Source organism: Pseudomonas sp. ICBG1301, from assembly GCF_016918385.1.
GTDB classification, from domain to species: domain Bacteria; phylum Pseudomonadota; class Gammaproteobacteria; order Pseudomonadales; family Pseudomonadaceae; genus Aquipseudomonas; species Aquipseudomonas palleroniana.
In genome coordinates, this window is sequence record NZ_JAEKGB010000004.1 from 171,616 (window position 1) to 286,958 (window position 115,343).

Sequence of the window (115,343 nt, forward strand, 5' to 3'; positions counted from 1 at the left end):
AAGTTGATAACCAGGACTTGCCGGACCTTTCGCTGATCCTCGGTCAGCTCAAGCAACAGATGACTCCCGAACAACGTGCAATGCTGGAAAAGCAGGGCATCACCATGGCCGGCAAAGGCGTGCAGGTGTGCCTCACGCCTGCTCAGGTCGCCTCCGATTCGATCCCGCTGACCGACCCGCAATCGGGTTGCAGGCAGGAAGTGACCGACAAGACCGGCAACCAGTGGAAATTCCGTTTCAGTTGCCCGAAAGCCCAAGGCAGTGGCGTCGCCACCTTCCAGAGCCAGAAGGAGTTCAGCACCACCGTCAACGGCACCTTCAATGCCACCGGCATCCAGCAGAAGGGCAGCCTCGACACCCACGCCCAGTGGCTGGGCAACGACTGCGGTACGGTCAAACCCCGCGCTTAACGCAAAAAATGCAGGGGCAAGCCCTGGCAACTGTCGACGACCTGGCCGTTGTGCCACGCCAGGTGGCCGGACACCAATGTGGTGCTGACGCTGTGGCGAAAGCTGCGTTCGGCAAACGGTGTCCAGCCGCAGCGTGCCAGGATCGGTTGACTGCTGACGGGTTTGCCTTCGGGCTCGGGTCGGATCAGCACCAGGTCGGCCCAATAGCCTTCGCGTAAGTAGCCGCGTTCGGGAATGGCAAACAGGTCAGCCACTCGGTGGCTGGTCTTCGCCACCAGCGTGGTGAGCGGCAGGTGCCCGTCAGCCACCAACTCCAGCAATGCCGGCAACGCATGCTGCACCAGCGGCAGCCCGGACGGCGCTTCTCGATAGCCTAGCTGTTTCTGCGCCCAGGTATGCGGGGCATGGTCGGTGCCGATGACATCCAGGCGATCACTCAACAAGGCACGGCGCAGAGCGTCGCGGTCGGCGCGGGTCTTGATGGCCGGGTTGCACTTGATCTGGTGGCCAAGACGGTGATAGTCGCGGTCATCGAACAACAGGTGGTGCACGCAGACCTCGGCGGTGATGCGTTTTTCAGACAAGGGTTTGTCTTCGAACAGAGCCAGTTCGAGCGCGCTGGTCAGGTGCAACACATGCAACCGGGTGCCGTGACGTTGGGCCAACTCCACGGCAAACGAAGACGAGCGGTAACAGGCTTCGGCATCGCGGATCAGTGGGTGGGCAACGGCGGGAATCCGTTCGCCGAAGCGCTCGCGCAGACGCTGCTCATTGGCCAGGATGCTGGGCGTGTGTTCACAGTGGGCCAGCAGGAGGGTCGGCACTTCGGCAAACAGTCGCTCCAGAATACGCGGGTCGTCCACCAGCATATTACCGGTGGAGGCCCCCATGAACACTTTGACCCCGGCGACTTCCCGTGGGTCGAGGGCGGCCACGGTATCGAGATTGTCGTTGCTCACACCAAAGTGAAAGCCGTAATTGGCCACTGAATTCAAGGCGGCGCGGCGCTTTTTATCGGCCAGCGCCTCCAGGGTCAGGGTGGCGGGGTGGGTGTTGGGCATGTCCATGAAACTGGTGATGCCGCCGGCCACCGCTGCGCGGGACTCGCTGTAGAAGCTGCCTTTGTCCGGTGCGCCAGGTTCGCGAAAGTGCACCTGGTCGTCGATCATGCCTGGCAGCAGCCATTGGCCTTGGGCGTCGATCTCCACCGGCTCGTTGCCGCCTTCGATGCTGCCGGCGATTTTCTCGATACGACCATTGGCAACTAGCACGTCGGCGTCGAACTCCAGGCCTTCATTGACCAGGCGGGCATTGCGGATCAGCAGGCGGCTCATGGTTCAGAACTCGTTTTGCAGGGCTTTGTAACCCCGCACCAGGTCGACGTTGGTGCGGGCCACATCTTCGGAAAACTCCGAGGCGCTGACACTGACCGGCGGGAACTGCGACAGGTCTGTGTGAGGCCCGATGCGCGTGGTGGACGGCACGTAGAAGGCGGCGGGCAAGTCGCGGCCGTCGACCACCGAGTTGTGGCGCACCACACAACCGTCGCCCACGGCGCAGTTGAACAGCACGCTGTTGAAGCCAATGAACACCCGGTCGCCGACGGTGCAGGGGCCGTGGACGATGGAGCGGTGCGCAATGGAACTGAACTCACCAATCGTCACCGCCGCGCCGGATTTGGAGTGGATGACCACGCCGTCCTGGATGTTGGAGTTGGCGCCGATGGTGATGGGGTCCATGTCGCCGGACGCGTCGACTTCGTCGGCGCGGATCACGGCATAGGGACCGACGAACACATTCTCGCCGATGATGACTTTGCCGCAGATGATTGCGGTCTTGTCGACGTAGGCCGATTCGGCGATCACTGGGAGATCGCCGGAAGGGTTCTTGCGGATCATGCGTCAGGCTCCGTAATGATAGGGACGTAATTGCCAGGGGCCGTCTTTTCCCGGTCGAGCATGCACAAGGTCATGGTTTGCTCAGGGCGGCGCACAGGGTGTTGAGGTTGTATTCGAACAGCCCGGTGAAAGTGCTGGCCGGGCCTTCTGCGGCGAGGGCGTCGGAGTACAGCGTGCCGCCGATCTGCGCGCCGCTTTCGTCTGCAATCTGCTTGAGCAGGCGCGAGTCCTTGATGTTTTCCATGAACACGGCCTTGACCTTGTCTTTGCGGATCTGGGTGATCAGCGCGGCCACTTCGGCGGCCGAAGGCTCACGTTCCGTCGACAGGCCCTGAGGTGCCAGGAACTGGATGCCGTAGGCCTGGCCCAGGTAGCCGAACGCGTCATGGGAGGTGACGATGCGACGGTTGCCCGCCGGCAGTGCGCCGAATTTGGTTTTGGCTTCGGCCAGCAGGCGGTAGATCTCTTTCAGGTACGCCTGGCTGTTGCGCAGGTAGTCGGCCTTGTTGGCCGGGTCGGCTGCCACCAGCGCCTTGGTGATGTTGTTCACGTAGATTTCGGCGTTGGCCAGGTTGTGCCAGGCATGTGGGTCGGGGATGGTTTCACCGTCTTCTTCCATGGTGTGGGAAATCACGCCTTTGCTGGCGGTGACCACGGTCGCCTGGGTTTCGGTGCTGGTCACCAGGCGGTCAAGCCACGGCTCGAAACCCAGGCCGTTCTTGATGATCAGCTTGGCCTTGAGCAGCGCCTTGGCGTCATCCGGGGTGGGCTCGTAGGTATGGGCGTCGGCGTCGGGGCCGACCATGTTGCTGATCTGGATATGATCGCCACCGATCTGGTGGGTGATGTCATCGAGAATACTGAAGCTGGTAACCACCTGGAGTTTGTCGGCGGCCTGGACCATCGACAGCGGTAGCAGCAGGCTGAACAGCACGAGTAGAGCGCGCATCGGGAAACACCTCATTGGGATGTAAGCAAAGGCGGGCGGCGCAGCAAGCCGTGCACCGGACCGAAGACCACGGACAGCAGGTACCCGCCGCCAGCCACCAGCACGATGGCCGGGCCGCTGGGTAGCGAGTAGTAGAACGACAACAACAGGCCCAACCACACCGACAGGCATCCCAGCACCGCCGAGACGGCGATCAACACCGGCAGGCGCCGGCTCCAGAAGCGTGAAGCGATGGCCGGCAACATCATCAAGCCCACCACCATCAATGCGCCGATGGCCTGGAAGCCGATCACCAGGTTCAGCACCACCAGGGTCAGGAACAACCCGTGTGCGAGAGGGCCGAGGCGACTGACGGTTTGCAGGAACAGCGGGTCGAGGGTGTCCAGCAGCAGCGGCTTATAGATCAGTGCCATGGCGACCAGGCTGAAACCGGACACCCAGAGCATGCCTGTCAAAGTGGTTTCATCCACGGCCAGGGCGGAGCCGAACAGCAGGTGCAAGAGGTCCAGGCGCTTGCCGGCGAGGCCGAGGATCAGCACGCCGGCGGCGAGTGAGATGGGGTAGATGGCGGCGAGGCTGGCGTCTTCACGCAGGCCGGTGCGGCGGGTGATCCATGCGGATAAACCCGCCATGCTCAGACCTGCGCCGAGGCCGCCGATGGTCAAGGCAGGCAGGCTGAGGCCGGCGAACCAGAAGCCCAGCGCGGCGCCGGGCAGGATGCCGTGGGCGACGGCGTCGCCGATCAGGCTCATGCGCCGCAGGATCAGGAATACCCCGAGCGGCGCTGTGCTGCAGGCGAGCACCAGGCCGCCGATCAGCGCGCGGCGCATGAAGACGAAGTCATGGAAGGGCAGCCACAGGTGGGCGGTGAAATGCATCAAGCCACCTGCATGTGCGGTTGTGGACGAATCAGTTCCTGGCTCGACCCGAACACGCAGCCAGTGCTTTTGATGTGTACCACTTGCTGGGTGTGATGGCGCACGGCGGCGAGGTCGTGACAAACGATAACCACGGTGCGGCCTTCCTCATGCCAGGCATGTACATGTTTCCAGCACAGGGCTTGGCCTTCTTCATCGAGCGCCGCGTGAGGCTCATCCAGCAGCAAGACTGGCGCCTCAGCCAGGCTCATGCGAGCGAGCAGTGCACGCTGCAATTCGCCACCCGACAACGCCATCAATGGGCGGTGCTCAAGGCCGCTGAGGCACCAGTCTTTCAGTACTGTTTGCAGACGCTGGCTGCGTTGCTCCGGGCTGAGCTGGGTGCCCCAGAAGCCGGCGGCGACCAACTCTTGCAGGCTGATGGGGAACTGGCGATCGAGGTGTTGTTGCTGGGGCAGGAACGACAAGCCCCCGCGGCGTGGCACCTCCACGCTGACTTTGCCGGCCAGCGGCTTTTGCAGGCCGGCGATGACTTTGAGCAGGCTGCTTTTGCCGGTGCCGTTGGCACCAATGATCCCGGTGAGGCTGCCTTTTGCCAGCGTGAGATCCAGGGCGGGCGTCAGTGGCTGGCCGGGAGCGCCCCAGCGTAAGGCGGTGCAGGTGATCATGCAGAGGGTCTCGTCCAGCGGCTTTCAGCCACGGCATCATGCGCGTGCAGGCTTTCGGCGTGGATCACTTTCAGGTGGAAGGCTTTGACGGCATCCGAGCGTTTCAAGGCGAGGTTCAGGCGGCGGGCGGCGTCTTCGCAGAACATCAGGTTCTGCCCGTTGGCCAGGGCGAAGGCTTGTTCGTCCGCTCGTTTCACTGCGGTCTGTACGGCGGTGCCCAGGGCGGCTTCTGCGGCATTGATCAGGTCAGTGAAGGGCAGGTGCTCGCCTTGCAGTTGAACGTGCAATTGGGCGCTGCTGCGTTGGCTATGGGGAGTGGCAACGACGCCGCTGGCGCTGCCGAGCCAGGTCAACACGTCCGCATGCTGCAACTGTGTATTGGCAAAATCCTGGAGAAATTGCTGCTGAATCAACTGCCTGGCGAGGGCCGCCGAGCATGGGCAGGTTGAGGAGTAGGTAACGTCAATTTTTAGTTCCACGTGGAACATCTGGTTTTCCAGACGCGCTTCGATGCTCACCGGATAGCTTTTCCAGCCGGCCAATGGACTGACGAGAGCCGGGCGTTTCAACAGCAGATCCGTGTGAATACGCAAGTAAGCGTTCTTAGATAATCCTTCATGACTGTCGAGAAAACGTTGAAGTACATTACGCAGAAGTGCAGGCGTCAGAAGCTGCTGATCCAGCATTTCCAGGGCCAGGTACAAGCGTGACATGTGAATGCCACGGGCCGCGCCATCGTCCAGGCTGACGCCGGCGTCGGCAGTGGCGGTCAGGCGTTGGCCATCGATAAGGATGGGCAGGGCGATGCCGCACATGCCCACCCAATCGAGTGGCAAGGCTTGGCGTGAAGCCTGCGCGGCAATATCCGGCAGAGTCAGCGCATTCATGGGCAGGTCCATCGTTGGAAATAAAAAGACATGTTATATTATAACTATTGAATCGACGATGATTTTTCTGCTTCAGCCTTTCTTCAGTCAAGTCGAGCAGGGACGCTCCTTTATTCGCGGTATTTGCCATGCACAGACGTCAGCTCCTTAACTTGCTGTTGGTCAGTCCCCTGTTCACCTTGCCTTTGGGGGCTTACGCCACGCAGATTCGCAATGCGCGCCTGTGGCGCTCGGATGACAAACTGCGGTTGGTGCTGGATCTCAGCGGCCCGGTGCAATACAAGACCTTTTCCCTGACCGCGCCGGAACGGGTGATCATCGACCTGAATGGTGCCGGGCTCGCGGGGGATTTTTCTCAGCTGGCATTGAAAAACAGTGGGATCACTTCGATCCGCTCCGGGCATTTCGGCAAAAACGACACCCGTATCGTGCTGGACCTGGCCGCGCCGATGCAGCTCAACAGTTTTCTCTTACCGCCGCAGGATGGCCAAGGTCACCGCCTGGTGTTGGACCTGACTAATGCCACCCACGCGCCTCGCCTGATTGCCTCAGAAACGGCGCCCCCAGCGGTTGCATCAGCGGCGACGTTAGATAAAGCGCACCCCAAGCGTGACATCATCGTGGTGGTGGACCCCGGCCACGGCGGCAAGGACCCAGGTGCCGTTGGCTCCAAAGGCCAGCGCGAAAAAGACGTGGTGCTGTCCATCGCCCAATTGCTGGCTAAACGCTTGAAGCGCGAGAAGGGCTTTGCCGTGAAACTGGTGCGCAATGACGACTTCTTCGTGCCGCTGCGCAAGCGTGTGGACATCGCCCGTCAGCACAAAGCCGATATGTTCATCTCGGTGCATGCCGATGCCGCGCCACGGCTGACGGCCTCCGGGGCGTCGGTGTATGCACTCTCCGAAGGGGGGGCTACCTCTGCCACGGCGCGCTTCATGGCTCAGCGCGAAAACGGCGCGGACCTCCTCGGCGCCACCACGTTGCTCAATCTCAAGGACAAGGACCCGATGCTGGCGGGGGTGATTCTTGATATGTCGATGAACGCCACCATCGCGTCCAGTCTGCAATTGGGCAGCTCGGTACTGGGCAGCCTGCAAAACATCACCACGCTGCACCAGAAACGCGTCGAGCAGGCAGGCTTTGCGGTGCTCAAGTCACCGGATGTGCCGTCGATCCTCGTGGAAACCGGGTTTATCTCCAACACTCAGGACGCTCAGCGGCTGGTGACGGCGCGTCATCAACAAGCGGTAGCAGATGGCCTGTTCGAAGGCTTGAAAAAATACTTCCAGAAGAACCCGCCGATGAACAGCTACATGGCCTGGGTTCAAGAGCAAAAGAACGGCCAGGTCTAACAACCGGTGATACGGCTGCACGTGAACTTGGCGCTGGCACCACCTGAACTGGAGAATCGGTTGAGGGTGGTCCAGCCCACGCGCCGGGTGTAGCCGACCCACGCCTCACCATCGGACGCCAAACCGGTAAAGAACGTCAGCTGGCCGTAACGGCTGTTGGTCTGCGCCCAGTAGCGTTTGCCGATCACTTCGAACCCGCGCAAATACGTGGTGCTGCCGACAGTCGCCACGCTATAGGCGTTCCCCAATGGGTCCACACAGGCCAGCAAGTTGGCGCTGCGCGTGCAATTGGCCAGCAGGCTCGGCGCTTGAGCGTGGGCTTGGCCTGCCGCAGCCAACAAGAGCGCGCACAACAGGTATTTCATCGGGGTTCTCGCAACAAGAGAGTGTTCCAGCATTGCGCCCTTCGTCGTAACGAGCAAGGGGGATTGGCTTATTTGTGTTGTTATACTATAACATTAAAAACCGCCTGACCCATGAACCGTTTCCCATGACTGAGCAAGACCTCCTGGCCCAACCGCCCGCCGATTACATGAATGAGGCCCAGCAAGGCTTCTTCCGCGAGCTGTTGCTGGCCCAGCGCAATGAGCTGCAAGCGCGTATCGACGCCGAGTTCCTGGCGTTACGCGAGCAGGAAACCAACAGCGACCCGGCGGATGTCGGCAGCGCCGAAGAACAGCGCCAATGGCAACTGCGCCTGCTGGAGCGCGAAAAGAAGCTATTGGACAAGATCGACGACGCCTTGGAGCGGCTGGCCCGCGGTGAATACGGCTGGTGCCGTGAGACCGGCGAGCCCATCGGCCTGCAACGTTTGCTGCTGCGTCCCACGGCCACCCTGTGTATCGAAGCCAAAGAACGTGAAGAGCTGCGCGAACGCCATAAACGGGCGATTTGACCGGCCCCCTGATGAGGATTACCTGATGACCCACCGTCTCCCCGTTACTGTGTTGTCCGGCTTTCTCGGCGCCGGTAAAAGCACGCTGCTCAACTACGTCCTGCGCAACCGCGAAAACCTGCGGGTAGCCGTGATCGTCAACGACATGAGCGAAATCAACATTGATGGCAGCGAAGTTCAGCGTGACGTCACGCTCAATCGTGCCGAAGAAAAACTGGTGGAAATGAGCAACGGCTGCATCTGCTGCACCTTGCGTGAAGACTTGCTGGAAGAAGTCGGAAAACTCGCCAAGGAGGGTCGTTTCGATTACCTGCTGATCGAATCCACCGGCATTTCCGAACCGTTGCCCGTGGCTGAAACCTTCACCTTTCGCGATGAAAACGAGCAGAGCCTGGTCGACATTGCCCGCCTGGACACCATGGTCACGGTGGTCGACGGCATGAACTTCCTGCTCGACTACCAGGCCGCCGACAGCCTGGCCTCGCGGGGTGAAACCCTGGGTGAAGAGGATGAGCGCTCCATCACCGACCTGCTGATCGAGCAGATCGAGTTCGCTGACGTGATCCTGATCAGCAAGATCGACTTGATCAGCAGCCGCGAGCGCGAAGAGCTGATGGCCATTCTTGAACGCCTGAACGCCCACGCGGAAATCATCCCGATGGTCATGGGCGAAGTGCCGTTAGCCAAGATCCTCAACACCGGCCGCTTCGACTTCGAGCGCGCCTCTCAGGCGCCGGGCTGGTTGCAGGAAATGCGCGGTGAGCATGTGCCGGAGACGCAGGAGTACGGCATCGCGTCCACGGCATACCGCGCGCGTCGTCCGTTTCATCCGCAGCGTTTTTTCGACTTTATCGACCGTCCGTGGGTCAACGGCAAGCTGCTGCGTTCCAAGGGTTTTTTCTGGCTGGCCAGCAAACATCAGGATGCAGGCAGTTGGTCTCAGGCGGGAGGGTTGATGCGCCATGGCTTCGCCGGTCGCTGGTGGCGTTTTGTGCCGAAAAGCCAGTGGCCTCAAGATGAGGAAAGCATCGCGGCGATCATGGGCAACTGGCAATTGAGCACCGGCGACTGTCGCCAGGAACTGGTCTTCATCGGCCAGAACATCGACTTCGCCCGGATGTGCGCCGAACTGGACGCGTGCCTGCTCACCGATGAAGAAATGGCCCTGGGCGTCGAAGGATGGCGTCAGTTGGTCGATCCCTTCGGCCCTTGGTATGAAGAGGTTGCAGCCTGATGCTCGCCCCGGTTATCACACCGTTGCCGGTGATCCGCCAGACATGCGGCGAAACCCCACTGACGCTGGCCGACATTCTTGAAGACGGCGTCAACCTGGCACTCTGGCAGCGCCCATTACCGCTGCATATCGCTGAGTTTGGTGCCTTGCTGGTGGCGCTCAACGAGCCGTTGGCCGAGTCCCTGGTGATCGAGCTTAACCATGAGAATGCCGTACCGGACTTGCAGGGCTTGGCGTCCGGTTGCCGAGATCTGGAAGGCTACGAAGGTTTTATCGCCGATGTGTCGTGGCTGGTCAGCGCCTTTGCGTGTCTGTTGGGCGCCAAGCGGGTGGGGGTGCGCCTGCGGCTGTTGGACAAGGCCATGTGCCCACGTTTTCACGTCGACCATGTGCCGGTGCGATTGATCACCACCTATGCCGGGGTCGGTAGCCAATGGTTGCGCGAAGGGGAGATGGACCGCCGTAAACTGGGTCAGCCGCAGGCCGAACCCGTCGAGCGCATCGAACAGATTCGCTGTGGCGAAGTCGCTCTGCTCAAGGGCACTAAATGGCATGGCAATGAAGGGCATGGTTTGATTCACCGCTCACCAGCGCTCAACGCAGATGAGCGACGGTTGATCCTGACGCTGGATTGGCTTGCATAACCGCGTAGGATCAAGCTTTCTACACGCCCTGAATGATGCCCCTCATGCTGCAGAACATTCCCACCCATGTGATTGCCGGGCCATTAGGGGCCGGCAAGACCAGCTTGATCAAGTATCTGCTTGCCCAGCGCCCGGCCAACGAACGTTGGGCCGTGTTGATCAACGAGTTCGGACAGATCGGCCTGGACGCCGCTTTGCTCACCCAGGAGGACGATGGCATTGCCCTGGGTGAAGTGGCCGGAGGCTGCCTGTGTTGTGTGAACGGTGCACCTTTCCAAGTGGGCCTGGGCCGTTTGCTGCGTAAGGCCAAGCCGGATCGCTTGTTTATAGAGCCCTCGGGCCTGGGCCATCCGGCGCAATTACTCAAGCAACTGCGGGACGCGCCCTGGCAGCAGGTGTTGGCGGTGCAACCCTGTGTGCTGGTGCTGGACGCCCAGGCGTTGGCGGCGGGCAAAGTCTTGCCCGAAGCGCAACGAGAAACACTGGCCCATGCCGGCCTGCTGGTCCTGAACAAGGATGAGTCGCTGGATGCCGCTCAGCGCACGGCTATTGAACGACAACTGCCCGGCTACCCGCTTTACTGGACCCGGAAGGCGCAACTGCCGTTGGCGCAATTGCCAGGCTTGAGTTCAAATGCGACGACGGCTGTGGATAACATCCCAATGCCCACCCGTCTTGCGCAGATCCCGACCGTCTGGAACGACCCCGCGCAGCCTATTTGCCTGAGCCAATCTCAAGAGGGCGGCTGGAGCATCGGATGGCGCTGGCACCCTAGCCAGCAATTCGATACGCGGCGCCTGGATCAATGGCTGGCAAGCCTCGAATGGCGTCGTGCCAAGCTGGTTATCCACAGCGGCGAAGGCTGGGTTTCGGCTAACGCTGTGGATAACAGCCCGCTCAGCTGGCAACCCAGCGAATGGCGGCGCGATTCACGCCTGGAACTGATTTTCAGCGAACCACAGGACGTGGCCGCGTTGCAGCATGCGCTGGCCGCCTGCCGTCAGTGACGGTGTTTGGTGGCGTGGTCCTGACGCCACTGGCTCAGCTCAATCACCTCGGCGCTGGGCAGGGGAGTCTTGATCTCGAACGGGTAGGGCGCCAGTTCGATCTGGGCGCTGTGGGCGCCAAACTGGGTAATGGTCCCAGGATGACGGGTTTCTCCGGTCACGGTGAACTCGAAGTTATAGATGCGTGCCAGACGCCGCCGTCCGTTGGCATCCTTCACAAAACCGATGCGTTTCAACGCCACCGCGCCATCGAGCAGTTCGATGTCGAGCTTGGCGCAATGCTGTTTGACCCGTTCCAGCGCCCGCTCGCGCAGGCCGTGGTTGTGCCATACCCAGGCGGCACCGGTCGCCAGCAGCATCAACACAAAGATGTTTCCCAGGGTCAGCATGCGATGAACTCCAACAAAGTGAGAGCAGCTTAACTGTGTCGCTGGTCTGTCGTACAGGCTGCGTTTAGTCGCATACTGCCCGGCCAGAATTTCAATGGCTTTACGGAAATCTCCCGCATGAAACGCACACCTCATCTGCTTGCGATCCAGTCTCATGTGGTCTTTGGCCACGCCGGAAACAGCGCCGCCGTGTTCCCCATGCAGCGGGTCGGGGTGAATGTCTGGCCGCTCAACACGGTGCAGTTCTCCAACCACACTCAGTATGGCCAGTGGGCAGGAGAAGTGTTGGCGCCACAGCAAATTCCGGCGCTGGTGGAAGGTATTGCCGCGATTGGTGAGCTGGGTAACTGCGACGCGGTGCTGTCCGGTTACCTGGGCAGCGCCGCTCAGGGGCGTGCGATTCTCACGGGGGTGGCGCGCATCAAGGCCATCAACCCCAGGGCCCTGTACCTGTGCGACCCGGTGATGGGGCATCCGGAAAAAGGCTGCATCGTGCCTCAGGAAGTCAGCGATTTCCTGCTCGATGAAGCCGCTGCCATGGCAGATTTCCTGTGCCCCAACCAACTGGAGCTGGACAGCTTTGCCGGGCGCAAGCCGCAATCGCTGTTCGACTGCCTTGGCATGGCCAAGGCGTTGCTGGCGCGGGGGCCGAAAGCGGTGCTGGTCAAGCACCTGGATTATCCGGGCAAACTCCCGGATGGCTTCGAGATGCTGCTGGTGACGGCGGAAGGTAGCTGGCATTTGCGCCGGCCGTTATTGGCTTTCCCGCGCCAGCCGGTGGGGGTGGGCGATCTGACGTCCGGGCTGTTCCTGGCGCGGGTGTTGTTGGGCGACAGCCTGTTGGCAGCCTTCGAGTTCACGGCGGCAGCGGTGCATGAAGTCCTGCTGGAAACCCAGGCCTGCGCCAGTTACGAGTTGGAACTGGTGCGAGCCCAGGATCGTATCGCTCATCCACGGGTGCGCTTCGAGGCTACACCGATCGGGCTGTGATCAAGCGTCAGCCTTGATTTCCTGGTAGCGCTTTTCCAGCTCCTGGCGGATCTGCCGGCGCTGCTGGGCCTGCACGAACCGGCGTTTGTCTTCGCTGTTCTGTGGCTGCAGCGGCGGTACGGCGGCAGGTTTGCGCTGGTCGTCCACGGCCACCATAGTGAAGAAGCAGCTGTTGGTGTGACGCACCGAGCGCTCACGGATGTTCTCGGTCACCACTTTGATGCCCACCTCCATTGAGGTGTTGCCGGTGTAGTTGACCGAGGCGAGGAAGGTCACCAGCTCGCCGACATGGATCGGTTCGCGAAAAATCACTTGGTCGACCGACAGCGTGACGACATAGCGCCCGGCATAGCGGCTCGCGCAGGCGTAAGCCACTTCGTCGAGGTATTTGAGCAGGGTGCCGCCGTGGACATTGCCTGAGAAGTTGGCCATGTCAGGGGTCATCAATACCGTCATCGACAGCTGGGCGTTTCCGGGTTCCATAGCACACTCACGGGTTGTAGGCATCGGTTGGGGGGCACCTCTGCGGGTGCTGAAATCTTTGCAGCGTTCTCCCTAACGGGACGCCGGTGGGCGGCTTGCCGTCACGCCGGGACCGATCTGTTTCCATATATTGCACCGGCTTTCTGTCGGAAGTCGCGGTGTTAACCTTCAAAAGCCCATCTCAGGGCATTTCTTACGATCAAGGCAGACTTTTCCCTCCGCACTTTGCGACAGTTCAAAGGCGCGGGTGGAAGTGGGAAAAGCGCCGGTACCCTCAAGGAGCCCCTCGCCATGCACGCCATCAGCTTTATCCAGGATCTGGCCGTGATCATGCTGGTGGCAGGGGTTGTTACCATCCTGTTTCATCGCCTCAAGCAGCCGGTGGTGCTGGGTTACATCGTCGCCGGCTTCATCATCGGCCCGCATACCCCGCCGTTCGGCCTGATTCACGACGAAGACACCATCAAGACCCTTGCCGAGCTGGGGGTGATCTTCCTGATGTTCTGCCTGGGCCTGGAGTTCAGCCTGCGCAAGCTGTTCAAGGTGGGCGCCACGGCGTTTATCGCAGCCTTCCTGGAGATCATCCTGATGGTCTGGATTGGCTACGAAATCGGCCGCTGGTTTGACTGGAACACCATGGACTCGCTGTTCCTCGGCGCGATCCTGGCGATCTCCTCGACCACCATCATCGTCAAGGCGCTCAATGACCTGAAGATGAAAAACCAGCGTTTCGCCCAGTTGATCTTCGGTGTGCTGATCGTCGAAGACATTCTTGGCATCGGCATTATCGCCTTGCTGTCGAGCATTGCCGTCAGTGGCACAGTCAGTTCCGGTGAGGTGTTCTCCACCGTGGGCAAGCTTTCACTGTTCATGATTGTGGCGCTGGTCATCGGCATTTTGCTGGTGCCACGCCTGCTGGCCTACGTGGCCCAGTTCGACAGCAACGAAATGCTGCTGATCACAGTGCTGGGCCTGTGTTTCGGCTTTTGCCTGCTGGTGGTCAAGCTCGAATACAGCATGGTGCTGGGGGCGTTCCTGATCGGTGCGATCATGGCCGAATCCAGGCAGTTGCTTAAGATCGAACGCCTGATCGAGCCTGTTCGCGACATGTTCAGCGCGATTTTCTTTGTAGCCATCGGCCTGATGATCGACCCCCAGATCCTGCTGCAGTACGCCTGGCCGATTGCGGTGATCACCGTAGCCGTGGTGCTGGGCAAGATGCTTTCCTGCGGCATGGGCGCCTTTATCGCCGGCAATGATGGGCGCACTTCCTTGCGGGTGGGCATGGGGTTGTCACAAATTGGCGAGTTTTCCTTCATCATCGCGGCGCTGGGGATGACGCTTCAGGTGACCAGCGATTTTCTGTATCCGGTGGCAGTGGCGGTGTCGGCGATCACCACGCTGCTTACGCCGTACTTGATTCGCGGGGCCGACCCACTGTCGTTGAAGCTTGCTGCGGTGATGCCCAAGCGCCTGGGCCGGGTGTTCGGGATGTATGGCGAATGGTTGCGCAGCATTCAGCCTCAAGGGGAAGGCGCGATGCTGGCGTCGATGATCCGCAAGATCATCCTGCAGGTGGGAGTGAACCTGGCGCTGGTGGTGGCGATCTTCTTCGCCGGCAGCTTTTTTGCGGTACGTATCGGTGGGTATCTGCAGGGTTGGATCAGTGATCCGAGCTGGCAAAAGGCATTGATCTGGGGGGGAGCACTGCTGCTGTCGTTGCCGTTTTTGATTGCGGCGTATCGCAAGCTCAAGGCGCTGTCGATGTTACTGGCAGAGATGAGCGTGAAACCGGAGATGGCCGGGCGGCATACCCAGCGTGTACGACGGGTGATCGCCGAATTGATCCCGATCCTGTCGTTGCTGGTGATCTTCCTGCTGTTGGCAGCCTTGTCGGCCAGTATCCTGCCGACCAACAAGCTACTGGTATTGATCGCCGTGGTCACCGCGGCGGTGGCGGCGGTGCTCTGGCGGTGGTTCATCCGCGTGCATACGCGGATGCAGGTCGCCTTGCTGGAGACGCTGGATAACCACAAGGATACGCCGGAGCACTAGAGGTCAGGCAACGGGGCTCAGCTTTCCAGCCACACGTCCCGTGCCCAGTGCCACACCGACTCCCAGGTTTCTTCGGTGACGAGTTCTTCTTCGCCGGACCACAGCACCACGGTGCCGTCTTCTTCGACGCAGTAGTAGTCGTCGCCGTCCTGGCAGATCGGAATCAGGCTGCGGTCAACCCCGGCATCCCAGGCGTTTGCGGCCACGTCGGGCAGGTAGGTATGGGATTGCGGGTCAGTCACGGTCACGGGTTCCAGGCTGCCGTACACCACGTCGCTGACGGTCAGCAGGAATTCGCGGAAGACAAACGGGATATCGATGAACAGCTGTTCCTCGATTTCCACCAACAGGTCTTCGTCAGGCAGTTCCAGAGGAACCGGGACCGGTTCATTGGCTTCACGCAATTGTTCGATGATTTCTTCCACGGCCGGGATCCTCTTGCTAGTTGGCGCGGTTTATAGAGGCGTTTTATACAGTAGCTCGCTATAAGTGCAACCGTGAAATAGAAAACCCCGGAACAGGTCCGGGGTTTTATTACCAAGTGCTCAAGCGCGCAGTTATCAGCCGTTCTGGCGAATACCTGCGACCAGCCAAGGCTGGTTGTCGCCTTGGGCGCGTTCCATGTTCCAGCTTTCGCTGAACACTTCGCCCTGGTCGAAACGCGAGGTCTTCGACACGCCGCTGAAGGTCAGGGTGGCGATGGTCTTGTCGGCGCGATCATCCACACCGTCCAACTGGACGCGCAGGTCGTCGATGTAGGTCGACTGGAAGCCGTCGCCCAGATCGGCGCGTTCGCGCTTGAGGAACTCCAGCAACTGTGGGGTCACGAACTCGGCGATCTTGTCCATTTCGTTGGCGTCCCAGTGTTGCTGCAGGGACTGGAAGTGGTTGCGGGCAGCTTCGACGAAGCGTTCTTCGTTGAACCAGGCGGGTGCATTGATGACCGGGCGTGCGGACGCAGGAGCAGCCGAACCACCGAAGATCGAACCCATGGCAGGTTTTTGTTCGAACACTTCACGCTGCATCGGCGCGCCGGCTGGAGCCAGGTGCTCCTGTTGCTTGCGTCGACGAGCGGCGATAAAGCGGAAGATCACAAAGGCGATGACCGCCAGGATCAGGATGTCGAAAATCTGCATGCCCTGGAAGCCGCCACCCATGAACATGGAGGCGAGCAGGCCGCCGGCGGCGATACCGGCCAGAGGGCCCAACCAGCGCGAAGCACCGCCGGCCTTGGCAGCAGCGCCCGCGGCACCGGCTGCACCAGCGGTTGCGGCAGCGCCGCCCATGCCGCCGGCGGACGGAGCCATCTGGCTGGTCTGGTGAGTCGGTGCCGAGCCCATGCTTTTGCCGCCACCGAAGCGTTTGGCGTTGGCGTCGAGGCTCATCGTCAGGCCGATGCACAACGCCATGGCGATGCTAAGAAAACGTTTCATAAAGGGAATTCCCATTTGTGGATTGCACGCGCGCCATGTTGCACAGGTGTCGTGACAGTGGCTAGCGACATAATGTTTCGGGCTTTTGCGTAAGACCGATTCCGAAGGGTCTGTAGGACTAATTACAGATATTGGCCCGCAACGCCGAAAAACAAGAGGGGCCAGGACTCTTCACACCGATCGTTCCCACGCTCCGCGTGGGAATGCCTCATGTGACGCTCCGCGTCACGACCTGAACGGCGGACGCAGAGCGTCAGGGCTGCATTCCCACGCAGAGCGTGGGAACGATCAGACGGCTTCGAGCTTCGCGTAACCCATCATCAGCCACTTGCTGCCTTCGGCGAAATTCACCTGTACCCGTGCCTGGGCGCCGGCGCCTTCGAAGTTGAGGATCACGCCTTCGCCAAAGATCGCGTGCCTGACCTGCTGGCCAAGGCTGAATGGTGTTTCCGGAATGTCCGAACCGGCAAACATGCTGCTGGAGTTCTGCTGCTGGCCGCCGCCGAACGGGCGGCTGACGCTGTTGGACAGGCGCACTTCCTGAACCAGGCCTTTGGGCACTTCACGTACGAAGCGCGACACCTTGTTGTAGGTCTCGCTACCGTAGAGGCGTCGAGTCTCGGCGTAGGTCATCACCAGGTTCTGCATCGCGCGAGTGATGCCCACGTAGGCCAGCCGGCGTTCTTCCTCAAGGCGACCGGGCTCTTCCAGGCTCATTTTGTGCGGGAACAGGCCTTCTTCCATGCCCACCAGGAACACATAGGGAAACTCCAGGCCCTTGGCGCTGTGCAAGGTCATCAACTGGATACTGTCTTCATGCTCATCGGCCTGGGTATCGCCGGCCTCCAGCGAAGCATGCCCAAGGAAAGCGGCGAGCGGCGTCAGCTCTTCGTCTTCCTCGGTGTTTTCGAAGGCGCGGGCGGCGCTGACCAGTTCCTCAAGGTTTTCTACCCGAGCCTGGCCTTTCTCGCCTTTCTCCGCTTCGTGATAGGCGATCAGCCCGGATTGTTCGATCACGGTCTGGGTCATCAAGTGCAGCGGCATGTCGGCACACTTGGCGGCCAGGTTCTCGATCAGCTCGACAAACACGCCCAACGCGCTGGCGGCGCGGCCGGTGAGGCCTTTATTGGCGATCAGCAGGCGCATGGATTCCCACATCGACACATCGGCATGGCGCGCATGGTCGCGAATCGCTTCGACGGTTTTCTCGCCGATGCCACGGGCCGGGATATTGATCACCCGCTCCAGCGCCGCATCGTTGCCACGACCTTCCAGCAGGCGCAGGTAGGCCATGGCATTCTTGATTTCCGCGCGCTCGAAGAAGCGCTGGCCACCATAGATGCGATACGGGATACGTTCGCGTAGCAAGGCTTCTTCGAGTACCCGCGATTGGGCGTTGGAGCGATACAGAATCGCGATATCGCTGCGTGCCAGGCCGGTTTTCAGCGCGCTTTCGATGGTTTCCACCACGTAGCGGGCCTCATCGTGCTCGTTGAACGCGGCGTACAGGTTGATCGCCTCGCCTTCGCCGCCATCGGTCCACAGCTCTTTGCCCAGGCGCCCGGTGTTGTTGGCGATCAAGGCGTTGGCGGCCTTGAGGATACCGGCGGTGGAGCGGTAGTTCTGCTCCAGGCGGATGGTGACCGCGTCCGGGAAGTCTTCGGAATACTGGTAGATATTCTCGATTTTCGCGCCACGCCAGCCGTAGATCGACTGGTCGTCGTCACCGACCACCATCAGGCTGTCGCCACCTTTGGCCAGCAGGCGCAACCAGGCGTACTGCACGGCGTTGGTGTCCTGGAACTCGTCCACCAGGATGTGGCGGAAGCGTTTCTGGTAATGGGCCAGCAAGCCTGGGTTGTCACGCCACAGGTCAAGGGCGCGCAGCAGCAGTTCGGAGAAGTCGATGACACCGGCGCGCGCGCAGGCCGCCTCGTAGGCTTCATAGATACTGCGCATGGTGGCCAGGAACAAATCGCCACTGGCCTGGATATGTTGCGGGCGCAAGCCCTCGTCTTTCTGCCCGTTGATGAACCATTGCGCCTGTCGCGCCGGCCAACGCTGTTCATCGAGGCCCAGTTCACGGATCACCCGCTTGACCAGGCGTTGCTGGTCGTCACTGTCGAGGATCTGGAAGGTCTGGCTCAGGCCTGCTTCCTGCCAATGTGCCCGCAACAGGCGGTGCGCCAGGCCGTGGAACGTGCCCACCCACATGCCGGCCGGGCTGATGCCCATCAACTGCTCGATGCGATGGCGCATTTCGGCAGCGGCCTTGTTGGTGAACGTCACCGACAGGATGGAATGCGGGGACGCGTTCTCGACCTGGATCAACCAGGCGATACGGTGCACCAGCACTCGGGTTTTACCGGAGCCAGCACCGGCCAGGACCAACTGACGGCCAACGGGGGCCGCTACGGCCTGGCGTTGGGCATCGTTGAGGGAGTTCAGCAAAAGAGAGAGATCATCGCGCATCGGCGCATTCTAGGGTGCCGGGGGGAGACGGGCAAATCCCAATGCCGGGTGGTCGATGCAATGTGTCAGGCGCGGCGACGACCGGCTGTCATTGCGCCGCCGGTGATGACCGGTTGGTCATGGGCCGCAACCCGCGCAGCGTCTCGCTCAAGCTGTGCGGCCGCGATCTTTGCACACAAACATCGAGCGGCTTTTATGACATGGAGCAGTTTGGCCCACGCGTTTGCTTGTGTATGCTCCGTCGACGTTTCGGGCTCACCATTACAAGAACACTGCCTATGACCCTCAGCACCGACCTGCCTGGCACCTCGGCGGCGCCCGCACAGGTCATCCGTAAAGACTATGCAACCGAGATGGCGGTAGAGCGCACGCGTCTGCTGTATCAGGGCTCGCTGCTGCCCACCTTATTAATGCTGGTCAACGGCCTGGTCTGCGCCTGGCTGTTGTGGAGCCCCAAGCTGTACGTGCTGGACAGCATCTGGCTGGTCTGGTTGCTGGCCCTGGTGGCGATGCGCGTCATTCAGGTGGCGGCCTTCGAGTCAGCCATGCCCAGCCGCCAGGCCCAGCCGATCTGGCAGCGCATGTTCATGCTCGGCTCGACAGTCAGCGGCTTGACCCTGGCCATCGCCGCCATTGCGCTGGTGCCGGCAGACAGCTTTATACAACAGGCCTGGGTGTTCGGGCTGCTGGGGGCCGCAGCGTTGTCGGCCAGCGTGGCCTATGCCGTGAGCCTGCCGGCGTTTCTGTCGTTTGCCATGCCGTGCCTGGTGCCGACCATCCTTTATCTGTTCTGGAGCGGTGGCCCGCAGCAGCAAGGCTGGGGTGTGCTGGGCCTGATCCTGCTGGCGTCCTTGAGCCTGGTCGCCTGGCAGGTCAACCGCCTGATCCAGCGCGGGTTGCTGCGACGCTTCCAGAACCAGGCCCTGATCGAGCATCTGCAGCAGGCACAGCAACGCAGTGAACAGTTGAATCAGGAACTGGTACGCGAAGTCGAACAGCGCCGTCAGGCTGAACAGGAACTGCGCGACGCCCAGACCGGCCTGCAAGATCGTGTGGCCCAACGCAGCCAGGAGCTGGACGCCGCCAGCCTTGCCCTGGACAAGAGCGAAGCGCGCCTGGCCATGGCCTTGCAGGCCAGCGAGCTGGGCCTCTGGGACTGGAACCTGCAAACCGACGAAGTCCATCACACCCAGCTCAAAGAGCTGTTCGGGCTGGAGCCGGAGTACGTCACGGCGATGCTCAGCCACCTGAAGCCGCGACTGCACCCCGAGGATCTGCCGCTGCTCAAGCGTGCCTTGGTCGAACACCTGAAAGGCCGCAGCGAGGACTATCAGGTGGAATATCGCGTGCGTCACGGCGACGGCCATTGGGTGTGGATCGAAGACCGGGGGCGCGCGGTGGAGTGGGCGCCCAGCGGACGGGTAACGCGCATGCTCGGTACCCGCCGTGATATCAGTGCCGGCAAGGCGCTTGAAGAGCAGCAGCGCCTGGCTTCAACGGTATTCGAGGCCGCCAGCGAAGGCATTGTGATTCTCGACCCGGATTATGTCTTGATCGCCGTGAACCAGGCGTTCAGCCGTGTCACCGGCTTCGAAATCGACGACATGATCGGCCGTAACGTTGTGGAATTACCCAGCAGCCGCGATGCCCGCCGTCATTTCCCGGTGATCCGCCAAGCCCTGCTCAGCCACGGCACCTGGCAAGGTGAACTGGTGGAAACGCGCAAGAACGGCGAGCTGTATCCGCAATGGCTACAGTTGAATGTCGTACGTGATGTGCGTGGAAAAGTCAGTCATATCGTGGGCTTTTTCGCCGATTTGTCGGCGCGCCGCGAATCCGAGGAGCGCATGCGCTACCTCACCCATTACGATGAATTGACCGGCCTGGCCAATCGCTCGCTGTTCCGCGAACGCCTGCGCGAGGCCCATGCGCGGGTGCGCCAGGGCGGGCGCAGCCTGGCGCTGCTGCATATCAATCTGGATCGCTTCAAGCTGCTTAACGACAGCCTGGGCCATGAAGTCGCCGACCAATTGCTGCAAAAAATGGCACGCCGCTTGATCAACGCGTTGCCCGAGGCCGATACCATTGCGCGGCTGTCCGGCGACGAGTTTGCAGTGCTGTTCGATGCCTACGGCAACCTGTCGAGCCTGGCGCGGGTGGCCACGCGTCTGCTGGCCAAGCTGCGGGTGCCGGTGACGGTGGAGGGGCACGAGTTGGTGGTGAGTGCCTCGATGGGCGTCAGCCTGTTGCCGGATAACGCGCGGGAAATTTCTGCATTGGTCAGCCAATCGAACATGGCCATGCAGCATGCCAAACACTTGGGCGGCAATAACTTCCAGTTCTATACCGACAGCCTGCAAGCCAGCACCCTGGAGCGATTGCAGCTGGAAAACCAGCTGCGCAAAGCCATCGACGAGCGTCAGCTCACGGTGTTCTACCAACCGAAACTGTGCCTGGCCACTGGCACCCTGAACGCCGCCGAAGCACTGGTGCGCTGGGAACACCCGCAGTGGGGCATGGTGCCGCCAGGGGACTTTATCGGTTTGGCTGAAGAGACGGGTTTGATCGCGCCACTGGGCGAATTCGTGCTGCGCCAGGCGTGCTGGCAAGCGTGTGAGTGGCAGCGCCAGGGCCTGGCGCCGATCCGGGTGTCGGTGAACCTGTCGGTGCACCAGTTGCGCCATGGCAAGCTGGTCAGCCTGGTGCGCCAAGTGCTGGAAGAAACCGGCCTGGACCCGCAATACCTCGAACTGGAACTGACCGAAAGCCAGCTGCTCGACAGCGTCGAGCACATCATCGCGACCTTCCAGCAACTGCGTGACTTGGGGGTGAAACTGGCGATCGATGACTTCGGCACCGGTTACTCGTCCCTCAGCTACCTCAAGCGTATCCCGGTGGACTACGTGAAGATCGACCAGGCATTCATCCGTGGCCTTGGCCAAGGTCGTGAAGACGCCGCGATTACCCGTGCAATCATCGCCATGGCTCATGGGCTGTCGCTCAAAGTGGTGGCCGAGGGTGTGGAGGACCAGCAGCAGCTTGATTTCCTGCGCAGGGAGCGTTGCGATGAAGTGCAGGGATACCTGATCAGTCGGCCGATGCAGGCGCAGGGGCTGGCGCAATTGTTACGGAAAAATGCAGATTTTCCTTAGCGACCGCGAGAGCGCCTTTGTGGCTACCAAAGTACCTGCCCTTTGATTCAAAGGGCAGCAGGGCGATTTAGTGATGCATCGGACGGGCAAAACGACAATTCTTGTAGTATAACTACAAGCTTGCTACATCCCTGGCGTCTGCCAATAACAAGAGTCCTGTCCTTTGAACCTGTTGCAACATATCGCCCAGTCGCGCCACCTGTTACGCAAATCGGAACTCAAGGTTGCCGATCATGTGCTGCTTGATCCTGCGGCCGTGATGCACAGTTCCATGGCCGACCTGGCCCACAGCGTGGGCATCAGTGAGCCGACCATCGTGCGCTTCTGCCGCGCTATCGGTTGCTCGGGGTTCCAGGACTTGAAACTCAAGCTGGCCCAGAGCCTGGCGGCCGGTGCGAGCTTCGGGCAGTTTGCGATCCATGAAGATGACTCCGTCGCCGACTACAGCCTGAAAATTTTCGACACCACCTTGCACACGTTGATGGAAGTGCGCGAAAAGCTCGACCCGGTAGAGCTGCAAAAGGCGGTGACCGCCATGTCCCAGGCCCAGCGTGTCGAATTCTATGGTTTTGGTGCATCCGGCGCCGTAGCGGCTGACGCCCAGCACAAATTCTTTCGTCTGCTGCTGACTGCCGCGGCCTACAGCGACCCGCACATGCAGGCAATGTCGGCCGTGACCTTGAAGCCTACCGACGTGGCGATCTGCATCTCCCAGTCGGGCCGTTCCAAAGACCTGCTGATTACCGCCAACCTGGTGCGCGAAAGCGGCGCCTCGCTGATCACCCTGTGCCCGAGCCAGACACCATTGGCGGAGTTGTCCACGGTCAACCTGGCGATCGATGTGCACGAAGACACCGAGATCTACACCCCGTTGACCTCACGTATTGCTCACCTGGTGGTGATTGACGTGCTGGCGATGGGCGTGGCGATGGCGCGTGGTCCGAGCCTGGTCAACCATCTCAAGAGCGTGAAGCGCAGTTTGCGCAGCCTGCGTCTGTCGCCCAAATCCGTCAAAGCCCTGGACGACTAGTCGCGGTATGCAGATCCCAATGTAGGAGGGGGGCGAGCCCTGATGCCAGTCAGTTAAGGCTTAACGCGGTCATTGTGGGAGGGGGCTTGCTCCCGATAGGCCGCGCAGCGGCCTCAAAAATGGGCCTGCTACGCAATCCATAGGGAGCAAGTCGAATCGTCGCACCGCCCATACACATTGGGTTCTCCTGTGTGTCGAGAATCTTCATCAGGTTGTCATCGCCTCGTCATCCCCCAAGGCCATCCTGAACTCCCCGTACTCGCATTGGGAGACTCCAAATGACCCGGCACTACGAAGACAGCAACAGCACCGTCAAGACCCGTCGCCAACAGGAAGACCAACGCCGCATGGCGTTCCGTCGCGCAATCGAAGACCGCTGCGAAGAGCGTCAACTGCTCCAGAGCTTCAGTGACTACCCGGAGCTCCACTGGCAGGCACCCGTGGCTGCCCAGCGAAGCGCTCAGCCAGCACGCTGATCTGCACCCGCTCGCTGCGGATAAAACCCAGGAACGCATGCGCCACCGGTGACAGGCGTTTGGCCTTGGCCTGCACCAGGCACCAACTGCGGTACAGCGGCAGCTCCTCCACCGGCAACTCCTTGAGCCCGCCGGTGGCCAGCTCCATATTGACGGCGTGGCGCGTGAGCAAGGCCACGCCCAACCCTGCGTTCACGCATTCGCGCTGGGCTTCGGCCGACGCGACCTCCACCGTTTGGGTGAAATGCACGCGTTTCTCCTTGAAGTATTCCTCGCAGGCCAGTCGCGTGCCGGAACCGGGCTCGCGCAGTAACAGCGTGTAGGGTTCCAGGTCTTGCAGGCGCAGCGGGCCTTGCAGGCTCAAGGGGTGGTCGAGCGGTGCCACGGCGACGATCGGGTTGTTGAGAAACGGCAGGAACTCCAGGCCCATGTCCTGGGGCACCATGGACATGATGACCAGGTCATCGCGGTTGTCCGACAGCCTGCGAATCACCTGGGCGCGGTTGACCACCGTCAGCTGCAATTGCACTTCGGGGTGTTGGCGCTTGAAGGCCGCGAACAGGTGCGGCACGAAATACTTGGCGCTGGACTCCACCGCCAGCTTCAACTGGCCCTGCAGCGAGCCCTGCATGTCCGACAGTTGCATGTCGAGGTTTTCCAGGCGCCCGAAAATATCGCGACTGGCCCGTTGCAGGGCTTCGGCGGCTTCGGTCATGTAGAGTTTTTTGCCGACGTAATCGAACAGCGGCTGGCCGATCAGCTCTTCCAGCTGGCGAATTTGCAGGCTGACCGCCGGTTGCGTGAGAGACATTTCCTCGGCAGCGCGGCTGTAAGAGCGCAAATCACACACTTCATTGAAAATCTGCAGTTGACGCAATGTCATACGCATCAATGACTTACGCATTTTTAATTCCTGTTGGCGCGGCCTGTCCGGCCAACTATAAGTCTTTACTTATGCCTAACCCAATAATTATTGATTTTTGTTAATTCCTTGAGCAGCTTAGTGTGTGTCACGCGACTGGCTTGAAACATTTGGTCACGCGTCGACCCGGGTCTAGCGGGTCGAAGAACGCAGCAATCGGCTCAAGGGAATTTCCAAGTGATAAAAAAGATCCTGATCGCCAACCGTGGTGAAATCGCCGTACGCATCGTGCGAGCCTGCGCCGAGATGGGGATTCGCTCGGTTGCGGTGTTTTCCGATGCCGACCGTCATGCGCTGCACGTCAAGCGTGCCGACGAAGCCCACAGCATTGGGGCCGAGCCTCTGGCCGGTTACCTGAACCCGCGCAAGCTGGTGAACCTGGCGGTGGAAACCGGCTGCGATGCATTGCACCCGGGCTATGGTTTCCTTTCGGAAAACGCCGAACTGGCAGACATTTGCGCCGAACGTGGGATCAAGTTCATTGGCCCATCGGCCGAAGTCATCCGCCGCATGGGCGACAAGACCGAAGCGCGCCGCAGCATGATCAAGGCCGGTGTGCCGGTGACTCCCGGCACCGAAGGCAACGTCGCCGATATCCATGAAGCCCTTAGCGAAGGCGATCGCATTGGCTACCCGGTGATGCTCAAGGCCACTTCCGGTGGTGGCGGTCGCGGTATCCGTCGCTGCAACAGCCGCGAAGAACTCGAACAAGCCTTCCCGCGCGTCATCTCCGAAGCCACCAAGGCATTCGGTTCGGCGGAAGTGTTCCTGGAAAAATGCATCGTCAACCCCAAGCACATCGAGGCGCAGATCCTCGGTGACAGCTTCGGCAACGTGGTGCATCTGTTCGAGCGCGATTGCTCGATCCAGCGCCGTAACCAGAAGCTCATCGAAATCGCCCCCAGCCCGCAGCTGACACCCGAACAGCGCGCCTACATCGGCGACCTGTCGGTGCGTGCGGCCAAGGCGGTGGGCTACGAGAACGCCGGTACCGTGGAGTTCCTGCTCGCCGAGGGCGAGGTGTACTTCATGGAGATGAATACCCGGGTGCAGGTGGAACACACCATCACCGAAGAAATCACCGGGATCGATATTGTCCGTGAGCAGATCCGCATCGCCTCGGGCCTGCCGCTGTCGGTGAAACAGGAAGACATCCATCACCGTGGTTTCGCGTTGCAGTTCCGTATCAACGCCGAAGACCCGAAGAACAACTTCCTGCCCAGCTTCGGCAAGATCACCCGTTACTACGCGCCCGGCGGTCCCGGCGTGCGCACCGACACGGCGATCTACACCGGCTACACCATTCCGCCGTTCTACGACTCCATGTGCCTGAAACTGGTGGTGTGGGCATTGACCTGGGAAGAAGCCATGGACCGTGGCCTGCGTGCCCTGGATGACATGCGCCTGCAAGGTGTGAAGACCACCGCCGCCTACTACCAGGAAATCCTGCGCAACCCGGAATTCCGCAGCGGCCAGTTCAATACAAGCTTTGTGGAAAGCCACCCTGAGCTGACCAACTACTCGATCAAGCGCAAACCCGAAGAGCTGGCCCTGGCCATCGCCGCCGCCATCGCCGCCCACGCAGGCCTGTGAGGAATACAACAATGACCAAGAAGATTTTCGTAACCGACACCATCCTGCGCGACGCTCACCAATCGCTGCTCGCGACCCGCATGCGTACCGATGACATGCTGCCGATCTGCGACAAGCTCGACAAAGTCGGCTACTGGTCCCTGGAAGTCTGGGGTGGCGCGACCTTTGACGCTTGCGTGCGTTTCCTGAAAGAAGACCCGTGGGAGCGCCTGCGTAAACTGCGCGCCGCGTTGCCTAATACCCGCCTGCAAATGCTGCTGCGTGGCCAGAACCTGCTGGGCTACCGCCACTACAGCGACGACGTGGTCAAAGCGTTTGTCGCCAAGGCCGCCGTGAATGGCATCGACGTGTTCCGCATCTTCGACGCGATGAACGATGTGCGTAACCTGCGCGTGGCCATCGAAGCGGTGAAAGCCGCCGGCAAACATGCCCAGGGCACGATCGCCTACACCACCAGCCCCGTGCACACCATCGACGCGTTTGTGGCCCAGGCCAAGCAGATGGAGTCCATGGGTTGCGACTCGGTCGCAATCAAAGACATGGCTGGCCTGCTGACCCCGTATGCCACCGGCGAACTGGTCAAGGCCTTGAAAGCCGAGCAGAGCCTGCCGGTGTTCATTCACTCTCACGACACCGCCGGCCTGGCCGCGATGTGCCAACTCAAGGCTATTGAAAACGGCGCAGATCATATCGATACCGCGATTTCCAGTTTCGCCTGGGGCACCAGCCATCCGGGCACCGAATCGATGGTCGCGGCCCTTAAAGGCAGCGAGTTCGACACTGGCCTCGACCTGGAGCTGCTGCAGGAAATCGGTCTGTACTTCTACGCAGTGCGCAAGAAGTACCACCAGTTCGAAAGCGAATTCACCGCGGTCGACACCCGCGTGCAAGTCAACCAGGTACCCGGCGGGATGATTTCCAACCTGGCCAACCAGTTGAAGGAGCAGGGCGCCCTCAACCGCATGGGCGAAGTACTGGCTGAAATCCCGCGTGTGCGCGAAGACCTCGGTTTCCCGCCGCTGGTCACGCCGACCTCGCAGATCGTCGGTACCCAGGCGTTCTTCAACGTGTTGGCCGGTGAGCGCTACAAGACCATCACCAACGAAGTGAAGCTGTACCTGCAGGGCGGCTACGGCAAGGCGCCAGGCACGGTGAACGAGAAACTGCGTCGCCAGGCCATCGGCAGTGAAGACGTGATAGACGTGCGCCCGGCCGACCTGCTCAAGCCGGAAATGACCAAGCTGCGTGGCGAGATCGGCGCGTTGGCCAAGTCCGAAGAAGACGTGCTGACCTACGCTATGTTCCCGGACATCGGCCGCAAGTTCCTCGAAGAGCGTGAGGCCGGCACCCTGGCGCCGGAAGTCCTGTTGCCGATCCCGGAAGCCGGCGGCGTGGCCCGCGCCGGGGGCGAAGGTGTACCGACCGAGTTCGTCATCGACGTGCACGGCGAAAGCTACCGCGTGGATATCACCGGTGTCGGTGTGAAGGCTGAAGGCAAACGGCATTTCTACCTGTCCATTGATGGCATGCCGGAAGAGGTGGTGTTCGAACCGCTCAACGAGTTTGTCAGCAGCGGCGGCAGCAAGCGCAAGCACGCCAGCGCGCCGGGTCATGTGAGCACGGCAATGCCGGGCAATATCGTCGATGTGCTGGTCAAGGAAGGCGACGTGGTCAAGGCCGGCCAGGCCGTGCTGATCACCGAAGCTATGAAGATGGAAACCGAAGTACAGGCCGCCATTGCCGGTAAGGTCACTGCGGTGCATGTGGCCAAGGGCGACCGGGTCAACCCGGGTGAAATCCTGATCGAAATCGAAGGCTGATCCACAGCCTTCGACACTACCGCTTAAACCTCGGGGGGCATGTGCCCCCTTTTTTTTGCCTGGCGCTCGGGCGGTCCGGCCTTAGAACGTCATCGCCCACTGCCCCATCAACGCGTGGTTGCGACTGTGGCTGCCGACCTCGGCGGTATAGGCCAGGCCTACGCTATGTTCGGCCGACAGGGCCATGTCCACGCCGGTGCGCAATGCCAGGCTGTCACGGTCCAGGGAGGTGCCGACGATGGTGAATTCACTGTTGAAATCCTCGCGTTTTTCCTGGGCGAAGGACTGGCGCACGCGGCTGTCGACGTTGCCATACAGATGTTTCCAGTGGGTGCTCAGGTGCGGTTTGAGCGCGATGCGGTTACCCAGTGCAAAGTCATGGCTCAAGCGCAGGCCGACGGTGCTACTGAGGTTTTGCTGGGTCTGTGTACCAACGTTCAACGCGCTATAGCCGCCTTTTTCCTGGAAGCGCTCACGTTGGTAGCGCTGCAAGCCGATGCCGGCGAAGGGCTCGGCACGTAGGCCGCCAGTCTCCAGTTGATAGCCAAGCTCTGCGAAGGCGTTTTGGCTCTGAGCGGTGTACTTGCCCGTGAGGGACTCGCGGTAACCGACGAAGTCAAAATCCACCGCGCGTTTGTTTTGCCCGGTATGCCGGCTATAGAGCGCGCCCAGGCGCAATGCGAACGGGCCGTCTCGGCGCACGGCGTACCCACCCAGGTGCCAGCTATCCAGCTCACCCTGAAAACCCTTGGTGCTCAGGTCGCTGCCCGACTTGCCACCCACTACACCGATCCGCCATGCGTGGTCGAGTGACCAGTCGGCACCCAGCAGTACGCCTTGGGTGCTTTGACTCAACCCGACGCTGCCGTGTTGGGCGTCGAGCCGGCCGCCGCTTCCCAGGCCCTGGAGCCAAAAGCGCCCCGTCTCGCGGGTGTCATTATCCAACTGACGTATTGCCGACAGCAGGTTGGCGGTCACGGGCTGCAGGCTGTTTTGAGTGGCGGTGCCCAGATTGGCGTTCTGGCTACCGGCCAATTGTTCAAGCGTGGCGGCTAACCGGCCCGGTGCCAGGCTGCCCAGGTAATAGCCATACTCCTCGAGTTGGTGCTTTTCCCATTCGCTCAATGCGTCCGAGGCCAGCAGTGCATCGACTGCGGAGTCCAGCACGCGGGCGACGCTCAGGCCATTACGGCTGCCGGCATGGTCGGCAAAATAAAACTCTTCAGGCGCAGGCTCCACCGGGCCGACATGCGCTTTTTCGCTGCTCTGCGCGGCTGGCGCAAACCACTCGCTGTCTGGCTCCATATCGCCACGTGCCTGAGCGCAGTGAGCGCTGGCGGCTCCCAGCAGCAGGGTGATAGCGAGTGCGAATTGCTTGTGTATAAACGTCATCTAAACCCACCTCTTCATGTATGAGGCGGTGGAATTTAGCGGGGGGCAGAAGGGATAACTGTCAGGCCGGCTACCCCTCGTTTGCGGGAGATGTCTCTAGTCTGCTGCGATTAAAATTGCGCCCAGGCGGCGGGGAGCGGTATCACTTCTGGCCTTCATCGCTTGGCATAACCCTTACCGTAATGCCGCTCCATACGGGCCTGGATCAGTTCCAGCGCCAGGGACATCACCCAGTAGATGATCGCCGCCGTGGTGAGCATCTCGATATAGCGATAGCTTGAACGACCGTAGGACTGCGCCAGGAACATCACTTCCCACACGCCCATCACCGAGATCAGGGACGAGTCCTTGAGCATGGAGATGAACTGGTTGGTGGCGGGCGGAACAATGGTGCGCATGGCCTGGGGCAGGGTGACGTGCCAGAAGATCGCACTGTCGCGCATACCCAGGGCCAGGGCGGCTTCGCGTTGGCCATGAGGCACGCCCAGGATCCCGGCGCGGAAAATCTCGCTCAGGTAGGCGCCATAGTTCAGCGACAGCGCGATGATGCCGGCGACGATAGCGCCCGGCACCAGGCCCAGTTGTGGCAGGCCCAGGTAGATCAGCAGGATCTGGATAAGCAGTGGCGTGCCGCGAAAGAACGAGGCGTAAAAACTGGCAATGCCAAACGCCACGGCACTTTTCGACAGGCGCCCCAGGGCGGTGATAAAGCCCAGCACCGATGACGCCAGCATTGAGCACAGGCATAGGAAGAGCGTCAGTGCGGCGCCTTGCAGGAAGCCATTGGGCGCCAAGTGCAGGCCGACCAGGTTGGGCAACTTGTCGAGGATGATCGAGAACTTCAGGTCAAAGCTCAGAAAGAAGCTGGCAAACAGGGCGAACAGCGCCGCCCAAGTAAGGTACAGCCGTGTGCGAAAGCCCAGCAGGCGCTGCAGCAAGGGTGGTCTGGACGGTGTCATCGGCTGATATCGGCGCCAATCCATTTTTGCGACAGCGCGCTCAAGGTGCCGTCCTGTTTGAGCTGGGCAAAGACCTCACGCACCTTGCTGTCCCACGCCGCGTCGCCTTTCTCGATGGCGACCGAGTTGGGCTCCGAGTACAGCGGCTCGCCGGCCAGCTTGAAGCGCTTGTCTTCGGTCAGGCGCGGCTGGGCGGTAACCAGGTTGGTGAGGATGGCATCCAGGCGCACGCCGGCGCCCAGGCCGAGGTCCTGGAAGGCGACGTTGTCGGTGTCGTACGGGGCGATCTGCACGTCCTCGAACGGGTACTGCAACGGCGTGTCTTCGGCGCCTTCGATCACCAGGTTCTTGTTCAGGTAGCTTTCGTAACTGGAGGCGCTGGTGAGGCCGACTTTCTTGCCGCTCAGGTCCTTGGCCGTGTGGATGCGCTCGTCCTTGGCATTGACCACGATCACCGCCGGCGAGGCGTAGTACTCCACCGGGAAATCAAACACTTCGGCGCGGGCTTTGCTCGGGGTCATCGAGCAGATGCAAATGTCGTAGCGTCCGCTCCAGTGGCCGGCGGCGATCACGTCCCATGAGGGCGTTTCCAGGCGCAGCTTCACGCCTAGTTTCTGTGCCACAGCCTTTGCCACGTCAACGTCGAAGCCACTCAGCTGGTTCTGGTCGTTGAGGAACGAGAATGGCGGGTAGCTTTCCATCAGCACGCCCACCAGCTCTTTTTTCTGCTCGATGCGATCCAGCGTGGCGCCACCGAAGGCTTGGGTGCAAGTCGCCAGTGTCAGCAGGCCCAAGGCCAACAGGGGTTTAAGTTTCACGAATGACACCTTTAGAAAAAAGAGTTGTGATGCAGCGAATTCAGCGTATTAAATAGTTATAAAAACGACTCTCATAGTGAGTTATTTTCATAAGCTTATGAGTAAAAAGCATATGGGCGCAGAAACAGTGATTCTCGATGGTGGCATGGGCCGTGAACTGCAACGCCGTGGCGCGCCGTTCCGTCAGCCGGAGTGGTCGGCTTTGGCGTTGAGCGAGGCGCCGCAGGCGGTGGAGGCGGTACATGCGGCCTATATCGACAGTGGTGCGAACGTGATCACCAGCAACAGCTATGCGGTGGTGCCGTTTCATATCGGTGAGCTTCGATTTGCGGCTGAAGGCCAAGCCTTGGCGGATTTGGCGGGTGAGTTGGCGCGGCGGGCGGTGACGGCCTCGGGTAAACATGTACGGGTGGCCGGTTCGTTGCCGCCGTTGTTTGGCTCATATCGTCCGGATTTATTTGAAGCGCAGCGCGTATCCGAGTTACTCACACCGCTGGTGCAAGGCCTGGCGCCTCACGTTGACCTGTGGCTGGCGGAAACCCAAAGCTCAATCGTCGAAGCGCGGGCGATCAAGGCCGGTCTGCCTCAGGATGGCAAGCCGTTCTGGCTGTCGTTTACCCTGAAGGACGAAGACACCGACGAAGTACCACGGCTGCGCTCCGGCGAGCCGGTGGCGGACGCGGCCGAGGCGGCTGCGCAGTTGGGCGTGCAGGTGCTGCTGTTCAACTGCAGCCAGCCGGAAGTGATCGGCGCGGCGATTGATGCTGCGCGCCAGACCTTTGAGCGACTGGGCGTAGCGATCCAGATCGGTGCCTACGCCAATGCCTTCCCTCCGCAGCCCAAGGAAGCCACGGCCAACGATGGCCTCGACCCGTTGCGCGACGACCTCGACCCACCCGGCTACCTGCACTGGGCCGCTGATTGGCAGGCGCGCGGTGCCAGTCATCTGGGCGGTTGCTGCGGGATCGGGCCTGAGCATATTGCGGTGCTGGCCCAAAAGCTGGGGTAGTTGGCCAACGCAACTGCAAATGTGGCAGGGAACCCTTTCCCTGCCACAGGCATCATGCGTCGTCCGGGAGGGTCAGGCCCGGCACTGCGCCAGGGTTTTCAACTGGCCCGATCCCGTCTGATTGGCTTCTGACAACCATGCCTCGAAGCCTGCGCCAATCGCCGCCCATTCCGCGTCGATGATGCAATACCACGCGGTGTCCCGGTTCTGCCCCTTGACCACCATGTGCTGGCGAAACACACCTTCAAAGCTGAACCCCAGACGCTCGGCCGCGTATTTGGAGCGGGCGTTGGCGTTGTTGCACTTCCATTCCAGGCGGCGATAGCCCTGTTCGAAGGCATACCTGGCCAGCAGGTACACCGCCTCGGTGCTTTTCGGTGAGCGCTGCATCGGCGCCCCGAAGGTGACGTGGCCGATCTCGATACGGCCTTGGGCCGGGACAATGGACATCAGGCTGAGGATGCCTTGGACCTGACCGCTGGCGCGGTCGATCACGCTGAAAAAATACGGGTCGCTGTGAGCTGCGTGATTATTCAACCAGTCATTGAAGGCGCTGCGCTCAGGGAAAGGCCCGTAAGGCAGGTAGTCCCACAGTTTCGGGTCGGCACCGGGGCCTTGAAGCGCTTGGAACAGATCGTCGGCATGGCGCGCCGGGTCGAGTTTTTCCAGGCGTATAAAGCGTCCTTCAAGCCGTTGCACGGTAGGCGCCGGGACGCCTTTCCAGTCGGCGGGGGAAATGGACATGCTGCGCTCCTTAAAGGCCTTTGCGAAATTGAATGAAACCCGGGCGTTCGGCGATGCGTTCATACAGCTGGATCGCCGTGGCGTTGGTTTCGTGGGTCAGCCAATGGACCTTGCAGCAACCATCGGCCTTGGCGGTGGTGTAGACGAATTCGATCAACTGACGACCGACGCCGGTGCCGCGTTGAGCGGGGTCCACCAGCAAGTCCTGCAGGTAGCAGGAGTTTTCAATGCTCCAGTTGGAGCGATGGTAGATGAAGTTGACCATGCCCACCGCCTTGCCGTCCTGCCAGGCCAGCGCCGAATGGGTCGGCTCATTGGCGTCGAGCAAACGCTGCCAGGTGCTTTGGCTCACCGCGTCCGGCAGTTCAGTGTTGTAGAACTGCAAATACGCTTGCCACAACGGCAGCCAGGCGGCGTGGTCGGCAGCAGTCACCTGGCGGATGTCGGTCGGTTTCATTCTGAAACTCCTTGGGGAATAAAGCGCGCGAGGGTCTGGTCACGCACGTCCGGGCTTGCGGCCAGGCCTTCGCGAACGCCGGCAACGTCGGCCGCGCTGCGGTTCTGGCTGAGTTTGCGCTTGCCGATCAGGCGGTCGATCGGCAGGGCAAAGCCGACGATGGCCCTGAGCATGCCGTCAATGTAGTCGGCCGGGGCGTCGCTGACTTTCCACGGTTGGCTGCGATTGCCTTCATGACGGTCGGTGAGCGCACTGACCAGCTTGAGCAAGCGTGCGGCATCGGTGAACACCTCGGCCTTGCCGTAAGCGTGCACGGCGATGTAGTTCCAGGTGGGCACCACTTTGCCGTGCTCGGCCTTGGCCGGATAAAACGCCGGGCTGATGTAGGCTTCGGCGCCGGCAAAGATCACCAGGGCGTCGCTGCCATTTTGCAGCGCTTGCCACTGTGGGTTGGCCTTGGCCAGGTGCCCATAAAGCGTGCCGTTGGGGCCTTCATCGGGGTTGAGCAACAGCGGCAGGTGGCTGGCTTGCAGGCCCTGCTCGCCAAAGGTCACCAACTGCGCCAGCCGGGTGTGCTGGATCAGTTGCTGGATTTCGGGCAGGTCATCGAGGGCAAAGGCACGCGGTGTGTACATGGAGATTTTCCTTGGCGAATGCTTGCATCCTAGGCAGGCTATTGGTTCGTTGTAAGAGCCATCTAGGGTCAATTTCATAGGTCCAATATGCCGCCTGTTTTACCGCCGATGTCATTCAACCCCGCCGGAATCGAGCTGGATCGCTGCCAAGGTCTGACTCGCCAGCTGTATGACGCCTTGCGCCAGCGGGTGCTGGACGGGCGGCTGGTCAGCGGCACGCGCTTGCCGGCTAGCCGTGATTTGGCGGCGGCGTTGTCGATTTCGCGCAACAGCGTGGTGCGCGCTTACGACCAGCTCTACGCCGAGGGCTTTATCGAGAGCCGGGTCGGTGATGGCACCTATGTAGCCCAACTGCCCACCGCAAAAAAACTATCCACAAAACTGTCCACAGGGTTTTCAACAAGCTTATCCCCAGCCTTATCCACAAACGCGGCGAATTTGCCGGAAAATCTGGATGACGAAGTTATCCACAGTGCCGGTGTTGCGCGGATAAAAACCAACCACCTGTCTCAGCCTCCATCGGGTCCGCCACGGGCATTTCGCGTGGGCGTACCGGCGTTCGATCTGTTCCCGTTCGAGGTGTGGGCCAAGCTGAATGGGGCGTTCTGGCGCAAGCCGGATCTGGAGCAGCTCTGTTACGGGGACCCGGCTGGCGATGCTCGCTTGCGCGGGTTGATTGCCGCTTACCTGCGCAGCTCACGTGGCTTGCAATGCACGGCTGAACAAATAGTGATCACCAGCGGCGCGCAGCAGGCAATCAGCCTTTGTGCACAGTTGCTGGTAGAGCCTGGCGATGCAGTGGCAGTGGAAAACCCCGGTTATCGTGCTGCCGGCCATGCGTTCGCCCTGGCCGGTGGGCGACTGCACGGAGTACCGGTGGACAACGAGGGTATCGACTGCCAGGTACTCAATACCCTTGCCGATTGCCGCGTGGCTTATGTCACGCCTTCCCATCAATACCCGCTGGGTGTGGTGATGAGCCTGGCCCGACGCCTGGAACTGCTGGCCTGGGCCGAGCGTACGGGCGGCTGGATCATCGAGGACGACTACGATGGCGAGTACCGCTACAGCGGCGCGCCCTTGTCGCCATTGGCGGCCCTGGCTCGCAGTGGGCGGGTGCTGTATGTCGGCACGTTCGGCAAAGTAGCGTTCCCGGCCCTGCGCCTGGGTTATCTGGTATTACCGCCGGGGCTGGTGGACGCCTTCTCCCGGCGCCGTGCCGTCGACATGCGCCACTCGGAAGTCAGCACCCAGGCGGTGATGGCCGAATTCATGGCGGCCGGGCACTTCCAGCGGCATATCCGCCGTATGCGCCGGGCTGCCTTGAGCCGGCGCAACGCGTTGCTCGCGGGTTGGCCGGACGGGTTGGCGGGTATCGGCGAACTGCCCAGCGTGGCCGCTGGGCTGCACCTGACCGTGCGGGTGGAGACATTGGCGCGCGAACAGCAACTGCTCGCCCAGGCCCGTGAGGTGGGGGTGGAAGTCAACGGCCTGAGCAGTTACTGGCTGCCCCACTCAAGCACGCCGGTTGACCAGCGCGCTGGCCTGGTGATGGGGTTTGCCGCCGTGCCGGAGGTGGAAATTGCTCTCGCGCTCAAGCGTCTGCGCGCCGCATGGCAGTCCGGATAATTAACTACCGTCTGGCCGGGTGAAGAGGCCAATACCGTGAGGGCTTCCTGTGTCTTTGCTCTAGGTAGACGATCATGCCCGACCCACTTTCCCCACCCCCCGTTGTCGATGCGCTGCAGTTGCGCACCAGCCAGTTGTTCGCTTTACGCCCCACCCTTGGCACGTTAGGCATTACTCAGGCCCAGCTCGATGCCGACCCGGAGGCGGTGCTTGAGTATTACGCCGAGCAGTTGATCGAGTTCTTCTGCGCGCCCGGCCCTGCGTCGGAAACTCGCTGGCGCGAGTTATCGCAGATGCTTGCACAGCGGCTGCGTAAGGTTCTGCGCAAGCAGGCAGATCCCGTCATCCGCAGGCTGCTCCAGGCTGTGCTCGCGTTTCCCGACAGCGGCGAGCGAACCTCCACGATTGAGGTCTATGGCGTTCAACGGCACAAAGACCTCGCATTGGCGATCGTGGGGGCCGGTACAACGCTGATCTACTCGGTGAGACATGGCCTTGAGATTTTTACGTCTGCTCAGCAGGCCGAGGTGTTGGTAGACGCTGAGCGGCTTGAGCATGACGTCTTCGAGGGCTGGGCGCTGTGTGGGCTGGAAGCGGCGTTGCAACGTATCGATGCGATTGACCTCAGTGAAAGCCCGCGCCTTGAGCCTCTGGATCGACAACTGGCCTGGGCGACCCGATTCCGTGATTTCTTCGAGCAGGACCCCGAGCCGCAGGGGCTGCGTGAATCGTTACCGTCCTGGCTGAAAGAAGCCTCGCGCGTGGGGCGATTGGCTTACAGCAGGCTGTTGGTGAGAACCGCCTGGGCCTATCAGAAATATTGCGCCCGCACCCAGCTCGACGACCTGCCGGAGGACGACGCCGCGTACCAAGCCTGCTTCGCTCGGGAAATGGCCATGGACCTGTGCAAGGTGGCGTTGGAATACAGTCTTCAAGGTCTGGCGGGGGTTACGCTCGAGGGTTATTACCGGCTTCGCGCAGCCGTGAGAACTTACGCGACCCATCGTCACGTGCAGGGCGAGCCGATGGTGTTCAGGCGGTTGGCGGATGAGTCAGGCTACCTGATCGGTGCTGGGAGCGATGAGGTCGGCCCCTGGTTGGTGTTTCGGCCGTGGTCGGCACAGGTCTTCCAACAAGTGATGACTGCCCCTGCATCTGGCGCGGTGTTGTCCCAGCCTTTCGCTGAAATGTTCTTGACCCGCAAGATGCTGCTCGCAAGCCCCTTCAAGACGCAGGTTACGCAAAATGCTCAAGTACCCTGGCGCGACGGCGTTCGCTGGATGCGGCAGGTGGCCCTGCTGCTGGTTTATCCCGCCAGGCCACAAGGCCAGGAGCCTGCGTCGCCACACCCGCGCGTCAAGCGGCTGGATGCCGCGTGGGCGGGGGCACGGCAGGTGCTTTCGGCAGCCCAGCAGCATCAATTGGCGGCGATAGCACACCCGTCAAAGGTAGGCGAGATGATTCATGAGGGGGGCCATAAAGGCCTGCACCTCTTCGATAACGGGCTCGTCTACAACAAGGACGAGAACCACTTCTACGTGCTGTCGCACATTCGCATCAGCCCTGTCTTTAATATCAACAGCCCGGTCTACCAGGTAGTCGATCGGCCGCAAAAGCCCGTAACCCTGGGGCCCGACATCATCAGTAATGACCAAGGTCAGTGGGACATCCGCCGGGTGCCGCGGCTCAAGCGTGATGTGCGAGGGCTGAGTGTGCGTGGGCGTAAAGCATTCGATGCAGGCCAAGCCTCACTGGCCCGGGCCAACCAGGCGGAGGCCGAAACCCTGCGCCCCGGCACGCCACCGGTTGCCGCAGAGGAGCAGTTCGAGCAGCTGGCGCGTGGGTTGGACGACGCTGCCCGCGTGCTTGCGCAATTCACCCAAAGCCGCAGCAATGAGGACTGCGTTGCCTTGATCAGCCAATTGCGGGCCACTGCCATTCAGTTGCGCAACAAAGGTCATCGCCTGCGCATCGACATGATCCGCACCAGCCAGACCCCAACCGTTGGCGATGTGGAATACCTGCTGGGGCAACGCGCGATTTGTATCCGCCGGATCAATGGCCGGGTGCCGGAAACCATCGACGGCACGGTGGACTATCTGCAGGAATACGAAGTACTGGACGTGATGGGCGGCTATCGGCCCCTGTGGTACGCGCACTTTCATTACCCCTTGCTGCACACACCGCCAGACCAGCCCTCCAAGGCGCACCTGAAATTAGCCGCGCAGCGCAGAATGGGCCGCGTCTTTGAACAGGCCGAACGCAGCGCCGGGCGCCACTCGCAGGTCTACCGTGGGCCGATCGGCACACCCTCCGGGCGGCGCATTTTTCTGGATGTGATGTAACACGCACCGGAGCGAGCGACCTCGCTCCGGTGGGCCTTGCCACTGCGTGATCAAGTACCGGATTTGATCTTGGTCCAGGCGCGCGTCCTGGCGCGCTCGGCATCACGCGCCAGGGGTTTCAAGGTGTAGAGCGTTGCCATGGCCGCCTCGGTCGGGTACAGGTTGGGGTTGTTGCGAATGGCTGGGTCGACGTGTTCGGTCGCGTCCTTGTTCGGGTTGGGGTAGCCGACGAAATCACTGATCGGCGCAATCACTTGGGGTTGCAGCAAGTAGTTGATGAAGGTGTAGGCGTCTTGCGGGTTCTGCGCGCCTTTGGGAATGGCGAGCATGTCGAACCAGATCGGTGCGCCTTCTTTGGGCAGGCGCATGTCCACGGTGACGCCGTTCTTGGCTTCCTTGGCGCGGTTGGCGGCCTGGGAAAAACTGCCTGAGTAACCCACGGCCACGCAAAGGTCGCCGTTGGCGATATCGGCCATGTACTTGGAGGAGTGGAAGTAGGTGATGTACGGACGGATTTTCATCAACAGGGCTTGTGCCTTGTCGTAATCCTTGGGGTTGCTGCTGTTGGGGTCCAGGCCGAGGTGCTGCAGGGCCAGCGGCAGGATTTCCGACGGCGAATCCAGGAAGGCGACGCCGCATTGCTTGAGCTTGCTGATGTTCTCTTCCTTGAAGATCAGGTCCCAACTGTCCACCGGTGCGTCGGGCCCCAGTGCCGCCCTGACCTTGTCTGGGTTGAAGCCGATCAGGATGGTGCCGTACATGTAGGGCACGGCGAATTTATTGCCGGGGTCGTTGGCTTCGATCAGCTTCATCAGCTTGGGGTCGAGGTGGTTCCAGTTGGGAAGCTGGCTGCGATCCAGGGGCTGGAAGACGCCCGCTTCGATCTGCTTGGCCAGGAACACGTTGGACGGCACCACCACGTCATACCCGGAGTTGCCGGTGAGCAGCTTGGCTTCCAGGGCTTCGTTGGTGTCGAAGATGTCGTACACCAGTTTGATCTGGGGGTTTTGTGCCTTGAAGTCCTCAAGGGCTTTGGGCGTGATGTAGTCGAACCAGTTGTAGACCTTGAAGGGTTTTTCTTCGGCCTGCGTCGCGCCGCTCAATACGGCGGCGCACAGGGCCAGGGTGGTGAGCATCTTCATTGGGCGGCTCCTGCTTGTTCGAAACCTTCGAGGACGTTGACGGCGTTGATACCGATTTCTTCGACGGCGTAGCCGCCTTCCATCACGAACAGCGTGGGCCTGCCAAGACGCGCGATGCGCCGGCCCATCGCCAGGTAATCCGGGCTGTCGAGTTTGAATTGCGAGATAGGGTCGTCTTTGAACGTGTCCACTCCCAGGGACACCACAATGACGTCGGCATCAAAGCGCTCGGTCTCCTGGCACGCCGCTTCGAGCGCGGCGCTCCAGGTGTCCCAGCCGGAGCCGGCCGGTAGCGGGTAGTTGAAGTTGAAGCCCTCGCCAGGCCCTTCTCCCAGCTCATCGGCATACCCCAGGAAAAACGGGAACTCAGCCTCCGGGTGGCCGTGGATGGAGGTGAAGAGCACATCGCTGCGGTCATAGAAAATCGACTGGGTGCCGTTGCCATGGTGGTAATCCACGTCGATGATCGCGACTTTTGCATGGCCCTGGTCGAGGAACGCCTGGGCTGCGATGGCGGCGTTGTTCAGGTAGCAATAACCGCCCATCAAATCACTGGCGGCGTGATGCCCGGGTGGGCGGCACAGGGCAAAGGCACTGCGGGCGCCTTGCTGGATCGCCTGCTGCGCGGTGAGCGCTACCTGTGCCGCGCTGTAGGCGGCTTGCCAGGTACCGGCGGTAATCGGCGCACCGCCGTCGAAGCTGTAGTAACCCAGTTGGCCATGCAAGCTGGTGGGCAACACCCGACGCAGGGTGCGGGCAGGCCAGGTGTAGGGCAGCAGGTCACCGTCCTGGCCGTATTCGGTCCAGCGGGCCCAGGCGTTTTTGAAAAATTCCAGATAGTCGCGGCTGTGGATGCGCTGCAGCGGGGCCAGGCCGAAGTCCTGTGGTGCCTGCACCGGCCCCAGGTCGCGGTCCTTGACCCGTTGCAGCACGTGGTCGGCGCGCGACGGCATTTCGAAGCAGGGCATCAATTGCCCGTCCATCAATTCGCAGCGTCCGTGGTGTAGATGGTGATCGTCTGAATAGATCGTCAGCATGGGGGCTCCCGCAGGCATGTTGTTGTGCCTTCAAGTGTTGCGGTGCGGGGGCGGCCAAGAGAATGGCAGGAGCGGCCAGAAGGGGATAAATGTGGCCAAAGACTTTGACCGTAATTCGCCCGCTAATGGCGCATCAGGCTGGGCGCGACCCCACTCCAGCGCATAAACGCGTGGCGAAAACTTGCGGTCTCGCTGAAACCCAATTGTTCGGCGATCTTGTAAATGGGCCATTGCCCTTGTGCCAGCCATTGCTTGGCCTGCTCAAAGCGCAGCTCGTCGAGTAATTGCTGGTAGCTGCAACCTAGCGCATGCAGGTGCCGGCGCAGCGTCCGTGCGGAACAGTTCATCTGCGCCGCCAAGCCGTCCAGGCCGGGCGCGGCGTGCAGTTGCTCGGCCAGCAACTGGCGCACGCGGTTGAGCCAGGCCTGGCGCCCGGTGAATTCGGAGTTCTGTTTGCGGCAGCGTTCGGCCATCGCCCGATGGGTGATGGCATCGGCCAGGGGCAAGGGTTGTTGCAACCACTGGGCGTCGAACGCAAAGCCGTTGTGCCGTGCGTCAAACTGCAAAGGGCAGTCGAAACGCTCCGCGTATCGCGGGTGGTAAGCGGGTGCCGGGTAGTCGAAACGCGCTTCACGCAACGGCAGCGGGCCGCCGAGCAAGTCATCGCAAATGACTTTCATCGACACCAGGCAAAACTCCACATTGAACGCCGCCAGCGCGGGATTTTCCCGATAGTCGCCGGCGGTCAGCCAAATCTGTTCGCCGTCTTCCACCAGGCTGAGTTCAAAAAGTGTTCCCAACAGCGCCGGGTAGCGTAGCGCCAGGCGCAAAGCGTCACCTAAGGTGGCACTCGTCAACAGCGCATAACCGAGCAGACCGTAGGACGACACGTGCATGCGCTGGCCCAGTTCCAGGCCAATGTCCTGGCGCAGGGCTACGGCATTGGCGCATACGCGCATCTCCTGGCAGGTGGTGATGCGCGTGTCGGCGCGGCGCAGGTCTGCTGTGCCAATGCCGCTGCCGGCCAGTAATACCTCGGCCGGCTGGCCCTGGTCCTTGAACGTCGCCAGGACCAGAGATACGGCGTTGAGAGTCGTGAGGTGTGAATGCAGCATGGGGGACACCCGCGCGAAGAAGTGGCACTGGCGCAGCAAATTGCATGCCGTGCCCCTGGTATCGATTAACGACTGGACTCGGATTTTGGGCGCTCGAAAAACAGCTCACGGGCTTGCTGCAGGCTGATCTCGCTGCGGTAAAAGGCAACGGCTTGTTTGTGGTTCAAGCCTTTGGGCGAGTCGGCGGCGGCGCCCTGGCTGTGCTCGGCTGGAGTCTTCAGGCGTGCAGATAACATCGACTTGTCCGGTGTCCAGTTGGCACTGTAGTGAAAGTGGGCATACCAGAGCACTTCGCGCGTCACGCGGTCGCTGATGGTGTACTCATCCAGATAGTCAGGCGTGTGGGACTTGATTCGACGGCGGTTCACGGTTTTCTTGATGGCGATCGTATTGTGCTGTTTAAGCCACTGCACCCCTGTCACGGTAGGAGGAGACAACTTGAGCGCCCTTTGCACCAGTTGATTACTCTGCTGATAGAGCTGGGCCAACGCGCTATCAATCGCTTTGGTCACCTCGCTCGCGGGAAGCGCCATGGCGTCGCTCTCAGTGATGTTATGTTGAGTCAGTGCCTGCTCGATGGCATTGCTTGCCTTCTCCAATCGCTGTGCGTGTTTGTGGTACAGATACTCGATCCCAAAGGGCTCACGATCGGCGAGGTTGCTGTGGGCACGGGCACGCGCTTGAAAGGCGGGCAGCCCATCGAGCAGTGCCTGGCCCTGATTGATGGTCAACTGCAGATCCACCTCAGCCGGTTCGGCGGAAGGGGACGGTGCTCTTTCGTGAAGTACCCAGACACCCTTGGATTTTTCATGGTAAGTGGCGAGGATCTGATGGGTCAGCGGTGATCGAATATCCACCAGGCCGGTTTCCAGCCCGACTTCGTTCAAGCGCGGTTCACCGATCAGCAGGCCACCGTAGCGAGTGTGGATAAACTGTTTCAACGGGCGTGGCGGGGTCGAGGGCGGGGTCGGTCGGCTCCTGAGCACTCCGCGCTCGGCACTCAATACCCCGAGGTTCTTCGCGGCGCGTCGCTGGAAGCCACTCAGCTCGCCGCGCAACTCTTGTAACTGGTCGGTGATGGCGTGCGCGGAGTACTCCACGGGAAAATCCTGCAGGCGTTCGTCCAGCAGTTGAAACTGCTCGACCAGGTTGCTCAAGGTGTCAATGCGCTCATCCAGGCGTCGATCGCTGCGCTCCTCCAATGTATCGCGCAGGCATTGGATCGCAACATCCGCTGTGTCGATGATGTTGTCTATCTCCGACCAGGCCTCGGGAGCTGTCTGCAAGGTGTCCTTGGGCAAGCACAGGTTGCGGCTGAGCGACACGCGAATGGCCTTCAGGTCGTCAACGCTGTAGACCGGCATCGAGCTCTTGAGGGTATCCAGCAAAACGGCGCCGTCCCTGGCCAGGCTTTTGAGCTCCCGGAATCGGCCGTGCATGTATTCCAGCTGTACAAGCAATGCGCCGGTCAGTTCGCGCATCTCACGGAAGTCTTCAATCGGGCGCTCCATGGACACCACAGCCTGGCGTTGCAGCTGCTCATGCACGATGCGCCATTTGGGTGTGAAGCGCGAAAGGATCTCGCTCAGCGTAGCCTGGGTCAGTCGGGCCTGGGCCTTGATGTAACTCAAGGCTTTTGGCGCGTATTGCGCCGTGGGTTCATGCACGTTCATTTCCTTGAGCATCTGCAACGCCGTCTCGTATTCCGTGCGTTGGGTTTGCAGGGTCTGCAGATAAGCCTGGCGCAATGCTTGCGTTGATGTGGAGGGCTGCGCATCCATCGCCTGGCGCGCGTTCTGCAACGCCTCCTGGTTGGCTTTTTTCTGGCTTTCGAATATTTCCAGCTGCCGACGTAGCTCCTCTGCTTTTTGTCGGGCCAGCGCGCGGGCTTTGGTGCTCATGAGTTTGGGGCTGCCTCCCCGAAGGCGCAGGCGCGTATCGATGAACCACTGACCCTTGCTGTTGTGAACCAGCGGAGGGCCAGTACGCGAAGGGTTTCGAGCGTCGACAATCAGCACGGTTTCGCCTTCATCCACTGTGACCTGGAACCAGCGTTCGCCTACTGGCGCATACCAATGCTGGCCGCCGCGATACAGGTCTTGCCACGGGCCTGCCTCGTGGTGCGCCTCGCCCAGGGTGTCAGGCTTGCTCACCTTGAAACTGTCCAGCACGGTTGCCAGGCGCGGCGGCGCACGATTGATCGCGCCGCTGACGATCAGTGGCTGGTCATGTACGGCGAGTGCCTCTGCCGAAATCGTCGGCTGCTGGCTGGTTGTCACCGGTTCCGGGGCGGCTGGTGGCCGTGGTGCGGGCGTCGGTTCGTTGCGCACTGAACCCGCAGGGGCGCTGCGGCTGGCACTGTGCAAAGTGATGGCCATGCCGATGTTCAGCAGCAAGTCGGTAAGTGCGGTCCAGGTGGAGTCCTGCTCAGGATGGGAGCGGGTCTCCACCACCGCTTGTAACTCATCCATGATCTGCCAGATCCAGGCGGCGATACCCACGGTACGCGCGAGGAATGGCAAGGCCAGATTGAAGGTCATCCAGCCGGTGCGTTTGAACGTGGCCCAGCGGGCTTCGGCATTGGACACCGATTGCCGGTCGGCGAGCGTGACCAGGGCATTGGCATTGGCGTGGTAGAGCGTCTTGAACTGGTCATCGGTGATCGTGGCCTGGTCCAGAAGCACCGGCCCGCCCATCGTCCAAACCTTGAAGGGGTCGACCATGAAATCGACCACGGCCCAGGGCGAGGGCAGGTCGCCAGGGAATACATAGCGGGCATAGTCAGTGCTCACCGTATCGGGCAGCCAGGCCAGTACGGATTCGCGCAGGTTTACTGATTGCTGCAGGGCATAGAGCAAGTTGCTGGGGGAAGGGAACTGCGACAGGGGGGTGTCGAGCAACGGCCGATACAACAGGCATGGACCGGCGGCCGGGTCCTGGGGACCGATCACGAACATATTGGCGACCTTATCCGGCGTTTTATCTCCTCGGCGAGTCGGCACAAACGCCAGTGGGCGGATCACGATGGGTTGGCCCTGCACTTGCCGGTCACTGGGCTCGGCGCGCATGACGGCTTTCACGTAGGCGTAGCCTTGCTCATCAATGGCGCTTTCGCCGCGTATCTTGCATTGCAATGCCAGCAACGGCAGTTGAATGCGCAAGTGCTCGGCATAGAGCCGCTGGCGGCGATCCGCCTCCTGTGGGTGCGCCAGCAGTTTTTCCTTGATCAGTGCCGGGTAGGTATTTCCGACATCCACCCGGCTGATCAGGCGTTCCAGGTAGTTGACGGTGAACCATTGCGGCAGCACCAGCGTGATGTGATAACGCAGGGACTTATTCCCTAATGGCAGGGCGATCAAGTTCTGCAGGGCAAGCTCCGGCAGGGTGAATGCTGTGGTCTCTATTTTTCCGGGGACGGTGAACAGGCCCCAGACCACAGGGCTGCGCACCACGATTTCGACGCCATCGAGCCACCGCGCATCAGCGTTGGGGTGATCCTTGAGCATTTCGGCTTTCAGCCGTTCAAGGGTGTACGCGTGAAGAGAGCTGATGCCTTCGTCATAGCTGCGGCCTTCGTTGGCACTGTGCAGGGTTGCCAGGTCCTTGAGGTGTCGGGCATAGGCATCCTGGTCAGAGATGGAGGCGCTGGTCAGCCAGTCGGGCAGGGCGTGTACGTATTCCTGCAAGGGCCGTGTGCTGCGTTTGGAGCGCGGTGCCGGCGGCTGCGCAGGGCGGTTGCGAGGCGTGTCCGGCGTGCCCAGATCAGAAACGTCGATGGCGCCGATATCCTTGACCTGGATGCTGATCAACGCGCAGGCCAGATAATCGAAAAAATCTCCTTGCGGTTCGACGAGGCGCCACCGCTGCTTTTTATTGGCCACCGTCAGCATTGGCAGGTCTTGGCCCAGCGCTTCCAGCGAAAGGTATTTCTTGAACCCCGAGAACAGTGACTGGGTGAGAATGACTTCGGCCCCCTGCTGTTTGCCAATCAGGACGCTGATCAAGTAATCATCCACATGGTTGGTCTTGCCCTCGGCATCGACTTCGTCGATATCAATCACATAAGCGCGAGGGGCATCGAAGGTCTCCCGTTTGCGTGTCGCGGCATCCGGCGTCTGGAACAGTTGACGCGCCATGAAGCAATCGTCTTCCGTCAAGCCAGGCACCTGGTTGATGTTCCAGAAGTCGCGCAAGATCATCGACAAGCTGTGCCAACGTGAACCACCGCTGTTCTCGATGCTGTTCCAATAGTCCAATTGCGCTTGTTGATAAGCCCGCAACATTATCGGGGCGAGGGTGTTCATCGCACCGGCGATATCGAGGATACGCACCGGTAGGTGCACGGCAGGCTCAATGATCGGTAGCTGGGCCAAAAAGTGTTGGCCTTCGAGGTAGAGCATCGGCAGGGCGAACACCGACTGCACCACGAGAATATCGGTGAGCACCGCATAAACACGGCCAGTGGGGATGACCTGGCCATCCTCGACATCCCATGATGGGGTGCCAACCACGATCATGTTCGGGTCCATATCCCAATCGGGATACAGCGTTTTCAACTGGGCGCGCAGCATGGTTGCGGCCACTTCGCGAAACGCGGGGCCGGTACACATTTGCGCAATCAGCGCATCAAGCAGATCTGGGTCGGGCTCGGTGGAGAGAGATAGAGGCATGGCGCTTCCTGACAGGCGAGATAATGGCAACCGCTCCGGAAAAACCGGAGCGTCGCCATGCTAGGAAGCATCGCGTCAGGAGCGGTGGTGCTTATATACGATGGGGGCCAGCCCTCAGCGCAATTCGCCGCAGAGGTCCAGTTCCACCAGGCGACGGACTTCGCACGCCTTGAGCCCGGCACCGATCAGTGCATTGAGCTTGCCGAATGCCGCCTCACGGGTCATGCCGCCGCCGGACAACACGCCGACGCCACGCAGGCGGCTGCCGGCTTCGTAGACATCCAACTCCACGCCGCCTTCATGGCATTGAGTGATGGCCACGACCACGATTGCTTTGTCCTGTGCCCGTTGCAGGCTGGCCAGAAACGCAGGATTGTCACTGGGCCCGGTGCCGCTGCCGAAGCATTCGAGGATCAGTGCCTGGATGCCGCTATCGATCAGCGCATCCAGTTGCACGGCCGCGATGCCCGGCACCAGCGGCAACACTCCAATGTTGGCCAGGACCTTGGGCTGACGAAAATCCAGGGCCGCTGGAATGTCACTCGCCCGGGCCACGCCGCCATTGCGCTGCAACGCGGCAAACGGGTGGCGACCAAAGCTGCGGATCTTCGCGCAACGGGTCGGCGCCATCAGCGCGCCGTGGAAATACAGATGAACGCCGGGCGCCAGGCCTTCGCCCAAGGCTGCCAGCGCACCGCTGACGTTTTCCCAGGCATCGCTGTCCGGCACGCCGGCCGGCAGCATGGAGCCGGTGAACACCACGGGGGCCGGCAGCCCCAGCAGTTGGAAGCTCATCGCCGCCGCGCTGTAGGCCAGGGTGTCGGTGCCGTGCAGGATCAGCACGGCGTCGCAGCCGGCGTCCACTGCCTCGACCACGGCGGTGCGCAGGCGCTGCCAGTAAGCGGGGGTCATATTGGCGCTGTCGATCAGCGGGGACATTTCCCGGAAGCGCCAAGCAGGCAATGGCTGGTTGCAAAGCTGTTCGCGCATGCGCGCTTCGAAACCGGATGCGGGCGCCAGGCCATTGGCGCTGGCCTGCATGCCGATGGTGCCGCCGGTGTAGAGCACCATCACGTTGTTAGCTGATTGCATCAAGAAATCTCCTGAACGAAAAACGCCGCCGGGCCCAGAGCATGCCCAAGGCCGGGCGGCGTGTCATCTATCGGCTCTTATTACGCTTGGCGCTGCGCTTGAGCATTCAGTTCAGCCGCCGGGGCACTGTCCGGTTTCACCGGATTGGCCGGCCAGGCCTTGGGGTCCAGATCCAGATCAGGGAACTGGCTGGAATCGAACACCGGCGTCTTGATGCCCGCTGCACGCTGATTGTCGTAGTCGTTCAGGATGCGCATGGCGATCTTGAACAGGAACGCCAGGGCGAACAGGTTGACGAATGCCAGCAGGGTCATGGTGATGTCGGCGAAGGCGAATACGGTGCTCAGGTTCTCGATCGAGCCCCAGAAAATCAGCACCAGCACCAGTGTGCGGTAGCCCATCAGCACCTTGCGGTTGTTGCCGACCAGGAAGCGCAGGTTACTTTCGCCGAGGTAGTAGTTGTACATGATCGATGTGAACACGAACAACGCCAGGGCTACCGAGATGAACATGCGACCCCAGTCACCCACTACAGCCGCCAGGGAGTTCTGGGTCAGGGCAATGCCGTCGCCTTCAAAGCCTGGGGTGTAGAAACCGGAGAGCAGGATCAGCAGCGCGGTGCAGGTGCAGATCACGAACGTGTCGAGGAACACGCTGAACGCCTGGACCACGCCCTGGGCGATCGGGTGTTCTACCGAAGCCACTGCCGCCACGTTAGGCGCGCTGCCCAGACCGGCTTCGTTGGCGAACACGCCGCGCTTCACACCCATGATGATTGCGCTGCCCACCAGGCCACCGAAGGCTTGGTCGAGGCCGAAGGCGCTCTTGACGATGGTCGCGAGCATGGCCGGCACGTGGTCGAACTGCAGCACGATCACGTACAGGGTTACAGCGATGTAGACCAGGGTCTTGACCGGCACCAGCAGGTCGGCAATCGAGGCGATTCGCTTGATCCCGCCGATGAACACCAGGCCCAGCAATACCGCGAGGGCAAGGCCGGTGTAGGTGGTGTCGAGGCCGAAAGCATTGTTCAGCGAGTGGGTCACGGCATGGGCTTGCAGGCCGTTGAAGGCAAAGCCGAAGGTGACCAGCAGCAGGAACGCCATCAGCATGCCCAGCCAGCGTTTTTGCAGGCCGTGCTGGATGTAGTAAGCCGGACCGCCACGGAAGGTGCCTTCGGCGTCAGTGCGCTTGTACAACTGACCGAGAGAGCACTCGATAAAGCTCGAAGACATGCCCACCAATGCGGTGACCCACATCCAGAACACGGCGCCCGGGCCACCCAGGGTCACGGCAATGCCGACACCGGCGATGTTACCGGCACCGACACGGCCGGCCAGGCTGAGCATCAGCGCCTGGAACGAGCTGAGTTGGTCGGAGCTGTTTTTCAGGCTGTCGCGAAACACCGAAAACATGTGGAAAAAGTGACGTAATTGAACGAAACGCGAGCGGATCGTGAAATAACCGCCGAGCCCGACAATGAGCACGATCAGTACTTTCCCTGAGAGGAAGTCGTTGATGACTTCGAGCATGGAGTGTTCCTCGCTGATTTTTCTAATGGCAAACGCAGGACGGTCCGGGCCTTCGCATAGCACCAGGCAGTGCGCGACGGTTCGATCCCAATCCTTTTGCGGGTGTTGTTATTCATGCGCTTTCGCGTTGCTTCGGGCCTCGTATCGATGGCCGTAGACGCGAAGAGGGGCGGCACTATACCTAGGCGAGCGGGATCCGTCTGCACGAGACGATTAAAGGTTTCAGCCGCGTGTCGGCTGGCAAGGAGGGTTTACAGGGCGATATTGGAGTTTTTATGGGCATCATTTCACAACCTTGAGACAAAAAAAGGGCCTGAAGAACGAGCCTTCAGGCCCTCAAAAGGTGAGAGGTGTCTAGTCCCTCAGCCTGGTGAGCGGTGCAACAGACACTTAGGCCTTCAAGGGGACCAAGCGTGGAGCAATCATGTTTTCGGGGCGCAGGATGTCGTCGAGCATGGCATCGTCGAGCAAGCCTTCCTCGCGCACCAATTCCAGCACGCCACGGCCGCTTTCAAGGGCGACACGGGCGATACGGGTGGCGTTTTCGTAGCCGATATACGGGTTCAGCGCGGTGACCAGGCCGATGGAGTGCTCCACCAGCTCGCGGCAACGGGCTTCGTTGGCGGTGATGCCGGTGATGCAGTGTTCGCGCAGCATGTCCATGGCGCGTTGCAGCAGGCGGATCGAGTCGAAGATCTTGAATGCGATCAGCGGCTCCATCACGTTCAGCTGCAGTTGGCCGCCTTCGGCTGCCATGGTCAGTGCCAGGTCGTTACCGATCACTTGGAACGCTACCTGGTTCACGGCTTCCGGGATCACCGGGTTGACCTTGCCGGGCATGATCGAGCTGCCTGGCTGGCGTGCCGGCAGGTTGATTTCGTTGATGCCGGTACGCGGGCCGCTGGACAACAGGCGCAGGTCGTTGCAGATCTTCGACAGCTTCACCGCGGTACGCTTGAGCATGCCGGAGAACAGTACGAAGGCGCCCATGTCGGAAGTGGCTTCGATCAGGTCGGCGGCCGGTACGACCGGCTGACCGCTGATCACGGCCAGGCGTTGTACCGCCAGGGCCTGATAGCGTGGGTCGGCGTTGATGCCGGTGCCGATGGCGGTGCCGCCCAGGTTGACTTCGGTGAGCAGTTCCGGCGCCAGGGTTTTCAGGCGGGCCAGGTCTTCACCCAGGGTGGTGGCGAAGGCGCGGAATTCCTGGCCGAGGGTCATCGGCACGGCGTCTTGCAGTTGGGTACGGCCCATTTTCAGGACGTGGCTGAATTCTTCACCCTTGGCGGCGAACGCCTGGATCAGGCTGTCGAGACTGGCCAGCAGCGCATCATGACCCAGCAGCAGACCCAGGCGGATCGCGGTCGGGTAGGCGTCGTTGGTCGACTGCGCCATGTTCACGTCGTTGTTAGGGTGCAGGTACTGGTACTCGCCCTTGTTGTGGCCCATGGCCTCCAACGCGATGTTGGCGATGACTTCGTTGGCATTCATGTTGGTTGAAGTGCCGGCGCCGCCTTGAATCATGTCCACCACGAACTCTTCGTGGAAATCGCCGCGGATCAGACGGGCACAGGCTTCGCTGATGGCAGCGTGCTTGGCTTCGCTGAGCTGACCCAGCTCGCGGTTGGCGTCAGCCGCCGCTTGCTTGACCATTGCCAGACCGACCACCAATTTCGGGTAATGCGAAATCGGAACGCCGGAGAGGCGGAAGTTATTCACCGCTCGCAGGGTCTGGATGCCGTAATACGCTTGGGCGGGTACTTCGAGTACGCCAAGCAGGTCTTTTTCGGTACGGAAAGATGCAGCGGAGGACATGACGGAAATCATCTCGATATGGACCCGGAACTGGCCGGAACGCTGCGAATGCTAGGCTTCCATAAGTTTTTGGGCCAATGCTGTTCAGCACTGACCCATGCACAAACGGCATAATGTGGATGTGACCCAGCTATGATGGCGGGCGTGTGTGCCAAAATGGTGCATACCCGTGGGAGGAAGTGATGAACCTTGAGAGCAAATGGCTGGAAGACTTCAGTGCCCTGGCGGCAACTCGCAGTTTTTCCCAGGCGGCGGAGCGGCGCTTTGTGACCCAGCCGGCGTTCAGTCGCCGCATCCGTAGCCTGGAAGCCGCGCTGGGCCTGACCCTGGTCAACCGCTCGCGTACGCCGGTGGAACTGACGGCGGCGGGGCAGTTATTCCTGGTCACCGCGCGTACGGTGGTCGAACAGCTCGGGGAAGTGCTGCGCCATCTGCATCACCTGGAAGGCGGGCAGGGTGAGGTCATGCAAGTGGCAGCGGCCCATTCCCTGGCCTTGGGCTTCTTCCCGCGCTGGATTGCGCAATTGCGCAACGAAGGCTTGAACATTGCCACGCGGCTGGTCGCCACCAACGTCGGCGACGCGGTGCACGCCCTGCGCGAAGGTGGCTGCGATCTGATGCTGGCGTTCTACGACCCGGACGCGGCGATGCAGATGGATGCCGAAATCTTCCCCTCGCTGCATCTGGGCAACACCGAAATGCTCCCGGTCTGCGCCGCCGACGGCGAGGGCAAGCCACTGTTCGACCTGGAGGGCGAAGCCAGCGTGCCGTTGCTGGCCTACAGCGCCGGTGCTTTCCTGGGCCGTTCGGTGCACCTGCTGCTGCGCCAGCGTGCGCTGCGCTTTACGACGGTGTATGAAACCGCCATGGCCGATAGCCTCAAGAGCATGGCCCTGGAAGGCTTGGGCATCGCCTGGGTACCGCAATTGAGCGTACGGGCGGAATTGGCCCGTGGCGAACTGGTTGTGTGCGGCGGCCCGCAATGGCATGTGCCGCTGGAGATCCGTCTGTATCGCTGCGCGTTGGTGCGCAAGGCGAACGTGCGGCTGCTGTGGCGCAAGCTGGAGGGGGGAGCGGCGCAGAATGCCTGAGACCAAAACTGTTCAAATGTGGGAGGGGCCTGGCATGACGGGGTGTCAGGTACTTATTTGTCACTGATACGCCGCTATCGAGAGCAAGCCCCCTCCCACAGGGTTTTGCGGTGTCTTGGACTGACTCGTAAGTCAATAAAACCGCTGGTTTGCGCCGTAAGACAGATGGTCATTCCAGGGGCTGTTTATCTGCATTATTACGGTATACTGCGCGGCCTTCGGCCGGTCCAATCGGCCTGAATTTCGTACAACAAGCCACGCCGGTCTCCCGCGTGGCTTGTTGTTTTTTGACGCGCCCGCGGGCGCCCAGAGAGAAGAGGCACGACGATGAGTGCATTGGTTGGCGTGATCATGGGCTCCAAGTCCGATTGGTCCACCCTTAGCCACACCGCCGATATGCTGGAAAAACTCGGCATTCCCTACGAAGTGAAAGTGGTCTCCGCCCACCGCACTCCGGATTTGCTGTTCCAGTATGCCGATGAAGCAGAATCCCGTGGCATCGAGGTGATCATCGCCGGTGCCGGTGGTGCAGCCCACCTGCCGGGCATGTGTGCGGCCAAGACCCACCTGCCGGTGCTCGGCGTACCGGTGCAGTCGTCGATGCTCTCGGGCGTGGACTCGCTGCTGTCCATCGTACAGATGCCGGCCGGTGTTCCGGTGGCGACCCTGGCGATCGGCAAGGCCGGTGCGATCAACGCAGCCTTGCTGTCCGCCAGCATCCTGGGCGCCAAGCACCCGCAATTCCATGCGGTGCTGAAAAAATTCCGTGCTGAACAGACAGACAGCGTGCTGGACAATCCAGACCCACGTATCGCCTGAGGTTGTTGACGATGAAGATCGGTGTAATCGGTGGCGGCCAATTGGGCCGCATGCTGGCCCTGGCGGGAACGCCGCTGGGAATGGACTTCGCTTTCCTGGACCCGGCGCCGGACGCTTGCGCGGCCGCTCTTGGTGAACACTTGCGCGCAGACTACAGCGACCCGGACCACCTGCGCCAACTGGCTGACGAAGTCGATCTGGTGACCTTCGAGTTCGAAAGCGTCCCGGCCGAAACCGTGGCCTTCCTGTCGCAGTTCGTACCGGTGTACCCGAGCGCCGAAGCGCTGCGTATTGCCCGCGACCGCTGGTTCGAGAAAAGCATGTTCAAGGACCTGGGCATTCCGACCCCGGCCTTCGCCGACATCCAGTCCCAGGCGGACCTGGACGCTGCCGTCGCCAGCATCGGCCTGCCGGCTGTGCTGAAAACCCGTACCCTGGGTTACGACGGCAAGGGCCAGAAAGTCCTGCGTACCGAAGCCGATGTGGTCGGCACCTTTGCCGAGCTGGGCAGCGTTGGCTGTCTGCTGGAAGGCTTCGTGCCGTTCACCGGTGAAGTCTCGCTGATCGCCGTGCGGGCCCGTGATGGTGAAACCCGCTTCTACCCGTTGGTGCACAACACTCACGACAGCGGCATCCTCAAATTGTCAGTGGCCAGCACTGACCACCCGCTGCAAGGCCTGGCCGAAGACTATTCCAGCCGCGTGCTCAAGCAGCTGGACTACGTTGGCGTAATGGCGTTCGAGTTCTTTGAAGTCGACGGTGGCCTCAAGGCCAACGAAATCGCGCCGCGTGTGCACAACTCCGGGCACTGGACCACCGAAGGCGCTGAGTGCAGCCAGTTCGAAAACCACCTGCGGGCGGTCGCCGGCTTGCCGCTGGGGTCTACGGCCAAGGTCGGCGAGAGCGCCATGCTGAACTTCATCGGCACGGTGCCTGCGGTTGAGCGAGTCATCGCTATCGACGACTGCCACCTGCATCACTACGGCAAGGCCTTCAAGGCGGGGCGCAAGGTCGGTCATGCCAACCTGCGCTGCAAGGATCGCGCAACGCTGCAAGCGCAGATCCTCAAGGTTGAAGCGCTGATCGCCGAACAATAAGCCCGGGATCGGCGGGAACCATTTGGGGGTCGCCGTCCTCTGATTGCAGGATGCCAAAGCCTGCTAGGCTTTGGCATAGTTCACCTACATTCAGAGGGAAATGCCATGGGTATCATCGGAACCATCTTTATCGGCCTGATCGTCGGTCTGCTGGCGCGTTTCCTCAAGCCTGGCGACGACAGCATGGGTTGGATCATGACGATCCTGCTGGGTATTGCAGGTTCTCTGGTCGCCACCTACGGTGGTCAGGCCCTGGGCATCTACCAGGCGGGCCAAGGCGCAGGTTTCTTCGGTGCGTTGGTTGGCGCTGTCGTGCTGCTGGTTATCTACGGCCTGCTGAAAAAGAAATAATCCACGCGTTGAACCCTCTGCGCTGCGCAGGTGCAGAGGGTTAGAATGCTCGCCACTTCGTACTTGCCGAGCTTCCCCATGCGCCGACTTCTGTTAACGCTTCTCTTGCTGGGCTCCGGCCTGGCGCACGCTGGCGAACTGCCGGAAACCGACTGGCTCGACCTGATGCCGCTCTCTGATCAGAAAGCGCTCGAAGCCATGCCTGAAATCGACCACAACTCTCCCGAAGCACAAGGCACCTTCACCGACAAGGGTGGCTTGAAGCAGAGCAAAGGCTTGCCTGCGGTGATGTATTCGACCAAGACCGTGGCGGCCATGAACGGCAAGAACATCCGTATCGGCGGCTACCCCGTCCCGTTGGAAACCGACGCGAAGGGCCGCAGCACGTTGTTCTTCCTGGTGCCGTACCCGGGCGCCTGCATCCATGTGCCGCCACCACCGCCTAACCAGCTGGTGCTGGTGCGTTATCCCAAGGGGCTGAAGCTGGAGGATATCTACACGCCGCTATGGGTCACGGGCATGCTGAAGGTGGAGAAGGTGAATAACGACTTGGCGGATGCCGCCTATGCGCTGGATGCGGCGAAGGTGCGGGTCGTGAAGGAGTCGGATCTCTAATCCGCAACGCCTATCCCTGTGGGAGGGAGCAAGCCCCCTCTCACATGTTTTGTTTACAGGGTGATAGCGCTGAGGCTCACGCCCAAGGTGTGGCTTTCGCCGGGCGCCAGCTTCACCACATCATCCAGCACGTTGGCCGTCTCGATGCACAACATGCCCGGCCAGCCGTCGTCGGCCATGTCGTCCAGCGCTTTGGCGCGCTCGGTCCACGGGTTCCAGATCACCGTGGACCTGGAGCCCTCGGCGGTCAGCTGGATGCGGCGTTGCCAGTCTTTATCGACAATATTCAGCTGCGTCGGGGTATCGAGGTAGATGCGATCCGTCTCTGCAGTGAAGTGCAGCAGGCCGGATTGGGTTTTCTCGGCCCAACCGTCGGCAGTATCGATATACGCCAGGCCATCCAGGCCCTCGACCTGCACGTTTCGCACATCGCTGACAGCGAAGTAGGTGTGCAGTGCCTGGCTGAGGGTCACGGTGTCGGTGCCACGGTTATGGCTGGTCAGGCGGATATGCAGTTGGTCGTCCAGCAGCAGGCTCAGCTTGAGGTCGACCTGATGGGGCCAGCCAGGGAAACCACCTGCCGGCGCCGGTAACACGAAGTCGACGCGCAGTGCATTGCCTTCGGCCTCGGCTGCGGCCAAGGTCCAGAGTGCGGTGCGCACAAAACCGTGAGCGCCAGCCGGCTGCTCGCTTTGACGCATCGCCTTCACGCTCTGCGGGTTGCGGTCGAATACACCAAACCACGGCCAGCACACCGGCACGCCGGTACGAATGCCTTTGCCTGTCTTGAACACCGCCTCAGGGTTCTGCCAGATCAGCGGCTGCTCGCCCTGGCGCTGATAACTGAAGATGTGGGCGCCCTGTTGGGCCACCATCAGTTCGGCGTCGTTGTGGCGGATGCGCCAGCAATCCAGCTCGTCCTGTTTCACGGCTTCAACGTGGGGCGTAGGCATGGCAATACTCTCAATGGGCAGGCAATGGGGCAATTGACCGTCAAAAACCGGCGAGGTTTAACGCGCGCGCGACGGTACCGAACGAGTACGGCCGCTGCCATCGATGGCGACGAAGACAAACACCGCCTCGGTGACCTTGCGCCATTCGCTGGACAGCGGGTCGTCGCTCCACACTTCGACCATCATCTGGATCGAGCTGCGGCCGATTTCCAGGGCCTGGGTATAGAAGGACAACTGCGCGCCCACGGCCACCGGCACCAGGAACGCCATGCGATCAATCGCCACGGTGGCCACGCGCCCACCTGCGACCTTGCTGGCCATGGCGGTGCCGGCCAAATCCATCTGTGCGACCAGCCAGCCGCCAAAGATGTCGCCAAAACCGTTGGTTTCACGCGGAAGCGCAGTGATTTGCAGAGCGAGATCGCCTTGCGGGATAGGATCTTCTTGTTCGAGTTCGATCATGCCGAGGGTGCCTCTGACCCGTGACGCTTCATGGGTATTTCAAGTGGATAGCCGTCTTCAAAAAAACGTTTCAGCACCAACATACACCGCTCAATGCGTTTCTCGTAAGGCGGACTAAAGGGAAACTCTGCCAAATCGGCTGGATGGCACCCAACAACGTTTTGGCACAGCAGCCCCTCAAGACAGCGGGTCTGGCGCTTGCAAGGGCCGAGTATATCGGGACGATTGCGCCGCGACGACCACCCGACGCTCATTTGGTCGGCAATTAGCGTCTGTAATGCGGCTTTTTCCGGCAACTGTGCTTCTTATTGCGGTTAAAGCGTATGAACAAGGAATATTTCGCCCATTGAAGTGTTATTCGGCGGACGCTGTGCTTTTCCAAGCGATTTGCTATCTTGCCAAACCCGATGCAAGTCCCGGGCTTGCCGTTCTGATTACTATAAGAGAAGCCTTGCCATGTCCTCCGTGCCCGCAAGCAGTGCGCAACCTTCGCGCCCGCTGACCCGCAACGACTATAAAACGCTGTCGCTGTCTGCCTTGGGCGGGGCGCTGGAGTTCTACGACTTCATCATTTTCGTGTTTTTCGCCACCGTGGTTGGGAAACTGTTCTTCCCCGTCGACATGCCTGAATGGCTGCGCATGCTGCAGACTTTCGGCATCTTCGCCGCGGGCTACCTGGCACGCCCGCTGGGCGGCATCATCATGGCGCACTTCGGCGATTTGCTGGGCCGCAAGAAGATGTTCACCTTGAGTATCTTCATGATGGCCGTGCCGACCCTGATCATGGGCCTGCTGCCGACCTACGCGCAGATCGGCCTGTGGGCGCCGCTGCTGTTACTGCTGATGCGGATCATCCAGGGCGCTGCGATCGGTGGCGAAGTGCCGGGCGCCTGGGTGTTCGTCTCCGAGCACGTTCCGCCTCGGCACATCGGCTACGCCTGCGGCACCCTGACCAGCGGCCTCACGGCCGGTATCCTGCTGGGCTCGCTGGTGGCCACGGCCATCAACACGATCTACAGCCCGGAGCAGGTCGCGGATTACGCCTGGCGCATCCCGTTCCTGCTCGGGGGTGTGTTCGGGCTGCTGTCGGTATATCTGCGTCGTTGGTTGCATGAAACGCCGATCTTTGCCGAGATGCAGCAGCGCAAGGCCCTGGCCGCCGAGTTGCCATTACGCGCAGTGCTGCGCGACCACCGTGGCGCCATCGTGCTATCGATGCTGTTGACCTGGTTGCTGTCGGCCGGCGTCGTAGTGGTGATCTTGATGACCCCGACAGTGCTGCAAACCCTCTATCACTTCAGCCCGACCGTGGCCCTGCAGGCCAACAGCCTGGCCATCGTCACCCTGAGCCTGGGTTGCATCGCCTCCGGCGCCCTGGCCGATCGCTTCGGCGCCGGCCGCGTGTTGGTCAGCGGCTGCGCACTGCTGCTGGCGACCTCATGGACGCTGTATCACAGCCTGCTTGCCCATCCCGACTGGCTGTTCCCGCTGTATGCCTTGACCGGTCTGTTTGTCGGCACCATCGGCGTGGTGCCCTACGTGATGGTGAAAGCCTTCCCGCCAGTAGTGCGCTTTAGTGGGTTGTCATTTTCCTACAACGTCGCCTATGCCGTATTCGGTGGCCTGACGCCATTGGCGGTGTCGTTGCTGATGAAGGAAAGCCCGATGGGCCCGGCCTATTACGTTGCTGTCCTGTGTGTGATGGGAATGGCCGTGGGCGGATACCTGTGGAAGCGCGGGCGCTGAGCTATCGATGAGCCGGTGGCGAGCAGGCTCGCTCGCCACCGGTGTTCGAGCAACGATTACAGAGTGTTTCTGAAACATCACCTCAAAAGCTTCAAACTCCCAACGCGAACCCCGTATTCATTGAGTTTCTCCTTTCTGTCAGCTTTTTCATGAATGCTGGCCTTTCATCTAATTGTCATATTCCAGACATAGAGTGTTCACACGGCCTACTGATACTTGGCCCCGATCCAACTATCCCTATCTGCTAGGAGCAAGGCATGAAACTGAAACGTTTGATGGCGGCAATGACTTTTGTCGCTGCTGGCGTTGCGACCGCCAACGCGGTGGCCGCTGGTGTTGATCCGGCAATTCCGGCGTACGTCAAGACCACTGGTGTGTCGGGCAACTTGTCCAGCGTCGGTTCCGATACCTTGGCCAACCTGATGACCCTGTGGGCCGAGGGTTACAAAAAGGAATACCCGAACGTCAACATCCAGATTCAAGCCGCCGGCTCCGCCACCGCGCCACCTGCGCTGACTGAAGGCACCTCCAACCTGGGCCCGATGAGCCGCAAGATGAAGGACACCGAACTGGCTGCCTTCGAGCAGAAGTACGGCTACAAGCCAACTGCTATTCCGGTTGCCGTGGATGCCCTGGCGGTCTTCGTACACAAGGACAACCCGATCCAGCACCTGACCATGGAACAGGTCGACGCGATCTTCTCCTCGACGCGTCTGTGCGGCGCTAAAGCCGACGTGAAAACCTGGGGTGACCTGGGCGTGACCGGCGACCTGGCCAACAAGCCAGTCCAGCTGTTCGGTCGTAACTCGGTATCCGGCACTTACGGCTACTTCAAAGAAGAAGCCCTGTGCAAAGGCGACTACAAGCCGAACGTGAACGAACAACCAGGCTCGGCTTCGGTCGTGCAGTCGATCAGCTCCTCGCTGAACGGCATCGGTTACTCGGGCATCGGCTACAAGACTGCAAGCGTGAAGACTGTTGCCCTGGCCAAGAAAGGCAGCACCGACTTCATCGAAGACAGCGAAGAAAACGCCCTCAACGGCAAATACCCGCTGTCGCGCTTCCTCTACGTCTATGTCAACAAAGCCCCGAACAAGCCTCTGGCACCGCTGGAAGCTGAGTTCGTGAAGCTTGTGTTGTCCAAGCAAGGCCAGGAAGTTGTCGTTAAGGACGGCTACATCCCACTGCCAGCCAAAGTGGCCGCTAAGGCCCTGGCTGACCTTGGCCTGAAAGAAGGCGCCAAGTAAGCCTTCGGTAAAGCCGCCTTGAACCGGGTTCGCTCCACGGTTCAAGGCCCAGGCGGGGTCGGTAAGACCTGGACCTCGCCTCTTAATTTCTGATCCGCTGCAAGCCCTGCTAGCGGCGGATTTCTTGCGTCACTGCATTGTCATCTTTCTGTCATACAGGATCGCTAGGGTGTGCGCATGAATGATCTGGCCAATTCCACCATGACGACAACTTCTCCCCCCAAGCGCATTGATTTCAATACGCCTGAACTGCAACGCAAGCGCCGCCTTCGCGCGCTCAAGGATCGCCTGACCCGTTGGTACGTACTGGTCGGCGGCCTCGCCGTCCTCGGCGCCATTACCCTGATTTTCTTCTTCCTTGCCTACGTTGTCGCGCCGCTGTTCCAAGGGGCTTCGCTGACCAAGGAAGATGCGTTGACGCCTGCATGGATGCAGGACGCCGGCAAGCCGCTGATGATCGCCATCGAAGAACAGAACCAAGTTGCCATGCGGGTTTCCGACAAGGGCCAGGCGCTGTTCTTTGATGTACAGACCGGCGCCGAGCTCAAGCGTATCGACCTGCCGCTGCCGGCCGGCAGCCAAGTGGTGTCTATCGGTCGAGACCAGCCAGGCAGCCCGTTGGTGATCCTCGGCTTGTCCAATGGCCAGGCCCTGGTTTTCCGCCACACCTATAAGGTGTCTTACCCGGACGGCAAGAAAACTATCAACCCAGCCGTGGAATACCCCTACGGTGAAACGCCGATTGTCCTCGACGATCAAGGCCGCCCGCTGGAGCACGTCGCTCTCAACGCTACCGACTCTTCGCTGGTGGTGGCCGGTTCCGCCGGTTCGTATTTGAACGTGCTGGGCCTGAGCCGCGAAGAAAACATGATGACCGGCGAAGTGACCAGCGAGCAGAAGCGCATCGAGCTGCCGCAAATGACTGAGCCGGTGAAGGCGATCTTCATCGACCCGCGCCAGCAATGGTTGTATGTGGTCAACGGCCGTGCCCTGGCCGACGTGTTCAGCCTGCGCGACAAGAGCCTCAATGGGCGCTATAAGCTGCTCGAAGACGGCACCGCCGAAATCACCGCCAGCACGCAATTGGTCGGTGGCATCTCGCTGATCGTCGGTGACTCGAAGGGCGGCCTGGCCCAGTGGTTCATGGCCCGCGACCCGGATGGCGAACAGCGCCTGAAACAGATCCGCACCTTCCAGATGGGCACTGCGCCGATCGTGGAAATCACTGCTGAAGAGCGTCGCAAAGGCTTCACCGCCCTCGACGCCTCCGGCAAGTTCGGCGTGTTCCACAGCACCGCGCACCGCACCCTGCTGGTGGACCCGGTGGTGGATGGGCAAGGCCTGTTCGGCCTGTCGCCGCGCGCCAATCAAGTGATCGTCGAAGCTGGCGGCAAGCTGCAGCCGCTGTTGCTGGACAACCCGCACCCGGAAGTGTCGTGGAGCGCGTTGTGGAGCAAAGTCTGGTACGAAAACTACGACGAGCCTAAATACGTCTGGCAATCGACCGCCGCCAACACCGACTTCGAACCCAAGATGAGCCTGGCTCCGTTGACGTTCGGCACGCTGAAAGCCGCGTTCTACGCCATGTTGTTGGCTGCACCTCTGGCGGTTGCCGCAGCGATCTACACCGCTTACTTCATGGCCCCGAGCCTGCGCCGCAAGGTCAAGCCGGTGATCGAATTGATGGAAGCGATGCCGACGGTGATCCTCGGCTTCTTCGCCGGCCTGTTTCTGGCGCCGTATGTCGAAGGGCATCTGCCGGGGATTTTCAGCCTGCTGATGCTGCTGCCGATTGGCATCCTGGTTGCCGGTTTCATCTTCAGCCGCTTGCCTGAGTCGCTGCGCCTGCGGGTGCCGGATGGCTGGGAAAGCGCGATCCTGATCCCTGTGATCCTGTTCGTGGGCTGGCTCTCGCTGTACATGAGCCCATACCTGGAGACCTGGTTCTTCGGCGGCGACATGCGCATGTGGATCTCCCACGACCTGGGCATCACCTATGACCAGCGCAACGCCCTGGTCGTCGGCCTGGCCATGGGTTTTGCAGTGATCCCGAACATCTACTCCATCGCCGAAGACGCCGTGTTCAGCGTGCCGCGCGGCCTGACCCTGGGCTCACTGGCCCTGGGCGCCACACCGTGGCAGACCATGACCCGCGTGGTCATCCTGACCGCAAGCCCGGGTATCTTCTCGGCGCTGATGATCGGCATGGGCCGTGCCGTCGGCGAGACCATGATCGTACTGATGGCCACTGGTAACACTCCGGTGATGGAAATGAACCTGTTCGAAGGCCTGCGCACCCTGGCAGCCAACGTCGCGGTGGAAATGCCGGAATCGGAAGTGGGCGGCAGCCACTACCGCGTGCTGTTCCTCTCGGCGCTGGTGCTACTGCTGTTCACCTTCATCATGAACACCCTCGCCGAGCTGATCCGTCAGCGTCTGCGCAAGAAATACTCGTCGCTTTAAGAAAGGTAGAAGTCTGTGAAACAGAACTCCCTGAATGGATGGTTCAAGAGCGGCGCCCCCGGCGTCTGGATCAGCGGTGGCGCGGTGTCCATCGCGGTCATCATGACCATTGGCTTGCTGGCCGTGATTGCGGTGCGCGGCCTGGGTCATTTCTGGCCGGCTGACCTGATCCAGGCCAACTACAGCGTGCCCGGCCAGGAAAACCACATCGTCATCGGCGAAGTGGTGCAGAAGGAAGAAGTGCCCCGCGAGCGCCTGAAAAGCGCCGGCTTGCCGGTGCCTGACCAGGGCCCGGAATTCATGACCCGCGAGCTGATCAAGGTCGGCAACCGTGACCTGAACGGCAACGATTTCACCTGGATCGTCGGCGAGTGGTTGAAAGACCAGACCAAACCGGTCGAGCTGATGGCCATCGAGCGTCGTGAGTGGGGCAACTTCTACGGCACCCTGATCAACGTCAAACAGGATGGCAAGGTTGTCGCCGAAGGCGAGGCTGCGTGGCCTGAGCTGCAAGCCCGTGTCGAGCGCGTCAACAAGCTGGCTGCCCAGCTCAAGACCCTGGAGAAATCCGATATCGGCGCGATCAACGCCGGGTTGGAGCGCATCCGCCTGCACGGTCGCAAGCTGGAGCTGGAAGGCAAGCTCGACGCCACGGCCCAGGCCGATATGGAAGCGGGCCGTGCCGAGCTGAATAATCGCTATAAAGAGGTCGAAGCACGCCTGGCTGACCTGCACACCCAGTTCAACCGCGACAGCCTGACGGCTCGCGACGCCAACGGCAAGGAAGTGGAAATCGGCATTGGTAAAGTGGTACACGCCTACCAGCCGAACGCCATGGGTACACTGACCAAGATCGGTTTCTACTTCAGCAAGGTCTGGGAATTCCTCAGCGACGACCCACGGGAAGCCAACACCGAAGGCGGGATTTTCCCGGCGATCTTCGGCACCGTGATGATGACCCTGATCATGGCGATGATCGTGACGCCGTTCGGTGTACTGGCCGCGGTTTACCTGCGTGAGTACGCCAAGCAGAACACCCTGACTCGCGTGATCCGCATCGCCGTGAACAACCTGGCGGGCGTCCCGGCCATCGTTTACGGCGTGTTCGGTCTCGGTTTCTTTGTGTACGTCCTGGGTGGCTCGGTCGACCGTCTGTTCTTCGCCGAAGCCCTGCCGGCCCCGACCTTCGGTACGCCGGGCCTGCTGTGGGCCTCGCTGACCCTGGCGCTGCTGGCCGTGCCGGTGGTGATCGTGGCCACCGAAGAAGGCTTGGCGCGGATCCCCCGCACCGTGCGTGAAGGTTCCCTGGCACTGGGCGCGACCAAGGCGGAAACGCTGTGGAAGATCGTGCTGCCGATGGCCAGCCCGGCGATGATGACCGGCATGATTCTCGCCGTGGCCCGTGCCGCTGGTGAAGTGGCGCCGCTGATGCTGGTGGGTGTGGTGAAACTGGCACCGTCGCTGCCGCTGGACGGCAACTACCCGTACCTGCACCTGGACCAGAAGATCATGCACCTGGGCTTCCATATCTATGACGTCGGCTTCCAGAGCCCCAACGTCGAGGCCGCGCGGCCACTGGTGTACGCCACGGCCCTGCTGCTGGTGCTGGTGATCGCCACGCTCAACCTGTCGGCAGTGTGGATTCGTAACCACCTGCGCGAAAAATACAAAGCACTGGATAGCTGATCCGAATTGACGCGGACTCAATGTGGGGGCGAGCAAGCCGCTTCCACACAACGAATTGGTAGCACAGGGAGCATCCCATGCAACACGAAACCCACACCCACGGCATCAACATGTCGGCCCTGGGTCGCGACAAACAGAGCCTGAGCCTGGCCCAGGAAACCGTGGCCATCGAAGTACCGGGCCTGAGCCTGTACTACGGCGAGAAACAGGCGCTGTTCGACGTCAGCATGAACATCCCCAAGCAACGCGTGACGGCTTTTATCGGCCCGTCCGGCTGCGGCAAGTCCACGCTGCTGCGTACGTTCAACCGCATGAACGACCTGGTGGACGGTTGCCGTGTGGACGGCGCCATCAACCTTTACGGCAGCAACATCTATCGTAAGGGCGAAGATGTGGCCGAGTTGCGTCGCCGCGTGGGCATGGTGTTCCAGAAGCCGAACCCGTTCCCCAAGACCATCTACGAAAACGTGGTCTACGGCCTGCGCATTCAGGGCATCAACAAAAAGCGCATCCTCGATGAAGCGGTGGAGTGGGCCTTGAAAGGCGCTGCGCTGTGGGATGAGGTCAAAGACCGCCTGCACGACTCGGCACTCGGCCTGTCCGGCGGCCAGCAGCAGCGTCTGGTGATCGCCCGTACCATCGCCGTGGAGCCGGAAGTGTTGCTGCTCGACGAACCTTGCTCGGCGCTCGACCCGATCTCGACCTTGAAGGTCGAAGAGCTGATCTACGAGCTCAAGTCCAAGTTCACCATCGTTATCGTGACTCACAACATGCAACAGGCGGCGCGGGTTTCCGACTACACCGCGTTCATGTACATGGGCAAGCTGGTGGAATTCGGCGACACCGATACTCTGTTCACCAATCCGGCGAAGAAGCAGACCGAAGACTACATCACCGGTCGCTACGGCTAGTATCCGGTGGTTTCGATTGCACTGAATGCTGCGGCTCTCCGCACCTTACCGGACGTTCCAAGGACGCCAACATGATTAGCAAAGAAGGTCTTACCCATCACATCTCCGCGCAGTTCAACGCCGAGCTTGAGGAAGTGCGCAGCCACCTCCTGGCGATGGGCGGGTTGGTGGAGAAGCAAGTCAACGACGCCGTCACCGCGCTGATCGAGGCCGACTCGGGCCTGGCCCAGCAAGTGCGCGAGATCGATGAACAGATCAACCAGATGGAACGCAACATCGACGAAGAATGCCTGCGGATCCTGGCGCGCCGCCAGCCGGCGGCATCCGACCTGCGTTTGATCATCAGCATTTCCAAGTCGGTGATTGACCTGGAGCGCATCGGAGACGAATCCACCAAGATCGCCCGTCGCGCCATTCAATTGTGTGAAGAAGGCGAAGCGCCGCGCGGTTACGTGGAAGTGCGCCATATCGGCGACCAGGTGCGCAACATGGTGCGCGATGCGCTCGACGCGTTTGCCCGCTTCGACGCCGAGTTGGCGTTGTCGGTGGCCCAGTACGACAAGGTCATCGACCGCGAGTACAAGACGGCGCTGCGCGAGCTGGCCACTTACATGATGGAAGATCCACGCTCTATCTCGCGGGTCTTGAACATCATTTGGGTGCTACGCTCCTTGGAGCGTATCGGCGACCACGCGCGCAATATCTCGGAACTGGTGATTTACCTGGTTCGCGGCACCGACGTGCGGCACATGGGCCTCAAGCGCATGAAAGCCGAAGTTGAAGGGACCGTTGATCAAAACCCTAATGTTCCCGGCGAACCTGACGATAAATAAGGTTGCCCGAGAAATTAACGCCCGGCCTTTGGTCGGGCGTTTTTGTTTGTGGCTACAATTTTTCTTGCACAGCAGGAGCAATAAAGTCCTTCTGTGACCCGCGAGTTTTGGCAAAATGCTATCAGTCAGGCGTTTTGCGTGCCGAAGTTTCTATAGGATGAAGGGTCGATGAGTAAAGTCAGTGTATTGGTGGTGGACGACGCCTCGTTTATCCGCGACTTGGTGAAGAAGTGCCTGCGTAACTACTTCCCCGGGATCAAGATCGAAGACGCGGTAAACGGTAAAAAGGCGCAATCCATCCTGATGCGCGAGAGCTTCGACCTGGTGCTGTGCGACTGGGAAATGCCCGAGATGTCCGGCCTGGAGCTGCTGACCTGGTGCCGTGAGCAAGCGCACCTCAAGGCCATGCCGTTCGTGATGGTGACCAGCCGTGGCGACAAGGAGAACGTGGTTCAGGCGATCCAGGCAGGCGTTTCCGGCTACGTCAGCAAACCCTTCACCAACGAACAGTTGTTGAACAAGGTCAAGCAGGCTTTGCACAAGGTCGGCCGTCTCGACGCCTTGGTCGCCAGTGCGCCGACCAAGGTGAACTCGGCTTTCGGCAACGACTCCCTGAGCGCACTGACCGGCGGCAAGCCTGAGGCCGTGCGCGCAGCCCCTGTCGCGGCGGCAGCGCCCGCGCCAAATAAGGGCTTGCTCAACAGCCCCCCGGTACAGGCGCCGTCAGCAACGCCGACCGGTAACCGCGGCCAAGGCCAACTGCGACTGTCCAGCGGCAGCCAGCAATGTGTGATCAAGGCGCTGAGCATCAAGGAGGCGCTGCTGGTGGTGCGTCGCGGCGAAATCCTGCCTCAGGTATTGGAAAGCGCGGTACTCGACCTTGAGCAAGGCGAAAACGCCGAAGTCGCCCGCTTGAACGGCTACCTGCACGCTATCGTCGCCTACGAGCCCAAGCCCGACAGCGACTGGCTGCAACTGACCTTCCGGTTTATCGACCAGGATGCGCAGAAACTCGACTACATCTCGCGCCTGATCGCACGGGGTACGGCGCAGAAGCACTTCGTCCCGGGTGCGTGATTGTAGTGAGCGGGCTTGCCCCGCGCTGGGGGGCGAAGCCGCCCTAACTCAGGCGCTGAGTTTTCCCAGTTAAAATTGAGGTGCCTGGGTTTGGGGCGGCTTCGCCCCCCAGCGCGGGGCAAGCCCGCTCACTACAGGGTTTCTGGTGTGCAGGGGTTAATCCAGCAGCAGGACCTTGGCCAATACGATCTTCGGCCCCTTCATCTTCTTGATGATGATCCGCAAACCTTCCACTTCCAGCACTTCTTCCTCTTCGGGCACCCGTTTCAGGGTGTCGTAGATCAGGCCGGCCAGGGTTTCGGCTTCGATGTGGTCCAGGTCCACACCCAGCAGGCGTTCCACCTTGAACAGCGGGGTATCGCCGCGCACCAGCAGTTTGCCGGGCTGATAGGCGAGAATGCCGCGTTCAGCCTTGCGGTGTTCGTCCTGGATATCGCCCACCAGCACTTCGAGCACGTCTTCCATGGTCAGGTAGCCGATGACCTTACCGTCGGCTTCTTCCACCAGGGCAAAGTGTGCGGCGCCTTTGCGGAACTGCTCCAGCAACTGTGACAGCGGCATATGCCGCGACACACGCTCCAGTGGCCGGGTCAGTTCGGCCAGGTTGAACGACTCGGGGATGTGGTCCAGGGCCGCCAATTCCAGCAGCAGGTCCTTGATGTGCAGCAGGCCGACAAATTCGTTGCGCACCGCGTCGTACACCGGGTAGCGGCTGAATTTGTGGCGACGGAACAAAGCGAGGATTTCCTTGAGCGGGGCATTGAAATCCAGGGTGACCATGTCTTCCCGGGAGTTGGCCCAGTCCACCACTTCCAGCTCGCCCATTTCCACGGCGGAGGCCAGTACCCGCATGCCTTGGTCGCTCGGGTCCTGGCCACGGCTGGAGTGCAGGATCAGCTTGAGTTCTTCGCGGCTGTAATGGTGCTCATGATGCGGGCCGGGCTCACCTTGGCCTGCAATGCGCAGGATGGCGTTGGCGCTGGCGTTGAGCAGGTAGATCGCCGGGTACATCGCCCAGTAGAACAGGTACAGCGGCACCGCCGTCCATAGCGACAGCAGCTCCGGTTTACGGATGGCCCAGGATTTGGGGGCCAGTTCGCCGACCACGATGTGCAGGTAGGAAATCACGAAGAAGGCGGCAAAGAACGATACGCCCTTGATCACCTCTGGCGATTGCACGCCTACGGCTTCCAGCAACGGCTCGAGGATATGCGCAAAGGCCGGCTCTCCCACCCAGCCCAGGCCCAGGGAGGCGAGGGTGATACCCAGCTGGCAGGCCGACAGGTAAGCGTCGAGCTGGCTGTGCACGGTGCGCAGGATCTGCCCGCGCCAGCCGTTCTGGTGGGCGATGGCCTCGACCCGGGTGGCGCGCAGTTTGACCATGGCAAACTCCGCCGCAACGAAGAAGCCGTTGAGCAGTACCAGGATCAGTGCGAAAAGAATCATGCCGAAGTCGGCGAAGAGTGTAGCGAAGGTGATACCAGGGGAAGGGTCCATGATGGGGTTTTGCAGGTTCCGTGTGTTCAATAAGGGGTGGCAGGTGGGCCGCAAAGGCGCGTGCAAGTCGGCCAATGTAGCGGCTGGCGGGGCGCTTGCCTAGTGCCCACTGCCGGGTGGAGCCTGGAATGGCGCCTTCAAAACAGCACAATTGCAACTGTGGGAGGGGGCTTGCTCCCGATAGCCGTGAGTCAGTCGGTACATCTGAGGCTGATACACCGCTATCGGGAGCAAGCCCCCTCTCACATTGAGATTGGTGTCGGGTTTGAGTTATTCGTCATTTCCGACGAGCCGCGAGTGGGTCACCTGCGCTGGCGGGAAGTGGCAGGTGAAGGTGCTGCCATGCCCCAGCACACTGCTGATTTCCAGTCGTGCGCGGTGGCGCAGCAGCACATGTTTGACGATCGCCAGGCCCAGCCCGGTGCCGCCCGTGTTGGAGTTGCGGCTGGAGTCGACACGGTAGAAACGTTCGGTCAGGCGCGGCAGATGCTTGGCGTCGATGCCGATGCCGGAGTCCTGCACGCTCAAATGTGCGCCGTGTTCGTCGGCCCACCAGCGAATACGGATATTGCCTCCGTCCTGAGTGTACTTGACGGCGTTGAACACCAGGTTGGAGAACGCACTGCGCAATTCGCCTTCGCTGCCTTTGAGCAGCACCAGCGGGTCGGCTTCCAGGGTGATTTGCTGGCCGCGCTCGCCGGACAGGGCCTGGGCATCATTCTTGATGGTCTTGAGCAGGCTTTGCACGGTGACCGGGTGGTTGTCCGACGGATAATCGGTTGCCTCAAGCTTGGCCAGCAACAGCAGGTCGTTGAGCAGGGTCTGCATGCGTGAGCCTTGCTGCTGCATCTGCTGCAGGGCACGGTTCCAGCGTGGGTTGATCTCGTCGACATTGTCCAGCAACGTCTCCAGATAACCGCAGATCACCGTCAACGGCGTGCGCAGCTCATGGGAAACGTTGGCGACGAAGTCTTTGCGCATCTGTTCCAGCTGGTGGATGCGTGTCACGTCGCGCACCAGCATCAAGTGTTCGTTGTTGCCGTAGCGGGTCAAGTACAGCTGGATGCGTACGCGATCATTGGTGGGCGAGGGGATTTCCAGGGCTTCTTCGTAATTGTCCTGCTCAAAGTACTCCTTGAAGCGTGGATGACGCACCAGGTTGGTCACCGGCTGGCCGCTGTCCTGAGGCGTCTTGAGGCCCAGCAGGGTCTCGGCGGCGCGGTTCCACCACTCCAGGTTGCCATCGCTGTCGAGCATGATCACCGCGTCCTTGAGCGCGGCGGTGGATTCCTGCACCCGGTCGATCACCGCTTGCAGGCGCCCACGGACCCGTTGGTCGCGGCGTTGCAGGTGGTAGATGCTGTCGAACACCTCGCCCCACAGGCCATAGCCGTCGGGTGGTGCTTCATCAGGTTTGTGTTGGCGCAGCCATTCATGCAGGCGTAGCAGTTGTTTGAGGGTCCAGCCCAGGTACAAGGCCAGGCCGACGGCCAGGCTCCAGCCGTAATAGCCGCTGATCAGGCCTACCAGCAGGCAGCCGGTGATCAGCAAAAGCATGTGGCGGATCAGGGTGCCATGCCAGTTCTGGTTCACTTAAACATGCGTCCTTGTCAGCTGTTCAGGAAATTCGGCGCAGCTCAACCTTTGGTTGAAAACCGATAGCCAGTGCCGCGCACGGTTTGTACCAGATTCTCGTAGGCATCGCCCAAGGCTTTGCGCAGGCGGCGGATATGCACGTCCACGGTACGTTCTTCCACATACACATTGCCGCCCCATACCTGGTCCAGCAATTGCCCACGGGTGTAGGCGCGCTCCTGGTGGGTCATGAAAAACTGCAGCAGGCGGTACTCGGTCGGGCCCATTTCGGCAGGCTTGCCGTCAATGGTCACGCGGTGGCTGATCGGGTCCAGCAGCAGGCCGCCGACTTCAATCGGCGCTTCGCCATCGGTCGGGCCGGCGCGGCGCAGTACGGCCTTCAGGCGCGCGACCAGTTCCCGTGGGGAAAAGGGTTTGGTGATGTAGTCATCAGCGCCTACTTCCAGGCCCTGAATCTTGTTGTCTTCTTCGCCCTTGGCGGTGAGCATGATGATCGGGATATCCCCGGTCAGTTCATCCCGCTTGAGACGGCGGGCCAGCTCGATGCCGGAGGTGCCGGGCAGCATCCAGTCCAGCAGGATCAGGTCCGGCTTGCGGTCGACGATAATGGCATGGGCCTGCTGGGAATTTTCCGCCTCCAGACAGTCATAGCCGGCCATTTCCAACGCAACGGCGATCATCTCGCGGATGGGCGCTTCGTCGTCGACGATCAGAATGCTCCTGCCAACCATGCCTAAATCCTCTTGTCATTTAACTGTCTTGCGCCGCATTAGATAACGGAATTATTGCAGTCGTGTGACAGTAATTTAGTCGCTTGGGCAATTTGCGTCGCTCTGGGCTACGCTTTGGGGCCGAATCCTGACAACCACAAAAGGAAGGTTCCGATGACTCAAAGTACGTTTTCCTGGAAGGCCCTGCTGGTCACGGCGGCGTTGACGTTGCCGACTCTGGCATTTGCGGCGGAGCCGGCGATGACTAAAGACGGCATGCTGGTCGACCACAAGGGCATGACCCTCTACACCTTCGACAAGGACGCTGACGGCAAGTCAGTGTGCAAGGACCAGTGCGCGACCAATTGGCCGCCGTTGAAGGCGGAGTCCACCGACAAGTCGATGGGAGACTGGACTGTTATTACCCGCGACGACAATTCCAGCCAGTGGGCCTACAAAGGCAAGCCGGTCTACACCTACAAGGATGACCACAAGGCCGGTGACAAGACCGGTGATGGCAAGGGTGGGGCATGGCACGTGATCAAGCCCTGATCAAGCGGTGCTTCTGAGACCTTCGCGAGCAAGCCCGCTCCCACATTTGAACGCATTCCAAGTGGGGGAGTGGGCTTGCTCGCGAAGGCGTCATCGAAACGCATAGTCGGCCACAATCCCGACAAATATCGCCAACCCGGCCCAGTGGTTGTGCAGGAACGCCTTGAAGCACTTCATCCGGTCCCTGTCCCGGGTGTACCAGAACTCCCACGCAAAACAGCCCGCCGCCGCCAGCAAGCCCAGATGGAACCAGCCCCCCAACTCGAACCTGGCGCCTGCCAGCAACAGGCAAGCCAGCGACAGGCCCTGCAATGTGAGGATGATCACGCGGTCGGCATCGCCAAACAGGATGGCCGTGGACTTCACGCCGATCTTCAAGTCGTCGTCGCGGTCGGTCATGGCGTAATAAGTGTCGTAACCCACCGTCCACAGCAGGTTGGCGATGTACAGCAGCCATGCAGTGGCGGGCAGGTGGCCCGTCTCGGCGGTGAACGCCATCGGCATACCCCAGGAAAACGCCGCGCCCAACACCACTTGCGGGTAATAGGTGTAGCGCTTCATGAACGGATAGCTGACCGCCAGTGCCAGGCCGCCCAGCGACAACCAGATGGTTGTAGCGTTGGTCAGCAGCACCAGCAGGAAGCTGATCAGCATCAGGACCGCAAAGAACACCAGGGCCTCTTTTGACCGGATCTTGCCGCTGGCCAACGGACGTTGCGCGGTGCGCTTCACATGGCCGTCGACCTTGCGGTCCGCCCAGTCATTGATGACGCAACCGGCAGCGCGAGTCAGGGTCACGCCAAGCACAAAAATCACGATGTTGGCCAGGGACGGCGAGCCCTTGCCGGCGATCCACAATGCCCACAGCGTCGGCCACAGCAGCAGGTAAATGCCGATGGGCTTGTCCATGCGGGTCAACTGAATGAAATCCCAGGCCCTGGGGTTCAGGTGGTTCAAGGATTTGAGCAGACGTTGGTACATCAGCAGTTCTCCGGATGGTCATGCAACGCATGCCAGAAGCTGGGCAGGAAGACTTCCGCGACCAGCACGCTCAATGGTCCGCGATCGAAGCGCGAGCGGCGGCCCCAAAGGCCATCGGCCTGATCCGCAGTCGGCAGCCACTGGCTGGGGTAGTGGCACACCTCAATGGCCTGGCGGACGAAAGCGTGGTCGCAGAACAGTAATTCCCCCAGCGAGCGGCTGCCCAGCTCATCCATATGCAGGCCGTCGCCTTGCAGGGCACTGCGCGCCGCCACGCTACGGGCGAACACCCACGGCTGACCATGACCGCGCAGATACACCTCGCGCACCCAGCCGACAGTAGCGGCCGGCAAGCCCAGCGCCACACATTCATCATCACGCAATGGCTGCCAGCCCTCGAACAACGGCGTCACGCTGAAACCGTCGTCGGACAGCCGCGTCAGCCGCCGCGTCAGCGAATCTTCATTGAACAGCCAGTTGAGGGTCAGGGGCGCGGGCACTGGGCTCAGAAGGCTCTGGGGCAGCCATTGGCAAGCATCGGAAGGGGCGATTGAGTGCGGCACGGTGGGTCAGTATTGGCAGCAAAAGAGGCGGCGAGCTTACCATGGCGTCCTGCACTTTTGCCGGGGTGAACCGGCCCCATGCGTCGATCATGCTTGCATCTGCCGGCCCCGATCAGTACAAAACGCCCTGAGCCGCACGGCAACGTGGGTCTATCGACCGTCGGCCAAGATGCCTGGACCCTGAGGAAGCAAGTGATGAAGAAGTGGCAATGTATAGTTTGCGGCCTGATTTATGATGAAAAAGACGGCTGGCCGGATGACGGAATTGTGCCGGGTACCCGTTGGGAAGATGTCCCGGAAGACTGGCTGTGCCCGGACTGTGGCGTAGGCAAAATGGATTTCGAAATGATCGAGATCGGTTAATTCTCAGTTTCAAGAAACCTACTGCAAGGAGAAGGGAATGAACGCACCTGTCGTGATCATCGGCACAGGATTGGCCGGTTACAACGTGGCCCGGGAGTTTCGCAAGCTCGACAGCGAGACCCCATTGCTGCTGATCACCGCGGATGACGGGCGCTCCTACTCCAAGCCCATGCTCTCCACCGGCTTTGGCAAGAACAAGGAAGCCGATGGCCTGAGCATGGCTGAACCCGGCGCCATGGCCGAGCAACTCAAGGCCGAGGTGCGTACCCACACCCGCGTCAGCGGCATCGATCCGGGCCACCGGCGCCTGTGGATCGGCGAGGAAGCGGTGGCCTATCGCGACTTGATCCTGGCCTGGGGCGCAGAGACGGTGCGGGTGCCGGTAGAAGGCGATGCGGCTGAGCTGATTTTCCCAATCAACGACCTGGAAGACTACGCACGCTTTCGCGCCGCAGCCGCCGGCAAGCGCCGTGTGTTGCTGTTGGGCGCCGGTCTGATCGGCTGCGAATTCGCCAATGACCTGATCCTCGGCGGCTATGAAATCGACCTGGTGGCGCCGTGTGAACAAGTCATGCCGACCCTGTTGCACCCGGCGGCGGCCGCAGCGGTGCAGGCTGGGCTGGAAGGCCTCGGCGCACGCTTCCACCTGGGCCCGGTGCTCAACCGCTTGCAGCGCACGGCAGATGGCCTGCAGGCCCATCTGTCGGATGGGGAAGTGGTCCACTGCGACCTGGTGGTTTCGGCCGTCGGCCTGCGCCCGCGTGTCGACCTGGCCGCCGCCGCCGGCTTGCAGACCAACCGCGGGATCATGGTCGATCGCTATCTCAAGACCTCTCACGCCAACATCTACGCCCTGGGCGACTGCGCCGAGGTCGATGGGTTGAACCTGCTGTACGTGATGCCGTTGATGAGCTGCGCCCGCGCCCTGGCCCAGACCCTGGCCGGCAACGCCACCGCCGTCAGCTACGGGCCGATGCCGATCACCGTGAAAACCCCGATCTGCCCGTTGGTGGTGTCACCTCCGCCAAGGGGCACGGAAGGCGTGTGGAGCGTTGAAGGCCAGGGTGCCGACATCAAGGCATTGTGCCGCGACGGCGACGGCCGCCTGCTGGGTTACGCGCTGACCGGCAGCGCCGTCATGGAAAAACTGGCCCTCAATAAAGAGCTTCCGCCATTGTTGGCGTAAATAGCGGTCGTTCTGTCGGAATCAGCACGTTCCTACCCTCAGAAAGGTCGTCGCGAGGCTGGCGGAGCGTGCGAGGGCATGCCATCCTCACTCCCGTCTGCCGCAGAGTAGAGCCTGCGGCGCCTTGGGCGCTGCTCCGTAAGAGAGCAGCACGGACATAACAACAAAAAACCGTCAAAGAGGCTTCACATATGCGTAAACCAGAACTCGCAGCCGCCATCGCTGAAAAAGCGGATCTCACCAAAGAACAGGCCAACCGCGTCCTCAACGCCGTTCTCGAAGAAATCACCGGCGCCCTGCACCGCAAGGACAGCGTCACCCTGGTGGGTTTCGGCACCTTCCTGCAACGCCACCGCGGCGCCCGCACCGGCAAAAACCCACAGACCGGCGAACCGGTGAAAATCAAGGCGAGCAACACCGTTGCGTTCAAGCCGGGCAAGTCGCTCAAAGACAGCGTCAACCCGTAATCGCGAGGCCGTCTGAAGGGAGGCGGGATAGAAAAAATGGGCACGCCGACTGGGTCGGGTGCCCATTTTTGTTGTGCTGTCTACTAATTCGACCTCAGAGCGGCCTCATCCGTAGAAGTAATCAAAAAAGTGTGTGAAGTTCTCCTCACCCAGCAGCGGGCTGACGTCTTTAGTGAGCAGTTTTACGAACTTGCTGGAGAGCTCATCGTCGTCATTGTAGATGTCGAAGATGTCGAACTTGCCATGAACAATCTCGATGGTCTTGGCGAATGCCAAAAGAAAGTCAGCGAGGGAGTCGGCAATTTTGAATGGTTCGACGGCGTCATAGCTCGCCAATATAGGTGTACCAAGACTCCCAGTGACCGCGATAATCGGCTTACCGCCGCCAATATCGTCCATGAGCACGAGATATTGGGCAGGCCAGTTCCCATTCAGCTGTGTCTTGTTTGACTCACCTGCCCACTTATAACCCACCTGACCGTCTTCAAGCGTGCTCAAGCTAAAAAAACAGATGGGTGTCAAACCAGTTTCAACCTCAACGTCAATCGGCTCGAAATTATCAAAGAAATAGTCAGTTTCAGCCGAACGCGGCAAGGACTGCGGCCATTTGGCGTGCGCTTGGTTGTTCTTTTCGAAGCTACCTTCAATATCAAATTTCTTGTGGACACGGCGCAATTCTTTAAAGGCGTTATCAAGGGCGCTCATCTTCTTCTCCAATGCAAATCTATTTACCGCAGCCGGGCTTAGTCCCGGGCGTTCTAGCTCGATCGATCAAGCGACCTTTGCCTGAGTTGGCGTAATTTTTCCTGTGGCCTTGGGGACTGTTCAAATGCTCGTCCACTCCACTTGGGTGTTTCGCGTTCTGTAAGAAGACAATGTTGCGTGGGTCACCTTTCCAAGCTTTCCCCAGCGCACCGTTGCCTTCGACGCTGTTGATATGGTGGCCGGTGTATCCTGCCTTTGACATCTTAGAGTTCAAGCGAGCGTTACTCTTAGTCTCTAGAATCAGTTTGCGTTCTTCTGGCGTCCAATTTCTAGAGCCACCGCCACGGGAAACGAGATCTCGCTCTTCGCCCCAGGCCCTGTTAATTGCTGTGCCACGGCCACCCGCTTTAGGAGTTACAGAGGCCTTGGGCTTGTAACGTACCAAATCTTCTGGATTTAAGCCGTAAGGGTCTATCCAGGTCAGTGGATTTGTCGAATACAGGTAGAGATTCAATCCGCCTGCGAGCCCAATCGGGTCGGGGGTTGTGAAACGTCCGATGTCAGGATCGTAGAAGCGGAATATGTTGTAGTGCAGGCCTGTTTCCCTGTCCAGATACTGACCTTGGAATCTCAGGTTTTGCTCTTCTATGAAGTAAACTTCACGCGTTTCTTGAACGGTGTTCCCCCATACCTGATAGCGAGCCTGCCAGACAGTTTCACCGTCTGTCTCTGAAAGCAGCTCGGGCAGCCCGTTGAGATCATTGTGGTAATAGCGCACCTTCTGCTGGGCGCCTGTTCCGTCAACCCGAGCCAGGGGCTCATGACTTTCGTCACCGTAAATGTAAAGACTGCTCTGCGCGTGCTTGTGTTCTTGCAGCAAGCGCAGCCCGTCCCAAATGAATCGGGTTTCGCTCAGCAAATGGCCGTTTGCGTCGTGGGTGGTCTTGGCTGTTCGTCGACCCAAGGGGTCGTAGGTCATACGGACGATTGATTGCTGCCCACCTTGCTCATTTCGCACTTCTATCAGGCGATGTTCGGCGTCATACGCGAAACGCTGGACGCCGCGTTTCGCACTGCGTTTCTCGATCATCCGTCCGAAACCGTCGTAGCAGTAGCGTTTGTCCTGATACGTCAGAAGCTTGTTGTGCACCACCAGCCCGGCACCAGGGGGCGGGCCATCAAGGAGGTTTGCGGCCGCGTCGTAGAAATAAGTCTCGTGCTGTGCCACGAGATCGTCTTGGCTGGCGACCACCCGGTCGGTTGCGTCGTAGTGCAGCAATTGTCGACGCTGATCACCGGGCTGTTGCTCAAGTTTGCCAACCAGATTGTCAGCGGGGTCGTATTCAAATTGTTTTTGTACTAAGCCTGGAAGCACAGATGCCCGTGTTACCTGGCCGCGCTCGCGGTAGCGTAAGCGGCCGCAGCGATCATAGTGCTGGCGTGTACTCAGACGTCCCTGGGTACGCAGTACTTCCCGGTGTAAACGATCCCGCTCGAAATCACTGATGACATGTCCATTGAGATTTATTTGATGCAGGTGCCCGCTGCCGTAATACAGACGATTGAGCCAACGCCCGTCCGGCAAGCGGGTTTGGTTGAGGTTTCCCAACTCGTCGTAGTGATGTTGCAGCGTTCCCTCAGAGCTTTTCTCTTCGATGGGTTGGCCAAGCGCGTTATAAGTGAAACTGACGGTGTGTTGTCGGCCGGCCTTATCGGTAAACGTGACAGCCTTGAGTTGATCCAGTACGTCGTAGCTGTATTCTGTTCGTCCATCATCGGTAACCTTGGCTACCAATCGCCCTGACGCGTCGCGTTCAAAGCAGTGCACGATCGACGGTTCGGGCGCTGCGGATACCAATGCCATGCCACTACCGTGCGGAGCTGCGACTGCTTCCATGCGCGAAATATTGTTAAGTGTGTCGTACTGATAGCGACGAACGCTGCCATCCAGGTCTTGTTGCTCGATTACCCGATCGTTGGCATCCCACACGAAGCGGTATCGTTCACCGTTCTCATTAGTCAGTGCTTCCAGACGACCATAGCTGTCATATGCAAAGTTGATCTGGCGACCGTGCGCGTCGAGGCGCTGGCGCACTTGTCCCTGGCGATTGCGCTGATAGTGTGTGGAGTGTCCGGCGAAGTCGGTATGTGCGATTAACTGTCCGCTGGTGTCGCGTTGGAAATACTCAATACGTCCATCTGGAAGTTGGGTACTCAACACTCGACCCTGTGCATCGTGAGTAAACGTTGTACGTTCACCCAGAGCATCGGTAATGACCTGCAAATAGCCACGGTCGTCGTAGCTGAAACGCGTGGGATAACCCGAGCAGTCGATGTGCTCGACCAGTTGCCCGAACGGGTTCCAGCGCAGCTTTTTGCTTTTGCCGGTGGCGTCGATGATTTCCACGACCTGGCCGTGGGCGTCGTAGCGGTAGCGGGTGACGTAGCCCAGCGGATCGGTTTCGGCGATGCAGTTACCGCGCGGGTCATAGCGGTATTGCCAGCTGTTGCCGGCCGCGTCGGTTTCCACCAGCGGCAAGGCCCAGTGGTCCAGCCACAACATCGAATCGCTACGGCCCAACGGGTCGGTCTCGCCGATCAGGTTGCCGCTTTCATCATAGCTGTACTCATAGCGGCCACCCTGTGGGTCGGTGGCACTGAGCAATTGGCGTTCATCGTTCCACTCAAACAGCCACGTTTGCCCAAGGTTGTCGCTGTACCGGATGATCTGATGCTGAGTGTTCCAGTGGCGGGTGCTGACGCGCTGCAGACCGTCGGTAATACGCGTGGTACCCGCCTGCAAGTCATAGTCGAACTGGTAGGCATCACCGTCATCGGTCCAGTGTCGGACCACCCGCCATTCCAGGCCCTCAACCAAAGCCCATTCATAAAAGCAACGCAACCCCGTAGGCAGTTGGTGCTCGACCATTCGCTGACCGGTGTCGTAGGTGAAACGACGTTGAACCTGGCCGGCTGCATCACTGACTTCAATCAGGTTCCCTGCCGCGTCAAAGCCATAGCTGACGAGCACTTCTCGACGCTGGTCGGGATACAGGCGTTCGATTCGCGCCAGACGGCCCTGATTGCGGATCAACTCAACCTGCACCAGATCGAAGGTGTCGCGTAGCCGCACCAATTGCCCGGTGGTGTCGTAGTCGATGTGGATACGGTTGTCGTTGCGGTCCCCGAGCTGAGTCAGGCGCAGCAGCGACGGGTTGGCAGAGGGTTCGAACAAGCGGTACAGGCCGTCATCACTTTCGATCAACAACTGCCCATTGAGGTGTCGCCGCACCGCCAGCCCTTCACCCGCGCTGAACACCGCACCACCCAAGGGAATGGCGCCCATGTCGATGGGGCGCCCTTGTTCGTCGGTATACACCAGCGTTTCACCACCGTCGGGATGCGGCCGGATTTCAACGCATACCTCGTAGGCCACGCTCCAACCAGCGCCGAACAACCCGCCACGGCGTTCGTCGCGGCTGTTGTAGAACCGTTGCCAGTCAATCGGCAGGATACCTGGCAGCACGAAGTCCAGTTCGTCGCCGTCGCCCAGCACTTTTGCGCCGGTGGCGGCGTGCACCGGGTTGGACGAGCCCAGCGCTGCGTTAGCCAATGCGCCCATCGCACTGCTGACAGCCATAGAGGCGGCGCCGCCGATAATCATGCACGGCAACTTGCTGAAGAACTTGCCCTTGCCGCCCTTGAGCATCAACAGCGCCGTTACTGCCAGCCCGACGCCGGGTGTTTTACCGCTGCGAATTTCTCGCACCACCACCGAGCCGCCACCAATGGTCACGTTGGAGGAAATCAGCCCCGACGACACCACTGTCGCATCGCACGTACTGCGGTCACCACTGCGCACCGCCGGTTGGCCATTGACCGTGACTTTCTCCGAACCTTCGGCCAGAAACTGCGGCGGCATCGGTGGGTGCTTCATGCACGTGACAAGGTCCAGCGGCTTGGGCACGGCGCCTGGGGCGGGTGTCGCCACGGTGGGCCGCCACATCTGCGAGAAGAAACTCTCGGCCATGTCCAGATAGCTGGTTTCTGGTTCAGGCGTGGGTTCTTCCAGTTCGGTGCCGGCGGGGGCGACATGTGAGCTGATCGCCCCGGCAGCCCGGGCGGCGGGAATGTTGTTGGTCAGCGTGTTGGTGGAGCCGGTCAGAATGTTGGCCTGCACCGTGGGTGGGAATAGCGCGTTGCTGAAGCTGTCGCATAAATTCGTCAGGCCTTTGTCCGCCCCGGTCTTGCTCATGGCCAGGCCGACAATCGTGCCCACTACCGCACCCAGCAGGAAGCAGCCGAGCCCGCCGGTGGCCACGGTAATACCGGTGGCGGCCACCACGGCGGCGGTCGCGACAGCGGTGATCGCGATATTGGCCGCCACCTCCAGCACCCCGCCGAGAATGTCGGCCATCATCGAAGTGTGGGTCAGTGCATCGCCCATGCGGGCTGCCCATAACGCGTCAGACATACCGGCGGCTCATCAGGAAATAGCGTCGAACGACAGCGTGTTTTTGATCAAGGCCCAGTGCGCCGCTTCGGCATCCCCCAGCTTTTCTGCCTTCACATAGCTCAGCGCGAGCATCTTGCGCGTGCCTGGCAATACCAAGGCCAGCTGGTACTGGAACACCTTGTCGTTGCCCTTATTGAACTGACTGCGCAGCTCGATGGCCTCCACTTCTTGAGACGCCCCCAGGCGCACGTTGACGCTTGGCTGGCAGCGCAAGTCCTGCACCTGTTTTTCCAGGCGCTTGAGCTGGTCGTCAAAGTTGCTGTGCAGGGTCTCACCGTCGGCCAGCAGGCTGCGGCTGACGATCAAGGACGTTCCCAGCTCAGGGAACTTGAGGATATTGATCGACGCGTCCTGCAGCTCGCCGGCCGGCAGTTGAAACTGGAATTCGTTGATGCGGTACGTCATGGCAAACAGGTCTCGTCAGGAGCTTTTAGGCGTGGGGAACGCGGCTTTGATATTGGCGTCGATGCCGGCTTTTACGCCTTGGCCATCGGGTGTGGCGCCGGGGCCGCCGCCGTTGTTCAGGTGCAGTACGCCGCCGGTGTTGAACTCGGCATCGCCGCTGGCATAGAAGCTGATCTGCACGCCGGTCAGGTTGATCTGCCCGCTGGCGTTCAACTCCAGGATGCTTTCGCCGCAGACCAGGCGCAGGTTTTCGCCCACTTCGATGACGTAGCTCTGGCTGATGCTGTCGGTCTTGCGCTGGCCGACCGAGAGGATGTCCTCTTGCTTGACGATGCGCAGGCGGTTATTGCCGATGGTCACCGTCTCGTTGTGGCCGATGCTTTTATTGCGGTCATGCCCCACCGAATGGCTCTCATCCACCTCCACCACGATGTCTTGGTTACGCTCGGCATGGATATACAACTGCTCCAGCCCCTTCTTGTCTTCCATGCGGATTTCATTGAAGTTGGCCGGCGTGCCGCCCTTGCTCGAACGACTCTTCATGCCGCTCTGTGTGGCATTTTCCGGTAGGTCGTAGGGCACCGTCTGCTCGGCGTTGTAGACCCTTCCGGTGATGATCGGCCGGTCGGGGTCACCTTCAAGGAAGCTCACAATCACTTCCTGGCCGATCCGTGGAATCTGCATCGAGCCCCAGTTCTTGCCGGCCCAGGACTGTGACACACGAATCCAGCACGAGCTGTTTTCGTTGGATTGGTCATGACGGTCCCAGTAGAAGTGCACCTTCACGCGGCCGTACTGGTCGGTCCAGATCTCCTCGCCTTTGGGGCCGACCACCAGTGCGGTCTGCGGGCCTTTGACGATGGGCCGATGGGTGTTGGCCATTGGGCGGAAACTTTGCTGGGCGTCGATGCAGGTCAGGCTGCTTTCGAACTGCGCCGAACCCGAACCGCCGCCGCTTTCCAGACTTTCCTGATTGATGTAATAGCGGCAACCCACGATCAGGTATTCGCGGTTCTGGTCCTGGCGGCTGAAGCCGGTGAGGCTGAACAGGTGGCCCGAACCCAGGCCCCGCGCATTGCCGGCAAACTCGATCTGCTCGTGCAGGGTTTGCAGGGCTTCGATGCGGGTGCGTGCATAGTGTTCGCCGTCTTCGCTTTGCACGTAGGTGCCGGGGTAGTCGTACAGGGGGTAGTCGCCGGCGGTGTGCGGACGTGGCATCGCCGAGCGCACGTCGATACGGGCGCTGGGGCGCTGGAAGTCGTAGTCGTTGAGTTCCAGCGAGCCCGGCTGCACTTCCTGCGCCAGATGCCAGTTGTGCATATGGTCGCGTTCGCGCTGTTGTTCGTCCTTGGGGTAATACGGCACCGAGGCGTAGCCGGGCACCGTGGTGTGGGCGCCATAGGCGTCGGCCAAGACCAGCACATGGCGGTCCTGCTCGTGGCGGAAGAAGTAGTAGATACCTTCCTGTTCCATCAAGCGGCTGACGAAATCGAAGCTGGTCTCGCGGTACTGCACGCAGTATTCCCACTCGCGATACGGCCGGCTCAGGGCATCCTCGAAGTCGGAAAAACCCAGGTCGCGAAACACCTGCTTGATGATCTGCGGGATGCTCAGGTTCTGGAAGATCCGGCAGTCCGACGTACGGCTGAGCAGCCACAGCCACGGGCGCAGCGTCACCTGGTAACTGGCGAACTGGCCCTGGTCGATGTTCTGGCTGCAACGGGCAACGATGCCGTGGAAGTGTCGTTCGCCACCATCGGCCAGTTGCAGGCCCACGCTCATCGGCTTGCCGAGCAACTGGTTAAGGTCGATGTTGGCGTCCAGCGACGTCAGTTGCAGCTCGTAGTTGAACAGCCTGCCCAGCTCTTCGCCGCCGCCCATTTCATTGAGCAACAGTACATCCGGCCCGAGCGGGCTGGTGATCTTGGCCAGGCGTGAGGCTTGGTTAAAAAGCATCGGTAGTCCCGTAAATACCTTGATAACTGAAGAAACCGGTTCAACGGTGGGAGGCGGCTTGCTCCCGATAGCCGTGTGTCAGTTGATGCATAGGGGCCTGATGCACCGCTATCGGGAGCAAGCCCCCTCCCACCGTTTGATTGTGTTCCTTCAGGTCAATCGTTGAACTCGTAGTGCAATTCGTTATCCCGGCTGCTGATGCGCACACCCGCCAACGCCTTGCCTTCGAGCATGCGCGTGAGGAACTCACGGCTCATGTCCGGCAGCAGGCTGTTGGTGAGGATGGTGTCGATCATACGGCCACCGCTTTCGGTTTCGGTGCAGCGCGAGACGATCAGGTCGACCACCGCGTCGTCGTAGTCGAAGGCCACCTTGTGCGTACTCTCCACGCGTTTTTTGATGCGGTTGAGCTGCAGGCGGGTGATCGCCTTGAGCATCTCGTCGCTTAGCGGGTAGTACGGAATGGTCACCAGGCGACCCAGCAATGCCGGCGGGAAGATTTCCAGCAGCGGTTGGCGCAGGGCCTTGGCGATCTCTTCCGGCTCCGGCACGTTCGCCGGGTCTTTGCAGACGTGGGAGATCAGCTCGGTGCCGGCGTTGGTGGTCAGCAGGATCAGGGTGTTCTTGAAGTCGATCACCCGGCCTTCACCGTCTTCCATCACACCCTTGTCGAATACCTGGAAGAAGATCTCGTGCACGTCCGGGTGGGCTTTTTCCACCTCGTCCAGCAGCACCACGCTGTAGGGTTTGCGTCGCACCGCTTCAGTCAGCACGCCGCCTTCGCCGTAACCGATGTAACCCGGTGGTGCGCCCTTGAGGGTGGATACGGTGTGGGCTTCCTGGAACTCGCTCATGTTGATGGTGATGACGTTCTGTTCGCCGCCGTACATGGCTTCGGCCAGGGCCAGGGCGGTTTCAGTCTTGCCCACGCCCGAGGTGCCGGCGAGCATGAACACGCCAATCGGCTTGCTCGGGTTGTCGAGGCCGGCGCGGGAGGTCTGGATGCGCTTGGCGATCATCTGCAGGGCGTGATCCTGGCCGATGATGCGCTTCTTCAGGTGCTGGTCGAGGTTGAGCACGGTCTCCAGCTCGTTGCGGGCCATGCGGCCCACCGGGATACCGGTCCAGTCGGCGACCACCGAGGCCACGGCCTGGTAATCCACGGTCGGGAGGATCAGCGGGGTTTCGCCTTGCAGGGCGCTGAGGCGCTGTTGCAGATCGACCAGCTGCGTGCGCAATTCATCGTTGCCGCTGTCCACCGCGCCAACCTTTTCACGCAGGGTGGCACGGGTGGCGAGCAACTCATCGACCAGTGCTTTCTCTTCGGCCCAGCGGCTCTCCAGCGTCGCAAGACGTTCACGCTCGGCACTCAACAGCGCTTCGGTGTTGCTTTGACGGGCCCCAATCGCAATGCCGATGGCATGCTCGCGGGCGATGATTTGCAGCTCGGTTTCCAGGGCTTCGATACGACGGCGGCTGTCGTCCACTTCGGCCGGCACCGCGTGCAGGCTGATGGCCACGCGGGCGCAGGCGGTGTCCAGCAGGCTTACGGATTTATCCGGCAACTGGCGCGCCGGGATGTAGCGGTGGGACAGCTTCACCGAGGCTTCCAGGGCTTCATCGAGGATCTGCACCTGGTGGTGCTGTTCCATGGTCGAGGCCACGCCGCGCATCATCAGCAGCGCCTTGTCTTCCGACGGCTCGGCCACTTGCACCACCTGGAAGCGGCGAGTCAGGGCCGGGTCTTTTTCAATGTGCTTCTTGTACTCGGCCCACGTGGTCGCGGCCACGGTGCGCAAGGTGCCACGGGCCAATGCCGGTTTGAGCAGGTTGGCGGCGTCGCCCGTGCCGGCGGCGCCACCGGCACCGACCAGGGTGTGAGCTTCGTCGATAAACAGGATGATCGGCTTGGGCGACGCCTGGACGTCTTCGATCACTTGGCGCAGGCGCTGCTCGAACTCGCCTTTCATGCTGGCGCCGGCTTGCAGCAGGCCCACATCGAGGCTGCGCAATTCCACATCCTTGAGCGCAGGCGGCACGTCACCGGCGACGATGCGCAGGGCGAAACCTTCGACCACGGCGGTTTTGCCCACACCGGCTTCACCGGTGAGAATCGGGTTGTTCTGGCGACGGCGCATCAGGATGTCGACCAGTTGGCGGATCTCTTCATCACGGCCGACGATGGGGTCGAGCTTGCCGCTACGGGCCTGCTCGGTCAGGTCGACGGTAAAGCGCTTGAGGGCTTCCTGCTTGCCCATGGCACTTGGTGCCATGGCGCCGCTGGCTTCGCCCGGCACGGCGCCGGCGTTGAAACCGTCACTGGCGCTCAGGGCGTTTTCCGGCGAGTCACCGACGTATTCATCAAAGCGCTCGCTCAGGGCCTCGGCCTTGATTTTGTCGAACTCGGAAGACAGGCCCAGCAGCGCATGGCGCAGGCTCGGCGTCTTGAGGATGCCCAACACCAGGTAACCGGTGCGCACCTGGCTTTCGCCGAACATCAGGCTGCCGTAGACCCACCCGCGCTCCACGGCCTCTTCCACATGGGAGGACAGGTCGGTGATCGAGGTCGAGCCGCGGGGCAAGCGGTCCAGCGCTTCAGTCAGGTCGCGGGCCAGGCGCGCCGGCTCCACGTTGAACTGGCGAATGATGCGGTGCAGGTCCGAGTCCTGCAGTTGCAGCAGTTGGTGAAACCAGTGGGCCAGTTCCACATACGGGTTGCCCCGCAGCTTGCAGAATACGGTGGCGGCTTCGATGGCCTTGTAGGCCACGCTGTTGAGTTTGCCGAACAATGCGGCGCGACTGATTTCACCCATGCTCTGGATTCCTTGAGGTGGTGGCCTGATCGGCGTAATGCCGGGCCAGGATTAGGTCGTTGGCGTCGTGCTCGGGTTGGCCGAGCCAGGTGTTGAAGCCCAGGCGGAACTGGCCATTGAGTTGCAGCGCCGGTACTTCAGGTTGTTGCAGAACCAGGTTCAAGTCCCAGTCCAGTTCATGGCCCAGGTACTCGGCCACCCACGCGACCAACTCATTGAATGGCGCGTGGCCGGGCAGCATGCCCATGTAGTCATCGAGCTTGAGCGGCCCCAGGCAGATACGGAATTTGTGCTGGCGGTCCCACACATGGCTGCCCAGGCAAAAGTCCACGCCCAGCTGGTTGGCGCTGACACCCACGCGGCTGCGTTCGGGCAGTTCCAGCCATTGGCCGACGTATTCTTCGATCTCCACCGGGAGGCCGAAGTACTCGCTGAGGATCGCCTTTAAACCATCCGGGTAGCGGGTCTGCGCCGACAAGTGGCCGCTGTAATGCAGCTTCGCGGCGTCGGCAATCAGCCCCTGGTTGAGCAGGCTTGGCATGCCACGGCCACTCAGGGCGGCGAGGCGGGCGGACCAGTAGTCATCATCCGGGCGGTCATGGCTGACGGTGGGCCGCGCCTCGGCCCACGCCCGGTAGAACAGGCTGAGCAAACGATGGTGGAACACGTCCAGGAACTGCTTGCTGGTGCTGTCGGCGTTGTTGCGCTGGCGCTCGCGGACGTACTCGGTGATGTGCAGCGGCAGCGGGCCATTGGGGCCGCCGAGGCCGAAGAAGAATTGCTCCAGGCGCGCCGGCTTGCCGTCACCACCGGGGTCGACCGAGGCCAGGGTGGCCGGGGCGAACGTGCAATCGGCCTGTTGCCCCAGGCGCAGTGGGTCATCCGCCAGGCGCAGGGAATGGCCCAGGCGCGGCAGGTCGGGCGATTCGCACTCGATACGCCGCAGCGCCTGGAAGAAATCGTATTCCCAGGGTTCCTGATGCATCGCATCCAGTGTGTTCACAGGGTCGGACGCCGCCCGGGCTTGGCTTTCCATCGCATGATCTCGCCGCGTTCGGTGGTACGGATCACCGTCTCGGTAAAACTGTTGATCGACACGTAGCGTGCCAGGAAGCGCTCCAGCACCGCACCGAGCAGGAACACCCCGGTGCCGCGAAACGCGTTTTCATCGAATTCCAGGGTGATCTCCAGGCCACGGCCAAACACGATCGGGCCAGGCATCGGCAGGCGCCGGGTCACGGCTTTGCTGCTGACTTCACGCAGCCCCTCGATCTGCAATTGCAGGGCGGCGTCGTTGCTGTCGCCATACAGGCGCAGCAGTTCACGCAAGGCGCCCGCGCCCTGGCCTTGCTCGCTGAGCGACAGATAGTTGAGCGACAACTGGCTGATCAGGCGCCAGGCCTTGGCATCATGCGCATGGCTGGCCCGCGGGCGGCTCGGGCCGGCCACGCAACGCACGGCCAGCACCGGCGCACTGTCGGCCAGGGTGAAATCGGTCTTGCCGTTGCCCACACTCATGAACAACGGCAAATCGCGGTTGGTGCACAGCGCGGTCACGCCGAGTTGGCGCAGGTCGTGGCGGTAGGGCGCTTGCCGGCTGTCGACCAGGCTGACAAAGGTTTCGCTGCCCACATACGTGGAGCGCGGGCCGTTGCGGCGCTGGTCGCTGGACAACACACGCGGCTCGCGGCGCACCATGTAATAGGCCAGGTCGCGGCCATAGCGCGAGGGGTCGCGCACCGCATAAAACGGCAGGAATGGCTGCTCCGGCCCAGTGCCGTGGCCGGTGATACCGCTGAGCGAATGAATCTCGAAATCCATCGGCCGGGTGCGGTCGGCGATCACATGGTGCTCGTTGACCCGGTCGGACAGGTGGATACGGTCGAGGCGTTTGGGAAACAGGTTGATCGCCGGCGTGCAGAACGGCAGGAACTGCGCCGCGCCGACGCTGCCTTCCAGGCTCGGTTCATGCCGGTCGAACAGCACGATCAGCTCCAGTTCCTGGCCGTCGCAGCGCTTGATCGCACGGCGCAGTTCGGCAAATTCGACAAACAGGAAGCGATGGGGCAGGGCGAAGTATTCCTGCAACAGGCGATAGCCCTGGAAGGCGCGCGCCACCACCGGCATGGCGGCGTCGGCGTCGTCGAAGCCGCGTGAGCGCAGCGCGTCCTGGGGCAGGCGCTCGACCCAATCACCGCCGGGCTTGCGCGCAAATACCGCGCAGGCGTTGCCGAGCAGTTGCTCGTAAAGGCGGAATGGCTGCTCGTCGGCACCGCTGAGGTACAGCGGCAGGCTGTCCAGGTCGAGGCTGTTGAATGGCAACTCGGCGCCGGTGCGCAGGGTCAGGCGCAAACCCGCCTTGGCCTTCGGTTCGCTGGCGGCCAGGCGGCCAAGCACGGCGGCGGGGTTGCCGAAGTATTCCGCGTTGGCTACCTGCAACGGCCACAGCGTCACCGGGTGCGCGGTGCGGTACTCGCAGCAGGTCTGGGTTTCACGGCCCAATGCCGCACGCAACACCGTGTCGCGGGGCAGCGAAAAACCGCTGGCCAGGGAGCCTTCGTCGGGGTCGGTCTGCAGCTGCACCACGGTCATCGACGGGGTTGGCGCGAGGTAGTGCGGGTACGCGATTTCCAGCAGGTTGTGGGTGAAGGTCGGGTACTCGGCGTCGAGCTTGAGCTGCACGCGGGCCGTCAGGTAGGCAAAACCTTCAAGCAAGCGTTCGACGTACGGGTCGGCGCAGTCCATACCGGACAGGGTCAGCCGACTGGCGATCTTCGGGTATTCCTTGGCGAACTCGGCGGCGCTTTCGCGCACGTGATGCAGTTCCTGGTTATACAGCTCCAGCAGGCGCGGGTTCATGCTCGTCTCCGCTGGTCGGCGTTGACGACACGCACATGGCCGGATTCCAGGTCGAGGTCGGTTTGCAATAACAGGCGTAGAGGCACCGGCTGTGCCCACAGATCGCCTTCGATCTCGAAGCTCAACGCGTTGTGGTTCATCTCGCCCTGGCTGAGGCGGGCTTTGACGCGCAGGGTGTGGCGCAGGATGCGCGGCTCAAAGGTGGCAATGGCCTGGTAGATCAGGGCTTCCAGCGCTTTGATATCGACACTGGAGGCACTGTTTCCCGCCAATGCCGGCAGGCCGTAATTGACCACCGAAGTACCGGCTGGGGTGTGCAACGTGGCATCGGCATCGAGCAACGACGTGGTGTTGAGCAGCCACGCCAGGTCGCGCAGCACCGAGGCTTTCAATTGGGTCAGGGACAGCACGCGTTTGTCGGCGCTTTCCTTGGGGTTGGTCGGGTCGTCGTCGGTCAACCGGTCCAGCAGGGACGGTTGCAGACGGTCGCGGGAAGCGATTTCAGTTACCACCAAAGCAGCTCCACGGACGGGGTGTGAGGAGGACAAAGTTTCTGGGGCCGTGGCGCTGGGCCACGGCCACCAGAGCTATCAGCGCTTGGTGTTGGAACGGATGTTCCAGCCAAACTTGATCGCGCCGCCGTCTTTGGTGCCGTCGGCTTTCTGCGGCTGGTAGTCGACCATCACTTGGGCAAAGTTCAGGGTGACGTTCTCGGTCAGGCGGTCATCAGTGCCCGAACCGCCGGTGCTCAGGGACGTTACCAGCACTTCTTCCAGGTTGATCACCATGTACTCGACCTGGCTTTCACCACCGGCCTTGCGCACGGTCAGCTTGACCTTGTCGATGTGCTTGCCGCTGGCGCAGTGCATCATCAGGTTAGGCGACGCCTTGTCGACGTACTTGGTCAGCGACAGGTCCTGGATATTCACCTTGCCGGCGCCACCGCCACCGCCGACGTGCATGTTGCCGGACTGGGACATGCCCCAGCTCCAGTTCAGTACGTCGATTTCGTCCTTGTGGGCCTTGTCCATGGACTCGCCCTTGATGTCGCCGATCTTGATGAAAATATCAACAGCCATGTTTTCTCCCTGTGTGGCCCCTGCCACTCGATTTGGTGATCGTTCCCACGCTCTGCGTGGGAACGCATCCGGTGATGCTGCGCGTCACTGGGACGCAGAGCGTCCCGGGCGACATTCCCACGCGGAGCGTGGGAACGAGCGTCTGTGTGTTAAGCGCCTTTTGCCGAAGGCAGCTTCGATACCAGGCGCAACGACACGGTCAGCCCTTCGAGCTGGTAGTGCGGGCGCAGGTAGAACTTGGAGTTGTAGTAACCCGGGTTGCCTTCCACTTCTTCCACGATCACTTCAGCGGCAGCCAATGGGTGCTGGGCCTTGGTGGTTTCGGTGGAGTGGGCCGGGTCGCCGTCGACGTAGTTGAGGATCCAGTCCTGCAACCAGCGCTGCATCTCGTCCTTCTCTTTGAAGGAACCGATCTTGTCACGCACGATGCACTTCAAGTAGTGAGCGAAACGGCAGGTGGCGAACAGGTACGGCAAGCGCGCAGCCAAGTTGGCGTTGGCGGTGGCGTCCGGGTCATCGTACTCGGCCGGTTTCTGCAACGACTGGGCACCGATGAAGGCGGCGAAGTCGGTGTTTTTCTTGTGCAGCAGCGGCATGAAACCGTTCTTCGCCAGTTCCGCTTCACGGCGGTCGCTGATGGCGATTTCGGTCGGGCACTTCATGTCCACACCACCGTCATCGGTAGGAAACGTGTGGGCCGGCAGGTTTTCCACTTCACCACCGGACTCCACGCCACGGATGCGCGAGCACCAGCCGTAGTGCTTGAACGAGCGGTTGATGTTCACGGCCATCGCGTAGGCGGCGTTGGCCCAGGTGTACTTGGAGCTGTCGGCGCCGTCGGTGTTTTCTTCGAAGGCGAAGGCTTCCACCGGGTCGGTCTTGGCGCCATACGGCAGGCGAGCCAGGAAGCGCGGCATGGTCAGGCCGATGTAGCGCGAGTCTTCCGATTCACGCAGCGAGCGCCAGCCGGCGTATTCCGGGGTGGTGAAGATCTTGGTCAGGTCGCGCGGGTTCGACAGTTCCTGCCACGAGCCCATGCCCATCACGGTCGGCGAAGCGGCAGCGATGAACGGGGAGTGCATGGCGGCGCAGACTTTCGACAGCTCGCCCAGCAACTCCACGTCGGGTGGCGACTGATCGAAGTAGTAGTCGCCTACCAGGCAGCCGTACGGCTCACCGCCGAACTGGCCGTATTCTTCTTCGTACATTTTCTTGAAGATCGGGCTCTGGTCCCATGCGGTGCCCTTGAATTTCTTCAGGGTCTTGTGCAGTTCGGGCTTGGAGATGTTGAGCACGCGAATCTTGAGCTGCTCATCGCTCTCGGTGTTGTTGACGAGGTAGTGCAGGCCACGCCAGGCGCTTTCCAGCTGCTGGAAATCCTGGTGATGAATGATCTGGTTGACCTGGGCGGTGAGCTTGGCGTCGATGGCCGCGATGATCGATTCGATCGACTTGATCGCGTCGTTGGACACCAGGTCGGTTTGCGCCAGGGCCTGTTCGGCCAGGGTGCGCACTGCGGTTTCCACGGCTTCGCGGGCACGCTCGGTCTTTGGTTTGAATTCCTGCAGCAGCAGGTTGGCGAACTCGCTGGCTTCTTCGGTCTGGGTGCCGAGGATCTGGCTGCCTTCGCGGGCGGTATTGTCGGTCATGATTACTGGTCCCCTGCAGGCTTAGGCGCGCTGGCAAGTGCCTGAAGCAGTGCCGGGTCCTTGATTGCCTTCATGATGATTTCTTCAGCGCCGGTCTTGCCGTCCATGTAGGTCAGCAGGTTGGCCAGCTGGGTGCGGGCTTCGAGCAGCTGGTTCAGCGAATCGACCTTGCGCGCCACGGCGGCCGGGCTGAAGTCGTCCATGCTCTCGAAGGTGATGTCCAGGCTCAGGTTGCCTTCGCCGGTCAGTTCGTTGGGGACGTGGAAGGCCACGCGCGGTTGCATGGCCTTGAGGCGCGAGTCGAAGTTGTCGACGTCCACTTCAAGGAATTTGCGGTCGGCCACGGCGGCGAGCGGCTCGGCAGGTTTGCCGGCGAGGTCGGCCATCACACCCATTACGAAGGGCAGTTGGACCTTCTTCTCGGCGCCGTAGAGCTCGACGTCGTACTCGATCTGCACTCGAGGCGCACGGTTGCGCGCAATGAATTTCTGAGAACTTTGCTTCGCCACGTTGCTGCTCCTGGTCGCTTGAGCGACGGTGTTGTTACTGCATAGCCCGGTGGCTTACTCGCTGTCCGGGCCGCGCAGGTTTTCAAATTGGGACATGCCGTCGGGAATCAGATTGCGCACGATGGCCGCGAAGTCGGCGTGCACCAGGTTCTTGGCCCGATTCAACAGCACCGGCAGCGGGCTCGAAGGCTCATGTCGGGTGTAGTACGCAAGGATCTTGTCGAGGCTGCGCAGCACGTCGTCGCGGCTGGCAATATCGCCGGCCGGGCGCACTGCCACAGGCGCAGCGGCGAAGTCGACCGAGGGGGCATTGTCGTCACTGACGGCCTCGGGTTCGCCACTGTTGTCGGTGCCTGGCACCGCTTGATTGAGTATCTGCAGCGCCTGCTTGAGCGGTTGCTTCAAGGCGCTCAAGTCCACGCCCCGGGCGGAACCGACCTGTTCATTGACCTGCTCCTCGATGGCCTCGCACGCCGCACGCGCTGCGCTCAAGGCGTCACGGGTGGCTTGCAGGTGCTCGGGGTCACTGTCGAGGAACGCGGCGTGGAGTTGCTGGGCACCGAGCTGCTCGTCGGCAAAAATTTGCAGGCCGCTGGCATTGAGCGCCGCCCGCAGGCTGACCGGGCCGAAGGTGCGCGAGCGCGTGAGGATGCTTTCGCGCAGCAGGCGGATGGTCGTGTCACCGGTCAGGCCGGACAGGGCGTTGACGCGCACGGTGGGGTCGTTATCGTCGTCTGCATCCAGGCGTGGGTGCAGGTCGACCCAATAGTCGCGCAGCAAGGCGTTGATCAACGAAAGAACTTCAGCCAACCCGGCCACGCCTTGCAGGGCAAGGGTGCTTTGCAGCAGGAAATGGGTGATGCGCAGGTCTTTGCTGCGTTGCAGCAAATCGAGGCTTTGCTGCTGGATGCTGCGCCATTCCGGCGGTTCGGCGGGCAGGATCGAGTCGCCCATGCTGCGCTCGGGTTGGCCCTTGGCATCACGCTCCAGCTGGAGAAATTGCGCGTCATATTCCATGTCTTCGCCACAGGGCGAAGTCGGGGAAACGGCGGCGAGCAGCAACGGCACATCCACTGAGTTTGATCTCCTTATCAGCCCGATAGATGGCGGGCAATGCATGCATTAGTTGTCTGAGGAACTTTGCATGTTTTCTTGGTCATATAGTCAGAGTGCCACTACTGTGACATCAGTGATGTTCAAGAAGTTGTGCATTTTTGGTGTAGTACTTATGCCTTGTCAAGGTAAGCTATTCGTCCTCTGTGACAGATGTGCGGTGTTTAACAACCTGCGCGACTGGTGGGTCGAACGGCGCCCGCCAAGCAGGATTTTTGTCATGCAAGCCAGCTAAGATCAGCGATCTTGCGGGTTTAGGTAGATTCAGGGTCATTTTGTGTGACCTGGCGGGCATGTCCCGGGAAGCGTAGCCCCGGGAATCGACCGCGCGCGATGTAATCAGCAAGGAGGCAAGATGTCGCTGTGTTTGACTATCACTAGTTATCACAAGATTACCCCTGGTCAGTGCTCGGAAAAGTCCATGGACCAGGGCGTGATGGCTATTGGCCGCAGTTCGGATAATGACTGGGTCTTGCCTGATCCGGAGCGTCTCGTCTCTTCGCAGCATTGCGTTATTCAATACAAAGATGGCCGTTATTATTTAACCGATAACAGTACAAACGGGGTGGAGTTGGTTCGCGCCGGTATCCGCATGCGCCGTGGCAATAGCGAGCCGCTGCAAGATGGTGAGTTGATCCGCATCGGCGACTACGAGATCCAGGCGCGTATCGATTTCAACGTGCAAGCCATTGATAGCCAACCGTTTGCCGGTGATTCGCCGAACAGCTTCGAGGCGTTGATGGGCGCCGTGGCAAAGCCACCAACGCCGACCCCGGTGATCGCGCCGCAGTTCCAGGGTGCCTCGGCAATGGACACCTTGCCGGACCTATTCGACTTCCTCAGCCCCACTGCTGTGCCGCCGCCCACCGTGGCGGATCATGTACCGCCCGAGCAGCACGACTTCCGCCCGCCGACGCCGGTGGCGGTGGAAAAACCCGTGGTCGCAGGCTCGCTGATTCCCGATGATTGGGACCTGTTTGCCGATACCCCGGCACCGGTAGCACCGGTAGCACCGGTAGCTCCGGTAGCTCCGGTAGCACCGGTCGTTCCGGTTGCACCGCCACCGCCGGTCGCCCCGGTGATTCAGCCGCCGCCCGTGGTCGAGCCGGTGCTTCCCGTGGCCGAGCCCCAGCAATCCCCCGACTTGTTGCAAGCATTCCTGCGTGGCGCCGGGCTGGAGCAGTTGCGTCTGGACAAGGCCGATGCCTGCGCCCAGATGGAAAACATCGGCCGCAGCTACCGCCTGATGGTCGAGGGTCTGATCGACGTATTGCGTGCCCGCGCCAGCCTCAAAGGCGAGTTCCGCATGCAGCAGACCATGATCCGGCCCGCCGAGAACAACCCGTTGAAATTCGCGCCGAATGCCGACGAAGCCTTGCTGCTGCTGCTTCGCCACGGCAACCAGGCGTTTATGGCACCGGACGCGGCCGTGCGCGACAGTTTCGATGACCTGCGTGCTCACCAACTGGCCGTGATGGCCGGCGTGGAGGCCGCGATCAAGCACCTGCTCACCCGCTTTGAACCCTCGCAGTTGGAGGAGCGCATGGGCAAGCCCGGCGGCTTATCAAGCCTGTTCAACGGTTCGCGCCAGGCGCAGTACTGGCAGCAGTTCACTGAGCTTTACAGCAATATTTCCCGCGAGGCCCAGGAAGATTTCCAGGACCTGTTCGGCCGCGAATTCAGCCGAGCCTACGAAGAACACAGCGCACGACAGCGGCGCTGAACACGCAGTACACGGATTTAACGGATAGCTAAGAACGTCATTGAGGACGCAGGATGATTCCCAGGTTTTTACTCGCAGCCGCTACTGTGCTGCTGCTGACGGCGTGTGCCAAGGACGCGGCCAAGCCCGAAGTGGCGGGCGAAACTGAAGCGGACACCGCCGCGGTCGAGTTGCACTTTCATGCCATTGCCGGGCTCAACCCGGGCGCCAACGGCCAGGCCGCCCCCGTGCGCGTGCGCATCTTCGAGCTGAAAAATGCCGCTACCTTCGGGCGCTCCGACTACTTCGCCCTGGCGGATCGCGCGCAATCGACCCTCGGCCTGGACCTGCTGGACCAGGATGAAGTGATGGTGCAACCCGGCCAGCAACTGAGCATCCAGCGCGACCTCGACCCTGCCACGCGCCAGATCGGCTTGCTGGTGGGCTATCGCGAGCTGGACCGTGCGCAATGGCGCACGGTGATCAACGTGCCACCGCGCCAATACACCGAATATCAGATCAGCCTCGATGTACGCGTCGTACGTGCCGACGTCGTGGTTACCCCATCCAGCCCTGCCCAATAAGAAACCCTCGGAGCCCCCATGTCCTGGAACAATCGCGTGGTCTGGTCGGAAGGCATGTTCATCGGAACGCAGCACTTCCAGCAGCATGACCGTTACCTGGAAAACCTGATCGACGCCCGCAGCCGCCCGTTGTCTGCCGGTGCCTGGGGCTTTTCCGAGTTGCTGATCGACCAGGGGCTGCTGGCCCAGGGCAAGCTGGCGATCGTTTCGGCGCGCGGCCTGTTGCCGGATGGCACGCCGTTCAATATCCCTCAGGACGACCTCGCGCCGAGCCCGTTGAATATCGACGACAACCTGCGCGACGGCCTGGTGTACCTGGCCTTGCCGCTCAAGCGCGCCGGTGCCCGCGATACCGTGGAAGCGGGCGAAGCCCTGGAAGCTGCGCGGTATGTCAGCCAGGTGCGCGAAGTGCGCGATGACAATGCCCCGTTCGAGAACCGTGCGCCCGTGGCTGTCGGTTCGCGCGCCCTGCGCCTGCTGACGGCCCAGGATGGCATCAGCGATTACGCCGCCGTGGGCCTTGTGCGCATCAAGGAAAAACGCGCCGACCGCGCACTGGTGCTGGATGACACTTACATCCCGCCGGTGCTCGACGTCGCCGCGAGCAAACCGTTGACGGCCTTTCGCAGTGAGCTGCTCGGCCTGCTGCACCAGCGCGGCGAAGCCCTGGCTGGCCGCGTGGTCGCCTCGGGGGCCGGTGGTGCGTCGGAGATTGCCGACTTCATGCTGCTGCAATTGGTCAACCGCGCCCAGCCGCTGCTCCAGCATTTCAGCCAGTTGAGCCCGCTGCACCCGGAGCGCTTCTTCAGTGAACTGGTGAGCCTGGCCGGCGAGTTCTCGACCTTTTCGACCTCGGGCCGGCGCCCTCAGGAATACCCGCAATACCAGCATGACGACCTGGCGCTGAGCTTTGCCCCGGTCATGCAGGCGCTGCGTGAAGCGCTGTCGATGCTGATCGACAGCAAGGCCACGCCGATCCCTATTGTGGAAAAAGCCTATGGCATCCACGTGGCCATGCTTGCCGACAAAACCCTGCTCGAGAGCGCCAGCTTCATCCTGGTGGTGCGCGCCGACGTGCCCGGCGAGACCCTGCGGGCGCGCTTCGGCCAACAGAGCAAGGTCGGTTCGGTGGAGCACATCCGCGACATGGTCAACCTGCAACTGCCGGGCATCGGCCTGCTGCCGTTGCCGGTGGCGCCACGGCAGATCCCGTATCACGCAGGCAGTACCTATTACGAGTTGGACCGGGGCAGCGAGCACTGGCAGCAACTGCACAACTCCGGCGGATTTGCCTTCCATATCGCCGGGCAGTTCCCGGGCTTGAACCTGGCCTTCTGGGCGATTCGAGGATAATTCGCGATGCATCCCAATGATGATGACCGCACCCAGTTCATGCCGCGCCCGGGTGGCCGGGCGCCAGAACCTGCGCGTGCAGAACCGGCCCCGCTGTCGATGCCGGCCGCGCCGATGCTCACCGGCAAAAGCCAGGGCCTGAACCCGCTGGAAAGCGCCGCCGGCCCGTTGTTGGCGTTGCTCACACGCCTGCGCAACACCATCGCCCATCCGGCGCCGGCCAGCCTGCGCGCGCAGCTGCTGGCTTATTTGCGCCAGTTCGAAGAGCGTGCTGAAGCCGCCGGCATCCCGCGTAACGAAGTGCTGCTGGCCCGTTACGCGCTATGCACCGCCCTGGATGAAGCCGTGCTGAGCACGCCGTGGGGCAGCACCAGCGACTGGGGCAAGCAGAGCCTGTTGATCACGGTGCACAACGAAGCCTGGGGCGGTGAAAAAGTCTTCCAACTGCTCGACCACTGCCTGCAAAGCCCACGCGAACGTTTGTACCTGCTGGAGTTGTTGTACCTGTGCATGTGCCTGGGTTTCGAAGGCCGTTACCGTGTGATGAACGACGGGCGCAGCCAGTTGGACGCCCTGCGTGAGCGCACGGCGGCGGCGATTCGCAGTGCCCGTGGTGAACACGAGCGCGAGTTGTCGCCGCACTGGCGCGGTGTGACGGTGGCGCGGGATCGCCTGGCGCAATTCATGCCGCCGTGGATCGCCGTGGCCATCGGCCTGGCGCTGCTGCTGGCGCTGTTGTTCGGCTTGCGCCTGAAACTGGCGTCGGATGCCGAGCCGGTATTCAAGAATATCCATGCCTTGGGAGAGATCCCGGTGCAGTCGATCGACCGTCTGGTGGCGCAACCCAAAATCATCGAACGCCCACGCCTGGCCGGCTTCCTGGTGGAAGACATCAAGGCCGGTCGTGTTGCCGTGGAAGATGCGGTCGACCGTTCCGTGGTGACCATTCGCGGTGATGAGCTGTTTGCCTCGGCCAGTTCCAGCATCGTCGATGACTACCAGCCACTGATGCTGCGCATTGCCGACGCCATCCGCAAAGTCAAAGGCCAGGTGCGTGTCACTGGGCACAGCGACAACCGCCCGATTGCCACGCTGCGTTTCCCGTCCAACTGGGCGTTGTCCGAAGCGCGGGCCAAGTCGGTGCTGGAGATCCTGGCGGCCAAGACCGGCCAGGCCGAGCGCTTCAGCGCCGAGGGCAGAAGCGACACCGAGCCGGTGGCTACCAATGCCACCGCCGAAGGCCGTGCCCGTAATCGTCGGGTTGAAATCACCGTATTGGCGGAGGGCGTCGAGTGAAGGCGTTTTTCAGTTTCATGATTCGCTGGGTGATCCCGGTACTGGGCCTGATCGCCCTGAGCCTGATCATCTGGTTTGTCGGGCCGCTGCTCGACCTGTTGATGCCGGAAGGGCGCCGCTGGGCGCTGATTATCCTGGTGTTTGCGGTGTGGATCGCCTACCGCGTGTTCCGCATTATCCAGGCGCGTCGACAGGCCGCCGAAGTGATGCGCAGCCTGGCGGCGCAAACCCCGGTCGACCCCAACAGTGTCGCCACCGCCGAAGAACTCAGCACCCTGCGCCAGCGCATGGACGAGGCGCTGGCGCTGCTGAAGAAAGCCAAGCTCGGTGGTGATGAGCGGCGCAACCTCTACGAATTGCCGTGGTACGTGATCATCGGCCCACCGGGTTCGGGCAAGACCACCGCGTTGGTCAACTCCGGGCTGCATTTCCCGCTGGCGGCCCAATTGGGCGCCGGGGCCGTGCGCGGTGTCGGCGGTACGCGCAACTGCGACTGGTGGTTTACCGACCAGGCCGTGCTGCTCGATACCGCTGGCCGCTACACCACTCAAGACAGCAACTCCACGGTCGATAAAGCCGCATGGCTGGGTTTCCTCGACCTACTGAAAAAGCAACGCTCACGCCGCCCGATCGACGGGGCGTTCATTGCGATCAGCCTGTCGGATCTGTTGCTCGGGACTGAAGCCGAGCGCGCTGCCCACGCGGCGGCGATTCGCTTGCGTATCCAGGAGCTGTATACCCAGCTGGGCGTGCGTTTCCCCATCTACCTGATGCTGACCAAGCTCGACTTGGTGCCTGGCTTCATGGAGTTCTTCGACAACCTGAGCAAGGAAGACCGCGCCCAGGTATGGGGCATGACCTTTGCCCTGGACGACGGCAAGCACAGCGACGGCCCGCTGGCGCATCTGCAAAGCGAATTCGCAGGGCTGGAACAACGCCTCAACGAGCGCCTGGTGGAACGCCTGCAACAGGAACGCGACCCGGCGCGACGCGACCTGATCTACGGCTTCCCGCAGCAGTTCGGGGCCTTGAAGGACTGCCTGCAAAGCTTCCTCGACGGTGTGTTCAAACCCAATGCCTTTGAAGAACGCGTGCTGCTGCGCGGCGTGTACTTCACCAGCGGTACTCAGGAAGGCAGCCCGATTGATCGCCTGATCGGCGCCATGGCTCAGAGCATGAACCTGGATCGCCAGCACCTGGCCCGCCAGAGCGGCACCGGGCGCAGTTACTTCATCGAAAAACTGTTCAGCGCCGTGGCGTTTGCCGAGCGTGGGCTGGTCGGGGTGAACCCGAAGGTCGAACGTCGGCGCAAGTGGATTGCACGCGGCGTCCTGGCGGCCACCGTGGCCTTGGTGGTGGTGGTCAGCAGTTTGTGGTGGGTGAGTTATCGCGCCAACCAGGCGTATATCGCCCAGGTTGACCAGAAGGTTGCGCCATTGGGCCAGGCGGTGCAGAACCTGAGCCCGGCCCAGCGTGAAGTGCTCGCCGTGCTGCCGTTGCTCAACGCCACGAAAAACCTTGCCGGCGATCCGCCTGGCTGGGCCGAAGGCTTGGGCCTGTACCAGGGCGATATGCTCGAAGCCGAATCCGGCAGCGTGTACCGCAAGCTGCTGATCGCGGTGTTCGCGCCGCGTTTGGTGACGCGTATCGAAGAGCAACTGCGCGGCGGTGGCAACTCCGACTTCCTGTACGAAGGGCTCAAGGCTTACCTGATGCTTGCCGACAGCGAGCACTACGACCCGGACTTCATCAAAGCCTGGATCGCCCTGGATTGGGATCGCAACCTGCCCCGCGATTTGCCGGCCGATCAGCGCCAGGCCTTGAGTGGGCATTTGCAGGCCCTGTTTGACCGCCATCCACCGAATGCGCGCCTCGATCCGCGGCTGATCGACGACCTGCGTCGCCAGTTGCAACAGCTGCCGGTGGCCCAGCGTGTGTACGACCGGGTCAAGCGCCAGAAATTGCCCGACGGTATCCCGGACTTTCGCATCAATGAAGCCGCCGGCCGCGATGCCGCACTGGTCTTCAGTCGCAAGAGCGGCAAGCCGCTGGGTGAGCCACTCAGTGGTTTCTTCACCGCCAAGGGCTACCGCCAGGCGTTTTTGCTGAGCAGCCTGAACCAGACCGGCACGCTCGCCGAAGAGCAATGGGTGCTGGGCCGCGAGCAGGCCGATCAACAGAACGTGGTGAGCTTGGCCGGTGACGTGCGCCGCCTGTATTTCCAGGACTACCAGCGCCAATGGGACGCGCTGTTGGCAGACATCGACTTCGTACCGATCACCAGCGTGGCCCAGGCGGCCGATGTGCTGCGGGTGATTTCCGGGCCGACCTCACCGCTGAAAAAACTGTTGGTGGCGGTGGCCAAGGAAACCGACCTGCAAGCCGAGGAACGCCAGCTGACAGCCAAAGGCGTGCCGGTGGAAGGTGGCGTCGACAAGCTCAAGGAACGCCTGGGCAGCCTGCTCGGCCAGGAGCAACAGGCGGCCAGCCAGCCGCAGGTGGCGGACGATCCGGTGACCGCACACTTTGCCGAACTCAACGGCATCGTCAGCAAGAATGAAGGCGAGCCGGCGGCCATCGACGGCCTGCTCGCGGACATGAATGCGCTGTATGTGCAGGTCAGCGCCATGGTCGGCGCCAGTGGCGATGCCTTGCTCGGCGAAGCGAAGAACCAGGCGGCGGCTGCGGCCACGCGGGTCAGCCTGAATGCCGAGCGCCAGCCACCCTTGGTGCAGGGCATGGTCAAGTCGGTGGTCAACTCCACCACCAACAGCATGATGGGCGGGGTGCGCAACCAACTGAACGCGGCCTGGGTCAGCGAAGTGGTCAACGTGTATCGCCAGTCCCTGGCCGGGCGCTACCCGATGTCGCCGGGCAGTGCGCGGGACGCGACCCTGGATGACTTTGGCCAGTTTTTCGGCGTGGGCGGGGTCATGGACAACTATTTCCGCAAGTACCTGCAGCCGTATGTGGACACCTCCACTCCAACCTGGCGCTGGCAGCCGGGCGCGGCACAAAAGCTCGGGATCGCGCCGGGTGTGCTGCAGACTTTCCAGCGCGCGGCAGCCATTCGTGATGCGTTCTTCCGCGCCGGGGGCACCCAGCCCATCGTACGCTTCGAACTCAAGCCGGTGTCGATGGACCCGACCATCACCCAGTTCCTGCTCGACCTCGATGGCCAGCAATTGAGCTATGACCACGGCCCCAGCCGCCCGGTTGCGATGCAATGGCCGAACCCCGGCAGCATTGGCGTGGTGCGTATTTCGATCATGCCGCCGTCGGCCAGTGGGCGCTCCGGTGTGACCCTGGATGGGCCGTGGGCCTGGTTCCGCCTGCTGGAGCAGTCGGACCTCACGGCTGGTAACTCGCCGGATCGCTTCAACCTGCGCCTGCGGGTCGACGGCGCAAGCATTGCCTACGAGTTACGCGCCAACAGCGCCTTCAACCCGTTCAAGAGCCGCGTGCTCAGCGGTTTCAGCCTGCCGGAGCGGTTATGACCACGCTGGGTTTCTACGGCAAGTTGGCCAGCCGCGGTGACTTCGTCAGCCGCGCCTTGCCCCAGAGTTTTGTCGGCCCGTGGGACAGCTGGTTGGCGGCAGGTTTGCTCGCCAGCCAAAACAGCCTGGGCGGCGAATGGCTCAACGTGTACCTGGTCAGCCCGTTGTGGCGCTTTGTGCTGGCGCCGGGCGTGTGCGGGCCGGATGCGGCGGCGGGTGTGGTGATGCCGAGTATCGATCGGGTCGGGCGGTATTTTCCGTTGGCGGTGGCGACCCTGCTGGACCAGGACACCAATCCTGCGTCACTCGTGGGGGGGCCGGATACCTGGTTTGAGCAGGCCGAAGAGCTGTTGCTCAGTACCCTGGACGCCGATGCCACGTTCGAAAGCTTCAACGCTGGCGTCGACAAGCTGGGCCTTCCAGCCAGCGAGCTGCGAGTGGTCGACAGTCGTTTCGCCGGTTTGCAACGGATGAACGCCACGCTGCCTCACGACCGGATGACCGCGCTCGCCGAACAAGCCTGCGCCGGTGCCAGCCTCTGGTGGGGCCGCGGCTCGCAACGTATTTCCCCTGGTTTATTGCGGTGTCAGGGCTTGCCTGCCGCCGACGATTTTGCGCAGTTTTTGCTCGGACAAGAAGGTGTGGTGTAGATGGGGTCGACGTTCAAATCCGCGAGCAAAAGCCATGTGGGCATGGTGCGCCAGGTCAATGAAGACGCCTGCCTGGACCTGCCGGAAAACCGCCTGTGGGTGGTGGCCGACGGCATGGGCGGGCATGCGGCGGGTGACTATGTCAGCAGCCTGATTGTCGACAGTCTGCGTCAGGTGCCGGTAGGGCGCTCCCTCGATGAATACTCGGCGGCGCTGCGTAATGACCTGATCCGCATCAATGCGATCGTGCGTGAAGAAACCGCCAACCGTGGCGTGACCATGATGGGCAGCACCGTGGTGGTGCTGGCCGCGCGCGGCTTGCGCGGGGTGTGCCTGTGGGCCGGTGACAGTCGCCTGTACCGTCTGCGCGACGGTGCGTTGGAAAGTATTTCCCGCGACCACAGCTACGTGCAGGACCTGCAAGACAGCGGCCTGCTCAGCGAAGCCGACGCCCGCGTGCATCCACGCGCCAATATCGTCACCCGCGCGGTGGGGGTGGAAGCCCAGCTGGAGGTGGCCGTCGTCGACCTGCTGATCGCCCCCGGTGACAGCTACCTGCTGTGCAGCGACGGTCTGAACAAGACCGTCGAAGATCATGAGATCCGCGAGGTGCTGGGGCATGACGCGCCGGATGAAATTGTGCGCAGCCTGGTGCACCTGGGGCTTAACCGGGGTGCGCCGGACAACATCACCACCATTGTCGTGAAGGTGTCGCCATGAACATCGTGATCCCGGGCTATGACATCGAAGGCGAGATCGGTGAAGGCGCCATGGCCAGCGTGTACCTGGCGACCCAACGCTCGCTGGAACGCAAGGTGGCGTTGAAGGTGATGGCGGCGGCACTGGCGGCCGACCCGACCTTCTGCGAGCGTTTCCTGCGCGAGGGCAAGACCCTGGCGCGGCTGTCGCATCCGCACACCGTGACCATCCATGACATCGGCAACGTCGGTGAGCTGTATTACATGGCCATGGAATACCTGCCCAATGGCACGCTCAAGGAACGCATTGCCGCCGGCCTGACGCCTGAGCAAGGGGTGACGCTGATCCGCCAGATCGCCTCGGCGTTGGGCTATGCGCATGCCCAGGGCCTGGTCCACCGTGACGTCAAGCCTGCCAACATCCTGTTCCGCGCCGATGGCACGGCGGTGTTGTCGGACTTCGGCATCGCCAAGTCCCTGGATGATCGTACCCAGTTCACCCAAGCCGGGTTTGCCGTGGGCACGCCCAGCTACATGAGCCCGGAGCAGGCGCGGGGCCAGGAAATTGATGGTCGCGCCGACCTGTATGCGCTCGGTGTGGTGCTCTATGAAATCCTTGTCGGCAAGCTGCCGTACAACGGCACCGATGCGCTTTCCACGGCGCTGGCGCACCTGACCGAGCCGTTGCCGGAACTGCCGGTGCACCATGGCCGTTATCAAGGTGTGCTGCGCAAGTTGTTGGCCAAGGACCCGGCTGAGCGGTTCCCCGATGCGGCGGCGTTGCTGCTGGCGCTCGATCAACTGCCGGCGGACTCGTTGGAAGCCACTCTGGTGCGGCCGTTGCCGGTCCCGATGAGCTTTGATCTGGGCGGCATCACCCCGGAATCCATTGAGATCCCGAGCGCACCGCCTGAGCCTGTGCGCCAACCGGTGGTGCCACCGGCATCGACCCAACATAACGAGCAGCGTCGCGGGCCAGTATTGGCGTTGGCGGCGGTGGCCGTGGCGGTGGCGCTGGCCATCGGCGGCGCCAGTTATTGGTGGTTGAGCGGCAGTGACAAGCCCGCCGCGCCGCCGGCCGCCGTCATCCCCAAAACGCCGCCGCCTGAGTTGAAACCTGTGGTCGCTGACGCGGATGGCGGTCAGCGCCCCTTGCTGATGGCGGGCAAAAAGACCTTGTTCCAGCGCGTGCTCAGCAAGCCTGGCGCCAAGCTTTCCAGCGATGCAGGTGGTGCACCCGGCAAAGCCTTGCCGGCGTTCTCCGTGCTGTATGTGTACCAACGCAAAGAGGTCGATGGCAGCCCGTGGGTACGCGTCGGCGCCGCTACCGATGGCCGCAGTGACGGTTGGTTGCCCGCCGCCCAGGTCAGCGATTGGAAGCAGAGCCTGGTGCTCAAGTTTACCGAGCGCTCGGGCCGGGCACCGGTGATGTTCCTGCGCCAGCCCGGCGAAGTGGAAAAGTTGCTGGCCGACCCCGCAGCGGCCAAAAACGTCTTGGCCAAGGCGCAGAAAAACAGCGAAGACAATCAGCAAGTGCTGGCGCTCGAGCCGACCGCCAGCGCGGTGCCGCAGAACCAGTTTTATCTGTTGCCGATCTTCGACTCCAAAGAGAGCTTCGACGAAAATGGCCAGCCGGTGCAGTTGCTCAATGTGGCGTCCATCGATCCTGGCAGCAGCGTTGCCAAGCCGGCTGTACCCTCGGTCAGTGCCGATGCGTTCCGTACCGCTGTGGTGCTGGTGGTCGACACCACCGTGTCGATGCAGCCCTACATCGACCAGGTGCGTGACGTGGTGCATGAGTTGCAAACCCGTATCGCCGAACGCGGTGAGCTGGACAGCGTGAGCTTCGGCCTGGTGGGTTTTCGCAACAGCATCAAGAAAACCCCGGGCCTGGAATATGTGGCCAAGACCTTGATCACGCTGGATCAAGGTCGCGACCCGCAGCGCTTTCTCGACATGGCGCGGCAAGTCAAAGCGTCCACGGTGTCCAGCCATTCGTTCAACGAAGACGCTTTTGCTGGGGTGATGCAGGCCGTGGATGGCATGGATTGGTCCGGCTATGGCGGGCGCATTATCCTGCTGGTCACTGACGCCGGCGCGTTGCGCAAGAACGATCCGTTCGCCGCCACCCAGATGAACGAAGCTGAAGTGCGCCAGGCCGCATTGGGTAAGCAGATCAAGATCTACGCGCTGCACCTGCGTACCGATGCCGGCAAGAAAACCCACGCCGGTGCCGAGAGCCAGTACCGCATCCTCACGGCTGACGCCAACCCGCAGATCGGCGACCTGTACACGCCAGTGCCGGGCGGCGATGTGCGCAAACTGGGCGAGCGCGTCGATGAGATCGGTACGGTGTTCGCCAACCTCGTTCATCAAGTGCGCAGCAACACACCGCAGCCGGTGCCGTTGCTGAGCAGCGCGCCGAGCCTGGCGGACAAATCCGCCGCCGTCGGCTATGCCATGCACATGGATTTCCTCGGGCGCAAAACCGCCAGCCAGGCACCGCAACTGGTCAGCGCCTGGACCGCCGACCGCGACCTGACCAACCCGGCGCTGCCGGCGTTCCAGGTGTGCGTGATGCTGACCAAGTTGCAGCTCAACGATTTGCAGCAGTCGCTGAAACTGATCGTCGACGCGGCGCGCAAAACCCAAAGCTCACCCAAGGACTTCTTCCAGGAAATCGCCAGTGCCTCGGCCTACATGAGCCGCGACCCGCAGGCGTTGCGCAAGGGCGGCAATCTGGCCGATGGCGGCCTCCTCGGCGAATACCTGGAAGGCCTGCCGTACCGCAGCAAGTCGCTGAACATGACCCAGGACTTGTGGTTGTCGTTGAGCGTGGCCGAACAGGAAGACTTTATCGACGAGCTGGATTCGAAAATCCGCCTTTACGAAACCTTCCACAATGACCTGGCTAACTGGGTTCGTTTCGGCGATGCCGAGCCGGGTGATGCGTTGTACCGCGTGCCGTTGTCGACGTTGCCGTAATGCTGAACCTGAGCGCAATGCACAAGAGCCGGGGCGTGGGTAGCCAGCGTTACAGCCTGGTGATCCCGGCGCTGCACCTGCGCGCGGGTGAGCAACTGGCGATCGTCGGGCCCAGCGGTTGTGGCAAGAGCACCTTGCTGGATCTATTGGCGTTGGTGCTGGCGCCGGATCAGGTGGGGCAGTTCGAGTTCAATCAGCAGGACATCGGCGGGCTGTGGCGAGCGGATCGGCAATCGACGTTGGCCCAGTTGCGCAGCAGGCATCTGGGCTACGTGCTGCAAACCGGCGGGCTGTTGGGATTTCTCGATGTGCGCGGCAATATCGCCTTGTCGCGCAAACTGCTCGGTTTGCCGGATGACGGCAGCGTGACACGGCTGGCCGCGCAGTTGGAGATCAGTGACCAGTTGGCCAAGAAACCCGCTGCATTGTCGGTAGGCCAGCGTCAGCGCGTCAGTTGTGCACGCGCCCTGGCCCACGGGCCGCAACTGGTGTTGGCGGATGAGCCGACCGCGTCGCTGGACCCACTGAATGCCGAACGGGTCATGCAGGCGCTGCTGGCGCAGGCTCGCGAACACCGTGCCGCCTGCGTGATCGCCACCCATGACGAACCCTTGGCCCGTGCCAGTGGCTTGCAGGTGCGGCGCATCAGTTGCCGTCGCGACACGGATGGCGGCGTCACCGCCACCCTCGGGGAGGCTTGTTGATGCGCATCGGTTTGGTGGCGTCCCTGGCCTGGCAGGATTACCGCAACGATGCCTGGCTGTCGGCCTGCTCAGTGTTGGCGTTGGTGGCGGTGATCGCGCCGTTGCTGGTGTTATTTGGCTTGAAATTTGGACTGGTTGGCAGTTTGACCGAACGTTTGGAGACCGACCCCGCTACCCGTGAAATTATTCCGTTGGGCGGTGGTCGATTCAGCGCTGCGTTTGTCGAGCAACTGGGGCAACGTAGCGACGTGGCGTTTGCCGTGCCGCGCACGCGGCAGATTGCAGCGACGGCTCAGGTCGGCACGCTGACCCTGGAAATGCTGCCGACCGCGCCGGGTGACCCGTTGCTGGCCGGTTTGCCGATGCCCAAGGGCATGGACCAGATCGTGCTGAGCCACACCGCCGCCGAAAAGCTTGCGGCACGCCCCGGCGATTGGCTGGACACCCGCTTTGCGCGGCAAGTGGCCGGGCGTGTCGAGGCCCGGGGCACGCGTGTGCAGGTGCTGGCAGTGCTGCCGTTGGAGGCGTTTGCCCGTGATGGGCTGTTTGCCGACCTGGCCCTGCTGGAAGCAGCCGAAGATTATCGCGACGGCCGTGCGGTGCCGGCGCTGGGGTGGGAAGGTGAAGCGGTCGGTGCGAATGAGCAGCGGGTGTACCCGGCATTTCGCCTGTACGCACGCCGTCTCAGCGATGTAGAAGTGTTACGTGTGTATTTCGCCGGACAGAACCTGTTGGTATCGACCCAGGCGAACACTATCGCGCAGGTGCAGTCGTTGAGCCGCAACCTGTCGATCGTATTCTGGATCATCGCCGGTTTGGCCTTGGCGGGCGCGTTCGCGGCGATCTTCGCCGGGGCCTTGGCCGCCGTGGCGCGCAAGCGCCGGGAATTGTCGGTGTTACGCCTGTTGGGCTTTTCCACCGGTGGGCTGTTGTGGTTTGTGGTGGTGCAGGCGTTGTACAGCGCAGGTGCTGCCGCCGTGCTCAGTGCCGGGTTGTATGGCCTGGCCGAGGCGGGGTTGAATAAGCTATTTGTGCAGGTTCCGGGCGAATACGCCAGCCACCTGCTGGCGCGTCATTACGGCCTGGCCCTGGTTGCAGTCCTCGGCGTCAGCGCCGTGGCGGCGGCCTGTGGTGGTTGGCGTGTGGCGCGGATCCAGGCTTCTGAAGGAATCAGAGATGTATAAGTTACTGGGTGCCTGTGTGGTGCTGAGCCTGGCCTCGCTGGCCTGGGCTGATGAGGCGAGCGACAAGCTCGACAATCCAAAACCGCTGCCGGACGACGTGAGCCTGCCGCTGCCGTGCGAAGGCAACATGGTGTTCCGCTACGCCTACGTACTGGCCCAGGGCACCCTGGACGATCGCGAAATCAGTCTTGGCTACCCCTTCGCCGAAGGCGAGGCGGGTTACCAGCAATCGTTTATTTCCGGCTACCGGCGCGACTTCATCAACGGCCAGTTCACCCTCAAGGATCTGCCCAAGGATTGGAACAACGTCATTGCGCCCTTGATGCCGAAGACCGACGCCAAGACCCCACTCAAGCCCATGTTGTACTTCATCGGCAAGTACGAAGTGACCGCCCGCCAATACGCTGCGGTGATGGCCCAGGCGCAGTCCCTGGCCAGCGGCGAGCCGGCGCCGGCCTGCGACATTCCCACCGGCATGGCGGCGCGGCTGCCCAAGGTGAAGCTGTCACGCTTTGAAGCCGAACGCTTCTCGGCGGTGTACAGCGCCTGGTTGATGAAATACCACCGTGATTTGCTGCCGGTCAGCGGTCGCGGCTCTTCGGCGGAAGACGGTGGCCTGGGGTTTGTGCGCCTGCCCACCGAAGTGGAATGGGAATACGCCGCACGCGGCGGGCAGGCGGTGAGCCGCCAGGAGTTGGAGGGCCGCTTGTTCCCTCGGCGTGTCGAAGGCCATGAAGGCGAAGGCCCGCTGGCGGATTACGCGGTGTTCAACCAGGTGGCCGGCGGCACCGGCCAGGCTGCACGCCTGATGCCCATCGGCACCAAGTTGCCCAACCCGATCGGCCTGTTCGATGTGATCGGCAACGCTGCGGAGATGGTCCAGGAGTCCTTCCAGTTGGTGCACGCCGGGCGACGCCAGGGCACCTACGGCGGCTTTGTGGTCAAGGGCGGCAATTACCTCGAAGGCGAGGGCACGCTGTTTACCGGCATGCGCCGTGAGTACCCGTTGTTCGCCGCCGACGGCACCGAGCAAAGCAATGAGACCACCGGTTTCCGTGTGGCGATCGGCGCGCTGTCGGCGCCGCGCTCGCGCTACAAGGAGCTGTTCGCCCAATGGCAGAAAGAAGGGCGCCTGGCCGCACTGACCGATGCCATCGACGAAGCCCAGGACCCGACCAAACGCCTGGACACCATCATTGCCGCCAGTGTCGACCCCAAGCTGCAAGCCGAGCTGGGGCTGGTCAACGAAGAGCTCAAGCGCAACGTCTCGCTGATCGCCCAGCAACGCGAAGAGGCGGCGGGCAACCTGATTCAGTCCGCTGCGTTGGTGGCCGAGACCATCAGCAACTACAACATCCGCCTGATCAACCTGCAGAAGAGCCGCGATCAGGCGGTGGCCAACAAGGACGAAGCCAGTGCGACGCTGTTCGCCACGGCCATCGACAATGGCCGCAGCGCCCTCGACGGCGCGGTGGCGATTTATATCGACAACCTGGCCACCGGCACGCGCTATACCGATGCGGTGATCCAGGCTCAGTTTCAACGGATCAAGGAAGAGTTGGATCGCAAACCTGTGCTCGGCAAGAGCTTGGTGACGCGCGCGACACTGTTCGTTCGCCATGTCGGCAACTACCGCAAGCAACAGCGGGCCGACCCGGCAACGATCTTGAAGGAACTGCTCGCAGCGAGCGGTCAGCGGTCTTGACCGTTGGTTGTGCGGCGAGCTTGGAAGGGACTCAGGCGGCGGTGGGCCGTGCTGGGCAAGTCAAACTTAACAGAGATCACACCTATGCTTTTTTCCCGTAAGGCGGTTTCCAAGCGTCACCTGCTGCTGATCGCAGCCGGTTTCAGTACCGTATTGACTGGTTGCGCCACGTCACCGGCCTCCAAGGTCGCGTCGAGCACCAAGGTCGAGTACTACCCGAACTGCTACGAGCCGGTGCAGCACCTGCGCGCCACCGATTCGAACATGACCAAGTCGGTGGTGACCGGTGCGGCCATCGGCGCGGCCGGTGGTGCATTGCTGGGTGCCCTGACCGGCGACGCTGACAAGCGCGGTCGTAACGCGGCCATTGGTGCTGCGGGCGGTGCACTGGCTGGCGGCGCGGCGGGTTACTACACCGAGCGTCAAAAGCAGATCGCCGATGACAAGCAGCGCATTGCGTCCTACTCCACCGACTTCAACAAAAGCGCGTCCGACATCGACCGCAGCACCGCTTACGCCAAAGCGTCCCAGCAGTGCTATCAGAGCGCGTTCACCCAGCTGGTGAATGACCGCAAGGCCAAGACCGTCAACGACACCGAAGGCCGCAAGCGCCTAGCGGAAATCGTCGCGGGCCTGAAGGAGTCCAACGACCTGATCGTCGCGGTCAACGGCAAGGCCAGTGAAGACCTGAACAACTACACCCAGGCTTATGAGAAAGACCTGCAACAGGTTGGCGTGCAACGCACCGACGTGGTCACCGTGGCCACCGCCGACACCACGCCTGTGGTAGCGCCGACCAAGGGTAAGAAAGCCGTAAAACCTGCGAAAAAGCCGGTGCTGCCAACCGTGCCTAAAGAAGCGGTCACCACCGAGAAGAGCATCCAGACCGTGCAGGCCAAGCAAGCTGAAAGCAAGCAGGTTGCCAGCGCCGGCAAGGCCCAGATCGAAGGCACTTGCCGCGATCCGAACCTGGCCGACTGGGCGCCGGTGCCTTGCCCTAACGTTTAAGCAAGATGTTGCTATAAGCGTTAAACGCCTGCCGATCTCCCGCTAAAGCGCGAGATCGGTGGCGTTCTGCCTGCAAATCGTTACACTGCTGCGGCCACTTAATAAATACACCGAGGCCGTGTGCATGAAATTTCGTCTTCTGCTGTGGGTGCTGGGCCTGATGATGGGCAAAGCCAGCCGCACCAATCCTGCCTTCCAGCAACAGTTGGGTGATAAAGACCTGGCGTTCCAGTTGCAGACCCTCGACGGCAAGGTTGCCCGTCACTTCATCGTCAAAGACCAGCGCATTACCAGCCGTTCGGGTGTGCACCCGTCACCGGCATTTGCCATCGCCTTCAAAGACGCTGCCTATGGCTTCGCCACGATGCAGGCGAAGAACAAGCAACTGGCGTTCATGACGGGGATTCAGGACAAGTCGATCCAGATCAAGGGAAACCCGGCGCTGGTAATCTGGTTCCAGGGCTTGACCAAGTATTTGAAGCCGAAGAAAAAGAAGCAGGGCTGATCGATAGTGTATGGAGTTGCATTATTGGCTTCGTTTGATTGAAGCACGTTCGCGCTGTGCGCAATGAAACCGGAACCTGTGCTTATTACAGTAGGTTCCGGTGTTGTTCGCTTAGCGTGGCGTAATCTTTACGTTGTGCATGTTTATCTGGGAAAACAGCATGCTCGCGCTGAGACCGTGTGCGCCGAGGTCATCGGCATTAACGACGACACTGAACGTTCCATCGCTATTTAGTGTGACCGAGGTGACGGTAACGCCATAGCCTTCAATTTTTTGTTTGATGTAGTCTGCTTCAATTCCAGACGGTGCACTGGTAACGCTAACGGTTGCTGACATTTTGATTCCTCCACGGGATGTATTGCGTGCGTGGATAAGATCACCGAAGCCAGGGATAAACATCTACTGTGAGAATTGACAGTTTTTAGAAGTTATTTGAAATATTAATAATTCCAAAGTCGCTACTTCATCAATCACTGTGCGGTTTTGCATAGGCAGCGCGCTGCCGCTCTCAGCCTTGATTGAACTGCGACGCCAACTCGCGCAACAACACTTCGGCATCCAGCACTTTACCCACCACGTCCTCAGCCTTGTCACGGCTCAACCCGAGGCGCTCGAGCAGCGCCTCCGGGATCGCTTCATCCGGCCCGGAACCGATGCCACGGCTGCGCAGCAATCGTACGGCCAGGCACACCAGGTTCGGGTACTCGGCGTATTGGCCGTCGTAGGTCGGGTCGTGCTGGAAGCGCAGGGCGGTGGACAGTTCGTCCGGCATGTCCCAGTAGCGCATCAGCCAGGCGCCGATCTGCTCGCGGCTGATGCCCAGCAGGTGCTGTTCGACGTAGCTGTGGCACAGGTGCGGGTTGACCTCGAGGTGGCGGCAGATCAACGAGAAATGCGGCGGAAACACGTGGGCCAGCAACAGGTAACCGAAGTTGTGCAGCAAGCCGGCCAGGTAGGTCAGGCCGGCTTCCGGGCGCTGCGCGCGCGGCATGGCGCGGGTCAGGCCCTCGATCACGGCGGCGGTGTAGATCGATTGGTGCCAATACGGGGTGGCCTGGTGCGGATGGTCTTTGGGCAGGCTCAGGGTCTTGCCCAGTGCCAGGCCAAGCGCCAGGTTGATCACCAGGTCAAAGCCCAGCACACGCACGATGGCGTCTTCCACTGAGCGAATCTTGCCTGGCGAGGCGTAGTACGGCGACGCTGCCCAGCTCACCACTTGGGCAGCCAGGGCCGGGTCGGTTTCGACCACGCCGGTAATGTCATCGATGGTGGCGTTGGGGTCGACGCGCAACTTGATGATTTTTTGCGCGGTATCGGCCAGCGGCGGAATTTCGATGGTCGCTTCCAGGCGTTGCTGGATACGCCGGGCGGTAAACGCCTGCATCGCCTGGGTAATTTCCTCGCGGTCATCGTTGGGACGATCGAGGTTGGGGCGGATGTTGCTCAACGGCTCGCCGAAGTGCCCGGCGCTGGCCTTGGTGAGCATGGTCTTGAACATGTCACTGGCAATTTCCAGCAGCAGCCCAGCTTCGCCCGAATGCACCAGCAGGCTCGGTTCGTTGAGCAAGCTGCCTTCGTACAGGCATGGCGAGCTGGTGAGCGCGGGCAGCCCGGGTAGCAGGCTCAGCTCATGCTTGCCCAGCATGCGTTCGATGCGCTCCGGCGCTACGGCCGTCAGGCGGCGCCCGGTCAGTTCGGCCAAGCGGTTGAGGTCAAGCAACTGGTTCTGGGGGAACAGCACCATGAGAGCGCCAACGGCATCTTCCAGCAGTACCGCCTGGACCTTTCGCGCGGGATTCAGGCCAGGTTGTTCGGCAACTTCCGTGTAGGGGATGGCGAGCTTTGCGAGCAGAGCCCGAATGACCGGCGGAGCGGTCAGTGGGGCTGTGGCGAGGGCTACTTCTGACATGGCCTGATCCAAATTCGTACAGTCCAAGAAGTATAACCAGCTTGATACAGGTGTTGGTCGGAAAGTGAGGCAGGCGTCACACTTGGCCGTATTGCTGTCCATGTCGTAGCCAACGATTCAGCAATGGGCTGACATGTTCCGGCCAGCGCTCCAGTAGCGCTTGTGCCGCGTCACGCACGGCGGGCAACAGGTCGGCGTCGCGCATCAGGTCGGCGACCTTGAATTGCAGCAGGCCGGTCTGGCGGGTTCCGAGCATTTCGCCGGGGCCGCGCAGTTCGAGGTCTTTCTCGGCGATGACAAAACCGTCGTTGGTTTCACGCATGATGCCCAGGCGCTGACGACCGATTTGCGACAGCGGCGGGTGATACAGCAGCACGCAATGGCTGGCCGCGCTGCCCCGGCCGACACGGCCGCGCAACTGGTGCAGTTGCGCCAGGCCCAGGCGCTCGGGGTTTTCGATGATCATCAGGCTGGCGTTGGGTACGTCCACACCCACCTCGATTACCGTGGTGGCCACCAGCAGTTGCAGGTTGCCGGCCTTGAATTCGGCCATCACCGCGGCCTTTTCCGCAGGCTTCATGCGGCCGTGGATCAACCCGACCTTCAATTCGCCCAAGGCGCTGCTGAGGTCTTCATAGGTGGTTTCGGCGGCCTGGCAGGTCAGTTCTTCGGACTCTTCGATCAGCGTGCACACCCAATAGGCCTGACGACCTTCGGCGCAGGCCCCGCGTACGCGCTCGATCACTTCCACGCGGCGGGTGTCGGTGACCAGGACGGTATTGACGGGGGTACGGCCGGGGGGCAGTTCGTCGAGGATCGAGGTGTCGAGGTCGGCATAGGCGCTCATGGCCAGGGTGCGCGGGATCGGGGTGGCGGTCATGATCAACTGGTGCGGGTTCATGCGCCCGCCCACGCCTTTCTGGCGCAGGGCCAGGCGCTGCTGCACGCCGAAGCGGTGTTGCTCGTCGATGATCACCAGTGCCAGGTTCTTGAACTGCACTTCGTCCTGGAACAATGCGTGGGTGCCGACCACCATCGGCGCACCTGCGGCGATCTGTTCCAGCGCCGCCGCACGATTCTTGCCCTTGAGCTTGCCGGCCAGCCACGCGACTTCCAGGCCCAAGGGTTCGAGCCAGCGTTTGAAGGTAATGAAATGCTGTTCGGCAAGGATCTCCGTAGGCGCCATCAGCGCGACCTGGTAACCGGCCTCCAGTGCTTGCAGGGCGGCGAGGGCGGCGACCACGGTCTTGCCGGCGCCTACGTCGCCCTGGATCAGGCGCAGCATCGGTTCTCGCTGGCTCAAGTCGTAGGCGATTTCATTGCCGACGCGCTGTTGTGCTCCGGTCGGGGTAAAGCCGAGGTTGGCCAAGTAGAGTGCGGGCAAACGCGTGGCCTTGGGCATCGCCGGCGCGCGCAGCGAGCGCATGCTCTCGCGCAGACGTTGCTGGGACAGTTGGTGGGTCAGCAGTTCTTCGAAGGCCAGGCGGTGCTGGGCCCAGTGATGACCCAGGGCCAGTTCGTCGACATCGGCGTCGGCGGGTGGGTGATGCAGGTAGCGGATCGCATCGTCCAGGGGCGCCAATTGGTAATCGCGGGCAAGCTCCAGGGGCAGCCAGTCGGGCAGGCTTTTCGGGCCGAGCATCGTCAGGGTCTGCATGCACAGCTGGCGCAGGCGTTGTTGGGTCAGGCCTTCGGTGAGCGGGTAGATGGGCGTGAGTGTGGTGTCTACCGGCGGCGGCTCGTCGCCAGTGATGGCGCGGTATTCCGGATGGTAGATCTCCAGGCCCGAGGCGCCGGGGCGCGCCTCACCGTAGCAGCGTACGCGGGTGCCGCGCTTGAGGCCCTCTTTCTGTGCGTTGCTGAAGTGGTAGAAGCGCAGGCTCAGCCCGCCGGTGCCGTCCTGCAGGCGTACCACCAGGCTGCGGCGCTTGCCCATGACCACGTCGGCACCGCTGACGGTGCCTTCGATCACCGCATCCTGCCCAGGCCGCAACTGGCCGATAGGTACCACGCGGGTGCGGTCCTGATAGCGCAGCGGCAGGTGGAACAGCACGTCCTGGAGGTTTTCCAGGCCGACCTTGGCCAGTTTTTCGGCCATGGCTTCACCGACACCCTTGAGTGCCGTCACCGACACCTGCGACAGTTCAGTCATACGACGTGTCAGCTCGCAGCCGTCGGCTTGGCCACCGAGCACAGGCGGATCGAGTCGGCGAGGATCTCAATGGCCTTGGGCCGCGGGAAACTGGCGCGCCAGGCAATGGCCACGGTACGGAACGGCACGGGTGGCGTGAGCGGGCGCACTTCGATCACGCCGGGGGCGTAGTGATGGCTGTCCACTGCCGACAGCGGCAGGATCGAAATGCCCAGGCCGGAGGCGACCATGTGGCGAATCGTCTCCAGGGAGCTGGACTCCACGGTGGTGTGCTTGGCGCCGTCGTTGCCCTTGGTCAGGGTCGGGCAGGCTTCGAGCACCTGGTCGCGGAAGCAGTGGCCTTCGCCGAGCAGCAACAGGCTCTTGTCGTTGAGCAGGCCGGCGTCGATCGTGTCTTTCTGCGTCCATGGGTGCGAGGCCGGCATCAGCACATAGAACGGCTCGTCATAGAGCGGCAGGGTCAGCACGTCTGCTTCGTTGAACGGCAGGGCAATGATGATCGCGTCCAGCTCACCGTTGCGCAGCTTGTCGCGCAGCACATGAGTGAAGTTTTCTTCGATGTACAACGGCATCTGCGGTGCGACGCGGTGCAGTTGCGGAATCAGGTGCGGGAACAGGTAGGGGCCAACGGTATAGATGGCGCCAACCTTCAGAGGCGCGGTCAGCTGGTTCTTGCCGGCCTGGGCCAACTCGCGAATGCTCTGCGCCTGCTCCAGGACTTTCTGGGCCTGGGCCACAATGCCTTCGCCCACCGGGGTGAGGCGTACGGCGCTTTTGCTGCGCTCGAAGATCAGCACACCGAGTTCGTCTTCAAGCTTTTTCACGCCCACCGACAGGGTCGGTTGGCTGACATGGCAACGCTCGGCCGCATGGCCGAAGTGCTGCTCTTGGGCGAGGGTCACGATGTAGCGTAATTCTGTAAGAGTCATAGCGGGCGTCCATGAGGTACAGCCCAAGCATACCGGCTGCAATCGATAGACGCACGTTATCAGAACTTTGGTGGGGATTGAGTGGGGATTTTGCTGAAGGTGGTGAGAGTTGCCCCTCACCACGCTCAGCGTTACCGGCGGCGCTTCTCGATGTTGTAGACGAAGGGCGCAACGATTTCGATGCTGCCACCTTTCAACATGTCGGCCGGCGGCTTGGGCAGTGGCTGGGCACGACGGATCATGTCCAGGGTCGCACGGTCCAGGTCGGCGTTGCCGGAGCGGCCTACCAACTCATAGGACAGCACATTGCCCTCACCATCGACCACGAAGCGCAAGCGGTTCAGGCCTTCCTTGCCGCTGCGCTGGGCGCTTGGCGGGTACTTCTTGTACTTCTGCAAATGCGCCAGCAGGGCACCTTCCCAGGATGCTTTGGCGGCGACCTGTTGGGGGGACGGGCCAGGCACCGGCTGGGCCGACTTTTCTGCAGGCGCGTTGGTCGGTGGTGTTTCACTCGGCGGCTCTTCGGAAGGTTTCTCCTTGGGCGGCTCGGGCTTCTTCTCGACCGGTTTGGGCGGCGCAGGCTTGGGCTTGGGTTTGACCGGCTTGGGCACCTGGATCGTTGGCTTGGGCGCCTCGGCCAGTTTCGGCAGGGGCAGCTCTTCCACCGGAGCGGGCGGTTGCGGCGGCGTGATGACCTTGGGCGGCGCCGGCGGTGGTGGTGCCGGCATTGGCGCCAGGTCGATGACCATGGCCGCCGGCGGCAATTGCACCGGATGCGGCGCGGACCATTGGAGCGCGATGAGGATCGCGACGGCATGCACGCCCAGCACGACGGCAAGGCTGGTGCCATAACGCGTCAGTTTGTGGCGCGTCGTGATCATTTCTTGGCTGCCGTCTCAAGTCCGACCAGGCCCACCTTGAGGTAGCCGGCTGCCCGCAGGGCATCCATCACGCTCATCAGGTCGCCGTAGTCCACGCCCTTGTCGGCCTGGAAGAAGATCGTCGTGTCTTTCTTGCCTTGGGTCTTGGCGTCGAGCACCGGGCCCAGGGTTTCAGCCTTGACTTCTTCTTCGCCCAGGAACAGGCGTTGGTCCGCCTTGACGCTGAGGAAGATCGGTTTCTCCGGCCGCGGCGCAGGCTTGGCGCTGGACGCGGGCAGGTCGACCTTGATGTCTACGGTCGCCAGTGGAGCCGCCACCATGAAGATGATCAGCAGCACCAGCATCACGTCGATAAACGGCGTGACATTGATCTCGTGGTTCTCGACGAGCTCGTCGTCGCCTTGATTCAAATGCAGGCCCATGGCCGATTACCCCACTTTCACCATGTGCGGTTGCGAGCTGCGCTCGGTAGGCAGGTGATCGAGGTCACGGCTGACCAGCAACAGGACTTCTGCCGACGCATCCGACACCTGCGCCTTGTAGCCGGCAATCGAACGGGCGAACACGTTGTAGATCACCACCGCAGGAATCGCCGCAACCAGGCCCAGGGCGGTAGCCAGCAAGGCTTCTGCGATACCGGGGGCAACGACGGCGAGGTTGGTGGTCTGGGTTTTGGCGATACCGATGAAGCTGTTCATGATGC

The 115,343-nt window shown here is 61.5% G+C and carries 97 protein-coding genes (2 of these 97 only partly in view); 45 read left to right on the top strand and 52 right to left on the bottom strand.

The features are described from left to right. Positions 1–410, top strand: partial view of a DUF3617 domain-containing protein gene (locus tag JBE38_RS10845; RefSeq protein WP_090367856.1) — the 3' portion only. Its footprint begins 112 nt before the window's first position; 410 of the gene's 522 nt are visible here — the last part of the coding sequence; its start codon lies off the left edge, out of view; the stop codon is at positions 408–410. On the opposite strand, the gene JBE38_RS10850 is transcribed toward JBE38_RS10845, so the two are convergent. From JBE38_RS10850 to folE2, 6 genes are all read right to left on the bottom strand, one after another. After that, positions 407–1,744, bottom strand: coding sequence for a dihydroorotase (locus tag JBE38_RS10850; protein WP_090367859.1), 1,338 nt, complete (start codon positions 1,742–1,744; stop codon positions 407–409). The genes JBE38_RS10845 and JBE38_RS10850 overlap by 4 nt on opposite strands. 3 nt (positions 1,745–1,747) lie before the next feature. Then, the gene (locus tag JBE38_RS10855; RefSeq protein ID WP_060756602.1) at positions 1,748–2,308 is read right to left on the bottom strand and encodes a gamma carbonic anhydrase family protein; all 561 of its coding nucleotides are present in this window, start codon (positions 2,306–2,308) and stop codon (positions 1,748–1,750) included. Positions 2,309–2,378: 70 nt separating this feature from the next. Further along, positions 2,379–3,257, bottom strand: a complete 879-nt coding sequence (locus JBE38_RS10860) for a metal ABC transporter substrate-binding protein (protein ID WP_205344285.1) — start codon at positions 3,255–3,257, stop codon at positions 2,379–2,381. 11 nt (positions 3,258–3,268) lie between these two features. Beyond that, positions 3,269–4,135 carry a metal ABC transporter permease gene (locus JBE38_RS10865; protein WP_205344286.1) on the bottom strand — a complete coding sequence of 289 codons (867 nt, stop codon included), beginning with the start codon at positions 4,133–4,135 and terminating at the stop codon, positions 3,269–3,271. Then, positions 4,135–4,803, bottom strand: a complete 669-nt coding sequence (locus tag JBE38_RS10870; RefSeq protein WP_205344287.1) for a metal ABC transporter ATP-binding protein — start codon at positions 4,801–4,803, stop codon at positions 4,135–4,137. Before JBE38_RS10870 ends, JBE38_RS10865 begins: the two co-directional genes overlap by 1 nt. Next, complete coding sequence (gene folE2 / locus JBE38_RS10875) at positions 4,800–5,690, bottom strand: GTP cyclohydrolase FolE2 (RefSeq protein WP_205344288.1); 891 nt, start codon at positions 5,688–5,690, stop codon at positions 4,800–4,802. Before folE2 ends, JBE38_RS10870 begins: the two co-directional genes overlap by 4 nt. Before the next feature lie 128 nt (positions 5,691–5,818). Between folE2 and JBE38_RS10880 the strand changes: the two genes are divergently transcribed. Beyond that, on the top strand, positions 5,819–7,042 hold the full coding sequence (locus JBE38_RS10880; protein WP_090367870.1) for an N-acetylmuramoyl-L-alanine amidase: 1,224 nt from the start codon (positions 5,819–5,821) through the stop codon (positions 7,040–7,042). Here JBE38_RS10880 and JBE38_RS10885 read toward each other — a convergent pair. Next, positions 7,039–7,407: a hypothetical protein gene (locus JBE38_RS10885; protein WP_060756608.1), complete on the bottom strand. Its 369-nt coding sequence runs from the start codon at positions 7,405–7,407 to the stop codon at positions 7,039–7,041. The genes JBE38_RS10880 and JBE38_RS10885 overlap by 4 nt on opposite strands. A gap of 125 nt (positions 7,408–7,532) precedes the next feature. On the opposite strand from JBE38_RS10885, the gene dksA reads away from it, so the two are divergent. Genes dksA through JBE38_RS10905 form a run of 4 tightly spaced genes read left to right on the top strand, consistent with a single transcriptional unit; the run spans position 7,533 to position 10,822 of the window. Beyond that, entirely contained in the window at positions 7,533–7,937 is a 405-nt protein-coding gene (gene dksA / locus JBE38_RS10890; protein WP_060756609.1) for an RNA polymerase-binding protein DksA, read from the top strand. A 25-nt stretch (positions 7,938–7,962) separates the two neighbouring features. Then, a complete protein-coding gene (gene zigA, locus JBE38_RS10895; RefSeq protein ID WP_205344289.1) occupies positions 7,963–9,171 on the top strand; it encodes a zinc metallochaperone GTPase ZigA in 1,209 nt (402 codons plus the stop codon). Then, the gene (locus tag JBE38_RS10900) at positions 9,171–9,815 is read left to right on the top strand and encodes a DUF1826 domain-containing protein (RefSeq protein WP_090367874.1); all 645 of its coding nucleotides are present in this window, start codon (positions 9,171–9,173) and stop codon (positions 9,813–9,815) included. Before zigA ends, JBE38_RS10900 begins: the two co-directional genes overlap by 1 nt. A 44-nt stretch (positions 9,816–9,859) precedes the next feature. Further along, a complete protein-coding gene (locus JBE38_RS10905) occupies positions 9,860–10,822 on the top strand; it encodes a CobW family GTP-binding protein (RefSeq protein WP_205344290.1) in 963 nt (320 codons plus the stop codon). On the opposite strand, the gene JBE38_RS10910 is transcribed toward JBE38_RS10905, so the two are convergent. After that, positions 10,816–11,211 carry a DUF3301 domain-containing protein gene (locus tag JBE38_RS10910; protein ID WP_060756613.1) on the bottom strand — a complete coding sequence of 132 codons (396 nt, stop codon included), beginning with the start codon at positions 11,209–11,211 and terminating at the stop codon, positions 10,816–10,818. The genes JBE38_RS10905 and JBE38_RS10910 overlap by 7 nt on opposite strands. Positions 11,212–11,328: 117 nt before the next feature. Between JBE38_RS10910 and pdxY the strand changes: the two genes are divergently transcribed. Beyond that, complete coding sequence (pdxY, locus tag JBE38_RS10915) at positions 11,329–12,201, top strand: pyridoxal kinase PdxY (RefSeq protein ID WP_104995055.1); 873 nt, start codon at positions 11,329–11,331, stop codon at positions 12,199–12,201. On the opposite strand, the gene JBE38_RS10920 is transcribed toward pdxY, so the two are convergent. Then, on the bottom strand, positions 12,202–12,684 hold the full coding sequence (locus JBE38_RS10920) for an acyl-CoA thioesterase (protein ID WP_016978672.1): 483 nt from the start codon (positions 12,682–12,684) through the stop codon (positions 12,202–12,204). Positions 12,685–12,975: 291 nt separating this feature from the next. On the opposite strand from JBE38_RS10920, the gene JBE38_RS10925 reads away from it, so the two are divergent. After that, positions 12,976–14,739: a cation:proton antiporter gene (locus JBE38_RS10925; protein ID WP_090367880.1), complete on the top strand. Its 1,764-nt coding sequence runs from the start codon at positions 12,976–12,978 to the stop codon at positions 14,737–14,739. Between the two features lie 17 nt (positions 14,740–14,756). Here JBE38_RS10925 and JBE38_RS10930 read toward each other — a convergent pair whose 3' ends face one another. From JBE38_RS10930 to uvrD, 3 genes are all read right to left on the bottom strand, one after another. Next, complete coding sequence (locus JBE38_RS10930; RefSeq protein ID WP_034129154.1) at positions 14,757–15,164, bottom strand: SMI1/KNR4 family protein; 408 nt, start codon at positions 15,162–15,164, stop codon at positions 14,757–14,759. A 135-nt stretch (positions 15,165–15,299) separates the two neighbouring features. After that, the gene (locus tag JBE38_RS10935; protein WP_060756617.1) at positions 15,300–16,172 is read right to left on the bottom strand and encodes a Tim44 domain-containing protein; all 873 of its coding nucleotides are present in this window, start codon (positions 16,170–16,172) and stop codon (positions 15,300–15,302) included. 288 nt (positions 16,173–16,460) lie between these two features. Further along, a complete protein-coding gene (uvrD, locus tag JBE38_RS10940) occupies positions 16,461–18,644 on the bottom strand; it encodes a DNA helicase II (RefSeq protein ID WP_205344291.1) in 2,184 nt (727 codons plus the stop codon). A gap of 278 nt (positions 18,645–18,922) precedes the next feature. Between uvrD and JBE38_RS10945 the strand changes: the two genes are divergently transcribed. The 3 genes from JBE38_RS10945 (at position 18,923) to JBE38_RS10955 (ending at position 23,302) form a co-directional block, all read left to right on the top strand. Continuing rightward, complete coding sequence (locus JBE38_RS10945; RefSeq protein ID WP_060756619.1) at positions 18,923–21,796, top strand: EAL domain-containing protein; 2,874 nt, start codon at positions 18,923–18,925, stop codon at positions 21,794–21,796. 163 nt (positions 21,797–21,959) lie between these two features. Then, positions 21,960–22,826 carry a transcriptional regulator HexR gene (gene hexR / locus JBE38_RS10950; RefSeq protein ID WP_003177007.1) on the top strand — a complete coding sequence of 289 codons (867 nt, stop codon included), beginning with the start codon at positions 21,960–21,962 and terminating at the stop codon, positions 22,824–22,826. A gap of 278 nt (positions 22,827–23,104) precedes the next feature. Beyond that, positions 23,105–23,302 carry a PA3496 family putative envelope integrity protein gene (locus JBE38_RS10955; RefSeq protein WP_081087085.1) on the top strand — a complete coding sequence of 66 codons (198 nt, stop codon included), beginning with the start codon at positions 23,105–23,107 and terminating at the stop codon, positions 23,300–23,302. Here the strand turns inward: JBE38_RS10955 and JBE38_RS10960 are convergent. After that, positions 23,232–24,206 carry a LysR family transcriptional regulator gene (locus JBE38_RS10960; protein ID WP_205344292.1) on the bottom strand — a complete coding sequence of 325 codons (975 nt, stop codon included), beginning with the start codon at positions 24,204–24,206 and terminating at the stop codon, positions 23,232–23,234. The genes JBE38_RS10955 and JBE38_RS10960 overlap by 71 nt on opposite strands. A 195-nt stretch (positions 24,207–24,401) precedes the next feature. On the opposite strand from JBE38_RS10960, the gene JBE38_RS10965 reads away from it, so the two are divergent. Together JBE38_RS10965 and oadA are read left to right on the top strand one after the other, a co-directional pair. Continuing rightward, positions 24,402–25,817 carry an acetyl-CoA carboxylase biotin carboxylase subunit gene (locus JBE38_RS10965; RefSeq protein ID WP_090367886.1) on the top strand — a complete coding sequence of 472 codons (1,416 nt, stop codon included), beginning with the start codon at positions 24,402–24,404 and terminating at the stop codon, positions 25,815–25,817. 11 nt (positions 25,818–25,828) lie between these two features. After that, positions 25,829–27,637, top strand: a complete 1,809-nt coding sequence (gene oadA, locus JBE38_RS10970; protein ID WP_060756622.1) for a sodium-extruding oxaloacetate decarboxylase subunit alpha — start codon at positions 25,829–25,831, stop codon at positions 27,635–27,637. Between the two features lie 81 nt (positions 27,638–27,718). On the opposite strand, the gene JBE38_RS10975 is transcribed toward oadA, so the two are convergent. The 3 genes from JBE38_RS10975 to JBE38_RS10985 all read right to left on the bottom strand — a co-directional run bounded on the left by JBE38_RS10975 (position 27,719) and on the right by JBE38_RS10985 (position 30,806). Then, positions 27,719–29,029 (bottom strand): autotransporter outer membrane beta-barrel domain-containing protein, encoded by a 1,311-nt coding sequence (locus JBE38_RS10975; protein ID WP_205344293.1) that lies wholly within the window; start codon positions 29,027–29,029, stop codon positions 27,719–27,721. A gap of 155 nt (positions 29,030–29,184) precedes the next feature. Next, a complete protein-coding gene (locus tag JBE38_RS10980) occupies positions 29,185–29,952 on the bottom strand; it encodes an amino acid ABC transporter permease (protein ID WP_161548620.1) in 768 nt (255 codons plus the stop codon). Between the two features lie 32 nt (positions 29,953–29,984). Then, the gene (locus JBE38_RS10985; protein ID WP_205344294.1) at positions 29,985–30,806 is read right to left on the bottom strand and encodes a transporter substrate-binding domain-containing protein; all 822 of its coding nucleotides are present in this window, start codon (positions 30,804–30,806) and stop codon (positions 29,985–29,987) included. Between the two features lie 112 nt (positions 30,807–30,918). Between JBE38_RS10985 and JBE38_RS10990 the strand changes: the two genes are divergently transcribed. Beyond that, positions 30,919–31,815: a homocysteine S-methyltransferase family protein gene (locus JBE38_RS10990; RefSeq protein WP_198761042.1), complete on the top strand. Its 897-nt coding sequence runs from the start codon at positions 30,919–30,921 to the stop codon at positions 31,813–31,815. A 72-nt stretch (positions 31,816–31,887) separates the two neighbouring features. Here JBE38_RS10990 and JBE38_RS10995 read toward each other — a convergent pair whose 3' ends face one another. From JBE38_RS10995 to JBE38_RS11005, 3 genes are read right to left on the bottom strand one after another with little or no spacing between them, the layout of a single operon-like run. Continuing rightward, a complete protein-coding gene (locus tag JBE38_RS10995) occupies positions 31,888–32,559 on the bottom strand; it encodes a GNAT family N-acetyltransferase (RefSeq protein WP_205344295.1) in 672 nt (223 codons plus the stop codon). 10 nt (positions 32,560–32,569) lie between these two features. Beyond that, positions 32,570–33,016, bottom strand: a complete 447-nt coding sequence (locus JBE38_RS11000) for a GNAT family N-acetyltransferase (protein ID WP_205344296.1) — start codon at positions 33,014–33,016, stop codon at positions 32,570–32,572. Then, positions 33,013–33,651, bottom strand: a complete 639-nt coding sequence (locus JBE38_RS11005) for an FMN-binding negative transcriptional regulator (RefSeq protein ID WP_126870611.1) — start codon at positions 33,649–33,651, stop codon at positions 33,013–33,015. The genes JBE38_RS11000 and JBE38_RS11005 overlap by 4 nt, the downstream gene beginning before the upstream one ends. 87 nt (positions 33,652–33,738) lie before the next feature. On the opposite strand from JBE38_RS11005, the gene pdxR reads away from it, so the two are divergent. Together pdxR and JBE38_RS11015 are read left to right on the top strand one after the other, a co-directional pair. Further along, positions 33,739–35,280, top strand: a complete 1,542-nt coding sequence (pdxR, locus tag JBE38_RS11010) for a MocR-like pyridoxine biosynthesis transcription factor PdxR (RefSeq protein ID WP_205344297.1) — start codon at positions 33,739–33,741, stop codon at positions 35,278–35,280. A 74-nt stretch (positions 35,281–35,354) separates the two neighbouring features. Next, positions 35,355–37,625 carry a hypothetical protein gene (locus tag JBE38_RS11015; protein ID WP_205344298.1) on the top strand — a complete coding sequence of 757 codons (2,271 nt, stop codon included), beginning with the start codon at positions 35,355–35,357 and terminating at the stop codon, positions 37,623–37,625. 50 nt (positions 37,626–37,675) lie between these two features. Here the strand turns inward: JBE38_RS11015 and JBE38_RS11020 are convergent, their stop codons facing one another. From JBE38_RS11020 to aspA, 7 genes are all read right to left on the bottom strand, one after another. Next, positions 37,676–38,767, bottom strand: a complete 1,092-nt coding sequence (locus JBE38_RS11020) for a polyamine ABC transporter substrate-binding protein (RefSeq protein WP_205344299.1) — start codon at positions 38,765–38,767, stop codon at positions 37,676–37,678. After that, positions 38,764–39,804 (bottom strand): histone deacetylase family protein, encoded by a 1,041-nt coding sequence (locus tag JBE38_RS11025; RefSeq protein WP_205344300.1) that lies wholly within the window; start codon positions 39,802–39,804, stop codon positions 38,764–38,766. Before JBE38_RS11025 ends, JBE38_RS11020 begins: the two co-directional genes overlap by 4 nt. A gap of 122 nt (positions 39,805–39,926) precedes the next feature. Then, positions 39,927–40,919 carry an AraC family transcriptional regulator gene (locus JBE38_RS11030; protein WP_090367903.1) on the bottom strand — a complete coding sequence of 331 codons (993 nt, stop codon included), beginning with the start codon at positions 40,917–40,919 and terminating at the stop codon, positions 39,927–39,929. Between the two features lie 65 nt (positions 40,920–40,984). Further along, the gene (locus JBE38_RS11035) at positions 40,985–45,589 is read right to left on the bottom strand and encodes a hypothetical protein (protein WP_205344301.1); all 4,605 of its coding nucleotides are present in this window, start codon (positions 45,587–45,589) and stop codon (positions 40,985–40,987) included. A 114-nt stretch (positions 45,590–45,703) separates the two neighbouring features. Continuing rightward, entirely contained in the window at positions 45,704–46,681 is a 978-nt protein-coding gene (locus JBE38_RS11040) for an asparaginase (protein WP_205344302.1), read from the bottom strand. An 80-nt stretch (positions 46,682–46,761) separates the two neighbouring features. After that, the gene (locus JBE38_RS11045; protein WP_090367910.1) at positions 46,762–48,213 is read right to left on the bottom strand and encodes an alanine/glycine:cation symporter family protein; all 1,452 of its coding nucleotides are present in this window, start codon (positions 48,211–48,213) and stop codon (positions 46,762–46,764) included. 390 nt (positions 48,214–48,603) lie between these two features. Continuing rightward, a complete protein-coding gene (aspA, locus tag JBE38_RS11050; RefSeq protein ID WP_060756637.1) occupies positions 48,604–50,028 on the bottom strand; it encodes an aspartate ammonia-lyase in 1,425 nt (474 codons plus the stop codon). A 182-nt stretch (positions 50,029–50,210) separates the two neighbouring features. Here aspA and JBE38_RS11055 point away from each other — a divergent pair, with 182 nt between their 5' ends. From JBE38_RS11055 to JBE38_RS11075, 5 genes are all read left to right on the top strand, one after another. Continuing rightward, complete coding sequence (locus tag JBE38_RS11055; protein ID WP_205344303.1) at positions 50,211–51,119, top strand: LysR substrate-binding domain-containing protein; 909 nt, start codon at positions 50,211–50,213, stop codon at positions 51,117–51,119. A 327-nt stretch (positions 51,120–51,446) separates the two neighbouring features. After that, entirely contained in the window at positions 51,447–51,938 is a 492-nt protein-coding gene (gene purE / locus JBE38_RS11060; protein ID WP_060756639.1) for a 5-(carboxyamino)imidazole ribonucleotide mutase, read from the top strand. An 11-nt stretch (positions 51,939–51,949) separates the two neighbouring features. Beyond that, the gene (locus tag JBE38_RS11065) at positions 51,950–53,035 is read left to right on the top strand and encodes a 5-(carboxyamino)imidazole ribonucleotide synthase (RefSeq protein WP_205344304.1); all 1,086 of its coding nucleotides are present in this window, start codon (positions 51,950–51,952) and stop codon (positions 53,033–53,035) included. A 105-nt stretch (positions 53,036–53,140) separates the two neighbouring features. After that, positions 53,141–53,386 carry a GlsB/YeaQ/YmgE family stress response membrane protein gene (locus tag JBE38_RS11070; RefSeq protein ID WP_060756641.1) on the top strand — a complete coding sequence of 82 codons (246 nt, stop codon included), beginning with the start codon at positions 53,141–53,143 and terminating at the stop codon, positions 53,384–53,386. A gap of 78 nt (positions 53,387–53,464) precedes the next feature. Beyond that, a complete protein-coding gene (locus JBE38_RS11075) occupies positions 53,465–54,001 on the top strand; it encodes a DUF3299 domain-containing protein (RefSeq protein ID WP_060756686.1) in 537 nt (178 codons plus the stop codon). A 53-nt stretch (positions 54,002–54,054) separates the two neighbouring features. On the opposite strand, the gene JBE38_RS11080 is transcribed toward JBE38_RS11075, so the two are convergent. Both JBE38_RS11080 and JBE38_RS11085 read right to left on the bottom strand, forming a co-directional pair. Next, positions 54,055–54,954, bottom strand: a complete 900-nt coding sequence (locus tag JBE38_RS11080) for a D-hexose-6-phosphate mutarotase (RefSeq protein WP_090367912.1) — start codon at positions 54,952–54,954, stop codon at positions 54,055–54,057. A 57-nt stretch (positions 54,955–55,011) separates the two neighbouring features. Continuing rightward, positions 55,012–55,416, bottom strand: a complete 405-nt coding sequence (locus JBE38_RS11085) for an acyl-CoA thioesterase (protein ID WP_003176975.1) — start codon at positions 55,414–55,416, stop codon at positions 55,012–55,014. 456 nt (positions 55,417–55,872) lie between these two features. Here JBE38_RS11085 and JBE38_RS11090 point away from each other — a divergent pair, with 456 nt between their 5' ends. The 7 genes from JBE38_RS11090 (at position 55,873) to JBE38_RS11120 (ending at position 65,379) form a co-directional block, all read left to right on the top strand. Further along, positions 55,873–57,162: an MFS transporter gene (locus JBE38_RS11090; protein WP_090367914.1), complete on the top strand. Its 1,290-nt coding sequence runs from the start codon at positions 55,873–55,875 to the stop codon at positions 57,160–57,162. 257 nt (positions 57,163–57,419) lie between these two features. Next, a complete protein-coding gene (locus JBE38_RS11095) occupies positions 57,420–58,409 on the top strand; it encodes a phosphate ABC transporter substrate-binding protein PstS (RefSeq protein WP_060756644.1) in 990 nt (329 codons plus the stop codon). 429 nt (positions 58,410–58,838) lie between these two features. Further along, positions 58,839–60,872, top strand: coding sequence for an ABC transporter permease subunit (locus JBE38_RS11100; RefSeq protein WP_198761146.1), 2,034 nt, complete (start codon positions 58,839–58,841; stop codon positions 60,870–60,872). A 15-nt stretch (positions 60,873–60,887) separates the two neighbouring features. Then, positions 60,888–62,558, top strand: a complete 1,671-nt coding sequence (gene pstA / locus JBE38_RS11105) for a phosphate ABC transporter permease PstA (protein WP_060756646.1) — start codon at positions 60,888–60,890, stop codon at positions 62,556–62,558. A gap of 77 nt (positions 62,559–62,635) precedes the next feature. After that, a complete protein-coding gene (gene pstB / locus JBE38_RS11110) occupies positions 62,636–63,469 on the top strand; it encodes a phosphate ABC transporter ATP-binding protein PstB (RefSeq protein ID WP_060756647.1) in 834 nt (277 codons plus the stop codon). Between the two features lie 71 nt (positions 63,470–63,540). After that, positions 63,541–64,302: a phosphate signaling complex protein PhoU gene (gene phoU / locus JBE38_RS11115; RefSeq protein ID WP_060756648.1), complete on the top strand. Its 762-nt coding sequence runs from the start codon at positions 63,541–63,543 to the stop codon at positions 64,300–64,302. Positions 64,303–64,470: 168 nt separating this feature from the next. Next, a complete protein-coding gene (locus JBE38_RS11120) occupies positions 64,471–65,379 on the top strand; it encodes a response regulator (protein ID WP_205344305.1) in 909 nt (302 codons plus the stop codon). Between the two features lie 156 nt (positions 65,380–65,535). Here the strand turns inward: JBE38_RS11120 and JBE38_RS11125 are convergent, their stop codons facing one another. The 3 genes from JBE38_RS11125 to phoB all read right to left on the bottom strand — a co-directional run bounded on the left by JBE38_RS11125 (position 65,536) and on the right by phoB (position 69,203). Beyond that, a complete protein-coding gene (locus JBE38_RS11125; RefSeq protein WP_090367920.1) occupies positions 65,536–66,876 on the bottom strand; it encodes a hemolysin family protein in 1,341 nt (446 codons plus the stop codon). A gap of 270 nt (positions 66,877–67,146) precedes the next feature. Beyond that, positions 67,147–68,433 carry a phosphate regulon sensor histidine kinase PhoR gene (gene phoR / locus JBE38_RS11130; RefSeq protein WP_232965739.1) on the bottom strand — a complete coding sequence of 429 codons (1,287 nt, stop codon included), beginning with the start codon at positions 68,431–68,433 and terminating at the stop codon, positions 67,147–67,149. Positions 68,434–68,513: 80 nt separating this feature from the next. Next, entirely contained in the window at positions 68,514–69,203 is a 690-nt protein-coding gene (gene phoB / locus JBE38_RS11135) for a phosphate regulon transcriptional regulator PhoB (protein WP_003176964.1), read from the bottom strand. 153 nt (positions 69,204–69,356) lie between these two features. Between phoB and JBE38_RS11140 the strand changes: the two genes are divergently transcribed. Then, positions 69,357–69,734, top strand: a complete 378-nt coding sequence (locus JBE38_RS11140) for a COG4315 family predicted lipoprotein (protein ID WP_090367923.1) — start codon at positions 69,357–69,359, stop codon at positions 69,732–69,734. Positions 69,735–69,824: 90 nt separating this feature from the next. Here JBE38_RS11140 and ubiA read toward each other — a convergent pair whose 3' ends face one another. After that, complete coding sequence (gene ubiA, locus JBE38_RS11145; protein WP_090367925.1) at positions 69,825–70,715, bottom strand: 4-hydroxybenzoate octaprenyltransferase; 891 nt, start codon at positions 70,713–70,715, stop codon at positions 69,825–69,827. After that, positions 70,715–71,278: a chorismate--pyruvate lyase family protein gene (locus JBE38_RS11150; RefSeq protein WP_090367926.1), complete on the bottom strand. Its 564-nt coding sequence runs from the start codon at positions 71,276–71,278 to the stop codon at positions 70,715–70,717. Before JBE38_RS11150 ends, ubiA begins: the two co-directional genes overlap by 1 nt. A 195-nt stretch (positions 71,279–71,473) precedes the next feature. On the opposite strand from JBE38_RS11150, the gene JBE38_RS11155 reads away from it, so the two are divergent. From JBE38_RS11155 to JBE38_RS11165, 3 genes are all read left to right on the top strand, one after another. Beyond that, a complete protein-coding gene (locus JBE38_RS11155) occupies positions 71,474–71,641 on the top strand; it encodes a rubredoxin (RefSeq protein ID WP_060756655.1) in 168 nt (55 codons plus the stop codon). Between the two features lie 37 nt (positions 71,642–71,678). After that, on the top strand, positions 71,679–72,827 hold the full coding sequence (locus JBE38_RS11160; protein WP_205344306.1) for an NAD(P)/FAD-dependent oxidoreductase: 1,149 nt from the start codon (positions 71,679–71,681) through the stop codon (positions 72,825–72,827). Between the two features lie 191 nt (positions 72,828–73,018). Further along, a complete protein-coding gene (locus JBE38_RS11165; protein ID WP_003213368.1) occupies positions 73,019–73,294 on the top strand; it encodes an HU family DNA-binding protein in 276 nt (91 codons plus the stop codon). 105 nt (positions 73,295–73,399) lie between these two features. Here the strand turns inward: JBE38_RS11165 and JBE38_RS11170 are convergent, their stop codons facing one another. The 12 genes from JBE38_RS11170 to tssA all read right to left on the bottom strand — a co-directional run bounded on the left by JBE38_RS11170 (position 73,400) and on the right by tssA (position 90,859). Next, complete coding sequence (locus JBE38_RS11170) at positions 73,400–73,999, bottom strand: hypothetical protein (protein WP_090367927.1); 600 nt, start codon at positions 73,997–73,999, stop codon at positions 73,400–73,402. A gap of 19 nt (positions 74,000–74,018) precedes the next feature. Then, positions 74,019–78,473, bottom strand: a complete 4,455-nt coding sequence (locus JBE38_RS11175) for an RHS repeat-associated core domain-containing protein (protein WP_235863206.1) — start codon at positions 78,471–78,473, stop codon at positions 74,019–74,021. Between the two features lie 12 nt (positions 78,474–78,485). After that, positions 78,486–78,920, bottom strand: a complete 435-nt coding sequence (locus JBE38_RS11180; RefSeq protein ID WP_090367929.1) for a DcrB-related protein — start codon at positions 78,918–78,920, stop codon at positions 78,486–78,488. Between the two features lie 15 nt (positions 78,921–78,935). Next, entirely contained in the window at positions 78,936–80,876 is a 1,941-nt protein-coding gene (locus JBE38_RS11185) for a type VI secretion system Vgr family protein (protein WP_090367931.1), read from the bottom strand. Positions 80,877–81,031: 155 nt separating this feature from the next. Next, on the bottom strand, positions 81,032–83,689 hold the full coding sequence (tssH, locus tag JBE38_RS11190) for a type VI secretion system ATPase TssH (RefSeq protein ID WP_060756659.1): 2,658 nt from the start codon (positions 83,687–83,689) through the stop codon (positions 81,032–81,034). Then, a complete protein-coding gene (tssG, locus tag JBE38_RS11195) occupies positions 83,682–84,725 on the bottom strand; it encodes a type VI secretion system baseplate subunit TssG (RefSeq protein WP_205344307.1) in 1,044 nt (347 codons plus the stop codon). Before tssG ends, tssH begins: the two co-directional genes overlap by 8 nt. Next, the gene (gene tssF, locus JBE38_RS11200) at positions 84,689–86,548 is read right to left on the bottom strand and encodes a type VI secretion system baseplate subunit TssF (RefSeq protein ID WP_060756661.1); all 1,860 of its coding nucleotides are present in this window, start codon (positions 86,546–86,548) and stop codon (positions 84,689–84,691) included. The genes tssG and tssF overlap by 37 nt, the downstream gene beginning before the upstream one ends. Beyond that, entirely contained in the window at positions 86,545–87,060 is a 516-nt protein-coding gene (gene tssE / locus JBE38_RS11205; RefSeq protein ID WP_060756687.1) for a type VI secretion system baseplate subunit TssE, read from the bottom strand. Before tssE ends, tssF begins: the two co-directional genes overlap by 4 nt. Positions 87,061–87,138: 78 nt before the next feature. Then, entirely contained in the window at positions 87,139–87,627 is a 489-nt protein-coding gene (locus tag JBE38_RS11210; RefSeq protein WP_060756662.1) for an Hcp family type VI secretion system effector, read from the bottom strand. A gap of 149 nt (positions 87,628–87,776) precedes the next feature. Next, on the bottom strand, positions 87,777–89,276 hold the full coding sequence (gene tssC / locus JBE38_RS11215) for a type VI secretion system contractile sheath large subunit (RefSeq protein ID WP_060756663.1): 1,500 nt from the start codon (positions 89,274–89,276) through the stop codon (positions 87,777–87,779). Between the two features lie 2 nt (positions 89,277–89,278). Continuing rightward, positions 89,279–89,785, bottom strand: coding sequence for a type VI secretion system contractile sheath small subunit (gene tssB, locus JBE38_RS11220; protein WP_003231688.1), 507 nt, complete (start codon positions 89,783–89,785; stop codon positions 89,279–89,281). Positions 89,786–89,839: 54 nt separating this feature from the next. Continuing rightward, positions 89,840–90,859: a type VI secretion system protein TssA gene (gene tssA / locus JBE38_RS11225; RefSeq protein WP_205344308.1), complete on the bottom strand. Its 1,020-nt coding sequence runs from the start codon at positions 90,857–90,859 to the stop codon at positions 89,840–89,842. 394 nt (positions 90,860–91,253) lie between these two features. On the opposite strand from tssA, the gene tagH reads away from it, so the two are divergent. The 13 genes from tagH (at position 91,254) to JBE38_RS11290 (ending at position 108,769) form a co-directional block, all read left to right on the top strand. Beyond that, positions 91,254–92,621, top strand: coding sequence for a type VI secretion system-associated FHA domain protein TagH (gene tagH, locus JBE38_RS11230; protein ID WP_205344309.1), 1,368 nt, complete (start codon positions 91,254–91,256; stop codon positions 92,619–92,621). 53 nt (positions 92,622–92,674) lie between these two features. Continuing rightward, positions 92,675–93,184: a type VI secretion system lipoprotein TssJ gene (gene tssJ, locus JBE38_RS11235; protein ID WP_205344310.1), complete on the top strand. Its 510-nt coding sequence runs from the start codon at positions 92,675–92,677 to the stop codon at positions 93,182–93,184. Positions 93,185–93,202: 18 nt separating this feature from the next. Beyond that, entirely contained in the window at positions 93,203–94,537 is a 1,335-nt protein-coding gene (gene tssK, locus JBE38_RS11240) for a type VI secretion system baseplate subunit TssK (RefSeq protein WP_161548595.1), read from the top strand. A 6-nt stretch (positions 94,538–94,543) separates the two neighbouring features. Further along, positions 94,544–95,833, top strand: a complete 1,290-nt coding sequence (locus JBE38_RS11245) for a DotU family type VI secretion system protein (protein ID WP_205344311.1) — start codon at positions 94,544–94,546, stop codon at positions 95,831–95,833. Continuing rightward, a complete protein-coding gene (tssM, locus tag JBE38_RS11250) occupies positions 95,830–99,330 on the top strand; it encodes a type VI secretion system membrane subunit TssM (RefSeq protein WP_090367942.1) in 3,501 nt (1,166 codons plus the stop codon). The genes JBE38_RS11245 and tssM overlap by 4 nt, the downstream gene beginning before the upstream one ends. After that, the gene (gene tagF / locus JBE38_RS11255) at positions 99,327–99,980 is read left to right on the top strand and encodes a type VI secretion system-associated protein TagF (RefSeq protein ID WP_205344312.1); all 654 of its coding nucleotides are present in this window, start codon (positions 99,327–99,329) and stop codon (positions 99,978–99,980) included. Before tssM ends, tagF begins: the two co-directional genes overlap by 4 nt. Further along, positions 99,981–100,700, top strand: coding sequence for a PP2C family protein-serine/threonine phosphatase (locus JBE38_RS11260; RefSeq protein ID WP_090367946.1), 720 nt, complete (start codon positions 99,981–99,983; stop codon positions 100,698–100,700). Beyond that, positions 100,697–103,663, top strand: coding sequence for a serine/threonine-protein kinase (locus JBE38_RS11265; protein WP_205344313.1), 2,967 nt, complete (start codon positions 100,697–100,699; stop codon positions 103,661–103,663). Before JBE38_RS11260 ends, JBE38_RS11265 begins: the two co-directional genes overlap by 4 nt. After that, a complete protein-coding gene (locus JBE38_RS11270; RefSeq protein ID WP_090367950.1) occupies positions 103,663–104,367 on the top strand; it encodes an ABC transporter ATP-binding protein in 705 nt (234 codons plus the stop codon). Before JBE38_RS11265 ends, JBE38_RS11270 begins: the two co-directional genes overlap by 1 nt. Beyond that, positions 104,367–105,551: an ABC transporter permease gene (locus JBE38_RS11275; RefSeq protein WP_205344314.1), complete on the top strand. Its 1,185-nt coding sequence runs from the start codon at positions 104,367–104,369 to the stop codon at positions 105,549–105,551. The genes JBE38_RS11270 and JBE38_RS11275 overlap by 1 nt, the downstream gene beginning before the upstream one ends. Continuing rightward, positions 105,544–107,256 carry a formylglycine-generating enzyme family protein gene (locus tag JBE38_RS11280; protein ID WP_104995026.1) on the top strand — a complete coding sequence of 571 codons (1,713 nt, stop codon included), beginning with the start codon at positions 105,544–105,546 and terminating at the stop codon, positions 107,254–107,256. Before JBE38_RS11275 ends, JBE38_RS11280 begins: the two co-directional genes overlap by 8 nt. 84 nt (positions 107,257–107,340) lie before the next feature. Then, complete coding sequence (gene tagQ / locus JBE38_RS11285; protein WP_060756676.1) at positions 107,341–108,264, top strand: type VI secretion system-associated lipoprotein TagQ; 924 nt, start codon at positions 107,341–107,343, stop codon at positions 108,262–108,264. Positions 108,265–108,388: 124 nt separating this feature from the next. After that, positions 108,389–108,769, top strand: a complete 381-nt coding sequence (locus tag JBE38_RS11290) for a helicase (protein ID WP_205344315.1) — start codon at positions 108,389–108,391, stop codon at positions 108,767–108,769. A 111-nt stretch (positions 108,770–108,880) separates the two neighbouring features. On the opposite strand, the gene JBE38_RS11295 is transcribed toward JBE38_RS11290, so the two are convergent. From JBE38_RS11295 to exbB, 7 genes are all read right to left on the bottom strand, one after another. Then, complete coding sequence (locus tag JBE38_RS11295) at positions 108,881–109,105, bottom strand: hypothetical protein (protein WP_205344316.1); 225 nt, start codon at positions 109,103–109,105, stop codon at positions 108,881–108,883. Between the two features lie 172 nt (positions 109,106–109,277). Next, the gene (locus tag JBE38_RS11300) at positions 109,278–110,678 is read right to left on the bottom strand and encodes an aminoacyl-tRNA deacylase and HDOD domain-containing protein (RefSeq protein WP_104995024.1); all 1,401 of its coding nucleotides are present in this window, start codon (positions 110,676–110,678) and stop codon (positions 109,278–109,280) included. Positions 110,679–110,754: 76 nt separating this feature from the next. Next, positions 110,755–112,830 carry an ATP-dependent DNA helicase RecG gene (gene recG, locus JBE38_RS11305; protein ID WP_205344317.1) on the bottom strand — a complete coding sequence of 692 codons (2,076 nt, stop codon included), beginning with the start codon at positions 112,828–112,830 and terminating at the stop codon, positions 110,755–110,757. Positions 112,831–112,838: 8 nt separating this feature from the next. Further along, entirely contained in the window at positions 112,839–113,759 is a 921-nt protein-coding gene (locus JBE38_RS11310; protein ID WP_016975936.1) for a hydrogen peroxide-inducible genes activator, read from the bottom strand. Between the two features lie 131 nt (positions 113,760–113,890). Continuing rightward, positions 113,891–114,640 (bottom strand): energy transducer TonB family protein, encoded by a 750-nt coding sequence (locus JBE38_RS11315; protein WP_060756678.1) that lies wholly within the window; start codon positions 114,638–114,640, stop codon positions 113,891–113,893. Next, positions 114,637–115,062, bottom strand: a complete 426-nt coding sequence (exbD, locus tag JBE38_RS11320) for a TonB system transport protein ExbD (protein ID WP_003195519.1) — start codon at positions 115,060–115,062, stop codon at positions 114,637–114,639. The genes JBE38_RS11315 and exbD overlap by 4 nt, the downstream gene beginning before the upstream one ends. A gap of 6 nt (positions 115,063–115,068) precedes the next feature. Next, positions 115,069–115,343: the end of a tonB-system energizer ExbB gene (gene exbB, locus JBE38_RS11325; protein ID WP_090367961.1), read on the bottom strand. Its footprint extends 706 nt past the window's final position; the window shows 275 of its 981 coding nt (coding positions 707–981); its start codon lies beyond the right edge, outside the window; its stop codon occupies positions 115,069–115,071.

Bases quoted from the DNA above. Each gene is read 5' to 3' on its own strand.
- JBE38_RS10910 (WP_060756613.1), bottom strand. From the start codon at position 11,211: ATGCTGACCCTGGGAAACATCTTTGTGTTGATGCTGCTGGCGACCGGT.
- tssK (WP_161548595.1), top strand. From the start codon at position 93,203: ATGTCCTGGAACAATCGCGTGGTCTGGTCGGAAGGCATGTTCATCGGA.
- dksA (WP_060756609.1), top strand. From the start codon at position 7,533: ATGACTGAGCAAGACCTCCTGGCCCAACCGCCCGCCGATTACATGAAT.
- JBE38_RS10960 (WP_205344292.1), bottom strand. From the start codon at position 24,206: ATGCGTAAGTCATTGATGCGTATGACATTGCGTCAACTGCAGATTTTC.
- JBE38_RS11290 (WP_205344315.1), top strand. From the start codon at position 108,389: ATGAAATTTCGTCTTCTGCTGTGGGTGCTGGGCCTGATGATGGGCAAA.
- aspA (WP_060756637.1), bottom strand. From the start codon at position 50,028: ATGTCCTCCGCTGCATCTTTCCGTACCGAAAAAGACCTGCTTGGCGTA.
- tagF (WP_205344312.1), top strand. From the start codon at position 99,327: ATGACCACGCTGGGTTTCTACGGCAAGTTGGCCAGCCGCGGTGACTTC.
- JBE38_RS11125 (WP_090367920.1), bottom strand. From the start codon at position 66,876: ATGGACCCTTCCCCTGGTATCACCTTCGCTACACTCTTCGCCGACTTC.
- JBE38_RS11120 (WP_205344305.1), top strand. From the start codon at position 64,471: ATGAGTAAAGTCAGTGTATTGGTGGTGGACGACGCCTCGTTTATCCGC.
- JBE38_RS10900 (WP_090367874.1), top strand. From the start codon at position 9,171: ATGCTCGCCCCGGTTATCACACCGTTGCCGGTGATCCGCCAGACATGC.
- JBE38_RS11300 (WP_104995024.1), bottom strand. From the start codon at position 110,678: ATGTCAGAAGTAGCCCTCGCCACAGCCCCACTGACCGCTCCGCCGGTC.
- JBE38_RS11155 (WP_060756655.1), top strand. From the start codon at position 71,474: ATGAAGAAGTGGCAATGTATAGTTTGCGGCCTGATTTATGATGAAAAA.
- JBE38_RS11095 (WP_060756644.1), top strand. From the start codon at position 57,420: ATGAAACTGAAACGTTTGATGGCGGCAATGACTTTTGTCGCTGCTGGC.
- phoU (WP_060756648.1), top strand. From the start codon at position 63,541: ATGATTAGCAAAGAAGGTCTTACCCATCACATCTCCGCGCAGTTCAAC.
- tssJ (WP_205344310.1), top strand. From the start codon at position 92,675: ATGATTCCCAGGTTTTTACTCGCAGCCGCTACTGTGCTGCTGCTGACG.
- JBE38_RS11030 (WP_090367903.1), bottom strand. From the start codon at position 40,919: ATGCTGCATTCACACCTCACGACTCTCAACGCCGTATCTCTGGTCCTG.
- JBE38_RS10850 (WP_090367859.1), bottom strand. From the start codon at position 1,744: ATGAGCCGCCTGCTGATCCGCAATGCCCGCCTGGTCAATGAAGGCCTG.
- phoB (WP_003176964.1), bottom strand. From the start codon at position 69,203: ATGGTTGGCAGGAGCATTCTGATCGTCGACGACGAAGCGCCCATCCGC.
- zigA (WP_205344289.1), top strand. From the start codon at position 7,963: ATGACCCACCGTCTCCCCGTTACTGTGTTGTCCGGCTTTCTCGGCGCC.
- tagH (WP_205344309.1), top strand. From the start codon at position 91,254: ATGTCGCTGTGTTTGACTATCACTAGTTATCACAAGATTACCCCTGGT.
- JBE38_RS10995 (WP_205344295.1), bottom strand. From the start codon at position 32,559: ATGTCCATTTCCCCCGCCGACTGGAAAGGCGTCCCGGCGCCTACCGTG.
- JBE38_RS10975 (WP_205344293.1), bottom strand. From the start codon at position 29,029: ATGACGTTTATACACAAGCAATTCGCACTCGCTATCACCCTGCTGCTG.
- ubiA (WP_090367925.1), bottom strand. From the start codon at position 70,715: ATGTACCAACGTCTGCTCAAATCCTTGAACCACCTGAACCCCAGGGCC.
- JBE38_RS10860 (WP_205344285.1), bottom strand. From the start codon at position 3,257: ATGCGCGCTCTACTCGTGCTGTTCAGCCTGCTGCTACCGCTGTCGATG.
- purE (WP_060756639.1), top strand. From the start codon at position 51,447: ATGAGTGCATTGGTTGGCGTGATCATGGGCTCCAAGTCCGATTGGTCC.
- JBE38_RS11035 (WP_205344301.1), bottom strand. From the start codon at position 45,589: ATGCCTCTATCTCTCTCCACCGAGCCCGACCCAGATCTGCTTGATGCG.
- JBE38_RS11275 (WP_205344314.1), top strand. From the start codon at position 104,367: ATGCGCATCGGTTTGGTGGCGTCCCTGGCCTGGCAGGATTACCGCAAC.
- JBE38_RS11100 (WP_198761146.1), top strand. From the start codon at position 58,839: ATGCAGGACGCCGGCAAGCCGCTGATGATCGCCATCGAAGAACAGAAC.
- JBE38_RS10855 (WP_060756602.1), bottom strand. From the start codon at position 2,308: ATGATCCGCAAGAACCCTTCCGGCGATCTCCCAGTGATCGCCGAATCG.
- JBE38_RS11270 (WP_090367950.1), top strand. From the start codon at position 103,663: ATGCTGAACCTGAGCGCAATGCACAAGAGCCGGGGCGTGGGTAGCCAG.
- JBE38_RS11005 (WP_126870611.1), bottom strand. From the start codon at position 33,651: ATGTACACACCGCGTGCCTTTGCCCTCGATGACCTGCCCGAAATCCAG.
- tssG (WP_205344307.1), bottom strand. From the start codon at position 84,725: ATGGAAAGCCAAGCCCGGGCGGCGTCCGACCCTGTGAACACACTGGAT.
- JBE38_RS10955 (WP_081087085.1), top strand. From the start codon at position 23,105: ATGACCCGGCACTACGAAGACAGCAACAGCACCGTCAAGACCCGTCGC.
- pdxY (WP_104995055.1), top strand. From the start codon at position 11,329: ATGAAACGCACACCTCATCTGCTTGCGATCCAGTCTCATGTGGTCTTT.
- tssH (WP_060756659.1), bottom strand. From the start codon at position 83,689: ATGGGTGAAATCAGTCGCGCCGCATTGTTCGGCAAACTCAACAGCGTG.
- JBE38_RS11185 (WP_090367931.1), bottom strand. From the start codon at position 80,876: ATGCTTTTTAACCAAGCCTCACGCCTGGCCAAGATCACCAGCCCGCTC.
- JBE38_RS11045 (WP_090367910.1), bottom strand. From the start codon at position 48,213: ATGCTCGAAGTCATCAACGACTTCCTCTCAGGGAAAGTACTGATCGTG.
- JBE38_RS11265 (WP_205344313.1), top strand. From the start codon at position 100,697: ATGAACATCGTGATCCCGGGCTATGACATCGAAGGCGAGATCGGTGAA.
- JBE38_RS10935 (WP_060756617.1), bottom strand. From the start codon at position 16,172: ATGAAACGTTTTCTTAGCATCGCCATGGCGTTGTGCATCGGCCTGACG.
- JBE38_RS11000 (WP_205344296.1), bottom strand. From the start codon at position 33,016: ATGAAACCGACCGACATCCGCCAGGTGACTGCTGCCGACCACGCCGCC.
- JBE38_RS11025 (WP_205344300.1), bottom strand. From the start codon at position 39,804: ATGCTGACGATCTATTCAGACGATCACCATCTACACCACGGACGCTGC.
- JBE38_RS10870 (WP_205344287.1), bottom strand. From the start codon at position 4,803: ATGATCACCTGCACCGCCTTACGCTGGGGCGCTCCCGGCCAGCCACTG.
- JBE38_RS10865 (WP_205344286.1), bottom strand. From the start codon at position 4,135: ATGCATTTCACCGCCCACCTGTGGCTGCCCTTCCATGACTTCGTCTTC.
- JBE38_RS11055 (WP_205344303.1), top strand. From the start codon at position 50,211: ATGAACCTTGAGAGCAAATGGCTGGAAGACTTCAGTGCCCTGGCGGCA.
- JBE38_RS10885 (WP_060756608.1), bottom strand. From the start codon at position 7,407: ATGAAATACCTGTTGTGCGCGCTCTTGTTGGCTGCGGCAGGCCAAGCC.
- JBE38_RS10880 (WP_090367870.1), top strand. From the start codon at position 5,819: ATGCACAGACGTCAGCTCCTTAACTTGCTGTTGGTCAGTCCCCTGTTC.
- JBE38_RS10990 (WP_198761042.1), top strand. From the start codon at position 30,919: ATGGGCGCAGAAACAGTGATTCTCGATGGTGGCATGGGCCGTGAACTG.
- uvrD (WP_205344291.1), bottom strand. From the start codon at position 18,644: ATGCGCGATGATCTCTCTCTTTTGCTGAACTCCCTCAACGATGCCCAA.
- JBE38_RS11280 (WP_104995026.1), top strand. From the start codon at position 105,544: ATGTATAAGTTACTGGGTGCCTGTGTGGTGCTGAGCCTGGCCTCGCTG.
- JBE38_RS10905 (WP_205344290.1), top strand. From the start codon at position 9,860: ATGCTGCAGAACATTCCCACCCATGTGATTGCCGGGCCATTAGGGGCC.
- JBE38_RS11170 (WP_090367927.1), bottom strand. From the start codon at position 73,999: ATGAGCGCCCTTGATAACGCCTTTAAAGAATTGCGCCGTGTCCACAAG.
- oadA (WP_060756622.1), top strand. From the start codon at position 25,829: ATGACCAAGAAGATTTTCGTAACCGACACCATCCTGCGCGACGCTCAC.
- JBE38_RS11065 (WP_205344304.1), top strand. From the start codon at position 51,950: ATGAAGATCGGTGTAATCGGTGGCGGCCAATTGGGCCGCATGCTGGCC.
- JBE38_RS10945 (WP_060756619.1), top strand. From the start codon at position 18,923: ATGACCCTCAGCACCGACCTGCCTGGCACCTCGGCGGCGCCCGCACAG.
- exbD (WP_003195519.1), bottom strand. From the start codon at position 115,062: ATGGGCCTGCATTTGAATCAAGGCGACGACGAGCTCGTCGAGAACCAC.
- JBE38_RS11310 (WP_016975936.1), bottom strand. From the start codon at position 113,759: ATGACTCTTACAGAATTACGCTACATCGTGACCCTCGCCCAAGAGCAG.
- JBE38_RS11140 (WP_090367923.1), top strand. From the start codon at position 69,357: ATGACTCAAAGTACGTTTTCCTGGAAGGCCCTGCTGGTCACGGCGGCG.
- JBE38_RS11075 (WP_060756686.1), top strand. From the start codon at position 53,465: ATGCGCCGACTTCTGTTAACGCTTCTCTTGCTGGGCTCCGGCCTGGCG.
- JBE38_RS11015 (WP_205344298.1), top strand. From the start codon at position 35,355: ATGCCCGACCCACTTTCCCCACCCCCCGTTGTCGATGCGCTGCAGTTG.
- tagQ (WP_060756676.1), top strand. From the start codon at position 107,341: ATGCTTTTTTCCCGTAAGGCGGTTTCCAAGCGTCACCTGCTGCTGATC.
- JBE38_RS11245 (WP_205344311.1), top strand. From the start codon at position 94,544: ATGCATCCCAATGATGATGACCGCACCCAGTTCATGCCGCGCCCGGGT.
- tssC (WP_060756663.1), bottom strand. From the start codon at position 89,276: ATGACCGACAATACCGCCCGCGAAGGCAGCCAGATCCTCGGCACCCAG.
- JBE38_RS11160 (WP_205344306.1), top strand. From the start codon at position 71,679: ATGAACGCACCTGTCGTGATCATCGGCACAGGATTGGCCGGTTACAAC.
- recG (WP_205344317.1), bottom strand. From the start codon at position 112,830: ATGACTGAACTGTCGCAGGTGTCGGTGACGGCACTCAAGGGTGTCGGT.
- JBE38_RS11180 (WP_090367929.1), bottom strand. From the start codon at position 78,920: ATGACGTACCGCATCAACGAATTCCAGTTTCAACTGCCGGCCGGCGAG.
- JBE38_RS11165 (WP_003213368.1), top strand. From the start codon at position 73,019: ATGCGTAAACCAGAACTCGCAGCCGCCATCGCTGAAAAAGCGGATCTC.
- JBE38_RS10920 (WP_016978672.1), bottom strand. From the start codon at position 12,684: ATGGAACCCGGAAACGCCCAGCTGTCGATGACGGTATTGATGACCCCT.
- phoR (WP_232965739.1), bottom strand. From the start codon at position 68,433: ATGCTTTTGCTGATCACCGGCTGCCTGCTGGTAGGCCTGATCAGCGGC.
- JBE38_RS11085 (WP_003176975.1), bottom strand. From the start codon at position 55,416: ATGATCGAACTCGAACAAGAAGATCCTATCCCGCAAGGCGATCTCGCT.
- JBE38_RS11070 (WP_060756641.1), top strand. From the start codon at position 53,141: ATGGGTATCATCGGAACCATCTTTATCGGCCTGATCGTCGGTCTGCTG.
- JBE38_RS11210 (WP_060756662.1), bottom strand. From the start codon at position 87,627: ATGGCTGTTGATATTTTCATCAAGATCGGCGACATCAAGGGCGAGTCC.
- JBE38_RS11175 (WP_235863206.1), bottom strand. From the start codon at position 78,473: ATGTCTGACGCGTTATGGGCAGCCCGCATGGGCGATGCACTGACCCAC.
- folE2 (WP_205344288.1), bottom strand. From the start codon at position 5,690: ATGAATGCGCTGACTCTGCCGGATATTGCCGCGCAGGCTTCACGCCAA.
- JBE38_RS11040 (WP_205344302.1), bottom strand. From the start codon at position 46,681: ATGCAATCAGCTAACAACGTGATGGTGCTCTACACCGGCGGCACCATC.
- JBE38_RS11020 (WP_205344299.1), bottom strand. From the start codon at position 38,767: ATGAAGATGCTCACCACCCTGGCCCTGTGCGCCGCCGTATTGAGCGGC.
- tssF (WP_060756661.1), bottom strand. From the start codon at position 86,548: ATGAACCCGCGCCTGCTGGAGCTGTATAACCAGGAACTGCATCACGTG.
- JBE38_RS11315 (WP_060756678.1), bottom strand. From the start codon at position 114,640: ATGATCACGACGCGCCACAAACTGACGCGTTATGGCACCAGCCTTGCC.
- JBE38_RS11080 (WP_090367912.1), bottom strand. From the start codon at position 54,954: ATGCCTACGCCCCACGTTGAAGCCGTGAAACAGGACGAGCTGGATTGC.
- JBE38_RS11260 (WP_090367946.1), top strand. From the start codon at position 99,981: ATGGGGTCGACGTTCAAATCCGCGAGCAAAAGCCATGTGGGCATGGTG.
- pstB (WP_060756647.1), top strand. From the start codon at position 62,636: ATGCAACACGAAACCCACACCCACGGCATCAACATGTCGGCCCTGGGT.
- pdxR (WP_205344297.1), top strand. From the start codon at position 33,739: ATGCCGCCTGTTTTACCGCCGATGTCATTCAACCCCGCCGGAATCGAG.
- JBE38_RS11295 (WP_205344316.1), bottom strand. From the start codon at position 109,105: ATGTCAGCAACCGTTAGCGTTACCAGTGCACCGTCTGGAATTGAAGCA.
- JBE38_RS10925 (WP_090367880.1), top strand. From the start codon at position 12,976: ATGCACGCCATCAGCTTTATCCAGGATCTGGCCGTGATCATGCTGGTG.
- JBE38_RS11090 (WP_090367914.1), top strand. From the start codon at position 55,873: ATGTCCTCCGTGCCCGCAAGCAGTGCGCAACCTTCGCGCCCGCTGACC.